At 32.7% G+C, this 115,343-nt stretch carries 104 protein-coding genes, 1 tRNA gene, 2 pseudogenes and 1 riboswitch (2 of these 108 running past the window's edge); of the genes and pseudogenes, 48 read left to right on the forward strand and 59 right to left on the reverse strand.

Going from position 1 to position 115,343, the window contains the following annotated elements; translation table 11 throughout:
- The 12 genes from J3S90_RS03020 to J3S90_RS03075 form a co-directional block, all read right to left on the reverse strand.
- On the reverse strand, window positions 1–2,251 hold the 5' portion of the coding sequence (locus J3S90_RS03020) for an NADP-dependent malic enzyme (protein ID WP_210644634.1). 32 nt of this gene lie to the left of the window's left edge; the window shows 2,251 of its 2,283 coding nt (coding positions 1–2,251); the start codon lies at window positions 2,249–2,251; the stop codon falls past the left edge of the window.
- A gap of 158 nt (window positions 2,252–2,409) precedes the next feature.
- Entirely contained in the window at window positions 2,410–2,835 is a 426-nt protein-coding gene (locus J3S90_RS03025; protein ID WP_210644636.1) for a CBS domain-containing protein, read from the reverse strand.
- A 176-nt stretch (window positions 2,836–3,011) separates the two neighbouring features.
- The gene (gene queG, locus J3S90_RS03030) at window positions 3,012–3,935 is read right to left on the reverse strand and encodes a tRNA epoxyqueuosine(34) reductase QueG (RefSeq protein ID WP_210645504.1); all 924 of its coding nucleotides are present in this window, start codon (window positions 3,933–3,935) and stop codon (window positions 3,012–3,014) included.
- 75 nt (window positions 3,936–4,010) lie between these two features.
- Window positions 4,011–5,033: a Holliday junction branch migration DNA helicase RuvB gene (gene ruvB / locus J3S90_RS03035; protein ID WP_210644638.1), complete on the reverse strand. Its 1,023-nt coding sequence runs from the start codon at window positions 5,031–5,033 to the stop codon at window positions 4,011–4,013.
- Window positions 5,034–5,111: 78 nt separating this feature from the next.
- Window positions 5,112–6,908, reverse strand: coding sequence for a cytochrome c oxidase subunit I (locus tag J3S90_RS03040; protein ID WP_188048891.1), 1,797 nt, complete (start codon window positions 6,906–6,908; stop codon window positions 5,112–5,114).
- Between the two features lie 28 nt (window positions 6,909–6,936).
- Complete coding sequence (locus J3S90_RS03045) at window positions 6,937–8,097, reverse strand: cytochrome c oxidase subunit II (RefSeq protein ID WP_210644640.1); 1,161 nt, start codon at window positions 8,095–8,097, stop codon at window positions 6,937–6,939.
- Window positions 8,098–8,116: 19 nt separating this feature from the next.
- Window positions 8,117–9,589 (reverse strand): cation-translocating P-type ATPase, encoded by a 1,473-nt coding sequence (locus tag J3S90_RS03050; RefSeq protein WP_210644642.1) that lies wholly within the window; start codon window positions 9,587–9,589, stop codon window positions 8,117–8,119.
- 27 nt (window positions 9,590–9,616) lie between these two features.
- Complete coding sequence (locus J3S90_RS03055; protein WP_188048894.1) at window positions 9,617–10,162, reverse strand: c-type cytochrome; 546 nt, start codon at window positions 10,160–10,162, stop codon at window positions 9,617–9,619.
- Window positions 10,163–10,169: 7 nt separating this feature from the next.
- Window positions 10,170–10,694, reverse strand: a complete 525-nt coding sequence (locus tag J3S90_RS03060) for a DUF3341 domain-containing protein (protein ID WP_188048895.1) — start codon at window positions 10,692–10,694, stop codon at window positions 10,170–10,172.
- Window positions 10,687–12,090, reverse strand: a complete 1,404-nt coding sequence (gene nrfD, locus J3S90_RS03065) for an NrfD/PsrC family molybdoenzyme membrane anchor subunit (protein ID WP_188048896.1) — start codon at window positions 12,088–12,090, stop codon at window positions 10,687–10,689. The genes J3S90_RS03060 and nrfD overlap by 8 nt, the downstream gene beginning before the upstream one ends.
- Before the next feature lie 37 nt (window positions 12,091–12,127).
- Window positions 12,128–15,184, reverse strand: a complete 3,057-nt coding sequence (locus J3S90_RS03070; RefSeq protein ID WP_210644645.1) for a TAT-variant-translocated molybdopterin oxidoreductase — start codon at window positions 15,182–15,184, stop codon at window positions 12,128–12,130.
- 29 nt (window positions 15,185–15,213) lie between these two features.
- Entirely contained in the window at window positions 15,214–16,521 is a 1,308-nt protein-coding gene (locus tag J3S90_RS03075) for a c-type cytochrome (RefSeq protein ID WP_188048898.1), read from the reverse strand.
- A 215-nt stretch (window positions 16,522–16,736) separates the two neighbouring features.
- Here J3S90_RS03075 and J3S90_RS03080 point away from each other — a divergent pair, with 215 nt between their 5' ends.
- Window positions 16,737–17,126 (forward strand): SPOR domain-containing protein, encoded by a 390-nt coding sequence (locus J3S90_RS03080; protein ID WP_210644647.1) that lies wholly within the window; start codon window positions 16,737–16,739, stop codon window positions 17,124–17,126.
- Window positions 17,127–18,516: 1,390 nt separating this feature from the next.
- On the opposite strand, the gene infB is transcribed toward J3S90_RS03080, so the two are convergent.
- The 3 genes from infB to rimP form a co-directional block, all read right to left on the reverse strand.
- Complete coding sequence (infB, locus tag J3S90_RS03085; protein ID WP_210644650.1) at window positions 18,517–21,429, reverse strand: translation initiation factor IF-2; 2,913 nt, start codon at window positions 21,427–21,429, stop codon at window positions 18,517–18,519.
- 112 nt (window positions 21,430–21,541) lie between these two features.
- A complete protein-coding gene (gene nusA, locus J3S90_RS03090) occupies window positions 21,542–22,795 on the reverse strand; it encodes a transcription termination factor NusA (RefSeq protein ID WP_188048901.1) in 1,254 nt (417 codons plus the stop codon).
- A 13-nt stretch (window positions 22,796–22,808) separates the two neighbouring features.
- The gene (gene rimP / locus J3S90_RS03095; RefSeq protein WP_210644652.1) at window positions 22,809–23,273 is read right to left on the reverse strand and encodes a ribosome assembly cofactor RimP; all 465 of its coding nucleotides are present in this window, start codon (window positions 23,271–23,273) and stop codon (window positions 22,809–22,811) included.
- A gap of 178 nt (window positions 23,274–23,451) precedes the next feature.
- Here rimP and J3S90_RS03100 point away from each other — a divergent pair, with 178 nt between their 5' ends.
- Window positions 23,452–24,276, forward strand: a complete 825-nt coding sequence (locus tag J3S90_RS03100) for a universal stress protein (protein WP_188048903.1) — start codon at window positions 23,452–23,454, stop codon at window positions 24,274–24,276.
- A gap of 119 nt (window positions 24,277–24,395) precedes the next feature.
- Here the strand turns inward: J3S90_RS03100 and J3S90_RS03105 are convergent.
- Window positions 24,396–24,466 (reverse strand) — tRNA-Gln (locus J3S90_RS03105).
- A 236-nt stretch (window positions 24,467–24,702) separates the two neighbouring features.
- Here J3S90_RS03105 and J3S90_RS03110 point away from each other — a divergent pair.
- The gene (locus J3S90_RS03110) at window positions 24,703–28,014 is read left to right on the forward strand and encodes a glycosyltransferase family 117 protein (RefSeq protein ID WP_210644654.1); all 3,312 of its coding nucleotides are present in this window, start codon (window positions 24,703–24,705) and stop codon (window positions 28,012–28,014) included.
- Window positions 28,015–28,140: 126 nt separating this feature from the next.
- Window positions 28,141–28,788 carry a polysaccharide deacetylase family protein gene (locus J3S90_RS03115; protein ID WP_210644656.1) on the forward strand — a complete coding sequence of 216 codons (648 nt, stop codon included), beginning with the start codon at window positions 28,141–28,143 and terminating at the stop codon, window positions 28,786–28,788.
- A 4-nt stretch (window positions 28,789–28,792) separates the two neighbouring features.
- Here the strand turns inward: J3S90_RS03115 and J3S90_RS03120 are convergent, their stop codons facing one another.
- The 3 genes from J3S90_RS03120 to J3S90_RS03130 form a co-directional block, all read right to left on the reverse strand.
- Window positions 28,793–29,089, reverse strand: a complete 297-nt coding sequence (locus J3S90_RS03120) for a thioredoxin family protein (protein ID WP_210645505.1) — start codon at window positions 29,087–29,089, stop codon at window positions 28,793–28,795.
- 113 nt (window positions 29,090–29,202) lie between these two features.
- Window positions 29,203–30,690, reverse strand: a complete 1,488-nt coding sequence (locus J3S90_RS03125) for a hypothetical protein (protein ID WP_210644658.1) — start codon at window positions 30,688–30,690, stop codon at window positions 29,203–29,205.
- 196 nt (window positions 30,691–30,886) lie between these two features.
- A complete protein-coding gene (locus J3S90_RS03130) occupies window positions 30,887–32,122 on the reverse strand; it encodes a metallophosphoesterase (RefSeq protein ID WP_210644660.1) in 1,236 nt (411 codons plus the stop codon).
- Between the two features lie 336 nt (window positions 32,123–32,458).
- On the opposite strand from J3S90_RS03130, the gene polA reads away from it, so the two are divergent.
- Window positions 32,459–35,302, forward strand: a complete 2,844-nt coding sequence (gene polA / locus J3S90_RS03135; RefSeq protein ID WP_210644662.1) for a DNA polymerase I — start codon at window positions 32,459–32,461, stop codon at window positions 35,300–35,302.
- A 141-nt stretch (window positions 35,303–35,443) separates the two neighbouring features.
- Here polA and J3S90_RS03140 read toward each other — a convergent pair whose 3' ends face one another.
- Complete coding sequence (locus J3S90_RS03140) at window positions 35,444–36,469, reverse strand: LacI family DNA-binding transcriptional regulator (RefSeq protein WP_188048910.1); 1,026 nt, start codon at window positions 36,467–36,469, stop codon at window positions 35,444–35,446.
- 342 nt (window positions 36,470–36,811) lie between these two features.
- On the opposite strand from J3S90_RS03140, the gene rplM reads away from it, so the two are divergent.
- The 14 genes and pseudogenes from rplM to J3S90_RS03210 all read left to right on the forward strand — a co-directional run bounded on the left by rplM (window position 36,812) and on the right by J3S90_RS03210 (window position 48,129).
- A complete protein-coding gene (gene rplM, locus J3S90_RS03145) occupies window positions 36,812–37,267 on the forward strand; it encodes a 50S ribosomal protein L13 (protein WP_188048911.1) in 456 nt (151 codons plus the stop codon).
- Window positions 37,267–37,653, forward strand: a complete 387-nt coding sequence (gene rpsI / locus J3S90_RS03150; RefSeq protein ID WP_039108715.1) for a 30S ribosomal protein S9 — start codon at window positions 37,267–37,269, stop codon at window positions 37,651–37,653. The genes rplM and rpsI overlap by 1 nt, the downstream gene beginning before the upstream one ends.
- A gap of 175 nt (window positions 37,654–37,828) precedes the next feature.
- A complete protein-coding gene (gene rpsB / locus J3S90_RS03155) occupies window positions 37,829–38,626 on the forward strand; it encodes a 30S ribosomal protein S2 (RefSeq protein ID WP_210644664.1) in 798 nt (265 codons plus the stop codon).
- Window positions 38,627–38,766: 140 nt separating this feature from the next.
- Window positions 38,767–39,729 (forward strand): translation elongation factor Ts, encoded by a 963-nt coding sequence (gene tsf / locus J3S90_RS03160; protein WP_210644666.1) that lies wholly within the window; start codon window positions 38,767–38,769, stop codon window positions 39,727–39,729.
- Window positions 39,730–39,840: 111 nt separating this feature from the next.
- On the forward strand, window positions 39,841–40,404 hold the full coding sequence (locus J3S90_RS03165) for a DNA-3-methyladenine glycosylase I (protein ID WP_210644668.1): 564 nt from the start codon (window positions 39,841–39,843) through the stop codon (window positions 40,402–40,404).
- A gap of 120 nt (window positions 40,405–40,524) precedes the next feature.
- Window positions 40,525–40,622, forward strand: a riboswitch (TPP riboswitch).
- Between the two features lie 63 nt (window positions 40,623–40,685).
- Entirely contained in the window at window positions 40,686–40,892 is a 207-nt protein-coding gene (gene thiS / locus J3S90_RS03170; protein ID WP_210644670.1) for a sulfur carrier protein ThiS, read from the forward strand.
- Window positions 40,893–41,099: 207 nt separating this feature from the next.
- A complete protein-coding gene (thiC, locus tag J3S90_RS03175; protein ID WP_210644672.1) occupies window positions 41,100–42,923 on the forward strand; it encodes a phosphomethylpyrimidine synthase ThiC in 1,824 nt (607 codons plus the stop codon).
- Between the two features lie 17 nt (window positions 42,924–42,940).
- Window positions 42,941–43,513, forward strand: coding sequence for a thiamine phosphate synthase (locus J3S90_RS03180; RefSeq protein WP_210644675.1), 573 nt, complete (start codon window positions 42,941–42,943; stop codon window positions 43,511–43,513).
- On the forward strand, window positions 43,486–44,241 hold the full coding sequence (locus J3S90_RS03185) for a hydroxymethylpyrimidine/phosphomethylpyrimidine kinase (RefSeq protein WP_210644677.1): 756 nt from the start codon (window positions 43,486–43,488) through the stop codon (window positions 44,239–44,241). The genes J3S90_RS03180 and J3S90_RS03185 overlap by 28 nt, the downstream gene beginning before the upstream one ends.
- Window positions 44,234–44,872 (forward strand): thiamine phosphate synthase, encoded by a 639-nt coding sequence (locus tag J3S90_RS03190; RefSeq protein WP_210644680.1) that lies wholly within the window; start codon window positions 44,234–44,236, stop codon window positions 44,870–44,872. The genes J3S90_RS03185 and J3S90_RS03190 overlap by 8 nt, the downstream gene beginning before the upstream one ends.
- Entirely contained in the window at window positions 44,853–45,629 is a 777-nt protein-coding gene (locus tag J3S90_RS03195; protein WP_210644681.1) for a thiazole synthase, read from the forward strand. Before J3S90_RS03190 ends, J3S90_RS03195 begins: the two co-directional genes overlap by 20 nt.
- 155 nt (window positions 45,630–45,784) lie before the next feature.
- A pseudogene (locus J3S90_RS03200) lies at window positions 45,785–46,162 on the forward strand (GxxExxY protein).
- A gap of 44 nt (window positions 46,163–46,206) precedes the next feature.
- Window positions 46,207–47,364 carry a 2-iminoacetate synthase ThiH gene (gene thiH, locus J3S90_RS03205; protein ID WP_210644683.1) on the forward strand — a complete coding sequence of 386 codons (1,158 nt, stop codon included), beginning with the start codon at window positions 46,207–46,209 and terminating at the stop codon, window positions 47,362–47,364.
- A 54-nt stretch (window positions 47,365–47,418) separates the two neighbouring features.
- Window positions 47,419–48,129 carry a HesA/MoeB/ThiF family protein gene (locus tag J3S90_RS03210; protein WP_210644685.1) on the forward strand — a complete coding sequence of 237 codons (711 nt, stop codon included), beginning with the start codon at window positions 47,419–47,421 and terminating at the stop codon, window positions 48,127–48,129.
- Between the two features lie 270 nt (window positions 48,130–48,399).
- Here the strand turns inward: J3S90_RS03210 and aat are convergent, their stop codons facing one another.
- From aat to J3S90_RS03225, 3 genes are all read right to left on the reverse strand, one after another.
- Window positions 48,400–49,041 (reverse strand): leucyl/phenylalanyl-tRNA--protein transferase, encoded by a 642-nt coding sequence (aat, locus tag J3S90_RS03215; protein WP_210644687.1) that lies wholly within the window; start codon window positions 49,039–49,041, stop codon window positions 48,400–48,402.
- A 114-nt stretch (window positions 49,042–49,155) separates the two neighbouring features.
- Entirely contained in the window at window positions 49,156–49,533 is a 378-nt protein-coding gene (locus J3S90_RS03220) for a DUF3127 domain-containing protein (RefSeq protein WP_188048924.1), read from the reverse strand.
- A 27-nt stretch (window positions 49,534–49,560) separates the two neighbouring features.
- Window positions 49,561–50,436 carry a flavin reductase family protein gene (locus J3S90_RS03225; RefSeq protein WP_188048925.1) on the reverse strand — a complete coding sequence of 292 codons (876 nt, stop codon included), beginning with the start codon at window positions 50,434–50,436 and terminating at the stop codon, window positions 49,561–49,563.
- Window positions 50,437–50,611: 175 nt separating this feature from the next.
- On the opposite strand from J3S90_RS03225, the gene J3S90_RS03230 reads away from it, so the two are divergent.
- Entirely contained in the window at window positions 50,612–51,760 is a 1,149-nt protein-coding gene (locus J3S90_RS03230) for a sensor histidine kinase (protein ID WP_210644689.1), read from the forward strand.
- Between the two features lie 2 nt (window positions 51,761–51,762).
- Here the strand turns inward: J3S90_RS03230 and J3S90_RS03235 are convergent, their stop codons facing one another.
- The 3 genes from J3S90_RS03235 to greA all read right to left on the reverse strand — a co-directional run bounded on the left by J3S90_RS03235 (window position 51,763) and on the right by greA (window position 53,626).
- Window positions 51,763–52,653, reverse strand: a complete 891-nt coding sequence (locus tag J3S90_RS03235) for a hypothetical protein (protein ID WP_210644690.1) — start codon at window positions 52,651–52,653, stop codon at window positions 51,763–51,765.
- 77 nt (window positions 52,654–52,730) lie between these two features.
- The gene (locus J3S90_RS03240; RefSeq protein WP_210644692.1) at window positions 52,731–53,120 is read right to left on the reverse strand and encodes an HIT family protein; all 390 of its coding nucleotides are present in this window, start codon (window positions 53,118–53,120) and stop codon (window positions 52,731–52,733) included.
- A gap of 29 nt (window positions 53,121–53,149) precedes the next feature.
- Window positions 53,150–53,626 carry a transcription elongation factor GreA gene (gene greA, locus J3S90_RS03245; RefSeq protein WP_188048929.1) on the reverse strand — a complete coding sequence of 159 codons (477 nt, stop codon included), beginning with the start codon at window positions 53,624–53,626 and terminating at the stop codon, window positions 53,150–53,152.
- A gap of 159 nt (window positions 53,627–53,785) precedes the next feature.
- On the opposite strand from greA, the gene J3S90_RS03250 reads away from it, so the two are divergent.
- Window positions 53,786–54,199, forward strand: coding sequence for a Rieske (2Fe-2S) protein (locus J3S90_RS03250; RefSeq protein WP_188048930.1), 414 nt, complete (start codon window positions 53,786–53,788; stop codon window positions 54,197–54,199).
- Between the two features lies 1 nt (window position 54,200).
- On the opposite strand, the gene J3S90_RS03255 is transcribed toward J3S90_RS03250, so the two are convergent.
- The 7 genes from J3S90_RS03255 to J3S90_RS03285 form a co-directional block, all read right to left on the reverse strand.
- Window positions 54,201–55,148, reverse strand: coding sequence for a hypothetical protein (locus tag J3S90_RS03255; RefSeq protein WP_210644694.1), 948 nt, complete (start codon window positions 55,146–55,148; stop codon window positions 54,201–54,203).
- Window positions 55,099–55,497 (reverse strand): hypothetical protein, encoded by a 399-nt coding sequence (locus J3S90_RS03260; RefSeq protein ID WP_210644696.1) that lies wholly within the window; start codon window positions 55,495–55,497, stop codon window positions 55,099–55,101. Before J3S90_RS03260 ends, J3S90_RS03255 begins: the two co-directional genes overlap by 50 nt.
- Window positions 55,498–55,736: 239 nt before the next feature.
- Window positions 55,737–57,947 (reverse strand): TonB-dependent receptor, encoded by a 2,211-nt coding sequence (locus tag J3S90_RS03265; protein WP_210644698.1) that lies wholly within the window; start codon window positions 57,945–57,947, stop codon window positions 55,737–55,739.
- Between the two features lie 400 nt (window positions 57,948–58,347).
- The gene (gene arfB, locus J3S90_RS03270; protein WP_210644700.1) at window positions 58,348–58,749 is read right to left on the reverse strand and encodes an alternative ribosome rescue aminoacyl-tRNA hydrolase ArfB; all 402 of its coding nucleotides are present in this window, start codon (window positions 58,747–58,749) and stop codon (window positions 58,348–58,350) included.
- A 25-nt stretch (window positions 58,750–58,774) separates the two neighbouring features.
- Window positions 58,775–60,886 carry a DUF4301 family protein gene (locus J3S90_RS03275; protein WP_210644703.1) on the reverse strand — a complete coding sequence of 704 codons (2,112 nt, stop codon included), beginning with the start codon at window positions 60,884–60,886 and terminating at the stop codon, window positions 58,775–58,777.
- Window positions 60,847–61,470 (reverse strand): nicotinamide riboside transporter PnuC, encoded by a 624-nt coding sequence (gene pnuC, locus J3S90_RS03280; protein WP_210644705.1) that lies wholly within the window; start codon window positions 61,468–61,470, stop codon window positions 60,847–60,849. The genes J3S90_RS03275 and pnuC overlap by 40 nt, the downstream gene beginning before the upstream one ends.
- Before the next feature lie 9 nt (window positions 61,471–61,479).
- A complete protein-coding gene (locus J3S90_RS03285; protein ID WP_210644707.1) occupies window positions 61,480–62,214 on the reverse strand; it encodes a geranylgeranylglyceryl/heptaprenylglyceryl phosphate synthase in 735 nt (244 codons plus the stop codon).
- Window positions 62,215–62,310: 96 nt separating this feature from the next.
- On the opposite strand from J3S90_RS03285, the gene J3S90_RS03290 reads away from it, so the two are divergent.
- From J3S90_RS03290 to J3S90_RS03300, 3 genes are all read left to right on the forward strand, one after another.
- Entirely contained in the window at window positions 62,311–62,907 is a 597-nt protein-coding gene (locus J3S90_RS03290; RefSeq protein ID WP_188048943.1) for a Crp/Fnr family transcriptional regulator, read from the forward strand.
- A 79-nt stretch (window positions 62,908–62,986) separates the two neighbouring features.
- Window positions 62,987–63,277, forward strand: a complete 291-nt coding sequence (locus J3S90_RS03295; RefSeq protein ID WP_188048944.1) for a hypothetical protein — start codon at window positions 62,987–62,989, stop codon at window positions 63,275–63,277.
- Window positions 63,274–63,663: a group III truncated hemoglobin gene (locus J3S90_RS03300; RefSeq protein ID WP_210644709.1), complete on the forward strand. Its 390-nt coding sequence runs from the start codon at window positions 63,274–63,276 to the stop codon at window positions 63,661–63,663. Before J3S90_RS03295 ends, J3S90_RS03300 begins: the two co-directional genes overlap by 4 nt.
- A 501-nt stretch (window positions 63,664–64,164) precedes the next feature.
- Here J3S90_RS03300 and J3S90_RS03305 read toward each other — a convergent pair.
- The gene (locus J3S90_RS03305; RefSeq protein ID WP_210644711.1) at window positions 64,165–64,797 is read right to left on the reverse strand and encodes a 4'-phosphopantetheinyl transferase family protein; all 633 of its coding nucleotides are present in this window, start codon (window positions 64,795–64,797) and stop codon (window positions 64,165–64,167) included.
- A gap of 274 nt (window positions 64,798–65,071) precedes the next feature.
- On the opposite strand from J3S90_RS03305, the gene ahcY reads away from it, so the two are divergent.
- The 4 genes from ahcY to J3S90_RS03325 all read left to right on the forward strand — a co-directional run bounded on the left by ahcY (window position 65,072) and on the right by J3S90_RS03325 (window position 70,541).
- Entirely contained in the window at window positions 65,072–66,388 is a 1,317-nt protein-coding gene (gene ahcY / locus J3S90_RS03310; RefSeq protein ID WP_188048947.1) for an adenosylhomocysteinase, read from the forward strand.
- Between the two features lie 129 nt (window positions 66,389–66,517).
- On the forward strand, window positions 66,518–66,850 hold the full coding sequence (locus J3S90_RS03315) for a DMT family transporter (protein ID WP_210644713.1): 333 nt from the start codon (window positions 66,518–66,520) through the stop codon (window positions 66,848–66,850).
- A gap of 247 nt (window positions 66,851–67,097) precedes the next feature.
- Window positions 67,098–67,634 carry a hypothetical protein gene (locus J3S90_RS03320; protein WP_210644715.1) on the forward strand — a complete coding sequence of 179 codons (537 nt, stop codon included), beginning with the start codon at window positions 67,098–67,100 and terminating at the stop codon, window positions 67,632–67,634.
- Between the two features lie 129 nt (window positions 67,635–67,763).
- Window positions 67,764–70,541, forward strand: coding sequence for an outer membrane beta-barrel protein (locus J3S90_RS03325; RefSeq protein WP_210644717.1), 2,778 nt, complete (start codon window positions 67,764–67,766; stop codon window positions 70,539–70,541).
- Between the two features lie 88 nt (window positions 70,542–70,629).
- Here J3S90_RS03325 and J3S90_RS03330 read toward each other — a convergent pair whose 3' ends face one another.
- From J3S90_RS03330 to J3S90_RS03340, 3 genes are read right to left on the reverse strand one after another with little or no spacing between them, the layout of a single operon-like run.
- Window positions 70,630–71,073 carry a nucleoside deaminase gene (locus tag J3S90_RS03330; RefSeq protein WP_188048951.1) on the reverse strand — a complete coding sequence of 148 codons (444 nt, stop codon included), beginning with the start codon at window positions 71,071–71,073 and terminating at the stop codon, window positions 70,630–70,632.
- 42 nt (window positions 71,074–71,115) lie between these two features.
- Window positions 71,116–71,409, reverse strand: coding sequence for a type II toxin-antitoxin system RelE/ParE family toxin (locus J3S90_RS03335; protein WP_210644719.1), 294 nt, complete (start codon window positions 71,407–71,409; stop codon window positions 71,116–71,118).
- Complete coding sequence (locus J3S90_RS03340) at window positions 71,406–71,645, reverse strand: hypothetical protein (protein WP_210644721.1); 240 nt, start codon at window positions 71,643–71,645, stop codon at window positions 71,406–71,408. The genes J3S90_RS03335 and J3S90_RS03340 overlap by 4 nt, the downstream gene beginning before the upstream one ends.
- Window positions 71,646–71,788: 143 nt before the next feature.
- On the opposite strand from J3S90_RS03340, the gene J3S90_RS03345 reads away from it, so the two are divergent.
- Both J3S90_RS03345 and J3S90_RS03350 read left to right on the forward strand, forming a co-directional pair.
- Window positions 71,789–73,570 (forward strand): 1-deoxy-D-xylulose-5-phosphate synthase, encoded by a 1,782-nt coding sequence (locus J3S90_RS03345; protein WP_210644723.1) that lies wholly within the window; start codon window positions 71,789–71,791, stop codon window positions 73,568–73,570.
- Window positions 73,571–73,608: 38 nt separating this feature from the next.
- Window positions 73,609–74,643 carry a DUF3078 domain-containing protein gene (locus tag J3S90_RS03350; RefSeq protein WP_210644726.1) on the forward strand — a complete coding sequence of 345 codons (1,035 nt, stop codon included), beginning with the start codon at window positions 73,609–73,611 and terminating at the stop codon, window positions 74,641–74,643.
- Between the two features lie 56 nt (window positions 74,644–74,699).
- On the opposite strand, the gene J3S90_RS03355 is transcribed toward J3S90_RS03350, so the two are convergent.
- The 3 genes from J3S90_RS03355 to J3S90_RS03365 form a co-directional block, all read right to left on the reverse strand.
- A complete protein-coding gene (locus tag J3S90_RS03355) occupies window positions 74,700–76,043 on the reverse strand; it encodes a deoxyguanosinetriphosphate triphosphohydrolase (protein WP_210644728.1) in 1,344 nt (447 codons plus the stop codon).
- 121 nt (window positions 76,044–76,164) lie between these two features.
- Complete coding sequence (locus J3S90_RS03360; RefSeq protein WP_188048956.1) at window positions 76,165–76,632, reverse strand: RDD family protein; 468 nt, start codon at window positions 76,630–76,632, stop codon at window positions 76,165–76,167.
- Between the two features lie 171 nt (window positions 76,633–76,803).
- The gene (locus J3S90_RS03365; RefSeq protein WP_210644730.1) at window positions 76,804–77,151 is read right to left on the reverse strand and encodes a hypothetical protein; all 348 of its coding nucleotides are present in this window, start codon (window positions 77,149–77,151) and stop codon (window positions 76,804–76,806) included.
- 322 nt (window positions 77,152–77,473) lie between these two features.
- Between J3S90_RS03365 and J3S90_RS03370 the strand changes: the two genes are divergently transcribed.
- Window positions 77,474–78,172: a carbohydrate-binding family 9-like protein gene (locus J3S90_RS03370; RefSeq protein ID WP_210644732.1), complete on the forward strand. Its 699-nt coding sequence runs from the start codon at window positions 77,474–77,476 to the stop codon at window positions 78,170–78,172.
- A 670-nt stretch (window positions 78,173–78,842) separates the two neighbouring features.
- On the opposite strand, the gene J3S90_RS03375 is transcribed toward J3S90_RS03370, so the two are convergent.
- The 5 genes from J3S90_RS03375 to J3S90_RS03395 form a co-directional block, all read right to left on the reverse strand.
- Window positions 78,843–79,589: a hypothetical protein gene (locus tag J3S90_RS03375; protein ID WP_210644734.1), complete on the reverse strand. Its 747-nt coding sequence runs from the start codon at window positions 79,587–79,589 to the stop codon at window positions 78,843–78,845.
- A gap of 185 nt (window positions 79,590–79,774) precedes the next feature.
- The gene (locus tag J3S90_RS03380) at window positions 79,775–80,674 is read right to left on the reverse strand and encodes a hypothetical protein (protein ID WP_210644736.1); all 900 of its coding nucleotides are present in this window, start codon (window positions 80,672–80,674) and stop codon (window positions 79,775–79,777) included.
- Window positions 80,675–81,032: 358 nt separating this feature from the next.
- Entirely contained in the window at window positions 81,033–83,447 is a 2,415-nt protein-coding gene (locus J3S90_RS03385) for a ribonucleoside-diphosphate reductase subunit alpha (RefSeq protein WP_188048963.1), read from the reverse strand.
- 308 nt (window positions 83,448–83,755) lie between these two features.
- Entirely contained in the window at window positions 83,756–84,733 is a 978-nt protein-coding gene (locus J3S90_RS03390) for a ribonucleotide-diphosphate reductase subunit beta (protein WP_210644738.1), read from the reverse strand.
- A 256-nt stretch (window positions 84,734–84,989) separates the two neighbouring features.
- Complete coding sequence (locus J3S90_RS03395; RefSeq protein ID WP_210644740.1) at window positions 84,990–85,562, reverse strand: DUF3109 family protein; 573 nt, start codon at window positions 85,560–85,562, stop codon at window positions 84,990–84,992.
- Between the two features lie 319 nt (window positions 85,563–85,881).
- Here J3S90_RS03395 and J3S90_RS03400 point away from each other — a divergent pair, with 319 nt between their 5' ends.
- From J3S90_RS03400 to J3S90_RS03410, 3 genes are all read left to right on the forward strand, one after another.
- Window positions 85,882–86,460, forward strand: a complete 579-nt coding sequence (locus J3S90_RS03400; RefSeq protein ID WP_188048966.1) for a MarC family protein — start codon at window positions 85,882–85,884, stop codon at window positions 86,458–86,460.
- 117 nt (window positions 86,461–86,577) lie between these two features.
- Window positions 86,578–86,778, forward strand: a complete 201-nt coding sequence (locus tag J3S90_RS03405; RefSeq protein ID WP_210644742.1) for a hypothetical protein — start codon at window positions 86,578–86,580, stop codon at window positions 86,776–86,778.
- 6 nt (window positions 86,779–86,784) lie between these two features.
- Window positions 86,785–87,390: an FAD-dependent oxidoreductase gene (locus J3S90_RS03410; RefSeq protein WP_210644744.1), complete on the forward strand. Its 606-nt coding sequence runs from the start codon at window positions 86,785–86,787 to the stop codon at window positions 87,388–87,390.
- A gap of 14 nt (window positions 87,391–87,404) precedes the next feature.
- Here J3S90_RS03410 and J3S90_RS03415 read toward each other — a convergent pair whose 3' ends face one another.
- Genes J3S90_RS03415 through J3S90_RS03430 form a run of 4 tightly spaced genes read right to left on the reverse strand, consistent with a single transcriptional unit; the run spans window position 87,405 to window position 90,375 of the window.
- Window positions 87,405–87,713 (reverse strand): hypothetical protein, encoded by a 309-nt coding sequence (locus J3S90_RS03415; protein ID WP_210644746.1) that lies wholly within the window; start codon window positions 87,711–87,713, stop codon window positions 87,405–87,407.
- A 7-nt stretch (window positions 87,714–87,720) separates the two neighbouring features.
- Window positions 87,721–89,289 carry a S41 family peptidase gene (locus J3S90_RS03420; protein WP_210644748.1) on the reverse strand — a complete coding sequence of 523 codons (1,569 nt, stop codon included), beginning with the start codon at window positions 89,287–89,289 and terminating at the stop codon, window positions 87,721–87,723.
- Window positions 89,290–89,347: 58 nt separating this feature from the next.
- The gene (locus J3S90_RS03425) at window positions 89,348–89,779 is read right to left on the reverse strand and encodes a deoxycytidylate deaminase (RefSeq protein WP_188048971.1); all 432 of its coding nucleotides are present in this window, start codon (window positions 89,777–89,779) and stop codon (window positions 89,348–89,350) included.
- Between the two features lie 2 nt (window positions 89,780–89,781).
- The gene (locus J3S90_RS03430; RefSeq protein WP_188048972.1) at window positions 89,782–90,375 is read right to left on the reverse strand and encodes a HupE/UreJ family protein; all 594 of its coding nucleotides are present in this window, start codon (window positions 90,373–90,375) and stop codon (window positions 89,782–89,784) included.
- 179 nt (window positions 90,376–90,554) lie between these two features.
- Here J3S90_RS03430 and J3S90_RS03435 point away from each other — a divergent pair, with 179 nt between their 5' ends.
- Window positions 90,555–90,986, forward strand: coding sequence for a tellurite resistance TerB family protein (locus J3S90_RS03435; protein WP_210644749.1), 432 nt, complete (start codon window positions 90,555–90,557; stop codon window positions 90,984–90,986).
- 57 nt (window positions 90,987–91,043) lie between these two features.
- On the opposite strand, the gene fbp is transcribed toward J3S90_RS03435, so the two are convergent.
- The gene (fbp, locus tag J3S90_RS03440) at window positions 91,044–92,063 is read right to left on the reverse strand and encodes a class 1 fructose-bisphosphatase (protein ID WP_188048974.1); all 1,020 of its coding nucleotides are present in this window, start codon (window positions 92,061–92,063) and stop codon (window positions 91,044–91,046) included.
- Window positions 92,064–92,234: 171 nt separating this feature from the next.
- On the opposite strand from fbp, the gene J3S90_RS03445 reads away from it, so the two are divergent.
- The 5 genes from J3S90_RS03445 (at window position 92,235) to J3S90_RS03465 (ending at window position 99,467) form a co-directional block, all read left to right on the forward strand.
- Window positions 92,235–92,735: a GNAT family N-acetyltransferase gene (locus J3S90_RS03445; RefSeq protein ID WP_210644751.1), complete on the forward strand. Its 501-nt coding sequence runs from the start codon at window positions 92,235–92,237 to the stop codon at window positions 92,733–92,735.
- A 73-nt stretch (window positions 92,736–92,808) separates the two neighbouring features.
- Window positions 92,809–94,065: an aspartate kinase gene (locus tag J3S90_RS03450; protein WP_210644753.1), complete on the forward strand. Its 1,257-nt coding sequence runs from the start codon at window positions 92,809–92,811 to the stop codon at window positions 94,063–94,065.
- Between the two features lie 153 nt (window positions 94,066–94,218).
- Window positions 94,219–97,650, forward strand: coding sequence for a hypothetical protein (locus J3S90_RS03455; protein ID WP_210644757.1), 3,432 nt, complete (start codon window positions 94,219–94,221; stop codon window positions 97,648–97,650).
- Window positions 97,651–97,730: 80 nt separating this feature from the next.
- Window positions 97,731–98,312, forward strand: coding sequence for a hypothetical protein (locus J3S90_RS03460; RefSeq protein WP_210644759.1), 582 nt, complete (start codon window positions 97,731–97,733; stop codon window positions 98,310–98,312).
- A gap of 87 nt (window positions 98,313–98,399) precedes the next feature.
- Window positions 98,400–99,467, forward strand: a complete 1,068-nt coding sequence (locus tag J3S90_RS03465) for a glycosyltransferase (protein WP_210644761.1) — start codon at window positions 98,400–98,402, stop codon at window positions 99,465–99,467.
- A gap of 2 nt (window positions 99,468–99,469) precedes the next feature.
- Here J3S90_RS03465 and J3S90_RS03470 read toward each other — a convergent pair whose 3' ends face one another.
- On the reverse strand, window positions 99,470–100,531 hold the full coding sequence (locus J3S90_RS03470; RefSeq protein ID WP_210644762.1) for a sensor histidine kinase: 1,062 nt from the start codon (window positions 100,529–100,531) through the stop codon (window positions 99,470–99,472).
- On the reverse strand, window positions 100,532–101,215 hold the full coding sequence (locus tag J3S90_RS03475) for a response regulator transcription factor (protein WP_188048981.1): 684 nt from the start codon (window positions 101,213–101,215) through the stop codon (window positions 100,532–100,534). It lies immediately after the preceding gene.
- A gap of 177 nt (window positions 101,216–101,392) precedes the next feature.
- On the opposite strand from J3S90_RS03475, the gene J3S90_RS03480 reads away from it, so the two are divergent.
- The 4 genes from J3S90_RS03480 to J3S90_RS03495 all read left to right on the forward strand — a co-directional run bounded on the left by J3S90_RS03480 (window position 101,393) and on the right by J3S90_RS03495 (window position 107,128).
- Entirely contained in the window at window positions 101,393–104,143 is a 2,751-nt protein-coding gene (locus J3S90_RS03480; protein ID WP_210644764.1) for a TonB-dependent receptor, read from the forward strand.
- A 226-nt stretch (window positions 104,144–104,369) separates the two neighbouring features.
- Window positions 104,370–105,581, forward strand: coding sequence for a hypothetical protein (locus tag J3S90_RS03485; RefSeq protein ID WP_210644766.1), 1,212 nt, complete (start codon window positions 104,370–104,372; stop codon window positions 105,579–105,581).
- Window positions 105,582–105,683: 102 nt separating this feature from the next.
- The gene (locus J3S90_RS03490; RefSeq protein ID WP_188048984.1) at window positions 105,684–106,022 is read left to right on the forward strand and encodes a T9SS type A sorting domain-containing protein; all 339 of its coding nucleotides are present in this window, start codon (window positions 105,684–105,686) and stop codon (window positions 106,020–106,022) included.
- 125 nt (window positions 106,023–106,147) lie between these two features.
- A complete protein-coding gene (locus J3S90_RS03495; protein WP_210644767.1) occupies window positions 106,148–107,128 on the forward strand; it encodes a LuxE/PaaK family acyltransferase in 981 nt (326 codons plus the stop codon).
- Between the two features lie 3 nt (window positions 107,129–107,131).
- Here the strand turns inward: J3S90_RS03495 and J3S90_RS16025 are convergent.
- From J3S90_RS16025 to tyrS, 3 genes and pseudogenes are all read right to left on the reverse strand, one after another.
- Window positions 107,132–107,239 (reverse strand): annotated as a pseudogene (locus J3S90_RS16025) (type II toxin-antitoxin system RelE family toxin); the annotation flags it as partial.
- Between the two features lie 136 nt (window positions 107,240–107,375).
- Window positions 107,376–107,579, reverse strand: a complete 204-nt coding sequence (locus J3S90_RS03505) for a hypothetical protein (protein ID WP_210644769.1) — start codon at window positions 107,577–107,579, stop codon at window positions 107,376–107,378.
- Window positions 107,580–107,610: 31 nt separating this feature from the next.
- Window positions 107,611–108,903, reverse strand: a complete 1,293-nt coding sequence (gene tyrS / locus J3S90_RS03510) for a tyrosine--tRNA ligase (protein ID WP_188048987.1) — start codon at window positions 108,901–108,903, stop codon at window positions 107,611–107,613.
- Window positions 108,904–109,031: 128 nt separating this feature from the next.
- Between tyrS and J3S90_RS03515 the strand changes: the two genes are divergently transcribed.
- Entirely contained in the window at window positions 109,032–110,039 is a 1,008-nt protein-coding gene (locus J3S90_RS03515) for an NAD-dependent epimerase/dehydratase family protein (RefSeq protein ID WP_210644770.1), read from the forward strand.
- A 6-nt stretch (window positions 110,040–110,045) separates the two neighbouring features.
- On the opposite strand, the gene J3S90_RS03520 is transcribed toward J3S90_RS03515, so the two are convergent.
- The 3 genes from J3S90_RS03520 to J3S90_RS03530 are packed head-to-tail and all read right to left on the reverse strand — an operon-like array spanning window position 110,046 to window position 112,628.
- On the reverse strand, window positions 110,046–110,537 hold the full coding sequence (locus J3S90_RS03520) for a DUF4296 domain-containing protein (RefSeq protein ID WP_210644772.1): 492 nt from the start codon (window positions 110,535–110,537) through the stop codon (window positions 110,046–110,048).
- Between the two features lie 13 nt (window positions 110,538–110,550).
- The gene (locus tag J3S90_RS03525; protein ID WP_188048990.1) at window positions 110,551–111,891 is read right to left on the reverse strand and encodes a dihydroorotase; all 1,341 of its coding nucleotides are present in this window, start codon (window positions 111,889–111,891) and stop codon (window positions 110,551–110,553) included.
- 11 nt (window positions 111,892–111,902) lie between these two features.
- On the reverse strand, window positions 111,903–112,628 hold the full coding sequence (locus tag J3S90_RS03530) for a polyprenol monophosphomannose synthase (protein WP_188048991.1): 726 nt from the start codon (window positions 112,626–112,628) through the stop codon (window positions 111,903–111,905).
- Window positions 112,629–112,731: 103 nt separating this feature from the next.
- Here J3S90_RS03530 and J3S90_RS03535 point away from each other — a divergent pair, with 103 nt between their 5' ends.
- The 3 genes from J3S90_RS03535 (at window position 112,732) to J3S90_RS03545 (ending at window position 114,801) form a co-directional block, all read left to right on the forward strand.
- Window positions 112,732–113,403 (forward strand): DUF4271 domain-containing protein, encoded by a 672-nt coding sequence (locus J3S90_RS03535; protein WP_210644774.1) that lies wholly within the window; start codon window positions 112,732–112,734, stop codon window positions 113,401–113,403.
- A gap of 13 nt (window positions 113,404–113,416) precedes the next feature.
- A complete protein-coding gene (locus tag J3S90_RS03540) occupies window positions 113,417–114,166 on the forward strand; it encodes a uroporphyrinogen-III synthase (protein ID WP_188048993.1) in 750 nt (249 codons plus the stop codon).
- Window positions 114,167–114,330: 164 nt separating this feature from the next.
- Complete coding sequence (locus J3S90_RS03545) at window positions 114,331–114,801, forward strand: Lrp/AsnC ligand binding domain-containing protein (RefSeq protein ID WP_188048994.1); 471 nt, start codon at window positions 114,331–114,333, stop codon at window positions 114,799–114,801.
- An 89-nt stretch (window positions 114,802–114,890) separates the two neighbouring features.
- On the opposite strand, the gene J3S90_RS03550 is transcribed toward J3S90_RS03545, so the two are convergent.
- A protein-coding gene (locus tag J3S90_RS03550) for a zinc metallopeptidase (protein WP_210644776.1) crosses the window boundary here: on the reverse strand, window positions 114,891–115,343 show its 3' portion. The gene runs 237 nt beyond the window's last position; 453 of the gene's 690 nt are visible here — the last part of the coding sequence; its start codon lies beyond the right edge, outside the window; its stop codon occupies window positions 114,891–114,893.

Genomic DNA, 115,343 nt, shown 5'->3' on the forward strand with positions numbered 1-115,343 from the left:
CATCAATTACGGCAATTGTTGCCATATTAACCATTTCCTCTACGCTAGCACCCAATTGAAAAATGTGAACAGGTTTCCCCATACCTAACATAATAGGCCCTATAGAATCAACCTTGTTTAATTCTTTCAAAAGTTTATAGGTAATATTTGCTGCGTCTAAATTTGGAAAAATCAAGGTGTTTACTTTCTTACCCGCTAATTTTGAAAAAGGAAATTTATCTTTTAACATTTCTGAGTTCAAAGCAAAATCGGCTTGTATTTCTCCATCCACTATCATTTCAGGATGATTTTTATGCAAGTATGAAACTGCTTCTCTTACTTTACCCGCATTTTCACTTGTTGATGAACCAAAATTAGAAAAAGATATCATTGCTATTACGGGTTCTATTCCAAACATTTTAGCTGTTTTGGCTGTCATGATCGCAATTTTAGCCAAATCATCAGCTGTTGGATCAATGTTAATTGCCGTATCCGATAAAAACATTGGACCGCGAGCGGTCATCATCATATTTGTAGTAGCTACAATAGATGCTCCAGGCGCTTTTTCTATAAGTTGCAACATTGGTTTTACCACCGATGGATAACTTCTAGAGTGTCCCGTTACTAATGCATCTGCTTCTCCTTCATTAACCATCATTGCAGCAAAATAATTTCTTTCTCTCATTAGTTTTTGAGCATCGAAGAAAGAAATACCACGTCTTTTTCTGGCAGTCCAATATGTGGTAGCAAACTTATTTCGACGTTCATTTTCTACATCAGTTTTTGGATCAATAATAGTAACATCTGCGTCAAAACCAATTTCTGCTTTCAACTCTAAAATAATTTCTTTATTCCCAAGTAAAATTGGAAAACCAATTCCTTCTTCCCAAACGATTTGAGCTGCTTTTAGAACATCTAAATGATCCGCTTCGGCAAAAACGATTTTTTTAGGATCCATTTTTGCTCTGTTTGTCATCAAACGTAACATCTTATTGTCATTTCCTAAACGATCCAATAACTCTTCCTCGTACTTATTCCAATCCATTATTGGATTTTGCGCTACACCAGAATCGATTGCAGCTTTTGCAACAGCAGGAGCAACAACGGTAATCAATCTTGGATCAAAAGGTTTTGGAATAATATATTCACGACCAAAATTCAGCTTAGTTGCTCCATAAGCAACATTTACTTGTTCCGGCACGGATTCTTTTGCTAATAAAGCTAAGGCTTTGACAGCAGCCATCTTCATTTCTTCATTGATAGTAGTAGCGCGAACATCAAGCGCTCCTCTAAAAATATAAGGAAAACCAAGAACATTATTTACTTGATTAGGATAATCTGAACGACCAGTAGCCATAATTATATCTTTACGAGTCTCCATCGCAAGATTATAATCAATTTCTGGATCTGGATTTGCCATAGCAAAAACGATAGGATTTTCAGCCATTCCTTTCAACATTTGAGCAGTCATTATATCTCCTGTTGATAATCCTAAAAATACATCTGCTCCATTTAATGCTTCTTCAAGACTCATTGAAGCACTATCCTTAGCATATTTTAATTGAAGTTCAGATAGTTTAGGATTATCCTTAGTTAATAAACCTTTGCTATTGAACATAAAAATATTTTCAATTTTTACACCTAATAGGACATATAAATCGGCGCAAGCAATAGCTGCTGAACCTGCTCCAGAAACCACTAATTTTACTTCTTCGGCTTTTTTATCGGCTAATTCTAATGCATTCAATAATGCCGCTGAGGATATAATGGCAGTACCATGTTGATCATCATGCATAACGGGAATATTCAATTCCTCTACCAGTCTTCTCTCAATTTCAAAAGATTCTGGCGCTTTGATATCTTCTAGATTAATTCCACCAAAAGTTGGTGCTATATTCTTTACAGTTTGAATAAACTCTTCAATATCTTTAGTACCAATTTCGATATCAAAAACATCAATATCAGCAAATATTTTAAACAACAAGCCCTTTCCTTCCATTACTGGTTTAGAAGCTTCTGGTCCGATATCACCAAGTCCTAAAACAGCTGTTCCATTGGTAATTACAGCAACTAAATTTCCTTTGGCAGTATATTTATAAACGTTATTTACATCCTTAACAATTTCTAAGCAAGGCTCAGCTACGCCAGGAGAATAAGCCAATGATAAATCTCTCTGCGTTGCATATTTCTTTGTAGGAACAACTTGAATTTTACCAGGAGTTGGCTTTGCATGATATAATAATGCTTCTCTTCTTTTACTATTTTTTTCCATTGATATTAGATTTTTATCTAGTCTACAAAGATAGAAGACTTGTCTTAAAAAGTTATCTTTTATCGTATTCTTTTCTAAAATTTAAAGTCATACAAACATATTTAAACAACTACAGCCACATAAATTGCGGCTGTAGTTATCATTTTGAAAATAAATTCTTACTGTGTAATATAAGAATTCAAATGCTCTATAGTATCCTTTTGAATATCAATAATGGCTTTTACCACATCACTAATTGAAATTATTCCAATGACGACATTATTTTCTAAAACAGGTAGATGACGGACTCTTTTGGTGCTCATTAATTCCATACAAAATTCTAAATTATCTGAAGGATTTACTGTAATAACATTTGTTTCCATGATCTCATGTACCAAGGCTTTTTTTGATGATTTTGCTTTTAAAACAATTTTTCGAGCATAATCCCTTTCAGATAAAACACCTTTTAAAACAGTATCTTCAATAATGAGAATAGCACCAATGTCTTTTTCACTCATTACTGTCAATGCTTCATACACTGTCTTTGTTGAAAGTATAGAATAAACTTCCTTTCCTTTTGTACTTAAAATTTGATTAACAGTCATAACTCTTTGATTTTGTGAGATATAAAGTTAAAAAAAATATAATAAAAACAAGGAATAAAGATTAAATAAATAAAATTGAAACTTAAAAAAAATTATAGACTATTTTTTTATCGAAAATTTTTTTGTTAAAACGGCACAAATATAGAATCTAAAATAATTCAATATCTATAAAAAAATTACTGCAAAAAATCAATATTCCTTTTTAATCCTAAAAACTTAGCTCTTTTGATAGGAGATTTTTTAAAAACAGTTTTGAAAGTTTCTTCAGTAATTTCAATCCAATCTTTTTTAGACATCGACAACAACTCAGAATTTGCTGTAAATAAGGGTTCGTTGTGCTTTTTTGAAAACTTATTCCAAGGACAAACATCTTGACAGATATCACATCCAAAAGCCCAATCATTAAATTTTCCTTTCATCTCTATAGGAATATTTTCTTTTAGCTCAATCGTAAAATAGGAAATACATTTACTACCATCTACCACATAAGGAGCAACAATCGCTTCAGTAGGACAAGAATCAATACAAGCAGTGCAATTGCCACAATGATCAGTAGTAGCATTATCATATTCTAAATCGAGATCAATTATCAATTCTGCGATAAAATAAAAAGAACCTACTTTTTGGGTTATTAAATTACTGTTTTTACCAATCCAGCCCAAGCCACTTTTAGATGCCCAAGCACGATCTAATACTGGTGCAGAATCTACAAATGCACGCCCAGATACATCCCCAATAGTTGATTGAATTGAAAATAAAAACTCTTTCAACTTCTCCTTAATAACAAAGTGGTAATCTTCACCATAAGCGTATTTAGAGATTTTAAATGCTTCAGGATTTTGATGTTCTTCTGGATAATAATTTAATAGCAATGAAATAACACTCTTTGCATCTTGAACAAGTAAAGTAGGATTTAATCGTTTATCAAAATGATTTTCCATGTAGGACATCTGTCCATTATTATTATTTTTCAACCAATTTTCCAAACGCGGCGCATCTTCTTCTAAAAAACCAGCTTTAGAAATACCACAAGACAAAAAACCAAGACGAATTGCCTCAGATTTGATGAATTCAGTATATGTTGATTTATTTTGAATGATATAAATTAGCAGTTAAAAAAAAGATTAAAATTCTATATAAAACAATATTTTTTACACTTAAGCTTCTTAAAAAAACTAGAACAAGCCTCCCTGAATATTAGTTTTAATCTTTCCTAAATGTTTATAAGCTTTCTCAGTAACTTCTCGTCCTCTTGGTGTTCTCATAATAAAGCCTTCTTGAATTAAAAATGGTTCATAAACCTCTTCAATTGTTTCACTACTTTCTGATACTGCTGTTGCCAAAGTTGACAAACCAACAGGACCACCCTTAAATTTGTCAATGATTGTATTCAAGATTTTATTATCCATCTCATCTAAACCATGAGCATCAACATTAAGTGCTTTTAAGGCATATCGAGCAATTTCAATGTCTATACTTCCATTACCTTTAATTTGGGCAAAATCACGGACTCTACGCAACAAAGCATTCGCAATACGAGGAGTACCTCTACTTCTGCCGGCGATTTCAATAGCAGCCTCCATAGTTATAGGCATTTTAAAGATTGAAGCACTTCTTTCTACAATTGTAGTCAATAATTCAGTAGTGTAATATTGCAAGCGAGAGGCAATACCAAAACGAGCACGCATCGGGGCTGTTAATAAACCTGATCGTGTAGTAGCGCCAATTAATGTAAATGGATTTAAATTAATTTGAACCGTACGTGCATTAGGTCCAGACTCTATCATGATATCAATCTTGAAATCCTCCATTGCAGAGTATAAATATTCTTCAACTATTGGACTTAAGCGGTGTATTTCATCTATAAATAGAACATCTCTCTCTTCAAGATTAGTCAATAAACCTGCTAAATCACCAGGTTTATCCAGAACAGGTCCAGAAGTTATTTTAATACCTACTTGAAGTTCATTAGCAAGAATATTAGCCAAAGTGGTTTTACCTAATCCAGGAGGCCCATGAAATAAAGTATGATCTAGCGCTTCATTTCTTTGATTCGCAGCTTGAACAAAAACTTTTAAATTTTCCAGAACTTGATCTTGACCAGCAAAATCATCAAAGGAAAGTGGTCTTAACTTTTTCTCAATATCAAGCTCTTCTGCATTATAACCGTTTGAGGTTGGATCTAGATTTTCATTCATGAAACAAAGATAGAATAAAGTTACAAGTAAAAAAAAATGCCTTCCAGAATTGAAAGGCATTTTTATATATTTTAAAATCTAGTGATGTAAAACTTCTTCACCAGGCTTCATTGGTACATTTTGAGGAACAAAATCTACATCATGATTAGGATTACTATAGTCATAAGGCCATCTGTGAACTTCTGGAAGTTCTCCAGGCCAGTTACCATGAATGTGTTCTACTGGAGCAGTCCATTCAAGTGTATTTGATTTCCATGGATTTTGAACCGCTTTTTTCCCGTAAAAAATACTACTGAAAAAGTTGTAAAGAAAAACCAATTGAAAAACACCTCCTACTAAAGCAAATGTTGTAATAAGAACATTTACATTTTGTAAGTCATCAAATAAAGGAAAGTTAGTGTTAGTATAATAACGTCTTGGCAAACCAGCTAATCCAATAAAGTGCATTGGGAAAAATACTCCATAAGCACAAACTGCAGTTACCCAAAAGTGAATGTAACCTAAGTTCTTATTCATCATTCTACCATACATTCTAGGAAACCAGTGGTAAACACCAGCAAACATACCGTATAAAGCAGAAATCCCCATTACTAAGTGAAAGTGAGCTACAACAAAATAAGTATCGTGAACGTTAATATCTAACGTACTGTCTCCTAAAATAATCCCTGTTAAACCACCAGTAATAAAAGTAGATACCATTCCTATTGAAAACAACATCGCTGGATTCAATTGTAAATTACCTTTCCATAATGTTGTTATCCAGTTAAAAGCTTTAACAGCAGATGGAATCGCAATTAATAATGTAGTAAAAGTAAATACAGATCCTAAGAAAGGATTCATACCTGAAACGAACATATGGTGACCCCAAACTATTGTAGATAAAAATGCAATAGCTAAAACAGACATAATCATAGCTCTGTAACCAAAAATTGGCTTACGAGAACTTGTTGCCATAACTTCTGATACAATACCCATCGCCGGTAAAATAACAATATAAACCTCAGGGTGACCTAAAAACCAAAATAAGTGTTCAAATAAAACTGGAGAACCACCTTGATAATGTAAAACCTCTCCCGCAATATAAATATCAGACAAGAAGAATGAAGTACCAAAACTTCTATCAAAGATTAACAATAAAGCTGCTGATAATAACACTGGAAAAGATACAACACCAATAATAGCTGTTACAAAAAACGTCCAAATTGTTAATGGCAATCTTGTCATTGACATTCCTTTAGTTCTAAGGTTGATTACAGTAACTATATAGTTCAAAGACCCTAACAAAGAGGAAGCAATAAAAATAGCCATTGATATTAACCAAAGTGTCATACCCATACCAGAACCTGGTATTGCTTGTGGCAAAGCACTTAAAGGAGGATAAATTGTCCAACCAGATGATGCAGGTCCTGCTTCAACAAATAAAGAAGATAGCATGATTACAGCTGACAAAAAGAACAACCAATAGGAAACCATATTCATAAATCCTGACGCCATATCACGAGCTCCGATCTGAAGAGGTATAAGTAAATTACTAAAAGTACCACTTAAACCAGCTGTCAAAACAAAGAAAACCATTATGGTACCGTGTATTGTAACTAAAGCTAAATAAATGTCATTAGCCATAACTCCATTAGGTGCAAATTTATCACCTAATAAAATATTAAAAATTTTAAAAGATTCCTCTGGCCATGCTAATTGCATTCTAAAAAGCAAAGACATCATAACCCCTATAACTCCCATTATAATACCTGTAATTAGGTATTGTTTAGAAATCATTTTATGATCTATACTAAAGATATATTTAGTAATAAAAGTTTCTTTATGATGGTGTTCGTGTTCGTGATCTAATGCGTGATCGTGACCTTCTGCTGACATATATGTTTACTTTAAATTTTCTTAATAATTATTTCATAGCTATTTTAACAACAGCTGTACTATCACCAACTTTAGTTGAATCTTGCTTCACAGCACCATCAACCGCAGGCGCAGCAGAAGCTTTAGCTTCTTTTACTTGATTTACCAAAAGAGCTTGCTCACTTACCCATTTTTTATAATCCTCTGGAGTATCAACAATTACTTTCATTTGCATATTGTAATGAGATGCACCACAAATTTTATTACATAACAATAGATAATCAAAAGCGTAAGGATCTAAAGCAGTTTCACCTTTAGCAACTAGTTCAACACTTTTCTTAGCTCTTAAGTCATTAATATGCGCTACTTTTTCAATCATATAAGGCAACTCTCTATATTCAGCAGTTGTCAAGATTGGTGTAAAAGCAAACTCAGTAACCATTCCAGGAACACAGTTCATTTGCGCTCTAAAGTGAGGAAAATAAGCTGAGTGCAAAACATCTTGTGATCTCATTTTAAAATGAATCTTTTTTCCTTTCGGGATATGTAATTCTGTAACTACAATATCGTCTTGAGAATAAGGATCTGACATATCAACACCAAGACTATTTACACCTTCGATCAATCTAACATTCGCTTTACCCAAAACATTATCAGTTCCTGAATATCTTGCTTTCCAGTTAAATTGCTGGGCATATAATTCAATTACAATAGTGTCTTCATCTTCATCAACAAACATAATGTTTGTCCAAGCATATAAACCATATAATATTAAACCAGCTAAAACAACTGCAGGAATAACACTCCAGACAGCTTCTAATTTATTATTATCAGCAAAGTATAACGCTTTTTGATCTTTTTTACCTTTATATTTAAAAGCAAAATAGTGAAGTAACGCTTGAGTAATTGCCTGAACAATAAAAATAAGTACCCAAGTAATATTCATTAAATTATCAACATCCAAACCATGCTCAGAAGCAGGAGTGTGAAGAACAAGAGGTCCCCATTTAAATAAACCATAAATAGTGAAGATGTACAGAAAAGCTAAAAATGCAAACATGATATAACCTTGTACGTTATTATCATCATCTGTAGCTACTTCTGATGTATCTGAATTGGATCCAACTTGCGTTAGGTCGAATATTTTAGTCAATTGCCATAAAGCAACAGCTAATAAAACTAAAACTATAATTACCAACAAACTTGTCATCTGTTTTCTACTTTAAATATTAATAATGGAAATGTTTACTTTCATCGATGAAAGGATTTCTTTTTGGCAACAATGGTGATTTAGATAATGCTGTAAAAACAACAAAGATAAATAAACCAAGGAAGAAAAGAACAGAAGCAATCTCAGAAACTCCAATAAACCATCTGTCACCTACTGTTCCAGGCATAATCATAAGGAAGAAATCAAGATAATGACCTGCTAAAATTACAACACCAGCCATAACTAAAACCCATGTAATTCGTTTAAAATCAGTGTTAATAAGAATCAACAAAGGGAATAAAAAGTTCATCACAACAGCTCCAAAGAATGGAAGATTGTATAATTCGATTCTTGTTATAAAATAAGTAACCTCCTCAGGTATATTAGCATACCATATCAAAACGAATTGTGAAAACCACAAATAAGTCCAAAAAACACTAAATCCAAACATAAATTTAGCTAAATCATGAATATGACTTGTATTTACATGCTCTAAAAGACCTTTTGATTTTAAATATAAAGTCACTAATGCTATAATGGTGATACCACTTACAAAGAAACTTGAGAAAACATACCATCCAAACAAAGTACTAAACCAGTGTGGATCAATAGACATAATCCAATCCCATGACATAATAGATTCAGTTACTATAAAGAAAACTAAAAATATTGCTGATATATTAAAATTCTTTTTGTAATTAAGATTATCATTTGACTCATCTTGAGCTAAACAATTTTTTCTTGAAAAGTATTGATATAAATTCCATCCCATCAAAAACACTGCAGCTCTAATAATCCAAAAAGGAAAATTTAAGTAACCCGTTTTATTAGCAATTAATTTATCTGCAGCAACTACTTCAGGATCCAACCATATAAAAAGATGATTTAAGTGCAAACCTGATAATAATAAAACTATAAAGAAAATAACAGAACCTACAGGCAAATATGAAGTTATACCTTGCATCACTCTGAATAATACAGGAGACCAACCAGCTTGAGATACTTGTTGAATAGCGTAAAAAGCTAAAACACCTAGAGAAACTAGCATAAAAAAGATACAAGCAACATAAAAAGCTGCCCATGGCTTATTTTGTAATTGATGTAAAACATGATTTAAATGTTCTGCATGCTCTTTTTCTTCACTAACTACATGAGTCTCTCTCTTAATATTAGAATCAGCTTGAATAGCTTCAGCCTCAACTTTAACCTGAGTGCTATCATCAACAACAGCAGCAGTTCCTACGGCTGTATTAGCCACTTTATCATCTGCTAAAACTAGCTTTTCAGTACTAGCTTTTTCATGTGAAGCATCAGTTGATTTAGACTCTTCATGTTTTGCTTCACCATGGCCACCATGACTTTCCGCTGCGAGAATTTTTTCAACTTCTTGAATATCTTTGGGTGCAGTATAAAAACCATATCCAATTCCTAACGCACCTACGGCCATCAAGATGAATGAAAAAGTTTTTAGTTTACTTGAAAATGTATACATATCTATTACGATCAGTTTGTTCAACAATTATAATTCGCTTTTTAGTTTTAGAACATAGTCAGCAACTAACCAACGTTCTTGGGGATTCAATTGATTGGCATGTGAACCCATCGAATTCAAACCATAAGTTATAACATGATAAATACTTCCACCAGTTATCACTCTATCTGCATAGCTAGGAACACCTAGAAACTTTTCTCTTTCTACCAATTTACCTTTTCCATTTCCTGAAGAACCATGACAAGAAATACAGTAAATATCAAAAAGCTCTTTTCCTTTTTCAAGGTTTTGAACAGAAGAATCAAGTGGAGATTTAAGATTAGCTTTTGCTAATTCATAACCAGCAGTAGTGTTCTCATACTCATAAGGCTCAAAGCCTCGATTAATTGAACCTTCAGCAGGCAATTGTCCTTCTTTACCGTCTTTAAATGCATTCGACTCAGAGTAAGTTTCATAACCTACTGATTCGTACATATTTGGAAAATATTGATAGTTTGGTGCCGTAGTATTATGGCAAGATGAAACTAAAATAGTTATACCAAATAAAAGTGTTATTTTATATACGCTTTTCATATCTAATTTAATGCTTATCTATTACTTTAACTTCTACAGCTCCTGTATTTTGAAAAAAAGAAATCAATTCTTCTTCATTATCCCTTACAGCAACTTCCATTAAAAAATGGTCATCTGTAGTTCTTACATCTGGATTTTCAGCTTCTTTAAATGGCCATAATCTACTTCTCATATAAAAAGTAATAACCATTAAATGCGCAGCAAAGAAAACAGTAAGTTCAAACATAATTGGAACAAAAGCAGGCATGTTTTCAATGTAACTAAAACTTGGTTTACCACCAATATCTTGTGGCCAATCTTGAATCATTATATAGTTCATCATCCAAGTGGCAAATGAAATACCTACACAACCATAAAGAAACGAACAAATCGCTAATCTCGTAGGTGCAAGTCCCATTGCTTTATCCAAACCGTGTACTGGGAATGGAGTAAAAACTTCTTCAATATGATGATGAGCTGCTCTGGTTTTTTTTACCGCATCCATCAAAATATCATCGTCATTATAAATGGCGTATATTACTTTATTACTCATGGTGTGAATCTTTATTTGCTTCTCTTTCTCTTTTATAATTATCTCCAGTTCCTTTAAGAATTGTTTTTACTTCAGCTTGAGCGATCACAGGGAACGTTCTAGAGTATAATAAAAATAATACGAAGAAGAAACCTATTGTTCCAATGAATGTTCCAATATCAACAAAAGTTGGTGAAAACATCGTCCAAGAAGAAGGTAAGTAATCTCTATGTAACGAAGTTACGATAATTACAAATCTCTCAAACCACATTCCTATATTTACAACTATTGAAATTATAAATGAGAACATAATACTCGTTCTTAATTTTTTGAACCACATGAACTGAGGAGAAAAAACATTACAAGTCATCATTGACCAATAAGCCCACCAGTAAGGTCCTGTTGCTCTGTTAAGAAATGCATATTGTTCATATTCTACACCAGAATACCAAGCAACAAACAATTCAGTAATATAGGCAACACCAACAATAGATCCTGTAATCATGATTACAATATTCATCAATTCAATATGTTGAACTGTGATATAGGCTTCAAGATTAGATACTTTTCTCATAATAATAAGCAAGGTATTCACCATTGCAAAACCAGAGAAAACTGCACCAGCAACAAAATATGGAGGAAATATGGTAGTATGCCATCCTGGTATTACTGATGTTGCAAAGTCCATCGATACAATTGTGTGTACTGAAAGTACAAGTGGAGTAGCTAAACCTGCTAGAACCAAAGAGACCTCTTCGAAACGTTGCCAATCTTTAGCTCTACCGCTCCAACCAAAACTTAATATTGAATATACTCTTTTGTTAAAAGGGGTTATAGCTCTATCACGCAACATAGCAAAATCAGGTAACAAACCAGTCCACCAGAAAACTAATGAAACTGATAAATAAGTTGAAATTGCAAACACGTCCCAAAGTAATGGAGAGTTAAAATTCACCCATAATGAACCAAATTGATTCGGAATTGGTAATACCCAATAAGCTAACCATGGACGACCCATGTGAATAATTGGGAATAAACCTGCTTGAATAACAGAGAAAATTGTCATTGCTTCTGCAGAACGGTTAATTGCCATTCTCCATCTTTGACGGAAAAGTAATAATACAGCAGAAATTAAAGTTCCTGCGTGACCAATACCAACCCACCAAACAAAGTTCGTGATATCCCAAGCCCATCCAACAGTTTTATTTAATCCCCATGTACCAATCCCTGTAGACACGGTGTATATAATACAGCCTAATCCCCAAAGGAAGGCTATTAATGCGATTGAAAATACAATCCACCAATGTTTGTTTGCTTTACCTTCAACAGGTGCTGCTACATCTACAGTTACATCGTGATAAGTTTTATCACCTATAACTAAGGGTTTTCTAATGGTTGCTTCGTAGTGAGACGACATAATCCTTTATATTGATTCTTAATTAATTTATTTTGTACTAGGTATTTCTAACTTTAACGTGATAAATCACATTTGGTTTTGTTCCAACATGTTCTAACAAGTGATACATTCTTTCATCAGCTGCTAATTTTGTAATCTCAGCCTCTGAATCATTTACATCACCAAATTTCATTGCTCCTGTAGAACAAGCATTTGAACACGCCGTTTGGAATTCACCATCAACAACAACTCTTCCTTCTCTTTTTGCTTTTAAAATTGTCGCTTGTGTCATTTGAATACACATAGAACATTTTTCCATAACTCCACGAGAACGAACATTAACATCTGGGTTTAAAACCATACGTCCTAAATCGTCATTCATATTATAATCGAATTCACTGTTTTTGTTGTACAAGAACCAGTTAAAACGACGCACTTTATAAGGACAGTTATTCGCACAATAACGCGTACCAACACATCTATTATAAGCCATTTGATTTTGACCTTGACGCCCGTGAGAAGTTGCCGCAACAGGACAAACTGTTTCACAAGGTGCATGATTACAATGCTGACACATTACAGGTTGGAAAGAAACTTGAGGATTATCTCCTGCTTTTTCCATTTCATTAAATGTAGATAAAGAACTAGACAAACCAGCTATGTTATCTTTTCTTTCATTGTCACCAGCAAAAGTACTTTCAGAAGAATAATATCTATCAATACGCAACCAGTGCATATCACGACTTCTTCTAACTTCAGATTTACCAACAACAGGAACGTTATTTTCAGCATGACAAGCAATTACACAAGCCCCACATCCAGTACAAGCATTTAAATCAATTGAAAGATTAAAATGGTGTCCTGTTGAACGATCGAAAGAAGTCCATAAATCTACCTTAGTTGCTTCTACTTCTTTATGATCCAACGAAACCATTGGTTGTTCATTCCAAATTTTAGCATCTTTAGTATTAAAGATCTCTAAAGTAGTTTCCTTAATAATATCACCTCTTCCCATTAATGTCTTCTGACCTTGAACACAAGCAAACTCATGTTCTCCTCCAGATTTTGTTAATGTAATTGATTGCACATTATTGAAACCTTTATATAAAGGGTAGGCATTTAAACCTACCATCATTTCTTCTTTTAAAGCCGCTTTACGACCATAACCTAATGCTAATCCAACAGTTCCTACAGCCTGACCTGGCTGAACAATTACAGGAACGTTTTCTAACTTCAACCCATCTGCAGTTGTGATCGTAGCATAACTACCGTTTAAACCACCGTTTGCAACAATCTCATTAAATAATTCATATTTCTTAGCATCTGCGTTCGAAACAGTAACATAATTATCCCATGAAACTCTAGTGATAGGATCCGGAAACTCTTGCAACCATGGGTTGTTAGCTTGCTGACCATCACCCATACCCGTTTTAGTATACAATACTAACTCTAGACCTTGAGCAGCCTTAGACTGAGACAAAGCACTAGCAGCAGCTTTAAAGTCAACTGAAGCAGCAGAAACACTTGGCACTGACCCAACAAAAATACCATCATGCAAAACTTTGTTCCATGAAGAACCAGTAATTATTGAAGCTGCATTTCCTTTAACATAATCATAGTAAGAACCAGGAATACCGTTTAAAGATAAAAGCACTTCTTGAAATTGTTTTGTATCAAAAAGAGGGCGAATTGTTGGTTGCGTTATTCCATAAGTACCTTTTGTAATACTTACATCATTCCACGATTCCAAATAATGAGGAACAGCAGCAGCAATCTTACTTAACAAAGCAGTTTCATCTTCTTTTAAAGAAAAAGCTACTGATGTTTTAACCTTCTTTAATCCTTCAACAAAAGAAGCACTATCTGCTAAAGTATATACAGGATTCACACCACTCATAATCAAAGTATGAACGCTACCAGCTTTCATATCAGAAATTAATTGAGTAAGTTTTGCATTCGATCCTTTTCTTATCTGTCTAACTCCTGAAGTATTAAAAGCTTCACTTGATAACATTTGATTAATGCCTAAAACTAATAATTGAGCATTTTTATCTTGAATACCAGAAACTAACAATCCCTTAGAACCAGCTGCTTTTAATTGCTGAGCTGCTTTTGTTACTTCTGATTTAAAGGCAGCATCTAAACTTACCCCTATAGAAGAACCTGTTATTACATTATATATATGAACTAAAGCTTGTTTTTGATTTGCAGTTGACATAGCAACACGCTTATCAGCAGCAGCTCCAGACAAAGTCATATTCGACTCTAATTGAAAGTGACGTGACATTTTACCCACTTTAGGAATTCTTCCTTTAGCATAGCCAGCATCATATCCTCCACCTTGCCAATCACCTAAGAAATCAGCTCCAACAGAAACAATCAATGACGCTTTAGAAAAGTCATAATCTACTAAAGCTCTTTCTCCGTAAACCGTTTCAAAAGCATCTAATGCTTCAGATTCAGAAACCGCATCATAAATAACATGTTTTGCGGCTGTATTTTTACTTAAAAATTCAGCAATAAGTTTTTCAGTAGATGGACTTGCTAACGTATTAGTTAACAAAACAACCTGACCTCCTTTTGCAGCAGCATCAGCTAAACTTGCTTTTAACTCAGAATCAACAGCAGCCCAAGTTGAATTTTTACCTTCAATTTTCGGCTCTTTCAAACGCATACTGTCATACAATGACAAAATAGACGCATGGATTCTAGCATTAGCACTAAAATTAGCTCCAGCAATTTTATTATTATCTATTTTAATAGGACGTCCTTCGCGAGTCTTTACTAAAAGATTAGCAAAATCAAATCCGTCAAAAACAGAAGTTGCATAATAATCAGCTACTCCAGGAATAATTTGCTCTGGCTGAAGAACGTAAGGTATTGATTTGTTTACAGGACCCTCGCAAGCTGCAAGCGTAGCCGCCGCAGTACTAAAACCAACGTACTTTAAAAAATCACGACGTGATGTTGACGAAGATGATAAAGCATCACCGTTTCCTAAAAACTCATCAGTAGGAATTTCTTCAACAAATTCGTTATTTCTAAGCGCCTCAACAATAGAACTATTTTTGTCTAGTTCCTCAACACTTTTCCAGTATTTTTTGTTTGATGACATATATAAATATTAAAATCTTAATAATTTGATTAATAATGGCATTTACCACATTCTAAACCTCCCATTTGAGCTGCAGTCAATTTCTCAACTCCGTATTTTTTAGAAAGCTCAGCGTGAATTTTAGTGTAATATTCATTCCCTTCCATCTTAACGTCAGTTTTTCTATGACAGTCAATACACCAACCCATAGTTAATGGAGCGAATTGTTTTTGTATTTCATATTCTTGAACTGGACCGTGACAAGTCTGACATTCAATTCCAGCAACAGTAACGTGCTGAGAGTGATTAAAATACACAAAATCAGGTAAATTATGAATACGAACCCATTTTACAGGTTGTGTTTTACCAGTATAACTTTGAGTTTCAGAATCCCAACCAACTGCCGTATATAATTTTTGAATCTGTTCATCATAAAAAGCTTTGCTGTACTCAGGAGTAGCAGTAGTTTCTGCAACTTCACCAATTCCTTTATGGCAGTTCATACAAATATTTAAAGAAGGTATACCTGCATTTTTACTTACTCTAGCCGCAGAGTGACAATATTTACAATTAACTTCATTTTCACCAGCATGAATTCTGTGTGAGAAATGAATAGGCTGAATAGGCGCATAATCTTTATCTACACCAATCTGCATCAGAAAACCATAAACAAAATAAGCACTAGCCAACAATAAAAATATTGAAGTTACTAAAACCAAGAATTGATTTTTCGCAAATGCTTTCCATATTGGAGTTGTCGCCGCTTTTGGAGCAACTACAATTCCGTTTGCACTAGCTACTTTAGATAAAACCTTGTTTACCAAAAACAACATAACTACCAAAACAATCATAACAAGTGCCAAAGCGCCTAAAATTATATTATTTGAAACTCCACTATCAGAAGCAGCAGTTCCAGGAACAGCTTCTTTTCCTGCAGCAGGAGCGGCAGCCTCAGCTTTAGGCTCAGAGGTATAAGCAATGATATTATCAATATCACCATCAGAAAGTTGTGGAAAAGCAGACATAACCACTTTATTATTCTCTTCGAAAACCTTTACAGCCTGCGCATCTCCCGATTTTATTAAATCAGAACTGTTTCGAACCCACTTATGAAGCCATGAAGCATCATATTTACCTGCAACACCTCTAAGTGCAGGACCTGTAGCTTTTGCATCCAACTTGTGACATGCAGCACAGTTTGCATTAAAAAGCTCTTTTCCCTTAACCGGGTCAGCACTTCCAGAAGTAGCTGAAGCATCAGCTTCTTGAGCAAATGAAGTAAAGGAAATAGTTAACATAAAAGCTATGCTAAAAATTAATTTCCTTGAGATCGAATTACGGTTACCCACCTTTTTCATAAACTATATTGATTATCTAATAAAAATTGGCATAGTTTTTTCTAATTGAATTATAAAAACTAGTCCTTAATTTTAAAACTTCGACAAAAATACGACTTAAGAACTATTCTCAAAACCTTAAAATAGTCTTAATTTCAATTTATATCAATTCTAAATAACATTTACACTTTGGCATCAATCATTAAATATTATTTTTGCACAAAAACAATCACATTATGAGAATTTTAGCCCTTACAAAAGCCTTTTTTTTAGCTCTAACATTATTTATTTCCTGTTATAACTCAAACGCACAAGCTACAAACATAACTGTAAAACAAGACACTAAATTTGAACAATTGCTAAATGAGAAGAGAAAAACGAATATTTCTAATGCAATAAACGAAAGATACCAAATTCAGATATTTAGTGGCGATAGCGAAAAAGCAAAAAGCACATTAAATGAATTTAGACAAGAATTTAAAGATATTGATGCAACAATATTTTTCTTTACACCCAATTACAAGGTTTGGGTTGGAAATTTTAAAACAAAAATTGATGCGGAACGCAATTTGATTGAAATTAGAAAAAAATACAATAATGTTCATTTGATAAAACCTAACAAATAGCAAAACACCACATTCTTAAAACAAGAAAACCACTCTTTAGGGTGGTTTTCTTGTTTTACATATATTCATTCTTTATAAATTATGCAATTAAAAGGTTAAAAAAAACCACTTTGCAACAAAAAAAAGAATGCAATATTACTTTAATACATCAATTACAAAATTGACTTTTCATACCTACTAAAAACACGATTTAAAGTGGGAAATAAGAAAATAAATAGCCTTACCCAACTACCTATTATTTATCAAAAATGTTATTTTATAATCATTTATTAATACACATTTAACAATTAAATCCTTTTGATTGAATGACTCTCTTTTGCTAAAAAAATATAAAAATTGGGAACACTAAATTTGAATCAATATTAATCTTTGGTAATTAAAAAAAAATAATTTTAACCTAAAAATACTTTTTATAAAAACAAATAATAAGTATTGAAACCTTATTGCTTTATTCAAAAAATGAAGAAAACTAAATTACAATACTGATTTCAAAACTCAGTTCCGGTAACACTTTCCAAATAGAAAGAAAACAATAAATCAATTAAGAAAAAAACTATCTTAAATTCATAATCCTATCCGTATTACTTTCTACAATGTGAAATAATAATATAAAAAAAACTAAAGTGAATTTTTAATTAAAATGAGAGAAGTATTAATTATAAAACTAAAACCACAAATAACTCATCAGTTTTATATTATTTACACTTAATAATAAATTTTAAAAAAACATAGTCAATCTATAAAAAGCTTTACTTACTACTCATAAACATAGTCTGAATCAATTACCTTTTTAATTGAATTTGTATGAAAGTAATAAGTTACATTTATAAAAAAGAAACATAATAGAACAATTAATTTAAAATAAAATCCTAGTGTTTTTAAGTGTAAAATTTGTTAAAAAATCTGTGTTGTAGATAAAAAACTCAATCAAAATGTTTAAAAAAAAGCTGCTATGATATGAATTAACAACCCAAATTTTAAAACTTTATTATCATTGGAATTTAAATATTCACAACTACATATAATTTTATTTTTATTTTTTTTTCGTTAATAGCAATCAAAAGACAAAACAAAAAAATGATGAAATTTGAAATTATTTAGGATAAAAAAAATAGATTTATTAAGTACTAAAAAAACAGCCAATAAAATTCTTGTGTAATTCACAATATAAAAAGCAGAAACACCCACACTATCATATATAAAAAAGGAGAGTCATATCTGCTTAATAATTTTAGTATTCTAACAGAAAACTTTATAAAAAAATTTATTATTATTAAAAAAATTTTAGTTGTTAGTGCAATTTAAAACTCAAAAAAATACATTAACCTATATCGTTAAAAACAAAAAATCCCGACGAATCGGGATTTTTATATAAAAATAGAATGAAATACTATTTCAATTTCTTTTTGATTGCTACTTCATGATATGACTCAATAACATCTCTTTCTTCGATATCATTGTATCCTTTTATTTGAATACCACAGTCATAACCTTTAGCTACATCTTTTACATCATCCTTGAAACGTTTCAATGCTAACAACTCACCTGTGAAGACAACAACGCCTTCTCTAATGATTCGCATTTTAGCATTTTTGACGATTTTACCATCCATAACCATACAACCTGCAATAGAACCTACTTTAGAAATTTTGAATATCTCTCTAATTTCAGCAGTACCCAGAACTTCTTCTTTCATTTCAGGAGCTAACATTCCTTCCATTGCATCTTTTAAGTCATCAATTGCAGCATAGATAATAGAGTAATAACGGATATCGATTTCTTCTTTATCAGCTAATTGTCGAGCATTTCCGGCAGGTCGAACATTAAATCCGATAATAATTGCATCTGATGCAGAAGCTAACATAACGTCAGTCTCTGTAATTGCACCTACCCCTTTATGTATAATATTAATTTGAATTTCTTCAGTAGATAATTTAGAGAACGAATCAGATAATGCTTCAACTGATCCATCAACATCTCCTTTAAGGATAATATTCAATTCTTTAAATTGACCTAAAGCAATTCTACGTCCAATTTCATCTAAAGTAATATGACGCTGTGTACGTACTGATTGTTCACGCATTAATTGAGAGCGTTTAGAAGCAATTTGTTTCGCTTCTTTTTCTTCTTCAAACACATTGAACTTATCTCCTGCAGTAGCTGCTCCATCAAGACCCAAAACGGATACTGGAGTAGAAGGACCTGCAACAGTTACAATATTACCACGTTCATCATGCATGGCTTTAATTTTACCATGATGTTTACCTGCAAGCATATAATCTCCTACTTTTAAAGTACCATTTTGAACTAAAATTGTAGAAACATATCCTTTTCCTTTATCTAAGAAAGCCTCAACAACTGTTCCTTGTGCCGCTTTATTTGGATTCGACTTCAAATCAAGCAATTCTGCTTCTAACAATACTTTCTCTAGTAACTCTTTCACACCTGTTCCTACTTTTGCAGAAATATCATGTGATTGAATTTTACCACCCCAGTCTTCAACAAGTAAATTCATACCTGCTAATTTCTCTTTTATTTTCTCAACATTAGAGTTAGGTTTATCAATTTTGTTGATAGCGAAAATAATAGGAACATTAGCTGCTTGAGCGTGGCTAATTGCTTCTTTAGTTTGCGGCATGATGTCATCATCAGCTGCAATCACAATAATTGCGATATCGGTAACTTGAGCTCCACGTGCACGCATCGCTGTAAACGCTTCGTGACCAGGAGTATCTAAGAATGCAATTTTTTGTCCGTTATCTAATGTTACTCCGTAGGCACCAATGTGCTGTGTAATTCCTCCAGATTCTCCTGCAATAACATTTTCCTTACGGATGTAATCTAGTAAAGATGTTTTACCGTGATCGACGTGACCCATCACAGTTACAATAGGCGCTCTAAAAACTAAGTCTTCCTCTCTGTCTTCAACAACTTGAATTGCTTCTTCAATGTCTACCGTAATAAACTCAACTTCGTAACCAAATTCATCAGCTACAATAGTTAATGTTTCTGCATCTAAACGTTGGTTCATGGTAACCATGATTCCAAGTGACATACACGTACCAATAACTTTAGTAATTGGCACATCCATCATAATAGCAATCTCCCCTACAGTAACAAATTCAGTAACTTTAATAGTTTTACTTCCTTCATCAATAGCTCTTTGCTCATCATCTGATTTCTGACGGTGCGTATCTCTTTTATCTCTTCTATATTTAGCCGCTTTAGATTTTCCACCTTTACCCTGTAGTTTTTCTAAAGTTTCTCTAATTTGATTTTTAACTTCTTCTTCTGTTGGCTCAACTTTAGCAACAATAGCAGGTCTATTTCCTTTTACAAAACCAGGTCTAGCACTTCTATTTGCATTAAAACCTCCTCCTCCTACATTAGGAGTAATCTTATTAGGATTTGGTGCACCAGGAACTCCAGGAGTCGCAGGTGGTCTAGGAGCACCCGGTTTTGGAGCTATCCTTTTACGTTTATTTTTATTAGCATTTGCCGCAGCAGATCCTGGAGCTCCCGGTTTATTTGGAGTAATCTTAGGCTCTTCTTTTTTCTTTTTTGGCTTGTTGAATTGAGATAAATCAATAATTTGACCTGTCAAAGTAGTACCAGACAATTTTTGATATTGTGTAGTAATTGTTTCATCAACTGGAGCTTCATCAGTTTTTACAACTTCTGCTTTAGCAACTGCTTTTGCTTCAGGAGCAACTTCTTTTGATGCGTCTTCTTTAACCTCTTTAATTTCAACAACAGGTTTTACCTCTTTTTTGTCTGAAGCACTTTTTTCGCTTAAAGGTTTTTCTTGTACCGGTTTTTCAACTGAAACTTTCTCAGGAGTAGCTTCATTCACCGTTTGCTTCACTTCAGGAGCTTTAGCAATTGGAGTTTCTACTTTTTCTACAGCTTTTGCTGGAGAAATAATTGAAGGTTTCTTAGGACTTAAGTCAATCTTTCCTACTTGAACTGGACCTGATATAACCGCTCTCGCTTTTATAACTTCCTGTTGTTTAAGACGATCTTCTTCCGCTCTACGCTTGTCTTCAATTTCTTTTTCACGCTCTAAACGCAAAGCCTCTTTTTCTTTTCTTTTCTCTTCCCCTACTTCTTTAGAAGCTTCTTTATTCCCTTTGTCGCCTGCAAATTCACCGCACAAGACATTGTATACATCATCAGAAATTTTTGTGTTTGGATTTGACTCAATAGCAATTCCTTTATCTTTTAGATAATCCACAGCTCTTTCCAAAGAAATATTCAATTCCCTTAAAACTTTGTTTATTCTAATAATTCTCTCTTCAGACATAAAACCTTTTTATTATTATCTTTTTTGTTATTCCTCGCTTTACTTCTAACCCGATACCTACCGAGCAAGAATTCATTGTAAAGCGGCATGTTTATCGTTGAAGAACTATTGACTAACTGTCAAATTCTTCTTTCAATATTCTCATTACATCTAAAATCGTTTCCTCTTCTAGGTCTGTTCTTCTCACTAAATCATCCACATCTTGTTTCAAAATACTTTTTGCAGTATCCAAACCAATTTTTGCGAATTCTTCAATAACCCAGCTTTCAATTTCATCTGAAAACTCCGTTAATTCGACATCATCCTCATCAGCTGTTGCACCAGCAACATCGCCTTCGCGAATAACATCTAACTCATAACCAGTCAAAAGACCCGCTAATTTTATATTATGCCCACCACGACCAATAGCTTTTGAAACTTCTTCAAGCTTCAAGAAAACTTCTGCTCTTTTTGTTTCCTCATTAATTTTGATAGAAGAAACTTTTGCTGGACTTAATGCTCTAGTAATAAACAATTGAATATTACTTGTATAATTGATAACATCAATATTTTCATTTCCTAATTCACGAACAATTCCATGAATACGAGAACCTTTCATACCAACACAAGCTCCAACAGGATCAATACGATCGTCATAAGAATCTACAGCTACTTTTGCTTTTTCACCTGGGATTCTCACTACTTTCTTAACCATGATCAAACCGTCAAAAACTTCAGGAATTTCTTGTTCAAACAATTTTTCTAAAAACTTCTCTGAAGTTCTAGACATAATAATTTGAGGTTTATTTCCTTTCAATTCAACACTTTCGATAATTCCTCTAACGTTATCTCCTTTGCGGAAAAAATCAGAAGGAATTTGTTTTTCTTTTGGTAAAACGATTTCGTTTCCTTCATCATCCACCAAAATAACTACTCTCGGACGCACATGGTGCACTTCAGCAGTATAAATATCACCTATTAAATCTTTAAATTGCTTGTAAAGATTTGTATTATCGTGTTCATGAATTTTTGAAATTAAGTTTTGGCGCAAAGCTAAAATTGCTCTTCTACCTAAATCAATTAATTTCACTTCTTCGGAAACTTCTTCACCAATTTCAAAATCAGGTTCAATTTTTCTAGCTTCTGTTAAAGTGATTTCAAGATGATCAAAATCTAAGTCTTCATCAGCAACGATAACCCTTCTTTGCCATATCTCCATATCGCCTTTGTCTGGATTGATAATAATATCAAAATTATCATCTGATCCGTATTTTTTCTTCAATGCATTTCTAAATACATCTTCTAAAATTGCCATAAGCGTTACACGATCAATAAGTTTATCATCTTTAAACTCTGAGAATGAATCGATTAATGCTAAGTTTTCCATGCGAATTCTTTAATTAAAATGTTACTGTAACAATTGCTTCTTTAATATTTCCATAAGGCAACTTAAGTTCTTTTTGAACTGTCTCCTTGCCTTTTCCTAACTTTTTAGGCTCTCTTGCTTTCCAAGACAAAACTACAAAATCATCATTAGCATCCACTAATTCAGCTTCAATTATTTCTCCCTCAGTCTTAACAATCAATGTTCGACCTATATTTTTCTTATACTGTCTTACTAGTTTCAGTGGTGATCCAACTCCTACCGAAGCTACTTCTAGAGAATAATCTTGCTCCTCTCGGTCTAAATTATTATCGATAAAACGACTCACATCAATACAATCTTGTAATGCAACTCCATCATCACCATCTAAGTTGACGATTACCTTAAAAGCATCAGTTACCACAAGGTCTATCAAAAATATTGATGGGTTCTCTAAAAGACAATCTACCAATAACGTATTTACTTTTTCTTTAAATGTCATAGTTTTTATAAAAAGAGGGGACATATTAGTCCCCTCATTATCTAGATTTTAATAAATAACGGTGCAAATATAGTGTTTTTTTTTATTAACTAAAATAATCGGTTGCTTTAAAAAAAATCCTTACCTTTATTTACGGAAATAAATAAGTATTTTCTCCATAATTTAACACTTTTTAACTATGAAACGCATTTTAGTCCCAACTGATTTTTCTGAATATGCAGAAAATGCACTAAAGACAGCAGCTTTAATCGCCAAAAAAAACAATTCAGAAATCTATTTGTTGCATTTATTAGATTTACCTAACCAAATGAACGATGCTATTACAGCAGGAAGCAGCATTCCCGAAGTAATGTTGTTTATAAAAAAAGCAAATGAAAAATTACAAAAAATAACAGAGCAACCTTACTTAGACGGACTTACAATTTACACTTCGGTACAGTTTGAAAAGGCGTTTGATGGGATTTTAACATTCAACAAGAAAAATGAAATCGATCTAATCGTAATGGGATCTCATGGAACCTCAGGAATGGAAGAAATACTCATTGGATCTAATGCCGAAAAAGTAGTAAGAATGTCTGAAGTACCTGTTTTAGTGATAAAAAAAGACGCAAAAGATCTAAAGTTTGAAAACTTCGTATTTGCTTCAGATTTTTCAGAAGAAACCGTAATACCCTTCAAAAAAATGCTAGAATTCACCAAAGCTTTCAACGCAAATTTATCCTTAGTAACAATTTCAACTCCAAACAGCTTTAAAAACACACTAGAAGCGGAGCAAAAAATGAATGAATTCGTTAAAAACTATGAAATAGAAAACTACTCTTTACATTTATTCAATGACAGCAATATCGAAAACGGTATTAAAAATTTCAGCAAAAAAATAAATGCCGATCTAATTGGGATCTGTACCCACGGAAGAACAGGATTGGCACATTTTTTTAACGGAAGTATCAGTGAGGATTTAGTAAATCATATTAGCAAACCTGTTATCACTTTCAAAATTTAAAACTTCATTACAAGCAAAACCTCAAAACTTTAATAAATTAAAAAAAAGCGATTTAAAAAAAAGTAATTGTAGTTGATTAAATTCCATAAAAAAACCCCTCAAATTTGAGGGGTTTTTTGTTGGTCTACTAGGACTCGAACCTAGAAAGACTGCACCAAAAACAGTTGTGTTACCATTACACCATAGACCAGTATTGCGGTTAGCGAGTGCAAATTTAGAATAAATTTTAGTTTGCACAAACTTTTTACAACTTTTTATCAAAAAAAAATCACTTTTTCAAAAATCAATATTGCCAACTCCACGAAAGATATTCATAATCAATGCTTTATTAAAATACATTACTTTTGCAGAAAATTTTGTTAATGACTACCTCTATAAACAAAAAAACATTTTCTTTGTAGCTTACATTTAAATTAAATTTTCGACATGGCTAAAGCAAGTTTCAATTTCAATAAATGGAATACAATCATTGGTTGGTTTACATTTGGAATCGCATTATTAACCTATACTTTGACAGTTGAGCCAACCATGAGTTTTTGGGATTGTGGCGAATACATAGCTACCGCTGCAAAACTAGAGGTAGGACACCCGCCTGGAGCTCCTCTATATCAAATGATTGGTGCTTTTTTCGCAATGTTTGCTACAAGTAGCACAAAAATCGCGTTAATGGTCAACATGATGTCAGTTTTCTCTAGTGCCTTTACCATTTTATTCTTGTTTTGGTCTTCGTCAATAATTTTAAGAAAACTTGTTGCTCGTTTTTCTGATTCAAAAAACAACGAAACATTAGAAAATAATACCAATAAAAATAACGATATCGTTGTATTAGGAAGCTCATTTGTTGGAGCTCTAGCGTACACATTCTCAGATAGCTTTTGGTTTAATGCCGTTGAAGCAGAAGTTTATGCAATGGCTTCTTTATTTATTGCATTACTATTCTGGTTAGGTTTAAGATGGGAACAAGATATGAACACACCAAGAGGAAACAGATGGTTGCTACTTATATCTCTTGTAGTTGGACTTTCTTTTGGAGTTCACTTTATGGCTTTGTTAACAATTCCTGCAATTGGATTTCTTTACTTTTTCAAAAATTATAAAGTTGTAACGATTAAAAATTTCATTATTGCAAATATTGTAGTTGTTGGAATCTTACTTTTTATTTTTAAACTGCTATTGCCTTTGACAATGGGATTCTTTGGAGAAACAGAAGTTTTTATGGTTAACAGTTTAGGTTTACCATTTGATTCTGGAACTCTTTTTGTAGCTATTTTGTTAATTGCCTTGTTTTACTTTGGTTTAAAATACACCAATAAAAAAGGGTTAGTAACTTACAATACTCTTATACTTTGTATCCTTTTTATCTTGATTGGTTTCTCTACTTGGATTATGCTTCCGGTACGTGCAAATGCAAATACTGTAATTAATGAAAATAAACCTTCGGATGCACGTGAAGTTCTAGCCTATTATAACAGAGAACAATACGGAGTCAATCCTTTGTTTTACGGACCTCAATACACAGAGAATTTTGCAGGACTTGACAAAAACAATCCTTACCTAGACAAAGCTCCTAACTACGAGAGAGATTATAAAACAGGAAAATATGTTATTGTAAATAATTACAAAAATGCCGGACAAAATTCTGATGATAATCATAAAACATTTTTACCAAGAATGTGGAGTGATGGACATATTGAAAACTACATGAACTTTACAAATCCTCCTACTTTCAGATTTAACCCTGATTATCCGTATGAAGAGGATTTAGCTAAGTACGGTATTGATGCTAGCCAATTAAGTGAAGAAGATTACAACAAGGCAATTGCTCAACTGAAACAGGAAACTGAAAAAACGATAAACGAATTTAGACATGCTTATGCCCAAAAACAGATTGACAACGAAGGGTATATCAAATTCCTAAAAAGCTATAGTAATTATTTAATTGTTGATAAGCCTACAACTGTAGACAACCTTGGGTTTATGGTCGAGTATCAATTTGGTTATATGTACTGGAGGTATTTGATGTGGAACTTTGTTGGCCGTCAGAACGACATTCAAGGAAGGTATGATTACTTAGATGGCAACTGGTTAAGCGGGATCTCCTTTATAGATAACTTACATTTAGGAAGTCAAGATAACTTACCGTCTGATGTACTTAATAACAAAGGTCGTAATGTCTATTTCTTTTTACCGTTTATTCTGGGACTTATTGGATTAATGTATCACGCTAACAAAGATTTAAAAAGCTTTTATGTCTTACTCGCTTTATTTCTTTTTACCGGTATAGCATTAAAAATTTACTTGAACGAAAGGCCCTTTGAACCTCGAGAACGAGATTACGCCTTAGTTGGTTCTTTTTATGTATTTGCGATCTGGATTGGATTTGGAGTTTACGCATTGTATGAAAGTGCGCAAAAATATTTAGCTCCCAAAATAGCAGGTCCGCTTATTATTGCAGCAAGTTTATTAGCCGCTCCAGTACTAATGGCTTCTCAAAACTGGGATGATCACGATCGTTCTGGAAAATATACTGCTACTGCAATTGCAAAAGCATATCTTACTTCTTGTGACCCTAACGCTATATTATTTACAATTGGCGATAACGACACTTTCCCTTTATGGTATGCCCAAGAGATAGAAGGAGTTAGAACTGATGTTAAAATAGTAAATACTAGTCTTTTTATGACTGATTGGTATATTGATCAGATGAAAACTAAAACCTATGAAGCAGAACCTTTGCCTATTTCATTTACACACGAACAATATGTAGGTGATAATTTGGATTATGTAGCTTATATTCCTAAGGTGCAAAGTCGATGGGATATAAAAGATTTTATGGACTTTATCAAAAATCCAAAATCGACAGTTGAAATGCAAAACGGACAAACTATTCATTTTTATCCAACCAATAAAATTAGAATTCCTGTAGATAAAAACATAATTATAAAAAACAAAGTAGTTTCTGCGCAATTCAACGATTCTATTGTTCCTTATATTGATATTGACATTAAAGGAAACGCATTATATAAAAACAGGTTAATGATGCTTGACATTGTAGCCAACAACAATTGGAAAAGACCAATTTATTTTAGCGGTGGTGCTTTTGACAATGAAGATTACATCTGGATGAAGGAATACCTGCAATTAGAAGGAATGGTTTATAAATTAGTACCTGTAAAAACAGCTTTAGCAAAAGATGCTAGTCCACTAGAAATGGGTCAAGTAGATGCTGATAAGATGTACTCTAAAGTAATGGAATGGGATTGGGGAAATAGCGATAGTCCGAAAATATACCATGACCCAGAAACAAGAAAAAATAGTATTAATTATCGCTCTTATCTTTCTAGATTAATGAATCAGCTGATTCTTGAAGGAAAAAAAGATAAAGCTAAAAAAATAATCGATTTGGCTATGACAAAAATGCCTATTGATAATTTTGGATATTATTCCTTAGTCGAACCTTACGCTGGCGGCTATTATAAAATTGGAGAAAAACAAAAAGCACAACAATTACTCCAAAAGCTTATTGGTAAATACCAAGAAAACCTTAATTATTACGGCAAGCTAAAAGCTTCAGAACAAAGTAGTATTGCTACACCAATTATTATTGACATTGAGCGCTACAGAAGTTTATTGCAAGTGATGAAGGAAAATGGAGATTTAGATTTCTACAATAAAAATAAAATTACTTTTAATACTTACATAAAGATGTTCGAACGTTTTGAACGTGAAAAAGAGTAATTACTTTACATAATTTTAAAATGAGTTAATTAGAAATAAAGGCAACTGCAATCATTTCTAATTAACTCATTTTTATTTTCAGCAAGTCGTTTTATAAATTAATTACTATTTTCTATTATTCTAATTATGAAATTATATTGGATAAACACACATTGGATAATTAAAAAGCTATTTTCTGGGTTTATTTGGGATAAAACCAATACTAAAAACACAGTTTATCTCACGTTTGATGATGGACCAATTCCTGAAGTTACCCAGTGGGTTATAGAAACACTAAAGGGATATAATGCTAAAGCCACTTTTTTTTGCATTGGCGATAATATCGATAAAAATCCAGCGGTATTTAAAAAAATTGAAGACGATGGTCATGGTATAGGAAACCACACCTACAATCATTTGAACGGCTGGAAAACAAAAAACAAAATCTATTTAGACAACATTAAGAAATGTGAAGAAAAATTGCAGCACAGTCTTAAAAAAAAGAACAATCTACAATCAAAACTTTTTAGGCCGCCTTATGGAAAGCTAAAAAATGCCCAATATAGAGCGATTAGGCAATTAGGATATAAAATAATAATGTGGGACATATTAAGTGCCGACTTTGATCCATTTATTTCTAAAGAAAAATGTTTAGAAAACGTATTGACCAATATAAAATCAGGTAGCATTATTGTTTTTCATGACAGCATCAAAGCTTCTAATAACTTAGAATATGCATTACCCAAAACATTAGAATATTTAAAACAAAATAATTTTACTTGTGGTATTTTATAAAATGCTATAACTGATCTTGAACAATACCAATAAGAGTATTAGCATCTAACTCACCCGACTGTCTCCATATCATTTGACCTTGCTTATAAATCATTAAAGTGGGCACTCCTTTTATACGAAGTGCCTCGGCCAACTCTTGATTTTTATCAACATCTATTTTAATAACTTTTGCTTTATCTCCAAGAGCAGCTGCAACATCTCTTATTACAGGATGCATAGATACTGATGGTTCGTTCCACTCGGTGTAAAAATCAATTAACACGGGGACTTGCGTATTTATAAGTTCTCCAAATTTTGACATAAATTTGATTTTATTAATAATAAATAATTTATAATGACAATTTGCCAATGTAAATCTATTACTTAAAATTATTTATACTAAAATAATTTATTTAATATTATATTTTATAAAAATTATCTAACAATAATTGTAAGATTAGGAACTATCGGATCCCCAGTTACACCTGTAAATCTTTGAATAAATACTTCAATATAATCATTGTTATTTAATTCAATGTTAGCATTCATAGGAAGAACTAATATATCGTTAGCTACTTGACCTCTACCATAAACTTTATATTGTGTTACAGCAGTTCCGTTTTTAGCAAGGTAAACAATGTAAGTTGCAGCACCTGGAACTTGAATAGAAATTGATCCAGAAACTTGAAAAATTCTTTTCTTTTTACCTAAGTATCTCAATCTATTTGGACTATCCGATGAAAATCTAAATAAATTAGAGGTTGGAGAAATAGTAGTGCCAGTACCAACCTTAACAATATTACTTGGATTTGAATTATTTGTGGATACCGATATTCCTGTCCCAACTCCATAATCCATTGAAAAACCTCCACCTGCATCAGCATCGGTTTCATTAGGAATACCTGCAGACCTAACATTCCAACTATTATTAAAATTATAACCGGAATAAGTTCCTAATGTGTAAGGATTAACATATTGAGTAGATGCTCCTGTAAAAACAACAGATTCCATAACTGCATCACTATTGATGGTAGGATTTGAAGACACATCAACTCCAATCGCACCAGACTTAACATCACTAAATCCTCCTAATTTTTGCAATAAATTAAAACTACCCGAAAATGTCTCAAATGTACCAGAATTGTTTCCAAACCAACCGATATTACTCAATAAAAGTTGTGCAACATTAGAGTACGTAATCCCTGTAGTGTTTGAAGCGTATTGTACCACTGCAAAAAACACTAAATTAAAACCACTAATTGTACCAACACTATTACATCCAGCGATTATACAGTCTCTAACGATTAGATTTTGAGTTCCTACTAAGGGAGTTCCAGTAGCATCCCCTGTTAAATTAAATACTTGTAAAGTTCCAGCAGCCTTTGATATTGTAATATTTTTTATTGTTCCACCTTGAGTACCTTGAAATAAGGTTCCAGAATTTTTGATTAATCTATCTTCGTTTGCATCTAAACCAACTAAATAAGCGTTATTTATATCAATAGGAAAATCTACTATAATAGTTCCGTTAACTTCATAGTAAGTATCTGTTGCTAAAACATAAGTTGAACCAACCTTCTCTGGAGCTAAATCAGCTATAGACTTAATTCTTTTAAATTTAGATCTACCATTTACATCACTATTTACCCTATTCCAAGAAGAGGTAGTAGTATTATAATAATAAAATGATTTTAAGGTTATATCATAAACGATTAATCCATCTGCTGGAGCAGGACTTGTGATGGCTAATCTTTGAGCTGTGGTCATTCTAGGAGTTAACATTCCTTTCGTTGTCGAAGAAACATCTAGCATAGCACTAGCATTAGGTGTTATAGTTCCTATTCCTACTTGGGCATAAGATTGCACCATGCAAAACATAAATGCAAAAATCCAAAAGTTGCGTTTTAAAGTAATTTTTTTCATAATAAGGTCTGTTTATCTTTTAGATTTTGGGAATCATATACGCTAATTTACTACTATTAATAGAATTAGAACTTGCATAATAGTAAAAAAAGATCAAAAATGAAAAATTTAAGCTAATAAATATCAAATATAATATTTTTAACCAGTTTTTTTTTATTTATTATGTAACCATTTAAAACTTGTGATAGAAATTAAATTAGGCAATTCCACTACCTCTTTTTAGTTCTATAACGGTAATCTCGGGCATAATTCCTACTCTTCCAGGATAAGCATGAAATCCAAAACCTCTATTTACATAAACGTATCTCCCCATATGCTCATACAAACCGGCCCATTGCTTATAAACATATTGTGCTAAACTCCATTTAAAATAGCCAGGAATTTCGATACCAAATTGCATACCGTGCGTATGACCTGAAAGTGTTAATTGGTAATGTTTTTTATCGTGTTGTACTACATGATCCCAATGAGAGGGATCATGACTCATCAAAATTTTAAAATCTTCTTTTTGCAATACTCCCGCAGCTTTGTTTAAATCTCCTGCTTGCTTAAAATTATGACCCCAATTCTCTACTCCTACCAATGCTATTTTAGAATCCCCTTTTTGAATAAAAGTATGTTCATTCAACATCAAATCGAAACCTATTTGACCATATAAGTTTTTAATTGCTTTGAAATTTTCTTCTTTTGCTGTCTCATTAGGCCATGTTACGTATTCACCATAATCATGATTCCCAAGTACCGCATATTTGCCATACTCGTGTTTTTTAATTCTATTAAACGTTTCAATCCAAGGATGCATTTCTTTTGCATGTGTGTTGACAATATCTCCGGTAAACAAAATCAAGTCTGAATTTTGCTCATTTACCAAATCAATTGCATAATTTATCTTTTCAGCATTGTCAAAACTACCGCTGTGAACATCTGATATTTGAGTAATAGTAAAACCATCAAAATCTTCTGGCAAATCAGGAAAGAAAATACGTTGTTTGATCACTTTGTAATTATATTTTCCAACAGTTACACCGTAAATCAAAGACAGAAATGGAATAGTAGCAATTCCTAAACCAATTTGACTAACGAACTTGCGTCGCGATTCAAAAAAATCAGCTTCTTTATCATAATTAATAAAGTAATTAACGGTTCCGGCACCTAATCTAAAAATATCTTCGCCTAATAAAAATAACGTCAAAATTAATTTTGGCACATAAACGATCAGCAATAGCGCCATCGTAATCATTGTTTGATGTGTTTGACCTACACTACGATCAAATTGCATTAAAGAATAAACAATATATATCAGAAATAAAATACTCAAACTCTCTACTACGATCAAAACTGGCCTCGATCTTATGAGCGTTTTTAAGGCTTGAAAAGTATATAATTCGACAATAGTAACAATAACAAATAGCAGCGCGAAACGAAAGATCATTTTAATTTAATTTTAAACAAAATAACAAATTAAGAAAACACAATTGGTTTTTATTAATCTAAATTTAACTAAATATACACTTTCGTATAAGGGATAATCTGATTAAATTTAAAAACACTACTGTTTCTAGGTTACAACAAAAGCCTATTGCAAAAACTTAAATATTTTTTATTAAACAAAAAAAACTAGCTCTAAAACTAAGAACAATCATAATTTAGTACAAAAAAACAGCATTAAAAGCTATACCTAAACAAACGATCTTAGATAAATAAACCAAACCTACACTTCTTTATCTATGCAATTTTGTACTTTTGAAAACTATACAAAATAATACTCATGTCACAACAAAAACGCTTATTCTTACTGGATGCTTACGCTTTAATTTTTAGAGGTTATTATGCCTTTATAAAAAACCCAAGAATTAATTCTAAAGGAATGGATACTTCGGCTATAATGGGTTTTATGAACTCCTTAATGGATGTCATAAAAAGAGAAAAACCAGATCATTTAGCTGTAGCTTTTGATAAAGGCGGAAGTCAATTACGAAATGATATTTTCCCGGAATATAAAGCGCACCGTGACGCCACTCCCGAAGCTATAAAGATTGCAATTCCTTACATTCAAGATTTATTGACCGCAATGCATATTCCTATTATAGAAGTTTCTGGATTTGAAGCTGATGACTTGATAGGCACGATTGCAAAACAGGCAGAAAAACAAAACTACCAAGTTTTTATGGTTACACCCGATAAGGATTTTGCTCAGTTAGTTTCCGAAAACATTTTTATGTACAAACCCGCTAGAATGGGCAACGGTATAGAAATATGGGGCGTTCCAGAAGTCTTAGCTAAATTTGAAATCGAGAGACCTGACCAAGTAATAGATTTTCTGGGAATGATGGGAGATGCTGCAGATAATATTCCCGGACTTCCAGGAGTAGGAGAAGTGACTGCTAAAAAATTATTGAAGGAATTTGGAACCATGGAAAACCTTTTAGCCAATACGGATAAACTAAAAGGAAAAATGAAGGAAAATATAGAAGCCAATAAAGAAAAAGGATTACTATCTAAAACCTTGGCCACTATATTATTGGATTGTCCCGTTCAGTTTAATGAGGATGATTATGAATTATCAAAACCTGACGTAGAAAAAACTGATGCTTTATTTCAGGAACTAGAATTTCGTCAAATGAAAGCGCAATTTGACAAATTATACAATCCTTCTGCAGCAGAAAATGAAACTAGTGACGGTACTGATGAAAAAACTTCAAAAAAATTACCTGCAAAAAAAACCAATGAAGAACAGTTTGATTTGTTTGGCTTTTCTGAAGAAAATAACGATGAAGTAAAATCAAATTCTTTCTATGCAACATTAGAAAATACGGACCACAACTACACTTATGTTCAAGGAGATTTAGGAGTAAAGCTTTTTATACAGAATTTAATGAAGCAAACTTCGGTTTGTTTTGATACAGAAACAACTGGAATTGATGCTTTAAATGCAGAATTAGTAGGAATCTCTTTCGCTTGGGAAAAAGGAAAAGCATTTTATGTTCCGTTTCCAGAAAATCGAGAAGAAACACAGCTTCTTATTGATAAATTTAAACCTTTTTTCGAAAGTGAATCGATAGAGAAAATTGGACAAAACATAAAATACGATTTAAAAATAGTAGCACAATACGGCGTTGAAATTAAAGGAAAACTTTTTGACACGATGATTGCACATTATTTAATTAATCCTGATATGCGTCATAATATGGATATTTTATCAGAAACGTATTTAAAATATTCACCCAAATCAATTGAAGAATTAATTGGAAAAAAAGGGAAAAACCAAAAATCAATGCGCGATGTTGCATTAGAAGAGATTAAAGAATATGCTGCTGAAGATGCAGATATCACTTATCAATTGAAACAAAATTTTTCTCCAATTCTGGATAAAGCAGAAACGAAAAAATTATTTGAGGAGATCGAAATTCCTTTAATTCCCGTTTTAGCAGCAATGGAATTAGAAGGAATTAATCTTGATGTTCCTTTTCTAAAATCGATGTCTGTTGAAATGGCGGCAGAAAGCAATGCGCTGGAGCAAAAAATTTACGAAACGGCTGGTGAAAAATTCAATTTAGCATCCCCAAAACAACTAGGTGATGTCCTTTTTGACAAAATGAAAATTGGTGGAGCCAAACAAAAGAAAACTAAAACAGGTCAGTATGCAACTGGAGAAGAAATTTTATCCTATTTAGCAAACGACAATCCTATTGTAAAAGATATTTTAGAATGGCGCCAAATGGTAAAATTGCAAAGTACTTACATAGATGCTTTACCCAATCAAGTTGATACAAAAACGGGTCGTGTACACACTGATTACATGCAAACCGTCGCTGCTACAGGACGTTTAAGTTCTAACAATCCGAATTTACAAAACATACCCGTTCGAACGGAAAGAGGCCGTTTGATTCGTAAAGCGTTCATACCTCGCGACGAAAATTACACCTTAATTTCTGCGGATTATTCCCAAATTGAATTGCGCATTATTGCTGCTTTATCTGGTGAAGAAAACATGATAAAAGCGTTTCAAAACAACGAAGATATTCATAAAAGTACCGCAGCCAAAGTATTCAACGTTCCTTTAGAAGAAGTGACAAAAGAACAACGTAGCAATGCTAAAACAGTAAATTTCGGAATTATATATGGTGTTTCTGCCTTTGGACTTTCGAATCAGACTTCACTTTCGCGCAAAGAAAGTGCTGAATTGATTGATGCGTATTATAACACTTATCCGAAACTAAAATCGTACATGGCCAATCAAGTAGATTTTGCTAGAGAAAACGGATATGTTCAAACTGTTTTAGGAAGAAGAAGATACCTGAAAGACATTAACTCTGCCAACATGATGATAAAAAGTGGCGCCGAACGAAATGCTGTAAATGCACCCATTCAAGGAAGTGCCGCTGACATTATAAAAATTGCAATGATTAATATTCATAAAAAATTAATAAATGAAAATTGGAAATCAAAAATGCTGCTGCAAGTACATGATGAGCTTGTTTTTGATGTTCATAACTCTGAATTAGAAAAAATTCAACCTATGATTAAGCATGAAATGGAAAATGCTTTCAAACTAGATGTGCCTTTAGAAGTAGAAATAGGAATAGGTAAAAACTGGTTAGAAGCGCATTAAAAGCACTAGTCAGTTGTCAGTGATAAACTAGTTGTCACCAAGAATAAAACAATCACATTAATTTTAAATAAGATTGTGTGCTTTCTCGCAATGACAATAATCCAAAAAAAAATCCATCTAATCGATGGATTTTTTTGTTTTTTATAACTTCCTGGTAGATTCTCTTTCTTTCAGTTTAGTTTTAATAACCTTGGTTTCATAAGGAACATGCTCTTCTTTAGACTCCAACCTATCAATAAGCAATTTAGCAGCAACCTCACCTATTTCTATTCCGTGTTGGCTTACTGTTGTTAATCGCGGTGACAATCTTCTCGAAGCTAAGATGCCGTCAGCAAATCCAATTACAGAAAGTTGTTCGGGTATTTTATATCCTTTTTTAAGTCCAATTTTTAATGCGGCAACAGAATCGGTTTCTTCTAAAGCAAAAATTCCGTCAATGGTATTATTATCAAGAATTCCTTCTATTTTGTCATTCAAATTTTCTTCAGAATCAGTTCTAAGAATAATATCTTTATTTACAGGAATATTATTAATTTCTAAAGCTTCTAGATATCCTTGAACTCTTAATTTACCCACACTCAAATTGTCTATAGAAGACAATAATGCAATGTTTTTACATCCAAGATTTATCAAATGTTGTGTAGCATTCAAAGCAGAATCAAAATCATCTACTATAACTTTGTCACAATCAACACCTTCGGCAATCCTATCAAACATAACAATGGGAGTTCCGTCATTAATAATTCTAGAAAAATGTTCATATTCTTGATTTTTTTGTGCCTCTTCAGAAACCGAAACAATAAAACCATCAATAGTCCCATTACTCAACATTTCCATAGTATGCTCTTCTTTTTCTAGCGATTCATTAGAAATACACATAATTACATTGTACCCATTTTCATCTGCAATTTTCTCGATCCCACTAAAAACTTTTGCAAAAAAAGAGTTTAATATATTTGGAATAATAACACCTATAGTCTTCGTTTTTCTATTTTTAAGATTTAAACCAATAACATTGGGTTTATAATTTTTAAGTTTAGCATATTCCTTAATTTTAACTTTGGTTAACTCACTAATCTCCGGACTATCATTTAGCGCTTTTGAAACTGTAGAAACAGAAACATTGAGTTCTTTTGCGATTTGTTTTAAAGTAGCTTTAACTTTCATAAATAAATTAAATATATAAAATGGAAAAAATCCATTAATGAGACAAAGCAATGTTTAGAATAATAAACATAGTATAAACAAAAATAGTTTATATAATACACAATAGGGCTCTAAAAAATAAGAAATACTCAATATTTTATAAAAAACAAAAGACCACTAGACAACAATCTATTGGTAAGTAAAATTGTAAATTTTCAGGACAGAAGCATATTTTAAATATACATTTGATAATCAGCACTAAAACAAGTTTAAAATAATCTTTTAAGGTATTTGCATTTAAAATAATTAATTGTACTTTTGCAACCCCTTTATGGGGATGGAATGTTTAATTAAAATAATATTATGGACGCATTAAGCTACAAGACACAATCAGCAAGCAAAGCCACCGTTACAAAAGAGTGGATCGTTGTTGATGCTGATGGGCATAACTTAGGACGTATGGCTTCAAAGATCGCAATGATCCTTAGAGGTAAATACAAAGCAAGTTATACACCACACGTTGACTGTGGAGATAACGTAATTGTTATCAACTCAGAAAAAATTAACCTTACTGGAAACAAAATGGACGAGAAGACTTACATTCGTCACACAGGTTACCCAGGAGGACAAAGATCTTTAACTGCTAAAGTATTGCAATCAAAAAACCCTGCATTATTAGTAGAAAGAGCAGTAAAAGGAATGTTACCTAAAAACAAATTAGGAGCTGAACTTTTCAGAAATTTAAATGTTGTTGTAGGTTCAGAGCACAAACAAGGCGCTCAAAAACCGAGAACAGTTAACCTTAACGATCTTAAATAATGGGAGTTATTCACAAAATCGGTAGAAGAAAAACCGCTGTTGCACGTGTTTATGTTTCAGAAGGAACAGGAGTAATCACTGTAAACAAAAAAGCATTCGAAACTTATTTCCCAACTGCAACTTTACAGTACAAAGTATTACAACCAATGTCTATGACAGAAAATGTAACTAACTTTGACGTAAAAGTTAATGTTTACGGAGGTGGTTCAACTGGTCAAGCAGAAGCTGTAAGAATGGCATTAGCACGCGTTATGTGTGAAGTAAATGCTGAAAACAGAGGAATATTGAAACCAGAAGGTTTATTAACAAGAGATCCAAGAATGGTTGAACGTAAGAAATTCGGTCAGAAGAAAGCTCGTAAGAGATTCCAATTCTCTAAACGTTAATATTACCTGTCTTGTACACTATGTACAGGACAGTATCAATTTATTATTGAATTTAAAAAACACAGTTGTTGTTGCTCTCCTACCGAGGTAGGAAATAGTTTAGCATCTAAATGTATAAAGCCGGGAAACCGCCATTTGTGCATTGCTAATCAACAGAACGTAAACTAGAACAAAAATGGCAAACAAAATAGAAGTTAAAGACTTACTAGAAGCAGGTGTTCACTTTGGACACATGACTAGAAAATGGGATCCAAACATGGCTCCTTACATCTATATGGAACGTAATGGTATTCACATTATCAATCTATATAAAACTGCAGCAAAAATTGAAGAGGCAAATGACGCTTTGAAAAAAATCGCTGCATCAGGTAGAAAAATATTATTCGTTGCTACCAAAAAACAAGCAAAAGACATCGTTGCTGAAAAAGCAAAAGCTGCAAACATGCCTTACATCACTGAAAGATGGCCTGGTGGAATGCTAACTAACTTTGTAACTATCCGTAAAGCTGTTAAAAAAATGGCTACTATTGATAAAATGAAGAAAGATGGTACGTTCATGACACTTTCTAAGAAAGAGCGTTTACAAGTTGATCGTCTTCGTGCTAAATTAGAGAAAAATTTAGGTTCAATCGCTGACATGTCTAGACTACCAGCTGCTTTGTTCGTAGTTGATATTAAAGCGGAACACATCGCAATAAAAGAAGCTCAAAAATTAAACATTCCAGTTTTCGCAATGGTTGATACTAACTCTGATCCACGTGAAGTAGAGTATGTAATTCCTGCAAATGATGATGCTTCTAAATCAATTGATAAAATTTTAACTTTAGTTACAGCTGCAATTACTGAAGGACTTTCTGATAGAGGTTCTGATAAAGAAGGTGATGCAACTCCTGCTGCTGAAGCTGTAGAAGCAACTCCTGTTGCTGAAACTCCTGCTGTAGAAGCTGCTGCTCCAACTGCAACTGAAGAATAAAACAAAAAGAATTTCCAAATTCTAAAATTCCAAATTCCAAAAATTAAACTCAGCAATGATTTGATTTATCAATTGGAAACTGGAATTTTGGGTTTGGATTTTTTTATTAAAACTATTTTTTAATTTAAAATATAAAAAACATGGCAACAATTACTGCTGCAGACGTAAATAAATTAAGACAAACTACAGGTGCTGGAATGATGGACTGTAAAAAAGCTTTAGTTGAAGCTGATGGAGATTTCGATAAAGCAATACAAAACCTTAGAGAAAAAGGACAAAAAGTTGCTGCTAATCGTTCTGACCGTGAGTCTTCTGAAGGAGCTGCTGTTTCTTTTATTAATGCAGACAAAACTAAAGGAGCTATTATAACTTTAAACTGTGAAACAGATTTCGTAGGTAAAAATGAATCTTTCGTAACTTTAGCTAAAGAATTAGTTGAAAAAGCGATCAACTTTTCTTCTAAAGAAGAATTTTTAGCTTCAGATTTTAACGGAATGACTGTTGCTGAAAAATTAATTGAGCAAACAGGTGTTATTGGTGAAAAAATCGAAATCGGTGGTTTTGAAATCTTAGAAGGTGCTTTTATCGGATCTTATGTTCACGTTAATAAAATTGCTGCATTAACATCTATTTCTACAGCAGTTGATAATGCTGAAGTTTTAACTAAAGATGTGTCTATGCAAGTTGCTTCTATGGGAGCTGATACATTATCTTACAAAGATTTTGATCCTGTTTTCGTAGCTTCTGAACTTGCAGCTCGTATTGCTATAATCGAAAAAGAAAATGAAGAAGCAAAACGTTTAGGAAAAACGTTGAAAAATGTTCCTAAATATATTTCTTTCTCTCAATTAACTGAAGAAGTTCTAAAACAAGCGGAAGAAGATGCTAAAGCAGAATTAAAAGCAGAAGGTAAACCAGAACAAATTTGGGATAAAATTATTCCTGGAAAGGTGCAACGTTTCATTTCTGACAATACTACTTTAGATCAAGAAAAAGCTTTATTAGATCAAAACTTCATCAAAGATGACAGTAAAAAAGTTGGTGATTATGTTAAAGGATTCAATGTTGAAATTACAGGTTTCAAAAGAGTTAGTTTAGGATAAATTGATTTATGATTTCAAATTAACCATATTTGATTTCAGATTTAAAAAAACTCCATTTCAAATTAATTTGAAATGGAGTTTTTCTTTTATATTTGAACCATAGACTTATATATGGAAAATAAACTGCGTTGCGCTTGGTGCGAAAAAGATGATTTATACAGGAAGTATCATGACGAAGATTGGGGAATTCCCATTTATGATGACGCAACTATATTTGAATTTTTAATCCTCGAAACTTTTCAAGCGGGCTTAAGTTGGTACACTATCTTAAAAAAAAGAGAAAACTTCCGATCAGCTTTTGACAATTTCGATTACATAAAAATAGCACAATACCAAGAAGATAAAATTCAAGTACTCTTAAAAGATCCCGGAATCATACGCAATAAATTAAAAGTTCACTCCGCCGTTACAAATGCACAAGCCTTTATCAAAATACAAGAAGAGTTTGGAAGTTTTTCTAACTATATCTGGAATTTTACCAACCAAAATCCAATAATCAACCACCCAAAAACACTAAAAGATGTTGCTGCTACTACTCCACTTTCAGATACAATTAGCAAAGATTTAAAAAAAAGAGGCTTTAAATTCGTTGGTTCTACAGTAATTTATGCCTTTTTACAAGCTACTGGAATCGTCAACGATCATCTACAAGATTGTTGGATTAGCAAACAATAAAACCCTTTTTTTAATGTAATAATATCCCAAAAAAAATACCATTTAAAAATTTGGGCGACTTATAAAAAATCAATTATTTCTCTCTAAATACCATAAACCGAAATAAATTACTACATTTGCAGCTCACTTTAGGGGTGTCTGCAATACTGTAGGCTGAGATTTTACCCTCTGAACCTGATCTAGTTCATACTAGCGTAGGGAAAAGTAAGATGACTTCATCGCGCACTCCTATGCGTAATTGTAGCCATTCCTAAAGTATAATTGACTAAAATTATAACGGAATGGAACTAAAAATAAACAATCAAATAAAACAATTTCAAGCAGATGTGCTACACATCCAAGACCTACTTGATATTGAAAATTCCCAAAAACAAAATGGAATTGCCGTTGCTATTAACAATATAGTAATTCCAAAATCAAACTGGAATTCACACATTATACAAGAAACCGACGAAATTTTAATTATTTCCGCAACTCAAGGAGGATAATTGGGCTGCTCGGGCTGGCTATCCATTGCAAGTTCGCAGTCAAAAAACTCAAAAACACAGTCGCAACAAGAGCTTCCTTTGGTCGCTTTCTTACTCCTTGTTTTCTAGAGTTTTTGCCTTTGCGAGCTTTTCATTACTATCCCTAGCAGAACAACTACATTTTCAAAACACAACTAGAGAACACTACTAAACACAAAGACTAGAACTATGAACAACGAAGAAAAAATTTCCAAGACACCGTTTCCAAACTCCACTAAAGTTTATATAGATGGTGAAATTCACCCAATAAAAGTGGCGATGCGCGAAATTCATTTAGCTGACACCAAACTTTCTAGAGGAGGCATAGAAACAAATCCTGCTGTTACAGTTTATGATACTTCAGGAGCGTATACGGATCCAAATATTGAAATCGACATTAGAAGAGGATTGCCAAGAATTCGGGAACAATGGATTTTAGATCGAAATGATGTAGAAGAATTGACTCAAATCTCCTCCGAATATGGTAAAACGCGTTTAGAAGATGAAAAATTAGATCACTTGCGTTTTGAATATTTACACAAACCGATGCGTGCTAAAAAAGGCGCCAATGTTTCGCAATTGTATTACGCAAAACAAGGAATTATTACTCCCGAAATGGAATACATTGCCATTCGCGAAAACCAGCGCTTGGAACAAATAGAAAATCAAACTAAAGCCATGCAGTGCCAGCACGAAGGTCATAGTTTTGGAGCAAACACACCAAAATCTAAAATTACGCCTGAATTTGTGCGCAGTGAAGTAGCACGAGGAAGGGCAATTATACCAAATAACATCAACCATCCCGAAAGCGAACCGATGATTGTGGGACGCAATTTCCTTGTAAAAATAAATGCAAATATCGGAAACAGCGCTGTGACTTCAAGCATCGAAGAAGAGGTAGAAAAAGCGGTTTGGGCTTGCCGTTGGGGAGCTGACACCATCATGGATTTATCTACAGGAAAAAATATTCATGAAACTAGAGAATGGATTATTCGTAATTCTCCTGTACCTATTGGTACCGTTCCCATTTACCAAGCATTAGAGAAAGTAAACGGAATAGCCGAAGATCTAAATTGGGAAGTATTCCGCGATACTTTGATAGAACAAGCAGAACAAGGAGTCTCCTATTTCACAATTCACGCGGGAGTTTTATTGCGTTACATTCATTTAACCGCAAATCGTGTTACCGGAATCGTTTCTCGTGGAGGATCTATAATGGCGAAATGGTGTTTATTTCACCACAAAGAAAATTTCTTGTACACGCACTTTGAAGAAATTTGCGAAATCATGAAACAATATGATGTTGCCTTCTCGCTAGGAGACGGATTACGTCCAGGATCAATTGCTGATGCAAATGACGCCGCACAATTTGCCGAGTTAGAAACATTAGGAGAACTCACAAAAGTAGCTTGGAAACATGATGTTCAAGTTTTTATTGAAGGCCCTGGTCACGTACCCATGCACATGATCAAGGAAAACATGGACAAACAATTGGAACATTGTGACGAAGCGCCGTTTTATACCCTGGGTCCATTAACTACAGATATTGCTCCAGGCTATGATCATATCACCTCGGCTATTGGAGCTGCCATGATTGGTTGGTATGGTTGCGCCATGTTGTGTTATGTAACTCCAAAAGAACACCTTGGCTTACCCAATAAAAAAGACGTAAAAGATGGCGTTATCACTTACAAAATCTCCGCTCACGCTGCCGATTTAGCCAAAGGGCATCCAGGAGCGCAATACCGCGACAACGCATTAAGCAAAGCACGTTTTGAATTTCGCTGGGAAGATCAATTCAACTTATCGTTAGATCCCGACACAGCAAGAGAATTTCACGACGAAACCCTTCCTGCCGATGGCGCTAAAGTCGCACATTTTTGCTCGATGTGTGGACCGAAATTCTGTTCGATGAAAATATCACAAGAAATTCGCGATGTAGCTGAAGCAGAAAAAGGGATGAAGGAAAAATCAGAAGAGTTTATAGAACAAGGTAAAGAAATTTACATCTAGAAAAAGGCAAACAACGCATGATTGTGATTTCAAATCCCATAGTTTTAAATAGAGAAAAATTCCTTATCAACACCCTTTTTGAAGAGGGATTGGAATTGTTACATGTACGAAAACCGAATTATTCTGATGAAGAAATGAAAAGTTTTTTGTCTGAGATCAATCAAGAATTCAGATCGAAATTGGTATTGCATAATCACCACCAATTGGCAACAGAATTTGGTATTAATAGGATTCATAACCCTGTCAAAATTAAAAAATTTGGCTGGGATAAACCTATATTTTCCACATCAACGCATTCTATAGAAGAGTTTAATGAATTATCAACTTTTTTTGAATATGCCTTTTTAAGTCCTGTGTTTTCCTCTATTTCAAAAACGAATTATCATCCAACAAACGATTTGTTTTTAGAGATTAAAAAAAGAACCAATTTTAAAACAAGAATGATTGCGTTAGGCGGTATTCAACCAGAAAACATACCCAAACTATTACAATCCGATTTTGATGATTGTGCGCTTTTAGGAACTATTTGGAACGATGATAATCCAATTAAAAAATTCAAAATATGCCAACAAATCGCTCATATGCATTAAGTATAGCAGGTTTTGATCCCTCTGCTGGAGCTGGTATTCTAGCAGATATTAAAACATTCGAACAGCACCAAGTGTATGGCTTTGGTATTCAAACAGCCAATACAATACAGACTGAAAATAAATTTTACGATATACAATGGACCGACTTAGACTTTGTGTTAAGTTCAATAGAAGTTCTATTTAACGACTATGAAATTAAAGCCGTAAAAATTGGCATAGTTCCTTCTTTATCTTATCTAAAAAATATAGTTTTTTTGATTAAGCAACTATCCCCAAAAACGAAAATTATTTGGGATACAGTTTTAAAGTCGAGTACAGCATTTGATTTTTTAACAATCGAAAATAACTCCGAATTAATTTCAATTTTAAACGAAGTAGAACTTATAACACCTAATTATGAGGAGATTCTAAAATTAGGAACTGCAAAAGAAAATGCAGATACAATTACGGAGCGACTAACTAAAAACTGTGCGATACTCATAAAAGGCGGCCATCATCCCACCGAAACGGGGACTGATTTTTTACACAATCAAAGTCAGATCTTTAGAATTTCACCAGAAAATACCAAAATATATGCTAAACATGGTTCTGGTTGTGTATTATCAGCAGCTATAACGGCTAATCTAGCATTAGATCAAAATCTTTTAAACGCATGCAAAAACGCAAAAATATATACTGAAAAATTTCTATTATCGAACCCTTCTAAACTAGGCTATCATTATGTATAATAAACTACAATACATTTCTCAAGGAAATACAGTCGAAGAACAAATAACAAATATTCGCAAAGCATTAGACAATGGTTGCGAATGGATTCAATTGCGATTTAAAACTCAAAATACAATGGATCTATTCAATTTAGCCGAGTCTACAAAAATTTTATGCGATGTTTATTCTGCCAATTATATTATTAATGACAATGTTTATTTAGCCCAACAATTTGAGGCCGATGGCGTTCATTTAGGATTGACAGATATGAAAATCAGTGAAGCCAGACAAATTTTAGGCGACACCAAAATGATCGGTGGCACTGCTAATACTTTTGCTGACATTCAGCAAAGATCAGCTGAACAATGCGACTATATTGGTTTAGGACCTTTTCAACATACAGATACTAAAGAAAATTTGAGTCCAATTTTAGGAATTGAAGGGTATCGTTCGATACTGAAAAAAGTAAAATCAAAGAAGATTGCAATTCCAATATATGCTATTGGAGGAATTGCGCTCGAGAATATAGAAATATTAATGGAAACTGGCATTTACGGTATTGCTGTTTCTAGTCTGATTACAAAAAGCGAAAAGCCTAAAAAACTAATTAGTCAACTTAACGAAAAAATATATGGCAGCGTCACTATTTAAAATTGGAGATAAAATTTTAGAATCGCGACTATTTCTAGGAACGGGAAAATTTGGATCAAATATCCAAATGGAAGAAGCCATACTAGCATCAGGAAGTGAATTAGTAACCGTGGCTCTTAAACGAATTGATTTAGAAACCGACACAGATGCGATATTAAAACATTTGCAAAACCCAAGAATTAATTTATTACCCAATACTTCAGGTGCAAGAAATGCCAAGGAAGCTGTTTTTGGAGCGCAATTAGCTAGAGAGGCACTAGAAACAAATTGGCTTAAACTCGAAATTCATCCGGATCCAAGATACTTAATGCCTGATCCTATCGAAACTTTGAAAGCAACAGAAGAACTCGCTAAATTAGGATTTATCGTTTTACCGTATATTCACGCTGATCCTGTTTTATGCAAACGATTAGAAGATGTAGGAACGGCAGCTGTAATGCCTCTGGGTTCACCGATAGGAAGTAACAAGGGCTTAAAAACGATCGATTTTTTAGAAATCATTATCGAACAAAGTAAAGTTCCAGTTATAATTGATGCTGGAATTGGCGCTCCGTCTGATGCCGCAAAAGCAATGGAGTTAGGTGCTGATGCCGTTTTGGTCAACACTGCAATTGCTGTTGCAGGAAATCCAAAATTAATGGCAGAAGCCTTTAAAGAAGCTGTTATTGCAGGTAGAAAAGCTTTTGAAGCCAAACTCGGTCAACAATTTAATCATGCGATAGCTTCTAGTCCTTTGACTGCTTTCTTATATGAATAAAATATTGAAAACGGCACGCAGATTATGCAGATCTACACAGATAAAAAATTAAATTTAAATGAATATGCCAGAATCTGCTTGCTAAAAATTATTATTGTTATTTTTTAATATTAAGTAATACATCTAATTAATACTAATTATAAAAATCTTAACAAATGACTGAAAATGAGATATCTTTTAAAATAAGAGGAGCAATTTTCAAGGTTTATAATACACTCGGACCAAGTTTTTTTGAATCGGTTTATGAAAATGCTTTGAGTTATGAATTAAAAAAAATGGATTTAAAAGTTGAAAGACAACTTGTAATTAGTATTCCTTATGAAGAAATCATTTAAGATATTGCATTTAAAATTGATTTATTAGTAGAGGACAAAGTAATTGTTGAGCTGAAATCTGTCGAAGATTTAGCTCCAATTCATTACAAGCAAATTACAAATTATCTAAAGCTTACTAATAAGAAATTAGGAATACTAGTCAATTTCAACACTACAACCATTTTAAATGACATCAAAAGAATTGCCAATAAAATATAAAAATCTGCGCAAATCTACCAAATTTGCGTGCCATAAAAAATCAAATGAACACATTCAAATCAGTTTTTGAGCAATATAATTGGGACGACATTCAATCTAAAATATACGCAACCAGCCATGAAAAAGTGGAGCAAGCATTGGCGAAAAACAAACGCAATCTCGATGACTTTATCGCTTTGATTTCACCCGCAGCACAGCCCTATTTAGAACAAATGGCACAACAATGTCATACGCTCACTAAAAAGCGATTTGGAAAAACAATACAAATGTATGCTCCGCTGTATTTAAGTAATGAATGTCAAAATATTTGTACCTATTGCGGTTTTAGTTTAGACAATAAAATCAAACGCAAGACTTTGTCTGATACAGAAATAAAACAAGAAATAGCTGTTTTAAAAAAGGCCGGATTCGATCACGTTTTATTAGTAACTGGCGAGGCTAACTACACTGTGAACATCAATTATTTTTTGAACGCTATCGAACAAATAAAAAGAGATTTTTCGATAATTTCTATCGAAGTACAACCGCTTTCTCAGGAAGAATACGAACGTTTGCATGAAGCTGGCGTCCATTCTGTTTTAGTATATCAAGAAACCTATCATCAAGAAGTATATAAAAAATACCATACGAAAGGGAAAAAGTCAAATTTTGATTTTAGGCTAGAAACACCCGATCGCATTGGGAAAGCTGGCATTCATAAAATAGGATTAGGCGTTCTATTAGGTTTAGAAGATTGGCGTACCGATAGTTTTTTCAATGCCTTGCACTTGGATTATTTGCAAAAAACGTATTGGCAAACGAAATATTCTGTTTCTTTTCCGAGATTACGTCCAGCCGAAGGAATTATAGAACCTAATTTCATTATGGATGATAAAGATTTAACCCAACTCATTTGTGCCTATCGTTTGTGGAATGAAGAGTTAGAAATTTCTATATCGACAAGGGAGAATGAAAAATTTAGAGACCATATTATTGCTATAGGAACTACAAGCATGAGCGCGGGTTCTAAAACAAATCCAGGTGGTTATGCAGTAGATCCGCAATCCTTAGAGCAATTTGAAATTAGCGACGAACGCTCTGCAGCAGAAGTTGCAGCGATAATAACTCAAAAAGGATACGAACCCGTTTGGAAAGATTGGGATAGAACCTTTAGTCAAAAGTCGAAGGTCGAAAGTCTTAAAGACAGCTCGATTCTTCATTAAGAATTTTATTGCCTTTATAACTTTCGACTTTAATAACTTTAAGACTTAATTAAAATGAGCATTATACAAGATTTTTTACGTTATAACAGACAAACCATGTTGTCTGAAATTGGTGATGAAGGACAAGAGAAATTAAAAAAATCGAAAGTTCTTGTTATTGGAGCGGGCGGTTTGGGTTGTCCTGTTTTGCAATATATTGCCACTGCTGGTGTAGGAACAATAGGAATTGTAGATTTTGATAAAATTGAAATTCACAACTTACATCGTCAAATTTTATATACCGAAGAACAAATAGGCTTTCCTAAAGCGTCGACTGCAAAAAGTGTCATAGAAAAACTAAATCCGTTAATTACAGTTTTAGCTTTCGAAGAAAAAATAACGATTGAAAATGCTGTGAGAATTATTACTGATTTTGATTTGGTCGTTGATGGCTCGGATAATTTTAAGACGCGCTATTTGGTAAATGATACCTGTGTAACTTTAGGGAAAACATTAGTTTATGGAAGTATATTAGGATTTGAAGGACAGTTAGCAATTTTTAATCATTTAGGAAGTAAACATTTGCGTGATTTATTTCCGGAACCACCAAACCCTAAAGAGGTTCCTAATTGCAATATGAATGGTGTTTTAGGTACTTTATCAGGCATAATTGGATTGATGATGGCACATGAAACTTTGAAGTTGATTATAGGTTTGCCAACTTTAAAAAATGAATTAGTTTTGTTTAAAACTTTAGATTGGAGTTTTACAAAGCTGACTTTTTAAATTTAGGAATTGGAACACGGATGACACGGATTGGAGAGATGAACACGGATTTTTTTTTCGAAATAACTTGTTTTTAAAAGCTGTTAGCTCTTTCCCAAAGTTTAAAAATAAAATTAGGAATACTTTTGCCCCAGATGGTAGTGGAAAGCGCTGACTGAAAAAAACTATTTTTTTCTAGACAGAAAAGAGCGACCGGCAGGAAGCTCCTTTTATGGCTTTAGAAAAAAAGTTTTTTGAGGGAAGACTTGCAACGAACAGCTGGAATAGGCCTTAATTTTCATTACTTAAAATAGCGATAAATTCAGAGCGTTTAATTTCACGACATCCTAAACTTTCCAGATGGGGATTATAAACCTGACAGTCTAGTAATTTGTAATTTTTCTCTTTTAACTGTTCCACCAAAGCGATAAAAGCCACTTTTGAGGCATTAGAAACTAACGAAAACATACTTTCGCCGCAGAAGATAGTTCCTAAATCGATTCCGTACAAACCACCGACTAATTCTTCATTTTGCCAAACCTCAACTGATTTGGCTATTCCTAATTTGTTGAGATTACAATATGCTTCAATCATGTCATTGGTAATCCAAGTTCCGGTTTGACCGTTTCTTTTTACATTTTGACAATGAGCAATTACTTCTCTAAAGTTCTGGTTGAAGGTAACTTTAAAGTTTTTCCTATTTAGGATGTTTCGCATACTTTTCGAAACAATTAATTCTTCTAGAAATAAAACCATTCTAGGATTGGGAGACCACCAGAGAATAGGATCTCCAGGTTCAAACCAAGGAAAAATACCGCTTTTATATGCCAACAACAAACGCTCAGTAGATAAGTCGCCCCCGATAGCTAAAACACCATCGCGATTGGCTTGGGAAACCGGCGGAAAAAATAAATCGTTAGTTAGGTAGTGCATTAATACAAAAATCAAGTCAATGATAGTGGTAAAATCATTAAAAAAAAAACCAAATTCCAATTTTAAGACAAGCTAAAGTTGGAATTTGGTTTTTAAAAATTTTATAATTTTATTTTAGAATGGCAAATCGTCAGCTTCTTCTTCATTTAAATTTGTTGCTGGAGCAAATGCTTGTGCTGCAGGCATTGGAGGCATTTGTGCTGCAGGCGCATCGGCTTGTGCTTTTGCAATTCTCCAACCTTGAATTGTATTAAAATAAACTGTTTCTCCCTGAGGATTAGTCCATTCTCTACCTCTTAAGTTAATATCAATTTTAACAGGTTCTCCTACTTGAAAACCATTTAATAAATCACATTTATCTTGAACAAATTGAACTAGAATATGCTGTGGATATTGCTCATCAGTAGTAACAACTACATCTCTTTTCTTGAAACCTCCAGATCCAACTTCTTTAGTTTGATCGATCATTTTAATTTTTCCTGTAACTTCCATCTTCTCTATTTTAATTGTTTGCTCTCTTTATTTTTTTGCTAAAAGTACCTTCCAAGCGGTAAGTACTTCGTTTTTATTTAAATATTCTTTAGCTAATTGGTATTTCTTGATTTCATCATCTGCACTCAGTACCCCTTTTACTTCAAAATTTTCTTTTACAAATATAGTAATTTCTTCAAGAGTTGGCAAAGATTCGACATTTCCTAACATGCCTAAATCATTTCCGTTAAACACAGCACTTTGCTTTACAAAATCAGGAATGGCATCTACTCCAATTCCTAACGTGGTTAGTGGTTTTGGCACTTCAAAAAGTCCTTGATTGGATCTCGAATACCAATTTCCGCCCAATCGAGATACTAGATCAATCTTATGTTGATCAATCGCTCCATTTTGATCTAAAATACTTTCGTCGATATGAATTCTGACTACTTCGCAAAGAATTAAATTTCCTGCTCCACCTTCTGTTCCTAAAGCAATAATTTGAGTCACTTTACATTCAAATTGAACGGGCGATTCTTTGACTCTAAATGGTTTTACAACCTCTGAAGGAATTGGCGTTAAGCCTGATTTTAAAAACTCATCAACACCTTCAGCATATTCTGTACTGGCAAGAGAAGTTTGTTGCACCATATCATAATTCACTACATTAATTACTACTTCACCTGTGGCTTCAGCATTAATCAAAGTGTGTTTTATAGAATTGTCTCGCACCCTTCTTGCAGGAGAAAATATAAGAATAGGAGGATTTGCGCTAAATACATTAAAAAAACTAAAAGGAGATACATTTGGATTTCCTTCCGTATCCATTGTACTGGCAAAAGCGATAGGCCTAGGACCTACGGAACCTTGCAAATATCCTTGTAATTTTGCCGTTTCTATACTTTTAGGATCAATAGTAATCATACTTTAAGATTTAGTTCTTGTAGCTACAAAAGTAGACAATTGAATTAAATTTTAGAACGTCAATAAGAGAATTAGATTAAAATAAGAGTATGATTTTTTCAAAATAAAATTCTTTGACTGATCCTAAAATACTTCCATCTTTAATTCGTTATATTTATACCTCAAAATTTTATTTATGCAGTTTTCTGACCGAAGAAATACAACCCGTTGGATTATTATTTTCGCCTCTTTTTTGATCGTTTCATTGATACTTTGGAATACTTATACCTTTTTCCAGATTTTTAAAAATGAAGAACGTTTAAAAATGAATCTTTGGGCAAATGCGCAAAAAACTTTCATCAATGCTAATGAGACTACGGATGTCGAAATTCCGTTACAGATTTTCAGCAATAATACGTCAATACCAATTATTCTTACAGAGAATGACAGTATAATTAATACCGTAAACATTGACGATATTATTGTAAAAGACAAAGATAAAGCAGTAGACTTTTTACACAATTTAAAAAGTGAAAATGAACCTATTGTAATAGAATATGTTCCCGGAAAATTTCAGAAATTATATTATGGTAATTCTTCTTTGCTCAATAAATTAAAATATTATCCTGTTGCATTAGTACTTATTATTGTGCTGTTTGGCGGCCTAGTGTATAATTTTTATAGAAGCACCAAAATGGCAACTCAAAATAAGCTTTGGGCGGGAATGGCAAAAGAAACAGCGCATCAAATAGGAACTCCACTTTCGTCATTGATTGGCTGGGTTGAAATTTTAAAATCGGAAGCCGTTGAAGAAAGTACAACACTTGAAATTGAAAAAGACATTGAGCGTTTGCAAACCATAACGGATCGTTTCTCTAAAATAGGATCGGAACCCAAATTAGAGAATAAAGATATTGTTACCGAAACCCAACAATCTTATGACTATTTGCAATCTCGGTTTTCTAAACAAATTGAATTCTCTTTTCAAGCGCCACAAACAAAAATTATGGTTTTGCTAAATCCTACTTTGCACAGTTGGACAATTGAAAATTTAGTGAAAAATGCAATTGATGCCATGAAAGGAAAAGGTAAATTAGCATTAGAAATCAAGCAAGAAGGCGATTTAGTCAAAATAAATGTTTCGGACACCGGTGCAGGAATTCAAAAAAAACAGTTTAAAGCCATTTTTGAACCCGGTTTTACCACTAAAAAAAGAGGTTGGGGATTGGGTCTTTCCTTGACAAAGAGAATCGTAGAGGAATACCACAAAGGAACCATAAAAGTGCTTCAATCGGAAATCGGAAAAGGAACTACCATGCAAGTTATTTTAAAAAAAATAGTTTAGCACTACTCTCTTTTTGACGATTTAACTGGTTTAGATTTAGAGATAAAAACTGCATTTTCACCATTCCATTTATACGTTTCAGTCCATTTACTTATTTTTAAAAGATAAGTATTGTCTTTCTCTGAGTCTTGATCGTATTCTCCTTCTTCAATTTGCTTGACTATTAAATCCGGTTTTCCTCCAGTTTCTTTAGGAAAAACAAAATTTTCTGAATAATAATACACTCCAGCATCACCCACTTCTTGTTTTTCTGGCAGCATCACAAAACTTTTACCGTTCCATCCAAAATAATAGTATAAGGTCGGAATGCCGCATGCCTCGCCGCTAAAACTAATTCTATAAATATTTTCTAGATTGGTCAAACCTAAACTACCAATAGTCTTATTTTGAAAAAAATAACTACCATCAAGATTTTTTGTGATTGTTTTTTGCCCAATAACAGCATTCTCACTATCCAGGATTTTTACAGAAATGCTAACTGAATTTTTTTCAAAACCATCTGCATCTTTTACAGTTTCAATTTTATCTATAGCAGTTAGATAAGTATAGTCGGCGCTTTTAGAAAAACCAACAGCCAAAAATCCTTTCCATAAAAAACCTTGAACTAATTTTCCAATATTATTTTCATATTCAATTGCAACCCAAGAAACATTTAATCCTTTAATTTTTAAATCATTTTCAGTCGCTCTCAGTACTTTTATCTTTTTTCCTAATTGCAGGGAATCGAGCAAATTGGATTGTATAGAAGGCATTTCTCTAACATAACAATTTTTAGCGGCAACAATAGTTTCATTAGCATCATAAATATTCCAATAATAATTATGACTGCTTTTCTCTTGACTAAAAATTATAAAAGGAATTAAAAAAAGTATTGAAATTAGAATTTTTTTCATGACGAATGAATATAAAAAATCCACGAGTTTAGAAATAAATTACCAAATTCGTGGAAATAAAAATTATTAATTATATGTTATAGATTGTTTGTAATTGCTTGTGCCAAAGATTCGAATTCTTCTTTAGAAAGAGAAACTTTATTTTGAAAACGCATTTCATCCATTTCGTTCAACGGAATTAAATGTACATGCGCATGAGGCACTTCTAGACCAACAACGGCCATACCAACTCGTTTACAAGGGACTGTTTTTTCTAAGGCTATTGCAATTTTTTTTGAAAACTGCATTAATCCTATATACAATTCCTCTTCTATTTCAAAAATCTTATTGATTTCTTGTTTCGGAATACAAAGTGTATGTCCTTTTGCATTGGGATTAACGTCTAGAAAAGCTAGAAAATTATCGTCCTCAGCTATTTTGTAACAAGGAATTTCTCCGTTTACTATTTTAGTAAAAATACTTGACATAGTAGAAATAATTAATTGGTTGTGATTGCTTAGTCTCTTGTAATTTCAAGTATTTCAAATTTCAAAACGCCATTAGGAACCGTAATTTCAGCGACTTCTCCAACTGATTTACCAAGTAAACCTCTACCTATAGGTGAAGTTACTGAGATTTTACCTGTTTTTAAGTCAGCTTCACTTTCTGCAACCAATGTGTATTTCATTTCCATGCCATTGGTTTGATTTTTTATTTTAACATTAGAAAGAACCAAAACTTTAGAAAGATCTAAATTTGTTTCATCTATCAAACGAGCATTAGAATGTACTTCTTCTAATTTGGCAATACGCATTTCTAACATTCCCTGTGCTTCTTTAGCCGCATCATATTCTGCATTTTCAGAAAGATCGCCTTTGTCTCTAGCTTCAGCAATATCTGCAGAGGCTTTTGGACGCATCACACTTTTTAAATAATCTAACTCTTCCCTTAATTTCTTTAACCCATCAGCGGTGTAATACGATACTGTACTCATAACTTCCTTATTTATATAAATAGAAAAAATCCCATCAGGACGGGATTTCTTTCCACAAAGATACTATTATTTTTATTTGCCTATAATTATATGTTAATCATATATAATTCAAAGTTAAATAATTTAAATTTGTTTCGCTAATACTTTGACACTTTTAAAATGAAAAAATACGCCGCTTTTTTTTTTATCATTCCTTTCTTTTTTTCCTGCAGCGATTCAGGAGTAAAGAACACCAATCCTTACTTACCTAACTATTCAGTTCTTATTGACCTCAACTTAAATTTGCCCCAATATTCTGATCTAAAATTTGTGAGCAATGCGGTCTTAATTCCAGAAAAAGGGGTTCGTGGCGTTATTGTTTTTAATACCGGTAGTGGCTACAATGCTTTTGATGCCGCTTGTCCTAACCAAGCTTTATCTTCTTGTTCTACTATGACAATAAAAGGCATCAATGCCCTTTGCGCTTGCGACAATCAAGAATACAGTTTGTTTACCGGACAAGGAAAACTGCAATATCCAATGAAACAATATCGCGTTCAGATAAATGGTGATGTGTTGCGAGTTTTTAATTAAATTACAATTTATAACTTATCGAGAACAAAATTACTCTTGGTAAAAGATAAGTGTTTCGCTCACTGATTACATAATCTGAAAAAGAATAATCATTTTTTAGTTTATTGTCAAACAAGTTATTGGCGGTTAGTTCAAAACCTAAAGGACTATTTTTCTTTTGGTATCGTAAAGAAGCATTAGCAATATCATAAAAATTACTTTGATTTGCGTTATTTGTATTTTTCAGGTTTTCATATTCCAATTTAAAAATCCAAGATTTAAAAAAATTCACATTTGCATCAGCATTTATTGCATCAGTCTGAAAATTTGACTTTGTCAATCCTGAAAGCTGACTAAATCCTTTATTATACCCAATGCTGAAATCTGGCCATTTGCGATAAGCGGTTTTAATAACCAAACCAAAATTTTGAATATTTCTATCATTTGTGGTAATAACACTGTTGATGATTTGACTGTAATTAAACCAATTAAAGCGCGTGTTTAGTTTTAGATTAAAACGATAAATCCTTTTACTAAAAGAACCATTTATACCATAAGTAGTTTCAGGATTATCGCTTAAAATTGGAGTATTAAATTGATCGATTCCATCTAATTGAATCTCATTGCGAATGGTTTTTATTTTTTTATTGAAATTTGCCATTGCATTCCAAGTAATACCTCGATACATATTCATTTTTGAATACCTTAAATTAGCCGTGTGGAATTGTTCGTTTTGCAAAAGCCCATTTCCTTTATACACCAAATTGTAATTTTGCAAAGTATAATTAGAAGCTAACTGACTTACTTCTGGAAAATTATTTTCTAATTTATAATTAAAATTAAGCGTTTCAGATTTATTAAATTCATACTCGCTATTCCATTGTGGTTGTAAAAGTGTTTTAGATAAGTGTTGTTCTCTACTAATTTGATTCGTTTGTTTCTTTAACCAAAGTCCATTCGTTAACTTCATTTTTCAGTAAAAAATTTCCAAAACTTTTATATAATTCAGAAAGTGCAAAGTCTTTTGTTTGATAAATTACCCCTTTATAACCTGAGGCAACAATAGCCAATTGATTGTTATTTTCGCCTACTTCAAGTCCTTTATCTAAAGAAAAAAAAGAATTTTGTTTATCGAATAATAAATTAAAAGTCAAATATTGCGCATTATTTACAGCCTCCGAGTATAATTTTTTGAATGTACCATTCTCTTTAAGTCCTTCTAACATTTCAATACTTAGCCCATACTCTACAGTTCCGTTTTTTACTTGTCCAAGACAAGAAACGAAACAAAACAATAATATGATCTTTATTAACTTCATTATTTATAAATTTTACGAAAATCATTATTTAATTAATCACACTTAAAAAGAAGAAATTATATAATCATAAACCTACAAAATAATTCATCATCTAAAAGCATTTATTTTAATAAAATAGTATGTTATTTATAAATTTAGTACTTCTTTTCACTAATATTGAATGTTAAGAATACCTACAAAATTAAAAAAGGCTAGAAGTTCATAAACTCCTAGCCTTCTTCAATAAAGTATCTTTTCAATTAAAATTTCAAAGTCAGTCCTACTAAAAAGTTAATTCCTGCTTGCGGATAATAACCGGCTCCTTCTAAAGTAGCAATCGCTGGCGGGTTAGACTCATCATCATCGTAAGTATAGAAAAAACCATTTGATATGTATTTGTAATCAAAGATGTTATTTACTAAAGCTGAAAGATAAATCGATTTGAAAATTGATTTTGGAATAATCTCATAGGAAACATTCAAATCATTCGTAAAATACGATTTTAGTTTAGATCCTTTTGCATCAATATTTGCCATATATTGTTCCCCAACATACTTTGATAAAAAAGAAACTTGAAGGTTCTTTATTGGAACATAACTCACTATATTTCCTGCAATAAAATCAGGTGAAAAAGCAATATTGGTATCTCCTAACGAGGTTAAAACACCATCTCTCTTAAAGAAGAAATCTTTGTTTTTATTTGTGCTCACCGTTACATTTGGTCTAATAAATAAATTATCCAAAATAGAAATTGTTGCATCAACCTCTACACCTAAACGATAACTATCGCCACTATTTTCACGTATTGGCGCACCTACATCGTCTAATGCTCCTGTAACGATCAACTGATCTTTGTAAGCCATATAATAAACATTAGCGTTCAACTTTATTTTTGAATCTACATGACGCAATCCCAATTCAAAATCGTTTAATTTCTCTGGGCGTGGACTCCCGTTTTCATAATCGGATCTGTTCGGTTCGCGATTGGCTCTGGCATACGAAAAATACAAGGCGTTGTTAGCATTAAGTTCGTAATTTAATCCCGCTTTAGGATTGAAGAAATTAAAATTATCATTGACCAAACCTGCTTCGGCACTATTGGCTTTATAATGCACGTTTCGAAGTTGTAAATCTCCGTATAAATTTAGCTTTTCTGTAATTTGGAAATTGGCTTTCGCAAAAACATTTCCATCCATTTTTGTCGCGGCATCATCATAATAATGATCATCTAATTCAGATTTTGAGGCATAGCGCGCCCAAATTATTCTTCCAAAGTGATTTCCTTCGTACTTATTGTAACCGCCTCCTAAAATAACATTCCATTTTTCTTCTTTATAATTGGCCGAAAAAGTAGTTCCATAAAAATCATTTACCAACCATTTCTGACGAATCAAATCGGTTTTATTAATGGTAGTTGCATCAATCACAATTGGAGTCAATCCATATTCCACAAACTTTGCATTCGGCTTATAATTTTCATAAAAACCCTTTCCTTTGGTATAATGAAAAGCCAGATTCGTACTCCATTTTTCGGATGCTTTTTCGTTCCAATGCAATTGATAGTGATCTTGTTGGTAGTTATCCGTTTCATTGTCATAAAAACGAAGTACTCCAAACTTATCTGTATACTTCCCCGCAGGATTAAACGTTCGGTCATTTTTTAGTTTGTCCAAATCTTCTAAACCATTCCAAGATTGATACGTTTTTTCATTTCCGCCAAAAGCTAAGGCTTTAATTAAAGTAGTTTTGCCCACATAAGTTCCTTGAAGAAAATAGGATTTTAAATCCGAAAAAGCCCTGTCAATATAGCCATCTGATTTTAAAGCCGACAAACGCCCAGCGATTTCAAAATGATCATTCATCAAACCCGTACTAAATTTAACGGTGTGTTTTCTAGTGTTAAAACTTCCAAAAGAATTAGCGATTTCTCCCGTGCTTTCCTTAGCGTATGTATCGGTCAACATATTTAAGCTTGCACCAAAAGCTCCTGCACCATTGGTTGATGTTCCTACACCACGTTGCAATTGCAAACTTTCTACTGAAGAAGCAAAATCAGGCATATTCACCCAAAAAGTTCCATGACTTTCGGAATCATTATACGGAATTCCGTTGATGGTTACATTGACACGAGTAGCATCACTTCCACGAACACGGATTCCGGTATAACCTACTCCATTTCCTGCATCAGTAGTGGTAACCACGGACGGTAAATAATTCATCAAAATAGGAATGTCCTGACCGAGATTACGAGATTTGATGTCTTTTTTAGTCAGATTACTAAAACTAACGGGAGTTTTTGTAGTAGCACGAACTGCAGAAACTAATACTTCGTCTAATTGATTGACTTTTGTAGAATCTTTTACTTGTGCAAAAGAAATAGAAGAGGATAATGTAAAGAAAACAGACAGTATAAAAGTGCTGTTTTGTACCTTTTTGCCTTTAAGGCGAGAAAAATTGCAAATAGTTTTCATCCGTAAAAAAAATTACGAATAAAAGGGGGAATTATTCTTTTTTTAAATTATTGATTGTTTTTTATGACAAAAAAATAGTGTGCACACTATAATTTGTCATTTTTTCCCTTAGCAACATTACTTGCTCAGGTTCGTTGGGTATGATCTCAGCCTGTAATTCTGAATTTTCAGAATCTAAGCACCCCTTTGAGACGCAGCAAAGGTAAAAAAGTATTAAGATAAAAGTAACAAGTAGCCTAACATTTTTTGTAAAGTAGTCAATCAAAAAAATTACTAACTACAAGTCAACGTTTTACCTCTTTAAATAAAAAAATATTTTAATAGTAATCAAATCACAGCAATCAAAAAGAAACCACTATTACAATCTCTTATCTAAATAATTGATTTTTCGACAGTATTTTCAAAAATCTGGTTTCTTTCTTGTTTTCTTAATTTCGGAAATAGACTTTTTATTTTTAATTCTTTTTCTAATAGCTGCTTTTGGAATCTTAGTTGGTTTTCTTACTTTAGGAACTAGTAAACCGTTTTTTATAAGTGATAAAAAGCGTTTGGTTACAATTTCTTTATTTTTTAGCTGACTTCGGTCTTCATCACAATTGAGAATCAAAATTAATTCAGACGTTAATCTGGAATACAAATTAGTCTCAAGTAGTATTTTTTCTTCTTCTGAAAGGGCTTGCGAATTTTTCAAATCAAAACTCAAAACTACCTTAGACGAAACCTTGTTTACATTTTGTCCTCCTGCTCCGCTACTTCGAACTGCCTTATAGTGCAACTCTGATAGTATTTTATGAATTTCCATGCTGCTCTATTATTTCTATTATCTCTTAAGATTGATGTGCTGGCTTCAACAAATCATTTACTATTTTTACAGGATTAAAGGTAAGTAATGGAACCTCAACAAATACCGTAAGCCAATTATCCATAGCACCATTCCATAATCCAGGCAACTCATAAGCCTTGATGTTTTGTCCCATGCAAATTTTATCTACAATAAAACCGCTGTTGTGATCTACAAACTGAGCTAAATTAAATTTCTCGTTTTTATAGTTTTTAATGCCGCAAACTAAGTCTACAGGATTAAAATAAGTGGCGGCATTGTGAATTCTTTTTTGTTCTTTATCCGATAAATCTATTTGGGCACTTTCGACAATTTGCAACGAAATTCTACCTTCTTTATTCTGAACCCAAAAAGGACCACCGCCTGGTTCTCCTTCATTTTTGACCATACCACATACTCGAATCGGTCTATTAAGCGCCTCTTTTATAAAGGCTATTTTATCATCTACAGTGCCTTTTTGAAAATCATCTGCTACTTGCACATTTAATTTTTTTCTAAGGAAAACACCAATTTCTTGCACTTGTTCTTGACTTAAAACTGTTGCGTCAATTAGTCGCAAATAACTAAAAACTTGTTGTTGCAATTCAACCAAAATTCCCGCCAGTGCATTTTTATACAATGCAATTTTTTGATTGTTATTATGAATCACATTGTCAATGTTTTTTATAAAAACGACATCTGCGTTTAGTTCATTTAAATTTTGAATAAGTGCTCCATGACCGCCTGGTCTAAAAACCAATTCGCCATTTTCCTCACGAAAAGGTTTGTTTTCTGTATCAACGGCAAGAGAATCTGTGCTTTTGTTTTGATACGAATATGTTACCTTAATTTTGGTGTTTGTTTCCTCTTCAACCTTATGCTTTATAGAAGTAATTATTTCCTCAAAATGAGACTGGTGCGCTTCAGAAACCGTAAAATGCAAATTTGAGCTTCCATTAGAACTAGAATAATATCCACACTCATATAAATGCTCTTCTATTGGTGAAGCCACATTGGTAGCGTATTTATGAAAAGGCAAAATCCCTTTGGGTTTATTAGCAAAATCAAAAAAATCACTAGAGAGCAAGAATTTTACAAAATAATATTTTTTATAATCATTCTCTAAATCATCAAAATTGGGGAGTTCTGATCGCAACTTTGAATTTATTGCTTCAAAAAAAGGAAATTTCTCAAGTCCAACTAAGAATATAGAAAGTCGACTCGCTTTTTTTCGATTTATATAGGCATTTATCGTTTCGTTTTCTAAATCAAATTCTTCTAGAAATGCAATTAAAAACTTAAACATTCTTGTTGCGGCACCAGAGGCAGGAACAAATTTCAAAAGTGTTAACGACTGCTTGTTCTCCTCAAAAAATGCGGCTTTTTCTAAAAAATCATTTTTAGACAATTTTAAAATTCCATTATTCAAACTCGCCGGCTGAATCAACTTTGTTTTGCAGATTCCATTTTGAATAAACTCTAACTGCTTTACGATTTGATCCACTGAAATTTCACGTTTATAAAGCTGTACAAAATCCACAGAAGAAAACCCATTTTCTTTAGCTTTTGTCAAATCATCTACGATTGCAATAGCCTTTTTAAGTCGCGATTCTTTATCGCCTGTCAAACGGATAAAAGGCTTATTATTGCTAATTAAAGACTGTTTAAAAACCTCAAAAACACTTTCTCGACCTTCTGGTTTGTCTCTTAAATCATCTTTTTCCCAAGGCACATCAATATCGGTAAGGAAAAACAAATCGTATTCGTGTTCCTGAGCTGCTTTTTGCAACAAAGGATCACAATAATTGTAATACACATCAGAAAAAACTTTGGTGACCAACAAATTCGTATCGCAAAATAAATATTTATTAGCAAGTGCTAGTTTCTCATTTTCTAATTGAACTTGACCATAAGCTATAGGAAGCATATCGGACAGATCGCATATTTCTTGTTCTTTATCCCATTTTTCTTGCAGATAATCTCTTGCAAACTCAGGAGTCCAAACCGTATGATAATGTGCAGCAAGTTGTTTAGCTAATGTTGTTTTTCCGGTACTTTCGGGACCAAACAAAGCTATTTTTATAACTGAACTTTTTTGTTGTCTAAGATCTTTTTCCATTCTAAATAGCCATAAACGGCAATAATTGTAAATACTATATACTGAAAACTGGTAAAAGTGTATCCTTTTGCCAAATATAAAGGAATAGAAAGCAAATCACCAGCAATCCAGAAAATCCAGTTTTCAATTTTTCTTTTGGCCATAAGCCACATTCCCACAAAAAATATGCCTGTTAATAAAGTATCTAAATAGGAATACCAACTGGTAAATTTATCAAAATAAAGATAAACGATTACCACAAAAACAAGGGTAGCAACAAAAATTAGTATTGCCATTCCTTTCTCTTTTTTTGTCATTACTGCTATTGGAAACTCCTCGACATCTTCTTTTTTTCGGGTCCAATGATACCAACCATAAATACTCATTATAAAATAATACACATTGATCATTGAGTCTCCCAACAAGCTCCATTGCCAAAGCAAATAAGCATAAATAGAAGTGCTAATTAATCCCGTGGGAAAAACTAAAATATTATCTTTCTTAGCATACCAAACACTACATAAGCCAAAAAAAACAGCAATAAGTTCTAGATAAACTTCATGTACTGGATAATCATGATATTGTGCAAAAAAGTAATCAAACATGCTATTCTATTATTTTGTTGGGTTAAAAAACGCTACATTATTTTCAAAAGCGGTTCCAATAACTACTAAATCAGCTCCCGCATCATAAGCATTTTGAATTCCTTGCAAACATACAATTCCGCCACCAACAATTAATGGTATTCCTATATTTCTAGAAACTGTTGTTATCATTTCTAAAGGAACGGGATATTTCGCACCACTTCCTGCTTCTAGATAGACCAATTTATTACCTAACATTTCTCCCGCTTGAGCTGTTGCCAAAGCCTTATCTATATTTTCTCTATCAATTGGTTTGGTTTTACTCACGCGTTCTACCGCTGTTTCGCTTCCGCTTTCTATTAAAATATAGCCTGTAGATATAATTTCGAGTTGGGTTTTCTTTAATAGCGGAGCTGCTTTTACTTGATGGGATATCAAATAATCTGGGTTTCGTCCAGAGAGTAAAGAAAGAAACAAAATTCCATCGGCATGACTGGAAATTTGCGATGGGTTTCCGGGGAATAAAACAATGGGCAAATTACAGTTCAGTTTAATTTTTAAAATCAATTCGTCAAGAATATTATTTTCGACAAGACTTCCTCCAATAAAAATATGAGTCGCCGGTGACTGATTGATTTTCAGAATCAATTCTTTTATATTTTCTAAAACTATTTTATCAGGATCCAGTAAAATCGCTAATAATTTGCGATTCTCTGATCTTGCCAAAAGTATTTGACCATATATATCCTTATCTTTATTTTTCATAATAAACGTAAAAGTATGCGTTTTTTTGAAAGTGAGCCAAACTTTAAGAAAACTTATCTTAGTTTTAGGAATCAAAAATGCGAGAATAACAACTGTATGATAAAAATAGAAATTTTAGAAAAATATGGGGCTTTTAGACGCCTTTATAAAAAATCAGAAATCATTTTCGAGAAGGATAAATTAGCCACACATTATTACCAAATCATTTCTGGCTCGGTAAAAATGAACAATTTTAACGATGAAGGTCGGGAATTTATTCAAGGTTTTTTTACTGTAAATCAATGTTTTGGTGAACCTCCTTTGTTTTTAGAAAGAACGTATCCCGCAAATGCTGAAGCAGTCGAAGAAGCTGAATTAATCTGTGTTTCTAAAGCTAACTTTCTTCAACTAATGGCTGAAAACCCCGAAGTTTCTATTATTATGATTGAAAATTTAGCGCAACGTTTGCATTATAAATCGGTAATGGCTGCTGAGATTTCTACTCAAGATTCAGAACACCGCCTTTTGCAATTATTTGATTATTCGATTACTTATTTTAATTTTAAAAAAGAAAATAATGGTTTCCATATTGATTTAACCCGACAACAAATGGGCGATTTAACGGGACTTCGCGTAGAAACTGTAATACGAACCATCAAAACATTAGAAAAAAAAGGAGAACTAAAAATCATTAATAGAAAAGTATATCGTTGATTTTCTGGTTTATGATATAGGTCATAAATAAACATATTGATGTGTCTGTAAATTTGTAATAACAAAAAATTTAACTATCATGTCACTATATCAAAAAACACTCGCTGATTTCAACAACAATTTTATTGGTTTTGCAACTTTAATCGTTATTGGACAAAGTTGTTTAGGTTCAGCTGCTGCAATGAATATCCTAAGAAACGGAACAAGTATTTTGCAAATGGGACAATTGGCAATTATTGTATTAATTTGCATGCTTGTTAATACGTCAATTTTAGCCCAGATGAAACATAAAGTAATTTTTAACTTGACTATCATCAGCGTTATTTCAAGTATTTTCTTTATTTTAATGAACACCTTAATTATCCGATGATAAAAGAAATTGAAAACCGAGAAGATCTAAAACTGTTAGTTAGCACTTTTTACGAAAAAATAAGAGCGGATCAGGAAATCGGTTTTTTCTTTAATGAAACCATTACCAACTGGGAAGAACATCTAGAAAAGTTGACCGATTTTTGGGAAATGAATATATTTGGTACTCGAAAATTTACTGGAAACCCAATCGTAGCGCATAACGCAGTAGATAAGAAATTCAACCAGCAGATTACGTCAAACACCTTTGGTATTTGGTTAAATATATGGTTTGCTACTATTGATGAATTGTTTGTAGGCGAAAATGCCGATGTTCTAAAACGTAGAGCGCAGAAAATGAGTACTTTTCTTTTTATGAATATTTTTGAGAGTCGCAGAAAAGTGTAAATGCTTTCAATTTGAGATTACTTAAAAAAAATGCCACGAAGTCACAAAGACACGAAGCTTTTGATTATTTTGATTTATTAAAAAGTAAAGAATATTTTTTTTTTGCGCCTTTGTGCCTTTGTGGCGAAAACAAACTAAAGACTACTTAAAAATAATGCCGCCAAGACTCAAAGTCACTAAGCTTTTGATTATTTTGGTTTATAAAAACGTAAAGAATATTTTTTTTACGTATTTGTGCTTATGTGGTAAAAACAAACTGAAGAATACTTAAAAATAACGCCGCCAAGGCACAAAGACACGAAGCATTTGATTATTTTGATTTATAAAACGTAAAGAATATTTTTTTGCGTCTTTGTGCCTTTGTGGCAAAAAAAACTAAAGACCACTTAAAAGCAATTCCTCGAAGTCTCAAAGTCACTAAATTTAGGATTATCTTGATTTGTAAAACTAAAAGAAGTTGTGACTTTGTGTCTTTGCGGCAAAAAACGCTACGTAACTATTTTAAACATTTAGTTGAAACGCATATACCAAAGTAAAACCTTCTATTTCCTCAAAATAGATTTTGAAATTTTTGATTAAGCGATCAAAATGCAATTCAGAAATAGCTTCTTTAGTTTCTAATTCAAAAGCATTGACTTTAATATGATTTTTGAAACTGATTCCTTTTTCGTTTCTGATTTTAAAAATAGCTTCTTTAGCACCCCAAATCACGGTTAATTTCCGAATATACTCTTCATTATCGATTAAATACTGAAATTCCGAATCGCAGAATTTATCGGCTATTTTTATGATTTTATCACGCTGTAGTTCCATGTCGATTCCCACGGTTTCGTCGCTTAGAATAATTGCAGAAAACTCATGTGAATGCGTGATTGAAATGTGCTTGCCATCTTTAAGATGTGGTTTTCCAAATTCATCATAGTACAGATCAAAATCGGTATAACCGGCAAAATGAAATAATTTGCGCACGCTGAGAAAAGCGCGTTGGTGCAATGGTGATTTCATTCCGGCTAATCGGATGCTGTTTTTTTCGTTTAAAACTACGGTATCCAAAAGTTCTTGGTAAGATTCTGTAATCTTCCAAACTAGAATTTGTGTTGTTGAATTAAAGGGTATTGTCTTGAATAATGGCATGTTAGTATCGTGATCCCTAGCCCCGATTGAAGCGACATCCTTTTATAATAGTAGTCTTCCAGCCTTCGAAAGGCTGGAAGACTACTATTATAAAAGATACAGTGCAAAGCGGGAAATAGCTCCTTAAACTAAAAATAATTCAGTTTAAAAAAATTATTTTACTGATTTTTAAAAGATTACAAAATTAAACAATTCATAAATATTTAGGAATCCTTTTAAAGTCATAACTTTATTGCGTAATTTTGCAAAAATTTACATTACAAATATACTATAAATGAGTACTACAACTATGCCTTTTGTGGCTTTCAAAGTAAAAGACATTTCTCTAGCGGCTTGGGGAAGAAAAGAAATTGAACTAGCTGAAGCTGAAATGCCAGGTTTAATGGCACTTCGTGCTGAATATAAAGACGAACAACCGCTTGCAGGTTCTCGTATTGCAGGATGTTTGCACATGACTATTCAAACTGCGGTTTTAATCGAAACATTAATCGCTCTTGGAGCTGAGGTTACTTGGTCTTCTTGTAACATTTTCTCTACGCAAGATCAAGCTGCTGCTGCAATTGCTGCTGCTGGAATTCAAGTTTACGCTTGGAAAGGTTTGAATGAAGAGGATTTTGACTGGTGTATTGAGCAAACCTTATTCTTTGGTGAAGATAGAAAACCATTGAACATGATTTTGGATGACGGTGGAGATTTAACCAACATGGTTATTGATCGTTACCCACATTTAGTGGCTGGAATCAAAGGATTGTCTGAAGAAACTACAACTGGAGTTCATAGACTTTACGAAAGAGTAAAAGCGGGAACATTGCCAATGCCTGCAATCAATGTTAATGACTCGGTTACTAAATCGAAATTTGACAACAAATACGGTTGTAAAGAATCTGCAGTTGATGCAGTTCGTCGTGCAACTGACATTATGCTTGCTGGAAAAAGAGTTGTTGTTTGCGGATACGGTGACGTAGGAAAAGGAACTGCAGCTTCTTTTAGAGGTGCAGGATCTATTGTAACCGTTACTGAAATTGACCCAATTTGTGCTTTACAAGCGGCAATGGACGGTTTTGAAGTTAAAAAATTAAATACTGTTGTTGCAAATGCTGATATCATCATTACAACAACTGGAAATAAAGACATCGTTCTTGGTTCACACTTTGAACAAATGAAAGATAAAACGATCGTTTGTAACATCGGACACTTTGATAACGAAATCGACATGGCTTGGTTGAACAAAACTCACGGAGCGTCTAAAGTTGAAATCAAACCACAAGTAGACAAATATACTATCGCAGGAAAAGATATCCTTATCCTTGCTGAAGGTCGTTTGGTAAACTTAGGTTGCGCTACAGGTCACCCAAGTTTTGTAATGAGTAACTCTTTTACAAACCAAACTTTAGCTCAAATCGAATTGTGGAAAAACAGCGCGGCATACAATAATGACGTGTATATGTTACCAAAACATTTAGATGAAAAAGTGGCAGCTTTACACTTGGCTAAATTAGGAGTTGAATTAGAAACATTACGTGACGATCAAGCGGCTTACATTGGTGTAGAAGTTTCAGGTCCATTCAAACCAGAATATTACAGATACTAGTCCGATTTGTCTTTCCGACAAAGGAGGAATTTTATTTTAGATTTAAACCCTTACATTAAACTGAGCTAAATTCAGTTTGAATGTAAGGGTTTCTATTTTTTGCACTACAGAAACAAATAAGCGTATTTTATGAAAAACTTTTTATTTTTAGGCATTGCTATTCTCTTTGAGATTATTGCAACCTCAGCACTAAAAAAATCTGAAGAATTCAGTAAGTTAATTCCAAGTATCATTACAATTGTAGGTTATTGTGGTGCCTTTTACTTTTTGAGTTTTGCCATAAGAACCATTCCAATAGGAATTGCTTATGCAATCTGGTCTGGAGTTGGAATTGTTTTAATTACTATAATTGGTGCTGTTTTTTTTAAACAAATTCCAGATTTACCCGCAATCATCGGATTATCGCTAATTTTAATTGGCGTTATCATAATCAATGTTTTTTCAAAAACTACAGGACATTAATTGTATAAGTTTTAGCAGTGAATTTCAGATTTATATCTATTGATGATTTCTTGTTTTTGGGCATTCCCTGCGTAAAAACTTCGGGTCGGGCTATTCGCTGTATCTTTTGTTCCGCTAAAGCTTCACAAAAGGATGCCGCTGCTATCACTTATGCAACCCACTGTTAATTCCTACAAAAAAATAAATCTTAATGACAATTATACTTTTATATTCCTTTATATTTGAGGCTTATAAAAAAATCTAAATTATGAAACTTCTATTAATTACAATAATAGCACTTTTAAGTACTCTTGCAACAAACGCACAATATTCTAGTGCTCAAAGACAAATGAATGCGGCGGTTCAAATGACAAGACAGCAAAACCTGATGTATATGCAAATACAACAACAGCAACTTATATTACAACATAACAGAAATAACACTCAAACAGCAGAAATTAAACTGAGTAAAGAGCAACGAAAAACTAAAAAACTAGAGCAAAAAATAATACAACTTACTGAAGAAAAAGCCAATTTAGAAATCACTAAAAACAATCTAAAAACTTCAGACGATAATAAATTAGCCAAAAACATTACTAAAACAGAAGAAAAAATAACTAAAGCTAAAACAAAACTAGAAACTTCGGAAACAAAAATAAAAACATATGAAGCTGAGATCGAAAAATTAAGAGTAGATAGAGAAGCTCTCACAAAAAAACAAGAGGAAGAAAAGGAATTAAAAAAAGAAGAAAAGGAATTAAAAATAAAACAAAAAGAAGCTAAAAAAGAATCCAAAAAAAATTAATATTGATGCCAATATAATATTGATCCTCGCAAAACCAGCTGTTTTTCGAGGATTTTTTTTGATTGATACTTAATTCTCATTAAACCTTTCTTGTTATTTGATATCTTAATGAGAATTAACTCTTGCATTATGTCAAAATCCTACGCAATTTTATTTTTTTTACTTTGTTCTTTATTCTCAAACGCTCAGGAAAAATACACTATCAAAGGGAAGGTAATCGGTGCAAATGACAAATTCCCATTAGAATCAGCTACGGTTTATTTCACTACTGTAAAAGATTCTACGATGTTAGAATATACCCTTACCGACAAAAATGGTGATTTTATACTAAGTGTAAAAAAACAAGAAAAGCCTGTTTTTCTAAAAGTAACCTATATGGGTTTTGAAACACATAAAGAACTTGTTCCGGAAATTAACGGCAACAGAGATTTTAATACTATTGCGCTTCCGGAATCGGCAAATATGCTTTCTGGTGTGACAATTATTACTGAAGAACCTCCGATACGCGTAAAAAATGATACTATTGAGTTTAAAGCTTCTTTATTCAAAGTTCGCCCGGACTCAAATGTAGAGACTTTACTCAAACATTTACCTGGTTTTGAAGTAGACAGTGATGGCAAAATTACCGTTAACGGAAAAGAAGTAAATCAAGTATTGGTCAACGGAAAACCATTTTTTGATCGCGATGGAGTGATGGCTTTAAAAAATTTGCCCGCAGATATCATTAACAAAGTTCAGGTTTCCGACTATAAAACAAAAAAAGAAGAATATACAAAATCAGCTTCAAGCTCAGATAATGCCAGCATTAATTTAACAATTGACAAAGAAAAAAACAAAGGCTATTTTGGTAAATTCCTAGGCGGTTATGGTACCGATGATCGATACGAATCTAGTTTTATTGTCAATTTATTTGACAATAATAGAAAAATAAGCCTTTTAGGATCTTCAAATAACATTAATGCTCCAGGCTTCTCTATGGATGAGGTTTTTGATAATATGGGAGGAGGCAGAAACGCTAGAGGAAATACCTCAAAAAATGGAGCAAAAGGAATTACCAAATCAAACTTATTAGGATTAAACTATTCGGATGAATGGATCAACGGTTTACAAACCTCGGCTAATTATAATTTTTCGAATACAGAAACCGATAATTTATACAAATCCAAAGCAATTAATTTCTTACCTACAGGAAATTTTACAACGGAATCGGAATCGAAAACAAAAAATGATAACACGAGTCATAAAGCGGGTGTTGAATTAGAGTATAAAGCAATTCCAGGTATCCAAATATTTGCTGCGCCAAAGTTTTCTAGTACTAAATCCGATAGTTATTCCGATTCAAGAAGCAATTCTACAGATGAGAATGGGACATTGACCAATGACTCGAAATCGAAATCAAGCACTCAAAACGATTCTAATAATTTCCAGAACGCGATTAATTTCAATAAAACATTTGTAAAGAAAGCCAGAAATTTGAGTATCGTATTCAACAATAACAACTCTAAATCAAATAGCAACGAATTAACCCAATCGGAGACAACCTATTATGCGACTCAGACAACTGACAATAGAAATCAAAACACCATTTCTGACAGTTCAAGCGATTCCTATGCTGCGGAAATAGAATACACAGAACCCGTAACCGATTCATTGCGTTTTAGAATAGGACTCGCGTATAATTTCAGCACTACAGCTAACGAAGTTCGAACCTATAATTTTAATTCTTTAAATGAATCGTATTCTGACTTGAATGACTTACAATCTAATTATACTTATTCAAAACAAAATAGTATTATTCCAAAAGCTGGAATTCGATTTGAAAAAAATAATTTCACAGTCGATATTAATTCGTCCTCTTCTATTGTTCAATATGACAATTATTCTAATTATTTAAACCAAGCAACCGATCTAAACAAAAAATACATTTTACCCAATGTTAGCGGACAAGTAAGATATAAATTCGATCGCTCAAAAGCACTTACAACGAGATATAATTACTCGGTTTCATTACCGTCTTCCAATCAATTACTTCCTGTTGTTAATCTTTCTAATCCGCTGAATACGGTCATTGGTAACCCTGATTTAAAACCAAACGAAAAGCACAGTGCGAATATTAATTATAGAAATTTTGATTTCCGTACGCGTTCTGGATATTCTATTTTTGCTAATGCAGACTTTTACAGCAGTGAAATTATATCGTCCTCTGTTTACGATGCCAATAGGAAGAGAACAACTACTTACGAAAACATATCCGGAACTTATGTTATTTCTGGAGGAGGAAGTTGGAATAAATCGATCAAACAAGAAGCTAATTTATTGCGATACGGCATTTCAATGAATGCCAATTTTTCAACTTCAAAAGGCTTTACTGACGGTGTTTTGTTTGACGCAACCTCGACAGGAATAAGTCCTAGAGTATATGCAAACTACGATTACGGAGAATTTTTCACAGTAGCACCTTCATATAATTTCTCTTATAACGAAACCCAATATGATAATTATCTGACCAAATCAAGTTCAAATGTCGTACATCGATTAAACATACAAACTACTAGCTATTGGCCAAACAATTGGACGTGGGGAAATGATTTTGGTTATACGTACAACTCTAAACTTTCGTCTGAATTTAAAAAGGATTTTTATCTCTGGAACACCAGTTTATCGTATACTTTTTTTGATAAAAATTTCATCGCAAAAGTCAAAGTCTATGACTTACTAAATCAAAATCAGAGTAGTACCAGAACAATCTCAGCAACCACAATACGCGATGATGAAAACACAATTTTAAAGCGATATGCTATTTTCTCATTAACCTACAAAATACAAGATTTTTCAGGAATGAAAAATCCTCCAGGAGGCAAAAATGGTAAAGGTCGAGGAAACAGAGCGGTGCCAATAGACATGTAATAATTATTAATTCAGATAATTGCAAAAACAAAGCCCTTGATTTTTCATCTCAAGGGCTTTGCTTATTTTTACTACTATGGGAATGTTTTTATTTTCTTTTTTGAGCAAAAAAGCGTTTCATTAAATCAGCTGCTTCATCAGCTAAAATTCCAGAAACAATAGTAGTTTTAGGATGCAGCTTTGTTCCCATTTTTACAAAACCACGATTTTCATCGCTAGCGCCATACACAATTTTAGAAATCTGGCTCCAGTACAAAGCACCGGCACACATTTGACAGGGTTCAAGCGTAACATAAAGTGTACATCCTATTAAATATTTTCCACCCAAGAAATTAGCCGCCGCAGTAATAGATTGCATTTCAGCATGAGCAGTTACATCATTTAGTAACTCAGTCAAATTATGACTTCGAGCGATAATTTTATTATCAATTACTATAATAGCGCCTACAGGAATTTCGTCTTTATCAAAAGCCATTTCTGCTTCCTGTAAAGCTTTTTTCATGAAATATTCGTCGGTAAAAGGATTTATCATAGTGTTTAATTCGTAGTACGATATAAGCGATAGCTTTCTAAACTATATATTGTAGTTTTTAGGATTTTGTGACGTAGAAAAAACATCTAAAATATAAATTCTATGTTCTTCAATTCGGTACACTATTTTGAAATTCCATTTCGGAAAAAAGCGAATTGCTTGTGAATTAAACAATGGTTCTATTGGATTTTTTTCAGGGAATAAATTTAGCTTATCACCTAAATCAAATAAGGTTTCTACAACTAAATCCGCGTTTTGCGGGCTTTTAGTGTAGATATAGTTATAACTACTTCGAATAGATTCTATTGCATTTGGAGACCAAATAACCGGCTTCACTTTTTAATGATTTTTTTTCGAGCTTCCTCAGATGAATACCCTGCTTCTCCTGCATCCGAAAGCTTCATAATTTCACTTAAGTGACTTTTATATTGATTTATAGTTAACGACTCTCCACTTGTAGAATAAGCATAAATATCATTATTTAGTAAATCTTCTATTTTATTTAATAACTGTACATTTTCAATATCTAATATTCTGTGCACAATATTTCTGCGTTGGATTTCTACATTCATAGTAACTGAATTTATTTCAAAGTTATAAAAAAAATCCGTTAATAAACGGATAGAAAAATCGAATGCGGTTGCAAATACAGAATGTAAATTTACAATTTGCGGAATTTATTATTTAAAACCGTAAATTCGCTTTTTATATTCTAATGAAAAACAACTTACTCCAAAACATAAATTCTCCATCCGATTTGCGCTTAATCGATGAGGCTCAGCTTCCTGAAGTTGCGCGAGAACTACGTAATTTTATCATCGATATCATAGCGGTAAAAGAAGGTCATCTAGGCGCCAGTTTAGGTGTAGTAGAACTTACTATCGCCTTGCATTATGTTTTTGACACGCCAAATGATTTATTAGTTTGGGATGTGGGTCACCAAGCATACGGACACAAAATACTTACTGGTCGAAGAGATGATTTTCACACTAACAGACAATTAGGCGGGATTTCCGGTTTCCCAAAAAGAGACGAAAGTATTTACGATACTTTTGGCGTAGGCCACTCTTCTACTTCTATTTCTGCCGCTTTAGGAATGGCAATCGCTTCTAATTTGAAAGGAGATTTCGAGAAACAACATATTGCAGTAATTGGTGATGCATCAATTGCGTCCGGAATGGCTTTTGAAGGATTGAATCATGCCGGAGTTACAGATGCTAATTTATTAGTGATTTTAAATGATAATGCTATTGGAATTGATCCCAGTGTGGGTGCCCTAAAAAAATATCTCACTGCCGTAAAAGAAGGAAAAAATCCGAGACAGAATAACATGATCAAATCCTTGAATTTTGATTATTCAGGTCCCATTGACGGCCATGATATTTTTGCCGTAATCAAGGAATTAAAACGTTTACAAAAAATAAAAGGTCCTAAATTCCTTCACGTTATTACCACAAAAGGAAAAGGACTAAAACAAGCAGAAGAAGATCAGGTAAAATACCATGCGCCAGGCAAATTTGATGCTTCAACTGGTGAAATATACATAAAAGCAGAGGAAAATCTTCCTCCAAAATACCAAGATGTTTTTGGATTGACCGTATTAGATTTAGCCCGAAAGAACGAAAAAATAATTGGAATTACTCCAGCAATGCCATCGGGAAGTTCCTTAAATTTTATGATGAAGGAATTTCCAAAACGCGCTTTTGATGTAGGAATTGCAGAACAACACGCTGTCACGCTTGCCGCCGGAATGGCTACACAAGGAATGATTGTGTACTGCAACATTTATTCTACATTTTTACAAAGAGCGTATGATCAAGTCATTCATGATGTCGCTTTACAAAACTTACCCGTTATTTTTTGTTTAGACAGAGCGGGTTTAGTGGGTGAAGATGGCGCTACGCATCATGGCGTTTTTGACATCGCTTATTTGCGTTGCATTCCAAACATGATTGTTTACGCTCCAAGAAATGAAATTGAATTGCAAAATATATTATACACTGCCCAATTAGGATTAAAACATCCTATTGCTATTCGATATCCGCGCGGTCGTGGCGTAATTCCGGATTGGCAAAAAAATTATCAAGGAAATTACCAAGCAATAGAAATTGGTAAAAGTGACTGTCTAAAGCAAGGTTCTAAAATTGCTATTTTATCTAACGGAACTATTGCCAACAACGTTACTTTGGCTATTGCCAAAACAAAAAATCCAGAACAGCTAGCGCATTATGATTTTCCCTTTGTAAAACCACTCGATGAAAATCAATTGCATTCTATCTTTAAAAAATTCAAAACGATCATCACAATTGAAGATGGGACAGTTATTGGAGGTTTTGGTAGTGCAATTCTTGAATTTGCCTCAACAAACCATTATTCATCACAAATTACCACTCTTGGCATTCCAGATGAATTTATTCAGCATGGAAATGTAGCCGAATTGCAACAATATTGTAAAATAGACGTTAAAAGTCTCGAAATACTTTTTTCAAACTTTTAAAATATTTATTTTGCGCCGTTAAATACAATCACTCCCAAATGAAGTTATTAACCTACACTTTACTCTTTTTTATCTGCACTTTTTCTATAAAATGTTTTTCTCAGGACTCTACAAAAGTATATTTATTTGGTACCTTACGACCTGCTACAAAAAAATTGATTGTAGCTAAACCTTCTATAAAGTATTTTAAAATTAGAACAAAAACACATTATATTCCTTTGACGTATTGGAACAAAAAAAACACATTGGGTTTTGACATTTCCGAAGTAGCTTTTTTTAATTGGAATGCAGGAGGAACAAGTTCGATTTCAGGTTTATTAAAAGGGAATTTTATAAGAAACTACAGAAGAAGCAATTACAACTGGTCTAACGAGTTAATTTTTAGATACGGTGTAAACAAGCAAGACGGACAAGGTCTTAAGAAAACAGACGATGCCATGAAATTAAACTCTACTTTTGGATATCGAAAAGACACGCTCTCCAATTGGTTTCATTCTGCTAAATTTAATTTTAACACGCAATTTACCAACGGTTATGCTTATCCTAATACCGATAGAGCCATATCGAAACCATTTGCTCCAGCGTATATTTTTATGGGAATTGGTGCTGAAAACATTAATGTAGAAAAAAATAGAACTTTTTATATTTCGCCATTTACCTTCAAAACTACTTTGGTTTTAGACCAATCTTTGGCCAATCAAGGTGCATTTGGGGTTGATAAAGCTACTTATGATCAAGACAAAAATCTTATAAGTGAAGGAAAAAAATCGAAAATGGAACTTGGTTTTCTAATCACTGGAAAATACCGAAAAGAAGTTTTTAAAAATATAATATTAGAGAATCGAGTGAGTTTGTATTCGGATTATATTAATCGTTTTGGAAATGTAGATATCGATTATGATTTGCAAATAGAGCTTGTCGTAAATCAATATGTAAAAGCCAACATAGGCGCTCACGTAATTTATGATGATGATATTAAATCTAAAAAAGAAGTAGCAGGAATTCAAATCACTCAAGGCCCAAGAACCCAAATAAGGCAAGCCATAGGTGTTGGTTTAGAATATGTTTTTTAATAAAAAAGTCCTGATTTTCATCAGGACTTTTTTATATCGTTACAGTAAAGTATTTATTAGTTTTTTACAGCGGTTATTGTTTTGTAAAACAAAAGTGCATTTCCATCTGTAAGCATCGAAATAAAATGACAAATGTGTAACAATCTTTCGTAAACATTCTCTTTCTCTAAATGGTGTTTCTCAGGCAATAATTTTAAAATTAAGGAATCGTAGTTAGATTCCGTTTCATTAAATCTATTATTATAAGCCGTTATAAATTTATCTAAAAGAGTTTGAATAATTTGATATCCTACAATTTCTTTCTCTATTACTTCTCTACTCTGATAAATATTATTAACGCTAATCTTAATAATATCATCCATCTGCACTTTGTATTTACTTTTATCCATCAACGAATAAGGGAACTTACCATTTAGGATTGCTTCCTCATTAGCTACAAAAACACTCACTGCATCATTAATTAAACTGCCAATTGCCAAAGCACGCAAATAACTAATGCGATCCTCTTTCGTGGTTAGTGTTTTATATTTTGATGTGTCGATACTGTCCTTTACTAATTTAATTAGATATTCTAACGCAAAATCTTCAGATACCAATCCTAAGTTTATTCCGTCTTCAAAATCTATGATGGTGTAACAAATATCATCTGCTGCTTCTACCAAATAAGCTAAAGGATGTCTTTCGTAACCAATATCATCTCCTGATTTATTGGGAATCATACCCATGTCGGCGGCTACTTCCTGAAAAAAGTTTTTATCGGTCTGAAAGAAACCATATTTTTTATCTGCAATATTCTTCGTTGGCTTTTTAGGCAAGCTTTCTTTTGGGTATTTCATAAAAGCCCCTAAAGTAGCGTATGAAATTCGCAATCCGCCTTCAATTCCGGGACGACTGGCTGTTAAAACGGAGAAACCATTTGCATTCCCTTCAAAATCTATTAAATCTTGCCATTCTTTATCAGAAACTTGGTCCTTGTATTTTTGACCGTTCCCAATTGAGAAATATTCACCTATTGCTTTTTCACCAGAATGCCCAAAAGGTGGATTTCCAATATCATGTGCCAAAGAAGCTGCTGCTACAATAGCTCCAAAGTCATTCATGTGAAAACCATGTACTTCTTTAAGATGCGGATATTTTTCAATAATTTTTTTACCAACTAGCCTTCCTAAGGAACGTCCCACAACTGAAACTTCTAAACTGTGCGTCAAACGCGTGTGTACAAAGTCAGTTTTAGAAAGTGGAATGACTTGTGTCTTGTCCTGCAAACTTCTAAAAGCTGCCGAAAAAACGATTCGATCATAATCTACTTCAAAACCCAAACGTGTGTCATCTTGTTCTACACGTAATCTTTTGCCTTTGTCGCCTTGTCTTCTTAGTGATAAAAGTTGTTCCCAGTTCATTTTTGATGGATATATTATGCTGAATTTATAAGGAGCGAATATAAAGAAAAAGTAAGCAGCGGAAATAAAAAAAGCTGCCAAAAATGACAGCTATAGCGCTTAAAATTATATATTATTTTTCTTAAAGTTTCATTTTTGCCGCAAACTCATGTTTCTTTACCACATAAGTAACTGATAATGTATCGTGCCAACCTCTTCCATTATCATTAAGAAAAGTAAAAGCTTCAAATGCAATCATTCGAACTAAAGTTCTAATAATTACACTTTTCATATTCGGTTTATTGCCGTTATGCTTTACGACTAAAGTTTTGGTAAAATATTTACCAAATGTTCTGGATAAATACATTTCCATTATAGCGTAATAAAAGAATAAAACTACCAGACCAAAAATGATATTTTCAATTAGAGTTAGGGATATTATCCACTCAGAAAGTTTAAAATTACCAGTTAGTTCTCCCAGTATATTTATGGCTGCACCAATTCCCATTGTAAGTAAGTAAACAATAAACAAATCGATTATACAGTTTAAAAATCGTTGTCCTTTAGAAGCTAAAAGATCTTCAGTAATCATAAATTCTTTAGTTTCCATTTTTGTTTTTTTTTAGGAGAGTAGATTTTATAGGATGCTACATTTCTCAAATATAGCGAATTAATGTGGCTTTACTATGAATATTGACAGACAATACTAGCCAACGGTAGTGAAAATTCAGATTTATTTACAAAAGAAGATTATAAAATCAAAGGAGCAAAACCGAGCTGCTTAATTATTCGTTTTTTCAAATAATCTCATTTTATTTAAAATACTATAATTTTCATTCGAACCAAAAAATTCAAGAAAAGCATTTCTATCTTCAAGAAAATTATCTCTACATATATTTTTAGTATGATCAATATAGGTCTTTGCTTTTACTATACAGTGTTTTTGCAAAACATTCATTAAAAGACTATCTGCAATGAACAAGCGATTGAATTCGATACAAAAGGCTAAGAAAAAATCCTCGATCACACTGGCTTGTTTCGAATTTATAACCAAATCATTGGTACACGTAGAATATATTAAACGTAAAATATTCGTGCTAACTTTTTTAGTATATTGAATTGCTTTCATAATCACATTCTTTTGATAATACAAATATATCTCAGGTTGAGAACTTTATCTTTATACTATTTTAAGATAGATTTATGAAATTCTCACTCTTATCGAATGCTTTAGACTTTTTTAAATCAAAAAATTACTTTTGCTTTTTAACACCAAATAAATTGGAACTTTAATAATAACGAAAGAAATAAAGCTTATTCACAAATAGAAAAGGCAATTATTTTGAATAGAAATAAAGTTTTGATTCCATAAAAAGATACATTTGAATTTTATATAAAGTTCTAAAACCTATTATTTGCCCTTTTTTCAAAGTAACGTATTGAAGTAAAAAATGAAAAACACTCTTATTGTAGTATTCTTACTGATTTTTAGTGTGCAACAAATTAAATCACAGACTGTTTTAATTCATAAGACAAAGCAACCCATAGTTATTGATGGTGATTTATCCGACTGGCATTCTCCTTTTTCGCAGCCATTTGTTATTCATAACTCTGAAGAAAAAGCAACAGAAACAACCGTTGCGTCTCTCTCTTGGGATAATAATTTTTTATATATCGCTTACAATAGTATCGATTCTGAAATTGTAGGCAAAGCAAGGAAGCAAGATTCTCCTCTCTTTGAAACTGATGATGTAGTAGAGATTTTTATTAGTCCAGATGCAGAAGTTAAAAATTACATTGAAATTGGCGTAAATGCTTTCAGCAGTAATTACGATCTGCTTATTCGATGCATTGGAAGTGACTGCGCCAAACGAAAATCTGATTTATCAATTAGTGTAAAAGGATTGCAAACAGCTTCAAAAATTACCGATTCTGGATATAGCGTCGAAATTGCTGTTCCGTTTTCGAGTTTAAACGAAATTTCAAACGGCAATTTTAATACACCAAAAATTGGAACCATTTGGAAAGGAAATTTATTCCGAATTGACTTCGGACAAACTAAAGAATACCAATCCTTAAAACCGTATCAAAGCAAAAAACATGGTTTTCATCAAACAGCAGAGTTCGCAGAATTACAATTTGTGAAGTGAAACGTTCTAATGTATGATTGTAGGCAAAACTGGGATGCTTTCGCTAAATAAGACCAGATTAAGGATAATAATTATGTGATTTTATCTATTTGTCATTCCGACGAAGGAGAACTCGAGGATTTAACCGAACAGGCGAAGCAATCTCAAGAAATTAGAGCAACAAACAAAGATTCTTCCTTCGTCAGAATGACAACGTTGGAGAGTTAAAAACTTAATTAAATGGCATTGATCTCATGCGAGTAAATCATTCATTTATGTAATAATCAATATGTTTTCTCACATCTTGCCAAGTAAAATATTCAGCTCTACCTTCCTCGACTTTTTGCAATCGAAAATCTAATTCAGATTTGAGTTCCGATGAAAGCCAATGTCTTTTTTAGAAATACTATCCCATAACTGCTCAACTAAAACAATTTTCTTAGCAGTACTTATTTTAAGAATCTTTGATTTCCATTTTATAAAATTTCAAAAAATAAATTCATAATAGCCTTATTAAACTATCCTTTATTTGCAATATTAGATTCAAATCATCGCTTCATTTCTTCATTAGTAGATGTATTACCATTAGTAATATCTGTCAGTACTTTTTGAATAAGTATTTCTTGTCCTATTTTATTTTACATAAAAAAGTCTACATAAAAGTAACAGTAAAGCTTTTTAGCACCTACGATTATTCACTAACTTCAACTAAATTAATATCGATTTGAATTCCGTTCATTAAGGTATATTCTAATTTAACGAAACCATATTTATCGTTATAAAAAGCTACCAGTTTACCTTCGCCGATATTGGATTTTGCAGTTGAATTAATTTTATAACAATCTAAACTTCCAAGACTAGTTTTGATTGCTTCTTTCCCAACAATTACATAAGTGTAATCTAAAAGAAGTCTACCTTTCCATTCTCCCCATTGTTTGTTTGACCAATGATCGCCAATGCTCATCTTGTCAGTCCAAGTGTAACCAACAGGCTTATTTAATTTAATATAAGGAAAGGGGCAGGTTTCTAATGCATTTAAAAATCCGATTCTGGGAGGATGAATCCAAACATTCTCTTTATTTTCGACTACTCCAGTTGAACTAAAAAATTTAGGATTGGGTTCAAAATTATAGCGGATTTCAGTTTGATTTTTGTTTGTCCGTTGAAACATCTTTGGTTTTATAACGGACATTTTAATAGCATCAATTTTATTTTTATCCACTTCATTAGTAGTTAAACTGTCTTCTGTGTTATTGACGAGAAAATATTTGTTTTCATTCTTTTGAATAGAATAGGAATACATAAATGTTTTGCCAATTTGATAAATAACATTGTTCTTATCTACTTTGCTTTTTTCCATTTTAACTCCATCATATTGCTGCGCCATGCAAAGATTAGAAATTACTAACCCTATTATAAGTAGTTTGTTTATTTTCATTTGAGAGGTTTTGAAAAAGATGCGGAGTAAAGTTAAGTGAATTCTTTAATTATTACTACAAATGTTACAAAGCAAAAAGAAAGTCTTTTAGGGACTTTCTTTTTGCATTATAATATTTGTATTTTTAAAGACAAGTAGAACTCGTGGCCCTACAGAGAAATCATAAACTCGTTTAAACATTTCTACTAAGCAGCAGAGTTTATTAATTCTAAACAAACTTTTATTAATGATTCGTAAGTAGCTTCGCCATCTACAAAATCCACCATTGTAGTCACATTTACATTGGCGCGGATTTTTTCTCTGTCACGAATATAAAAAGTTTTTGAAGATCCATTATAATTTATCAGAAATGCTATCTCATCGAACTCACCATAATTCATGAAAGAAATTTTACTTTCTTGAGAGAAATTATCAAATAGTTTTATTAAAATATTCTTCACCGCTTCATTATCTGAGTTTCTGTTCAATTTTACAACTCTGTCTTCTCTGCCTACACTCATATACATTGATTCGAAAGTAGATTTTGTTTCAGCTCCAATCAATCGAAACTCTTTTAATTTTCCAAATTTCAGATAGTTACTAATTAGATATCTGGCAGGTGCTTGCTTCAAATCTAACGAATAATTAGAGACACCTTTAGATCTCATGAAAGAATTAAACGTTCTTTCAAAAACTAATTTCACACCATGATTTTCTTTTTTCTGAAAAATAAAGAATCCGTACTTTGAATTTTTCGGAACATGTATAAGATAAAAAAAATCTTTACTAAACAAATCCGCTTTCAAAATATCATACTTTATAGTAGAGGTTTTCCTGTCTTGTATTTTTCCATATTCACCCGTATATGCAGATGCAATGTAGCCTGATATAATTCTACTGGAGTAGTCTTTACTCTGCCTATTAGATAAACAAAATGTTCGGTATTTGCCTTGACCATCAATATATCCCTGTGCATTCATATGGATATGACTACAGTAGTTATCCATCGTTTCTAACAAATCTTCTTCTTCATTGTAAAAACTCAATACTTGTTGTTCATTTGCTCTATTATTAAGAGTAAATCTGTAAACTGTTAGGTTTGTCATAATCTTCTTATTGTAAAAGTTATAATTTTTTTTTGTTAATAAATTTCAACACCATTAACCACAACTCATGACAAGTTTTTTTAGTGGAAAAAAGGTCTTAATAAAAAAATAACTTTGGAAAGAAGATTCAATTTATATACTTTTGAAGTATAAAAAAAGTAGGTGAGGTAACCTCATCATCTTAATAACTTAATTTTTTAAAAGCTTGCCGGCCGTTTTAATTTTAAGTTTCCAAGTTAGGGATTTCGAAAGATTTCCCTTTTTTTATGCGTTTGATTTTCTTTACCTCGGCAAATAGATTTAAGTTATTCTTATAAAAGGCTTCAATTAAGAAGCCTTTTTCATTTTAATATACAATTTACGATCCACACATTTCGCAATCGTCTGGATCAGAATTTCTGGCCATTTCGATCATGGTTCTGTATTCTTCAGAACTCATTTCTACTTGAGCAGCAGGAACTGCTACTTGTATCGGTTTAGCTTCTACTTCAATTGGTTCTGCTTTTTTATCATTATTTAATGTAAATTTAATCGCATCAACAGCTGCTTTTGTTCTTAAATAATACATTCCTGTTTTTAATCCAGATTGCCAAGCATAGAAATGCATCGAAGTCAATTTAGAGTAATTGGCGTTTTGCATAAACAAGTTCAATGATTGTGATTGATCTACAAAATACCCACGTTGACGTGACATATCAATAATATCTTTCATTGACATTTCCCAAACTGTTTTGTACAATTCTTTCAAATCTTGCGGAATATTCAAATCTTGAACCGATCCGTTATTACGCATTAATTCTTGTTTCAAGGTTTCGTTCCATAAGCCACGCTCTACTAAATCATGCAATAAATGCTTATTTACCACGATAAACTCTCCTGAAAGCACTCTTCGTGTATATACGTTAGAAGTATAAGGCTCAAATGCTTCGTTGTTACCCAAGATTTGAGACGTTGAAGCGGTTGGCATCGGCGCTACTAATAACGAGTTACGCACACCGTGTTCCATCACTTCTTTTCTTAAAGAAGCCCAATCCCAGCGACCTGACAAATCCTCATCTTTCATTCCCCACATATTGTACTGGAATTCTCCTTGAGACATTGGCGATCCTGCGAAAGTAGAATACGGTCCTTCTTCTTTTGCCATTTCCATAGAAGCGGTTACAGCAGCAAAATAAAGGGTTTCAAATATTTCTTGATTTAGCTTTTTAGCTTCGTCAGAGGTAAAAGGCAAACGCAACATAATAAATGCATCTGCTAATCCTTGTACTCCAAGACCAATAGGTCTGTGGCGTTTATTAGAATTTTCTCCTTCAATTACAGGATAATAATTTCTATCAATTACTTTGTTTAAGTTTCTTGTTACGCGTTTCGTCACCGTGTACAACATGTCGTGGTCGAATTTCTTACCATCCACAAACATTGGTAACGAAAGAGACGCTAGGTTACAAACTGCGATTTCATCTTTAGAAGTAAACTCCATAATCTCTGTACACAAATTCGATGAACGAATAGTACCTAAATTTTTCTGGTTTGATTTTCTGTTGACTGCATCTTTATACAACATGTATGGCGTTCCAGTTTCGATTTGCGATTCTAGAATTTTCTCCCACAATTCATGCGCTTTAATGGTTTTTCTACCTTTACCCGCTTTTTCATAACCGATGTACATGGCTTCAAATTCGTCACCATAAACATCATACAAACCTGGACATTCGTTAGGACACATCAACGTCCAGTAACTATCTTCTTGCACACGTTTCATGAATAAATCAGAAGTCCACATCGCAAAGAACAAATCTCTAGCACGCATTTCTTCTTTTCCAGTATTCTTTTTCAAATCTAGAAATTCGAAGATATCAGCATGCCAAGTTTCGATGTAAATCGCAAAACTACCTTTACGTTTTCCACCACCTTGATCTACATATCTTGCCGTGTCATTAAAAACTCTCAACATAGGAACAATCCCGTTTGAAGTTCCATTGGTTCCACGAATGTAAGATCCAGTTGCACGAACGTTGTGAATAGACAAACCAACTCCACCTGCTGATTGCGAGATTTTAGCGGTTTGTTTCAATGTATCGTAAATTCCGTCAATACTATCATCTTGCATCGCTAATAGAAAGCAAGAAGACATTTGCGGTTTTGGAGTTCCTGCGTTGAATAACGTTGGTGTAGCGTGTGTGAAGAATTTTTTAGACATTAAGTCATAAGTTTCAATCACTGAATCTAAATCACCTAAGTGAATTCCAACCGATACACGCATCAACATATGTTGCGGACGCTCTACAATTTTACCGTTTATTTTAAGCAAATACGAACGCTCTAGTGTTTTAAAACCAAAATAATCGTAGTTGAAATCTCTATTGTATATAATATGCGAATCTAAAAATTCCGCATTGTCCATAATCACTTTATGCACTTCCTCTGATAATAAAGGAGCTTCTTGACCATTTCTTGGATTCACATAATGAAACATATCGTTCATAGTTTCCGAGAAAGCTTTTTTGGTATTCGAATGCAAATTTGAAATCGCGATTCTCGCAGCTAATTGTGCATAATCCGGATGCGCAATCGTCATCGAAGCCGCAGTTTCGGCAGCTAAATTATCTAATTCTGACGTAGAAACTCCGTCATAAAGTCCTTCAATCACTCGCATAGCTACTTTTACAGCATCTACCAAATCATTCAAACCATAGCATAGTTTTTTAATTCTATCTGTGATTTTGTCAAACATTACAGGCTCTTTGCGACCGTCTCTTTTTACTACGTACATAATTTTTTTGTTTTTTTTAAAACAACAAATCCCTTTGCTGTTTTTAGTTATTTGTTAATCTGATTTTGCCACGAAGGCGCTAAGGCACAAAGTTTATTTATGCTTTATGTTTATCTTTTTGTCATAGAGACAAGAAGTTATTTCTACTTGGATTGACTTATTTTTTGGCCACAAAGACACCAAGGCACAAAGATTCTTTATGCTTGAGTAACCTTTTTAGATCGCTACATCACCAAAAAAATAATGAAATTTTCACTTAAAACTAAACCTTACTTTTCTTTGCGGCTTAGCGTCTTTGTGGCTCAATACTAAAAGTCAGCGTCAAAAGATATTTTTTGAGCATCAACATCAGTGTTCATCACACCCGATTTTTGATATTCAGCTACTTTCTTTTCAAAGAAGTTTGTTTTTCCTTGAAGCGAAATCATGTCCATAAAATCAAATGGGTTTGAAGTATTGTACTCTCTATCACAACCAAGTTCCACTAATAATCTATCAGCAACAAACTCTAAATATTGAGTCATCAATACTGCATTCATTCCTATTAAACTTGCAGGAAGTGATTCTGTGATAAATTCTCTTTCAATATTCAAAGCGTCAACGATGATGCTTCTAATTCTTTCTTTTGGAACTTTATTAATTAAGTGGTGGTTGTGCAAATGCACTGCAAAGTCACAGTGAACACCTTCGTCACGAGAAATTAATTCGTTAGAGAATGTCAAACCTGGCATCAATCCACGTTTTTTCAACCAGAAAATAGAACAGAATGCTCCTGAGAAGAAAATTCCTTCTACGGCTGCAAATGCAATCAATCTTTCAGCAAAAGAATCGGACTCAATCCATTTTAATGCCCAGTCTGCTTTTTTCTTAATCGCAGGAAAAACTTCTAAAGCATTAAATAAATCATCTTTCTCCGCTTCATCTTTCACGTAAGTGTCAATCAACAAAGAATAGGTTTCACTATGGATATTCTCCATCATGATCTGAAAACCATAGAAAAATTTAGCCTCAGCATATTGCACTTCATTTACAAAGTTTTCTGCTAAATTCTCATTTACAATTCCATCAGAAGCAGCAAAAAATGCAAGAATATGCTTAATGAAATACCTTTCATCATCATTCAACTTATTATTCCAGTCGTTTAAATCCTGAGATAAATCAATTTCTTCTGCCGTCCAAAAACTAGCTTCCATTGATTTATAAAACTCCCATATATCATGATGTTTGATAGGAAAAATTACGAAACGATTTTTATTTTGTTGTAAAATTGGCTCTAGTTGTGTCATTGTATGGATTTATTTTTTTTATGCGTTTAATGAATTTTGTAGCTTTTTGAGCTTTACAAAGGTTGTGAAATATTGCGGTAATAAAAAGCCAAACTTATCCACAATCTCCCCTAGTTTTTAACAAAGGAAAGAAATAGATGTGATTTTACGATTTATTACAAAATACTGTAATACAGCGAATTACAAACGTTAAGAAACGCTAAAGCACCGTAAAACATAGGGTTTAGTAAACAAAATAATAAGGTAAAGTTTATTTTTATTTTTGGTTTTTTAAGTCTTGTGCTACTTGCTCTAATTCCATATACCAGTCTTCACCGAATTTTCGAATTAAGGCCTCTTTGACAAACTTATAAACAGGAACTTCTAATTCCTGACCTAAAGAACAAGCGGGATCACAAATGTCCCATTTATCATAATTAACTGCGGCAAATTCCGTAAAATCTTTCACTCGAACAGGATACAAGTGACAAGACACCGGTTTTTTCCAATCGATAATTCCTTGGTTGTAGGCTTGCTCGATACCACATAGCGCAGTTTTACCATCAAACATTACATAAGCACAATCTTTACCGTCAATTAGTGGAGTTTCAAGTTCACCATCTACACCAGTAACCCAAGTTCCTTGCGCTTCGATAGCATCAATTCCTGCTTTACGCAAAAATGGTTTCACTTTAGGATAAATGGTTTCTAAAATCTTTGTTTCCTCTAAGCTTAAAGGGGCTCCAGCATCACCGTCAACACAGCAAGCGCCTTTACAAGCGGTTAAATTACAAACAAAATCTTTTTCGAGTAAATCCTCTGAAACTATGGTTTTTCCTAATTGAAACATTATTCTGTAGTGCTTATATAATTAACCGCAAAGGTAATTAAGAATCCCATAACTTAAGGTTTAAAAAACAACTTTAACAAGACCAACTTGCCTAGACTCCTAAAAAATTTAATTCGCAAATTTTATCATAAAACTTTAATTTTAGTCTCTTTGCAACCAATAATTCCCCTTTAAAAATGGATTCAAATTATTTGTAAAAAAATAATTAACGAGTTAAAAAATTCTAAACAAGCAAAATTTTACAAATAGAGTGGTTGTTGCTACTGATATTAATTTGATACTTAATCAAAAAGAGTAACTTTGCAACAAAAAAAAGCCCATGCTAGGATTAGACATTAAGGAAATTATAACCGTAGGAATGGTTCTATTTGCAGTAATTGACATTATTGGTTCTATACCAATTATCATCGGATTAAGAGCAAAATTTGGACATATCGAATCAGAAAAAGCGTCCTTAGTTTCAGGAGTTATAATGATCACCTTTCTATTTGTTGGAGAAGAGTTATTAAAATTAATAGGGATCGATGTCAATTCATTTGCTGTAGCAGGCTCATTTGTATTGTTCTTTTTGGCTCTTGAAATGATTTTAGGCATTCGTATTTACCGTGATGAAGAAGCCAGTTCCGCCTCTATCGTTCCTCTAGCTTTTCCTCTAATTGCTGGAGCAGGAACAATGACCACTTTACTTTCATTGCGCTCTCAATTTCACACAGCAAACATTATTATCGCCATTGTTTTGAACATAATTCTAGTATATGTAGTACTAAAATCTTCTTCTAAGATAGAGAAAATGCTAGGGAAAAATGGACTTGGTGTGATTAGAAAGACGTTTGGAGTAGTACTTTTAGCAATAGCTGTTAAATTATTCGCTGCGAATGTTAAAGGTTTGTTTGTCTAAAATAAATTTACCTAAATTTACGCCCTTAAGACCCGATAATAAAACAAATTAGATTCTCAACGAATTTCGTTTGACAATAAAATCATCTACTTGATACTTTTAAAATAATAACACATTATGAAAATTTTTATTAACATATTGGTATTTTTAGCAATTGCTCTAATTCTATTTAATGTTACTTTACTTGATTTTAGAAATCCATTTCAAGGAGATAGTGTAGTTGCATTTATTGGCATTGCAGCTTCTTTTTGTGCGGTTATGATACTTTTGATTTTTAAAATGTCAAAAAGAATTGAAGAAAAAACCAACGGAAAATAAATCCTTATGTTTGATGTTTTAATAATAGGAGGTGGCGTTTCTGGAATGTCATGTTCGCTTATTTTGGGCTCAGCAAAAAACAAATCTTTTGTTTCTGATAAAAAAATAGGCGTTTTTACCCATCAAAAAACCTCTTCATTACAAGAAGCATTATTCAACAATGCATACGGAATTCCGAGTGGAAAACTGGGCTCCGATTTATTAAAAGAAAGTACGGATCAACTCTCAGCAACTCATCCTCACATCGTACAAATACCTAACGAAAAAGCACTTAAAATTGAAGGAGAGTTTCCCAATTTTACCGTTATAACAAATCGATCAAATTACAACACTAAAATGATCGTTATTGGTATTGGCGCAGCAAATACATTTGCCATCGAAGGCTTGATGCAATATGTAGAACCTCACAAAAAATCGCTTCCAGAAAAACAAAGAATTCAACTCAAAAATAACGATCATAAAGTTGCCGAAGGCATTTATGTAATTGGAACTTTAGCAGGCTGGAGAAGCCAACTCGCAATTGCAGCTGGTAGTGGTGCTGCAGTAGCAACAGACATTCTTACTTTATGGAACCACGGCATACAAACTCATGCTCACGATAGCATAAGATAATTAGAAAGTAATAATTAATTTGCAGTAATGATTTTTCTAACTGTAATATGATTTTCAGTATCCGTTTCCCATAGATCTCCTGTAACAGACACTTGTTCTCCTACTTTAAAAACCTTGTAGTTCTCGTGCCCTCCAACATTTACGATACTTACCGTTGCGTAGAAGATTTTATTATTGGTAGTTTTAATTTTGGCAGTATAGCCATCCTTACCAAACTCAACCGCATCTACCGTTCCTTCAATTGCATTTTTATCTTTCATACCTGCACAAGCGAACACGAAAGCAGTAAGCAGCAAAAGAAAACCTATTTTAAACTTATTCATTAATCGATTATTTTAAAATTGCCTTAATCATTGCATCTTCTTTTAATACAATTTCATAATAATATTTTTCTCCATAAAGTTGCCTTGCAAATTCACCCACCAAATACCGTTGCACTAAAGATTTACTTTTTCCAAAATTCAAGTCCAATCCGTTTCCAAAAATGAACTTTTGAAAAGCATCATAATAAAGATTAGTCTGTTTCATTTTGACTTGAAATTGCTCAAAAGTCAATCCTTTAAAACTACTTCTATCTTTATCCAGTTGCTCGAATACAAAATTTCCTAAAATGCCCGACTGCAATAAATAGGCAGTACCTTCATTGCCATGTTCTACTTCAAGAGGCACAAAAACGTCTGGAACAATTCCGCCTCCGCCATAAACAATTTTCCCTTTTTTAGTTTTAAATTTTATTTCTTTTAAAACCTTAATACTATCTTTATCAAACAATTCGCCATTTGTATAACGAGATTCTGATTCTTTAAAATAAGCTTCATTCCCTTTTGTATATGGTTTCTGAATAGAGCGACCCGTTGGCGTATAATATCTAGCAATCGTTAGACGCACTGCAGAACCATCGGAAAAATCCATTTCGCGTTGCACTAATCCTTTTCCAAAAGAACGACGCCCTACAATTGTACCTCTATCATTATCTTGAACAGCACCCGCAAGAATTTCACTCGCTGAAGCGCTATTTTCATTTATCAAAATAAATACATTTCCGTTTTCAAAACTTCCTTTTTCGGTCGCAAAAGTCTTATCTACATTTCCTTTTTTATTTTTAGTAAAAACGATTAGTTGTTTGTTTGGCAATAACTCATCAGCAATTGCAATGGCTTCTTCCATATAACCACCTCCATTATCACGAACATCAATAATTAATGATTTTGCGCCTTGTTGCTTAAGATTTATTAAGCCGGTCATAAACTCGCTATAAGTAGTTTCGGCAAATCGATTGATTTTTATGTATCCTGTAGTAGCATTTAAAAGCAATGCCGCATCAACACTTTTTATGGGAATAACATCTCTTTTAATTTTTACTTTTAGTTTCTTGCCTTCTGACTTTCTATAAATAGTAAGTTCAATATCAGAACCTACTGTTCCTTTTAATTTAGAAAACAAACTATCACTTGGTAATTTTCGTCCAAATAGTTTTGTTTTATCGGCATACAAAATACGATCTCCAGACTCTATACCTGCTTTTGCAGAAGGATCATCAGCAACCGGTTTTATTACAGCAACGGAATCTTTATACATATAAAAATTGACTCCAATTCCCACAAAATTTCCTTTCATACTTTCTGCTACTTGCAGTTGTTCGCTTGGAGGCATATAAATAGAATGTGGATCTAGTTTAGCTAATATGTTATTGACCGTTAGATCTACTATAGAATCTGTATTAACTGCATCAACATAATCATTATCTATAAAATCGATTAGTTTATTGAGTTTGCTTTTCGAATTGTTTTTTACTAGATATTCTGCTGTGTTTGGGAAATTTAACATACCACCCAATACAACACCTAAGGCAAGTGTTGCAAAAAAGAGAAGAGGTAAAAATTTTGTATTAAATTTCATTTGATGGTCAGATTATTTTAATAGTAACAGCTTTTTTTTGACAACTTTTAAATGACTTCTATTCTTCTAACTCAGGAATATGCTCTACCTCTACTCCTGCTTTTATCAAAAACTGAATGCCAGAATCATCGCGATAACCGTTGTGATACACGACTCTTTTTATTCCGGATTGGTGAATCAGTTTACTACATTCTTTACAAGGTGAAAGTGTAATATATAAGGTAGCGCCTTCACAAGATTGTGTAGATCGAGCTACTTTTAAAATCGCATTAGCCTCAGCATGAAGTACATCCCAACGTGTCAAACCCGCTTCATCTTCGCAACAATTTTCAAAACCAGAAGGCGTTCCGTTATAACCATCTGAAATAATCATTCGATCCCGGACAATAATTGCGCCAACTTGTTTGCGTTTGCAGTAAGACAAAAGACTCCATTCACTAGCAATTCTAAGATATGCTTTGTCGTACTTATTCAATTTCTTTTCGTTCATATTTATCGGTGCCAGATTTCGCTAGCGATAATCATTGGTATAACAACTCCTATTATAAAAGCTGACATCACTAAAGTCCAGTCTCTTTTGGAGAATCTAAAAATAGTTTGTACAATATAAGAAAGCACTAAAACTACAAAAACCACTACAATCTGTGCGGCTTCTATACCTAATGCAAATTCACTTAAAGGTAAGATTTTAGAACTTGCGGTACCTCCTAAAATAGACTTAAAATAATTTGAAAAACCCAAACCATGAATTATTCCAAAAAAGAGCGTGATAAAAAATACTAAGTTAATACTTTCCTTCTTGCCGGATTTTCCTGCCGTAAATAAATTGAATAAAGCTGTTATCAAAATAGTTATTGGAATAAGTAATTCGACAACATTTACTTTGATAGCAACTATACCAAAAACAGACAACATCAATGCCATGGTATGCCCAATAGTAAAGAGTGTTACTAATAAAACTACACGTTTCCAATCGCTAAAAGAGAAGGGAACAGCAAGAGCTATTAAAAATAAAACGTGATCATAGGCGTGTATATCTAAAACGTGTTTTAATCCTATTTGAAAGTAAATCCAAAATTCTGACATTAGTACAATATTAAGTTGATAAAGGGCTGTAAACTTACGATTAATTTTGAAAATGATTGATTTGAATATTTAAATAAACGGAAATGAAAACATATATTTTTAAAAGAAAAAAAATTAAAAATTAAAAAATCAATAAATTTAAAAATAGATTTATCTTTGTGGGTTAAAAAACAAAAACTATGTCATTTTCAGATTTATTTGATAGCGGATTTAAGCAAAGAAACCAAGGTCATTTTTCAGCTATTGTTCGTGTGGCGCTTACTGATGGAAAAGTTTCTCCAGAAGAAAAAGCATTTTTAGACAAACTAGCCATTAAACTTGAAATTTCTCCTGCAGAATATGAAGAGATTTTAGAAAATCCTTTAAATTTTCCAATAAACGCTCCCTATTTACACGAGCAAAGATTAGATCGTTTGTTCGACTTAGTTCGAATGATTCATGTTGATCATCATTTAGGAGACAAACAAGAATTACTTCTTAGAAAAATTTGTATCGCATTAGGTTTTAATATTGATAATGTTGACTACATCGTAAACAAATCATTAAAATTAGCAGATAAAGAAGTTGATCTTGAAACTTTTTTGTTTGAAATGCAAAACATGAATAAATAAAATATAAAAAAAAGCTTCCATTATAATTGGAAGCTTTTTTTTGTGCTGTTTTTATTTTTAGTATTTGCTTAATTTAGCATTTTCCATAAATTCCTCTGCTTTTTCTACCATATTGTAACTTCCGCAGAAAAAAGGAACGCGCTGGTGTAATTCAGTCGGTATAATTTCCATAATACTGCCAAAACCATCCGAAGCCTTTCCTCCTGCTTGTTCTACAATAAATGCCATCGGATTACACTCGTACAACAAACGCAATTTACCTTTTGGAGCCTTAGAACTAGTAGGATAAATATAAATACCACCTTTGATCATGTTTCTATGAATATCTGAAACTAAACTTCCGATATAACGAGAAGTATAAGGTCTGTCTTCTTCTTCAGTCTGACAATATTTAATGTAATTTTTTACTCCTTGTGGAAAATGAACATAATTCCCTTCATTAATAGAATAAATATGTCCATCCTTAGAAAATTGCATATTAGGATGAGACAAATAAAACGTACCAATTGCAGGATTCAGAGTAAATCCATTTACACCATGACCAGTTGTATAAACCAACATTGTAGAAGTTCCGTAAATTACATAACCTGCAGCCACTTGATTAACTCCTGGTTGCAAAAAATCCTCCATTGTTACAGGAGATCCTATTGGTGTTACTCTTCTATACACTGAAAAAATAGTCCCCAAAGATACATTTACATCAATGTTTGAGGAACCATCTAAAGGATCCATGAGTACTACATATTTATTATTATGGCTTTTATCACTTCCTGCTACGGTAATAAATTCATCATTTTCCTCTGAAGCTATTCCGCAAACAATTTCTCTATTGATTAAAGTTTGAATAAAAACCTCGTTGGCATAAACATCTAATTTTTGTTGATCTTCACCTTGAATATTTTGTTCTCCAGCTGCACCAATGATATCCACTAATCCCGCTTTATTTACTTTATAATTAACCACTTTTGCAGCTAATCGGATAGAGTTGATGATTCTTGACAGTTCTCCAGAAGAATATTGAAATGCATTTTGGTTTTCGATGATAAACTCACCTAGTGTTTTGTTGCGTTCTTTCATTGCGAAATCGTTGTAGTTATTTTGAAGTCACAAATATCGGTTTTTTTGTGAAAATGAATTCAATAATATTTACTTAGTTTATCAGTATTGTATATTTGCTTTCAAAATCACTACTTTATAAGCTCATTAGCTTTGTAAGTACCCACTAAGAACGATAAAAACCAACTATTTATGAATATTAGAAAAGGAAAAGCCGAGGACATGAAAGCTGTTTTGAACCTAATTCAAGAATTAGCAACATTCGAAAACGAACCCGATGCAGTTCAAATCACGGTTGAAGATCTTGTTCGGGATGGTTTTGGAACAAATCCATTATTTCAAGTTTTTGTTGCCGAAGTAGAAACCGATACTACAGAAACTAAAGAAATTGTTGGAATCGCCTTGTATTATTATCGCTTTTCTACTTGGAAAGGAAAAACAATTCATCTGGAAGATTTAGTTGTAAAAGAAAAAATGCGAGGAACAGGATTAGGCTACGCCTTATATTCTGAAATTTTAAAACAAGGCAAAAAGGATAATGTAAGAAGAGTGGAATGGAATGTTCTGGATTGGAATACGCCAGCAATCGAATTTTACAAAAAATCAGGAGCAAAAATTCTTGATGGTTGGTTAGTTGTACAAATGGACGAAGAAGGAATTAACCATTTTGTTGAATCTAAATTAAAAATTTAAATCCATTGCAAACTATTATTGCGCATATGGACAAAAAAACATAAAGTTTAAGAACGGTAGAATTAATAGTAATATGAGAGTATTTAAATTTGGTGGAGCGTCTGTAAAAGACGCCGAAGGAATAAAAAATGTCTATGACGTTTTACAAAAAGTGGGCTATGAAGATGTGTTGCTAATTGTTTCTGCTATGGGAAAAACAACCAATGCATTAGAATTGGTTATTAAAAATTATTTTGATAAATCTCCCGAATTAAGTTCGGCGGTTCAAGAGGTAAAAAAATACCACAATCAAATTGTAATGGACTTATTTGAGGACGAAAAAAATGCAGTTTTTGCAGCTGTTAATTCTCAATTTTCAGATTTAGAATATTTTTTAGCAAACAACAAATCTCCTAACTATAATTTTGTCTATGATCAGATTGTTAGCTTTGGCGAATTAATTTCGACTACTATTTTGAGTCATTTTATGACTTTTATGGGTATACAAACACAATGGCTTGACGTTCGCAATTTTATAAAAACTGATGCAAATTATAGAGATGCAGAAGTAGATTGGGAACTGACTCAAAAAAACATATCAAAAAATATAAAAAGTAAAATCCTTAATATTACACAGGGATTCTTAGGCTCCGACGAAAATAATTTTACCACAACATTAGGTCGTGAAGGATCAGATTACACCGCAGCTATTTTTGCTTACTGCTTGAATGCCGAAAGCGTAACCATCTGGAAAGATGTTCCTGGAGTGATGAATGCCGATCCAAGGTATTTTGAAAATGCAAGCTTACTTAATCAAATTTCGTATCGTGAAGCAATTGAACTCGCTTTTTATGGTGCCTCGGTAATTCACCCAAAAACGTTGCAACCTTTACAAAAAAAGGAAATTCCTTTGTATGTAAAGTCTTTTATAAATCCTTTATTAAAAGGAACTAGTGTTGCAAAAGGAGTCGATTTAGAACCTCATTTATCTTGCTTTATCGTCAAGAAAAATCAACTATTGATTTCGCTATCCTCTATAGATTTCTCCTTTATAATGGAAGAGAACATTAGCGAAATTTTTGCCTTGTTTCACCGTTTTAAACTCAAAGTAAACCTAATTCAGAATTCTGCCATTAGTTTTTCTGTTTGTGTCGAAGACAAATTCAATAACTTTAATGAGTTGAATGCGATTTTATCAAAAAAATTTAAAGTTGATTTTGAAGAGAATGTTACTCTTTACACCATCAGACATTTTAATGATACCGCAGCACATACTGTTGAAGAAAACAAAGTTGTTTTACTAAAACAAGTAAGCCGAGAAACTATGCAAGTCGTAACTAAGGAAATATAAAACTATTTTTATAGACAAACTAATGGGAATTAAGGAGAAATCTTGATTCCCATTATCTTTTAGGGGAAATTTCTAACTTTACTCCCTAATAAACTCATTCTGATAAAATTAAATTATAAATACTACTTTTGATGCTTTTGAGTAACTGTATTTATGTTTAAAAAATTTCTTTTTTGGCTCACAATAAGTTGTTTTTCTGGGCTTCATGCTCAAGAAATCAATACCTTATACAAAACCAAAAAAATTATTCCGTCCCGCGATACAATTTACATTGAAAAAGAAAGTATTAATTCCAGCTTTTTTAAAATACTCGATTCGAATGGAAATCCCATTGACACTGCTTTTTATCAAATAAACTTTAAAAAAGGGATTCTATTATTTAAAGAAAATAGCCCTTTACAAAGGGATTCCATTACTGTAAAATATTTAAAATTTCCTGATTTATTAACTCAAGAATATAAGATCTATGACTCAAGTCGTCTGGTAAACAATGAGTCGGGATTGGGTAATTTATATAAAATAGAACAGAAAAGTACAAACAAAAACATTCCTTTTGATGGCTTAAATACTTCAGGAAGTATCACAAGAGGAATAACCATTGGAAATAATCAAAATGCAGTATTAAATTCTAATTTAGACCTCCAAATAACTGGAAAAATTTCTGAAAAAGTAAGCCTAAGGGCCTCAATTCAAGACAGCAACATCCCATTACAAGATGGAGGTTATTCACAAAAATTGGATCAGTTCGACAATATTTTCATGGAATTATTTAGTGATAAATGGAATATTCGAGTAGGTGATTTATTCCTTGAAAATAAGAAAACACAATTTTTAAATTTCAATAAAAAAGTACAAGGACTTGCTACAAGCTTCGACTTTGATACCGCCACAAGCAAAACAAATGCATTTGCCTCCGCAGCTTTGGTTCGTGGTCAATATGCTAAAAGTGCTATTATTGGTCAGGAAGGAAATCAAGGCCCTTATAAATTAAAAGGACAAAATGGAGAATTATATGTATTAGTCATTTCAGGATCTGAACGTGTTTATGTAAATGGCACTCAGCTAAAAAGAGGAGACAATAACGACTACACAATCGATTATAATGCTGGAGAAATCATCTTTACACCTTTGTTTACCATTACGTCTGAAATGCGAATTACGGTAGAATACCAGTATTCAGATCGAAATTATACTCGATTTGTAACCTATGCAGGAGCCACGCACGAGAATAACTCTTGGAGTTTTGGTGGTTATTTATACTCTGAAAACGACCAAAAAAATCAACCTTTACAGCAAAATTTGTCGCAAGCGCAAGCAGACATATTAATTAATGCAGGAGATAATCAAAATCTTATGGTCGCGCCTTCAGCCTATGTAGATTCCTACTCTGACAACAAAGTTCTTTACCGAAAATCTGTTTTAAATACTGTTGAAATTTTTGAATATTCAACAGATAAACAAGAAGAGCTTTATAATGTGCGATTTACTTTAGTGGGCGATTTTAAAGGAAATTATAGTTTAACCAATTCAACCACGATCACAAGAGTATATCAATATGTTGCGCCAATAAATGGAATTCCACAAGGGAATTACGAACCAACCGTGCCTTTGGTTGCACCTACAAAAATCCAAGTAGCTACTTTTTTAGGAAAATACAAACCCACTGAGAAAACAGCAATCGATTTTGAAATAGGAATTAGTAACAATGATAAAAATTTATTCTCTTCATTAAATGATGGTGATAATAAAGGATTAGCAGGGAAAATAAATGCCAAACAACGTCTTTTCTCTAAAAAATGGACTTTAGATGCTTTTACAAATTATCAATTTGTCCAAAAGGACTTTACCTCAGTAGAGCGATTGTACACCATTGAATTTAATAGAGATTGGAATTTAGGAACGCTGGGAATTGGGAACCAAAGCCTACTTATTTCAGGCTTAGAATTAGATTTAAATCCAAAAAACAATACCGTTAGCAAAGGAAAAATAAAGTATCAGTTTGAAAAATTAGATTTCTCTGATAATTTCTCCGGAAATCGACATTTATTAGATGGATTTTTTCAACTTAAAAATTGGAATTTCAAAAATCAAAGCAGTTTTCTAAAAAGTAATGGCAGCCTCCTTTCCTCTCATTTTGTTAGAAGTCAATCTCAAGTTCGGTTTCATTTTGATAAAAACTGGATAGGCGCAAGCTTACGACTAGAGGACAATCAAGAGAAAAATAAGAATACCAATGCATTTTCTGCATTCAGTCAAAAGTTTACAGAATATGGATTTTTTACAGGAAGAGGAGACAGTACCAAAGTTTTTGTAGAATTAGGATATCTAAAACGCACTAATGATAGTTTGCAAAAAAGCATTATTCAAAGGGTAAATACCTCTCAAACTTTTCGTTTAAAATCAAGATTAATTCAAAGCAATACGAGTGACTTATCTGTATATGCTAATTACAGGATATTAGAATTCAGTAATGACTCTAGAAAAAAAGAATCATCGCTAAACTCTAGAATTGTATACACAGACCGTTATTTCAATCAATTTATTCAAAATACTACTACTTACGAAACCAATTCAGGAAGCATTCCACAGCAAGAATTCACTTATATAGAAGTACCTATAGGACAGGGAGTTTACACTTGGAATGACTATAACAACAACGGAATTCAAGAGTTACAAGAGTTTGAAATAGCTCCATTTATAGATCAAGCCAAATTTATCCGCATTTTTTTACCGAATCGATTGTATATTAAAACTCATCAAAATAAATTTTCGCAGTCTTTGACATTAAATCCAATCCAGTGGCAAAATGAGAAAGGAATAAAAAAATTCTTATCCTACTTTTATAACCAAACAGCTTTTATAATGGATAGAAAAAACAGGAATAATGGTGCCAACTTTGAATTAAATCCTTTTAGTTCAAGTAATGAAAATGTTTTAGGCTTAAATTCGAGTTTAAGAAACAGCTTGTTTTATAACCGAGGAAGGCAAAATCATTCTGTAACCTACACTTACTTAGAAAGCAAAACAAAAAATCTTCTTTCTACGGGATCACAAGAAGCAACAAATAGCTCCCATCAGTTACAATACAATCATTTATACAAAAAAAGTTGGCTCTTCGGTTTTTTGACCAAAACTATTCAAACAGCAATAAATTCCGAGAATTATTTAGAAAAAAACTATGAAATAACCGGTTACCAACTCGCACCAAAAATTAGCTATTTATTTTCTAAAAATACGAGTTGGGATATTTTTTATGAATTACAAAAAAAAGAAAATCAAATAGGCTTATCAGAAAAATTAATTCAAAATCGTTTTGGAACTTCTTTTTCTTATGCGAGTGAATCTAAATTTACCATGAATGGAGAGGTTTCTTTTTACCAAAATAAATTTGATGGAAATGAGTTTTCTTCTGTTGGATTTCAAATGTTAGAAGGCTTGCAAACAGGGCAAAATTTGACTTGGAAACTACTAATACAAAGAAATATAACACAGTTTTTAGATATCAACTTAAATTATGAAGGTAGAAAAAGTGAAACCAATTTGGCTATTCATACTGGAAACATTCAATTAAGAGCTTATTTTTAATTTTTTAACATTATATTTAGGAAAAAAGTTATTAAATTTAGATGTCTTAAACATTTTCTAAAAACTTAAAATAAATTATCATGAAAAAATTATTTTTATTGTGTTTTGCTTTTCTATTGTCTGGTAGCTTTTATGCTCAAGAAACTGCAGCACAAAAGAAGAAAGCAGCTGCCAAAACAGAAAAAGCAGCAGAGAAAGTAGCTAAAGCAAAAGCAGATGCTAAAGAAACAGCTTTGAAAACCAAAACTGAAGCTAAGAAGAAAGAAACAGAAGCGAAAGCAAAAGCAACTGATGCAAAAGCGAAAGCAACTGAAGCGAAAGCAAAAGAAAACAAAGCGAAAACCAGTGAAAGTAAAACAAAAGCAACTCAAACAAAAGAGAAAGCTCTTGAAGCAAAAAAAGAAGTAAAAGCAAAAGCGGAAAAAGTAGAGGCAAAAGCAGCAAAAGTAGAAAAGAAAGCGGAAAACCTTAAAAAAGAAGCACCAACAGCTAAAGCTACGACAAAAAAAGCACCAGCAAAAATTAAAGAAACCAATGAAAAGGCACCAAAAATTGCAGATAAAATAACTGGTGAATACAACGGTAAAAAGGTATATACAGGTCCTAGAGGAGGAAAATATTATATTAATGCAAACGGAAATAAAACATACATTCAAGATTAATTCCATTTAAAATAAAAAACAAAGGGGACTTTCTAAACAATTGTCCCCTTTGCTACGTTATGACCATTGCACTAGCTAAAAAAATTAATGATATCAAATTTTAATAAAAAAACAATCTTAATTGCTCCCTTAAATTGGGGTTTGGGTCATGCTACCCGCTGCATACCAATTATTAAAGCATTGATAGAAAATAACTACACCCCAATTATTGCTTCAGACGGTGATGCTTTAGCTTTATTAAGAAAAGAGTTCCCCAACCTAAATACATTAGAACTCCCCTCATACCAAATAGAATATGCGGGAAAAGGAGAGAATCTAAAATGGAAATTATTTAAAAATGGCTTAAAAACAATCAAAGCCATTCAAGAAGAGAAAAGACTTACTGAAAATTGGGTTGAGCAATACGATATCAAAGGAATCATTTCGGACAACAGATTTGGAGTTTACAGCACAAAAGTTCCCTGTGTTTACATTACACACCAACTGAAAGTACTGTCTGGAAGTAGCACTTGGTTAAGCAGTAAAATACATCAAAATATCATTAAAAAATTCGACGCCTGTTGGGTACCCGATTTTAATGAAACTCCTAATCTAACCGGAAAATTAGGACATCTAAAAAAGACTCCAAAAAACATACAATACATTGGACCATTAAGTAGGTTGCAGCATCAGGAAAAAGAAAAGAAATACGACTTAATGGTTGTTTTATCAGGACCAGAACCTCAACGAGGAATTTTAGAAGCGAAATTAAGATCAGAAATTATAAGATATTCTGGCAAAATAATTTTTATTAGAGGAATTATAGAAAAAGAACAAGTAAAGCAGCAAATAGAAAATGTGAGTTATTATAATTTTATGAATGCTACTGAGATATCAAATGCATTTAACGAAAGTGAAATTGTACTTTGTCGTTCTGGATATACTACAATTATGGATCTTACACAACTAAACAAAAAGTCCTTTTTTATCCCTACTCCAGGACAATTTGAACAAGAATATCTTGCTAGAAAACTACAAGAAGAAAACGCTGTTCCATTTGCCTCACAAGATGATTTTAAAATAGAAAATTTGGATCAAGTTGCGAATTACAAAGGATTACCAAAAACAGAAATAAAAACGGATTGGAGTTCCTTATTTCATGTTTTTAAGGAGTAGCGTTACAGCTGCTTTTTTTTATTTTTTACTTTTTGAAGTGTAAAAGAAAACTCTGACCCTACACCATAGGTACTATCAACATATATTTTTTCGTCATGTGCCTCGATAATATGTTTTACAATAGCCAAACCTAAACCGGAACCGCCTTCTGTTCGCGCACCGCTTTTATCTACTCTGTAAAAACGTTCAAATAATCTGGAGATATTTTTCTTTACAATACCTTCTCCGTTATCAGTCACTCTAACGATTAATTTTTCTTCGGTCAAATCCTCTATACTCACTTCAGTAGTTCCTTTTTTCTCCCCGTATTTAATAGAGTTCACGATTAGATTCATAACGACTTGTTGAATCTTTTCTTGATCTCCGATTACCATAATGGGAATACTATATTTCATGTCAAACATAAGGATAATGTCTTTTTTAGAAGCTTTCATTTCTAATAAATCAAAAACATTTTGAATTAATTTGACAATATCAAATTGAGTAATCTCAAGGTTTAACTCTCCTATTTCGAGTTTAGAAATCATGTCTAAATCTTGAACAATGTAGATCAATCTTTCAACTCCTTTTTCGGCACGTTCTAAATATTTTTTTCGAATTGTTTTATCATTCATAGCTCCATCAAGCAACGTTGACAAGTAACCTTGCACCATAAAAAGAGGTGTTTTAAGTTCATGGGAAACATTGCCTAGAAATTCTCTCCTATATTCTTCTCTTACTTTTAAGGTTTCAATTTCTAATTTTTTATCGGTAGCAAACTTTTTTACTTCACGCGTTAGCGTTGCCATATCAGTCGTTATAGGCTGATTCATAAAAGTACTCGACTCTAATAAAGCAACATCATCGTATATTTTTTTTACTTTTTTGTAAATAAAGCGCTCTACTCTATACTGAAGAACGATAAAAGAAAAAACAGCAATACAAAAAGCAAAAACCAAACAAAATTGATATGAAAATTTAAAAAAAAGATGCGTTAGAAATCCTACCAATACGGTAGAAAAGAAGGTAATGTAAAGCGAAGACTTAACAGCAAATCGATATGTTTTTTTAAAATTTATAGTCATCTATACTTCAAACTTATATCCTACTCCTTTAATTGTTTTGAATAATTCTTCTCCTATTTTTTCACGTAATTTTCTAATGTGAACATCTATAGTTCGTCCGCCAACAATGACTTCATTACCCCAAACTCGATCTAGAATTTCATCTCTTTTAAATACTTTTCCAGGTTTTGAAGCTAAAAGGTAGAATAACTCAAATTCTTTTCTAGGCAATACAATTTCAATATTGTCTTTTACAATTTTATATTCTTCGCGATTAATTTCGATACCACCTACATTCAGCGTTTCGCTATTTTGATCATTTTCTTTTAAACGACGCAACAAGGCTTTTACTTTACTTACTAATAACTTTGGCTTAATTGGTTTAGTAATATAATCATCTGCACCGGCATCAAAACCTGCTACTTGAGAGTAATCTTCGCTTCTAGCAGTCAAAAAAGTAATTAGTACATTACTTAATTCTGGTATTTTTCTAATGTTTTCACACGCTTCCATTCCGTCCATTTCTGGCATCATAACATCCATTATAATAAGGTCTGGAATTACTTTTTTTGCTTTGGCTATAGCCTCCTTACCATTAGAGGCCGTAAAGATTTGATAATCTTCTTGAGAAAGATTATATCCTATTATTTCTAAAATATCTGGCTCGTCATCGACTAATAGAATTTTGGTGTTTTTTTTCTTCATAAAGCGTCAAAAGTTGTTTTTTTTATGGTAAATGTAATCATAAATAGGAAACTGAAAAGGTGTTAACGGTAATTTAATATTGGAGCAATTTATTAGCAAAAACAAAACATAACCCTAACAAGACGGTAACTTACATTTTACATTTCGGGACTTACTTTGCAAAAAAAAACAAAACAAATGAAATTCAAAATACTTTTTATATCGTTATTTATAACTGCTATTTCTTTTTCACAAAACAAAGGAACAATAACTGGAATCTTGACTGACAAAGAGGCGAACAACCAATCCTTACCATTTGCTAACGTACTTATTGCTGGAACTAATATTGGAACAAACACTGATATTGACGGTAAATTCTCCATGTCTGTAGTTCCTGGTAATTATACTATTCAATTTAGTTTTATTGGATACGAATCTGTTGAGATTCCTGTGAAGATTATAGCAAACCAAACCTTAACCATCAATCAAGCATTAGGTTCTGCAGGATACAAATTAGAAGATGTAATTGTAAGAGCTAGTACTGTAAGTAGGCAAAAAGAAACAGCGCTATTATTAGAACAAAAAAATGCAGTAGACATTAAGCAGTCTATTGGTGCTCAAGAATTATCTAGAAAAGGAGTTAGTGATGTTGCTACTGCTGTTACAAAAACCACTGGTATTACAAAACAGGAAGGAACAGGGAATATTTTTGTTAGAGGATTAGGAGACCGCTACAATTCGACAACCATGAATGAACTTCCAATTCCTTCTAATGACCCAACCAAGAAAAACCTTAATTTAGATATTTTCTCTACCGATATTGTAGAATATGTATCAATAGACAAAGTATACAACGGAAAATTCTACGGCGATTTTGCGGGTGGTAATGTTGACATTATCTCTAAGGAACACAAAGGCAAAAGCTTTTTAAAATTTCAATTAGGATCAAAGATAAATACGAATGCCTTGAAAGTAGACAATTTTAATTTACTACAAGGTTACGGAGCTTTAGGCTTTACCAATCGTGCTATACCGTCAAATCCTTTGACACAGTACAATTATAAAACAAATCAATTAGAGAATAAAGCGCCAATTGCTAGCTCTTACAATATTTCAGGAGGAACTTCATTTAAAGTTGGTGAAGAAGGGAAAATTAGCATCTTCGCTAATGCTTCTTACGACAATGAATTTAACTCTAAAAGTAATGGCTCTGCAAAAGGATCAGTATCTGGAACTGGTGTTGCAAATAAAAATTACCATACTTACACCGATATTAATTACAATACCAATACGACTGGACTGTTAAATTTAGGGTACAAAATAAACCCAAACAACACCGTTAACTTCAATTCATTATTCATTAATACAAGTACACAATCTAAAAAAGAATACAGTGGTTACTTTGCGGATGGTGGTGATGGCGGGAATGCTTTAATTAGAAGAAATGAGTACAATAAAAATGCTTTATGGGTTAACCAATTATTAGGAGAACATAAGTTTAAGGAGCGTTCTAAATTTAATTGGGGATTATCATATAACAGTATCAAAGGAGATACTCCAGACCGAACAACAAATACCTTAAACAAAGTGGCCGCTGGTTATACACTTTTATCTAATGCTGGAAGTAACAATCGTTATTTTCAAAATTTGAAAGAAGATGAAGTTGCTGCAAACTTAAGCTACGATTACAAATTCAGCAAAACGGAAGAAGGGGAATACAAAGGAAAATTCACTTTTGGATATAGCGGACGAGTTAAAACTAGAAACTTTGAAGCCACACAATTTAATTTTAAATCTGATAATACTCACTTATCTGACATTGTAGATCCAAACAACTTAGATTTATTTTACAACCAGTCTAATTTAGATAACAACTATTTTAAAATTATCACTTTTAGAGGCGATCAATTTGAATCTTCAGCCTTAAATCCACAATTTTATAAAGGAGACCAAAATATAAATGCAGGGTTTCTAAATACAGAATATAAATTGAACAAACTAACGACTGTTATAAGTTTAAGAGCAGAAAAAATAGCTCAAAAAATCACTTGGAACACCCAACTTGATCCTATTACAAAAAGCAGTCAGCTGGATAAAACTGCTTTCTTACCTAGTATAATAATGAAATATGAATTGGCAGAAAAACAAAACTTGCGTTTGGGCTTAAGCAAAACTTATACCTTACCACAATTTAAAGAAAGAGCACCATTTTTATATGAGGAAATTACTCAAGTATATATTGGAAACCAAAAACTGTACGCATCAGATGATTACAATTTAGATCTAAAATGGGAATTTTTCCCTAAAAACGAAGAGCTAATTTCGGTAACTGCTTTTGGGAAATACATTCAAAACCCAATGAACGAGGTAACGATTAATTCCTCTACAAATGACATTTCTTATGTAAACACAGGCGATTATGGTTATGTAACGGGAGCCGAAGTAGAATATCGCAAGCAACTATTGAATATTGATACCGAAAATTCTAAAAAACTTTCTGCAGGTGTAAATGTATCTTACTTATATTCTAATCAAGAATTAAACTCTAATAAAGTGAAGAAAGAAACAGATTTCGAAGTAGATTTTACCTCTAAAAAAGGAAAATTCACAGGAGCTTCTGACGTATTATTAAATACCGATTTAAGTTTTTTTAATGAATGGAACAATAAAAAAAGCAATCTAACTTCAACATTAACGTATTCTTATTTCTCTGATAGAATATATGCTATTGGTACTTTACAAAGAGGTGATATTGTTGATAAAGCATTTGGTACTTTAGACTTTGTAGCTAAATCTAAACTAAATGAAAAAGTAGGATTAAGTTTTCTTGTAAAAAACATTTTAAATCCTACCATCAATCAAGTTCAGGAAAACACAAATGGAGATGTAAACCTATTAAGCTACAAAAAAGGATTATCGCTAAGTCTTAGCATTAACTATCAGTTCTAAATAATTAAGCAAACATCTAAAAAGAGGCTATTCATTAATACGAATAGCCTCTTTTTTTGTTTCAAAAACTTATTAGTGATCTTCAAACAGTTCTTAACATCGCAACACTAAGCTAACATTAAATAGCCTTTTTTTTAATCTAAGGTTCACGTTAACCTAACTTTAGAAAAAAGCTTTTGTTTGATATTTGTCCTAATAAAACAAATGAAAAAACATTAAAAAAACTATGAAAAAATTAACTGTAAATCTATTAAGTCTTTTAGTTGTAACTGCAGGAGTAATGACCAGTTGTACTTCTAACGATTCAGACACAACTAATCCTTCAACCTCAAAATTTATTGCTAATGCAGATGATTTTAAAGGAACAATAACAGAAGGTGAAGTAGTTCTAGATGCTAGTAAAGTTTATAAACTTACTGGAAAAATCCAAGTAAACAATAACGCTACTTTGACAATTCCTGCAGGAACTGTAATTCAGGGAACTGGCGGAACAGCGTCTTATATTGCCGTTGCACAAGGAGGTAAAATCAATGTAAACGGAACAGCATCAAAACCAGTTGTAATGACAAGTGGAAAGGCTACAAAAGCAGGTGGTGACTGGGGTGGATTAGTTATCTGTGGAAAAGCACCAATTAATCGCATTAGCGGAGGCGCAAGTAGTGCACAATCAGAAGTTGGTGATTTAACTTATGGAGGAACAATATCTAATGACAACTCTGGTTCTATTAAATATTTAAGAATAGAATATGCTGGAGCACTTTTTAATGCTGATAAAGAGTTTAACGGACTATCGTTATTTGGTGTAGGTTCTGGAACAACAATTAGCTACGTTCAATTAATTCACGGATCTGATGATGGAGTAGAATTCTTTGGAGGAACAGTAAACACGGATCACATAATCTCTATAGGAAACGAAGATGATCAATTTGATTGGACTGAAGGTTGGTCTGGTACAAACACAGATTGGTACGGTAGATTAGATTACGGAACAGGAAATAGAGGTATTGAAGCAGACAACTATGAGTTTGGTTTTGCAAATACTCCAATCTCTAATCCTACTATTACAAACCTAACCCTTATTGGACCTGGAAGTACTGCTAATACTACTGCATTTGCAGAAAACCAAGCAATTAAACTAAGAAGAGGAACAAAAGGTATTTTTACCAATGTGGTGATCAAAGGTTGGGCTACAGGTTTTGATCTAGAGCATGATGAAACGTTAGCAAATGCTGGAACGTCTCTAAAAGTTGTTAATTTCAAAATTGATTCGGATGTAACAACTATTATGAAAGGAAAAACTACTGCTGTAGCACCTGCAACTTCAGGAGTTAGTGCAACAGTAAATGCTAATTTTGCTACTACTTCTGCAACAGCTACTGGAGCTGGAAATGGAGTTGGAATGCCGAGCTGGGCTGCTGGATGGGCAACTGGATTCTAATAATAGAAACAAAATAGTAAAATGCCTCTCTTTTTGGAGAGGCATTTTTTTTGGTACACTATTTGAATATTTTTTTGTACATTTACTATTCAAATAAATCTGATGGCAAAAAACTACTTTTATACTATTACTTTATTGGTCTTTTTATTTTCCTTAAGCGCTAATGCTCAAGAAACTAAGCCGCAGCCAAGAACGCAAGATTCACCTACAATAGAAGGTTTAAACTTGTATCCAAATCCTGTGAGCAATGGTAAAGTTTACATTGCTACAAAAAATGATTTAGACAAAGAAATAATCATTTTTGATGTTTTAGGCAAAAAAGTACTTCAAACACAACTTAGCTCCAGAGAGCTAAACGTTTCTACCTTAACTTCTGGGGTTTACATCATAAAAATTAATGAAAAAGAAGCCTCGGCAACTAGAAAATTAATTATACGATAAGTATTCTAAAATAAATAAAAAGCTCCAAAATAATTTGCAGCTTTTTATTATGTCCAAAAAATCCATCAGGATAGCGTTTTTGACAACATCGAGCATTTTTTGATTACTTTTGTAAAAAAAATATTTTGATTTCAGCTGCTGATATATTTTCTATTTCTAGTCAAAAACAATTTGAGAAAATTGCCTTAAAAGTATTTCGTCATCAGTACGAAAACAATCAAGTGTATCGTGAGTTTTGTGAACTTCTAAAAACAGATTCTCATAAAGTAAAATCAGTAGAGCAAATTCCATTTTTACCTATTCAGTTTTTCAAAAGTCACAATGTAGTTTCAAACACTGATGCTGTCGAAGCCGTTTTTACAAGTAGCGGGACAACGGGAACAATAACGAGTAAGCATCTTGTAACAGACGCTTCTATTTACGAAGAAAGTTATCGCAAAGGGTTTTCAGAGTTTTACGGAAATATTGAAGATTACATCGTTTTGGCTTTACTCCCTTCCTATCTGGAGCGAGAAGGATCATCGTTAATCTATATGGTCGAAGATTTAATAAAACTTTCTAATCAACCAGAAAGTGGGTTTTATTTACACAACCACGATGAATTAATCAAAAAATTAATCGAATTAGATCAGGCAGGACAAAATGTGATTTTAATTGGAGTTACTTATGCTTTGTTAGATCTTATAGAGAAACAACAATTCAATTTGAAACACACGATTATAATGGAAACTGGCGGCATGAAAGGCAAGCGAAAAGAAATGATTCGGGAAGAACTGCATCAGCAACTTTGTGAAGGTTTTGGCGTTTCTAGTATACACTCGGAATACGGAATGACCGAATTGCTTTCTCAAGCCTATTCACTAGGAGAAGGCGTATTTGAATGCCCTTCTTGGATACAAATCCTAATTCGCGACACCGAAGATGCACTAACCTATATTTCCCAAGGAAAAACAGGCGGAATCAACGTGATTGATTTGGCTAACATCAATTCTTGTTCTTTTATTGCTACTCAAGATTTGGGCAAAAAAAATCCCAACAACTCTTTCGAGGTATTGGGACGTTTTGATAATTCTGATATTCGAGGATGTAACCTGATGGTGATGTAAATCTTATTCATAAATATCTTTTCGATGACCTAAATCTACTACATCGATTAAAAGAATATCATCAATTATTTCATAAATCACTCTATAATCTCCAACACGTATTCTATATCCTTTTCTTCCTTTTAACTTTTTATAACCTGAAGGTCAAGGATTTTTTGATAAACTTCCAATCGCAAATAATATTGGATTAGCTATCTCATCTGATAACTTATCAAACTTCTTCTGCGCTTTTTTGGAAAAATCAATGTTATAGATTTGACTTTTTTGCTTCCCTTGTTTTCAAATAATCTTCAAATGAAATTCGATAACCATCATCCTCCTTTTTGGCTTCATCATAAAGGCGAACGTCTTCTAAATCCTCCAATTTTTCAATCATTTTATTGTATTGCTTTATAGGCAAAACAACAGCCGTTCTATTTCCTTTTTCATCAGTTAAAAATTGTGTTTCCATAATTTTAAATATTTAAAGTAAAGTTATGAAATTAAACAACTCTAACTACAAAGTAATTTTTCTTGCCGCTTTGCAACAACACAAATTGATTATTGATTAAATCTTTAGTCGAAAGCATAAAATCTTCTGCTACTTTCTCTCTATTTACTGAAATAGAATTAGCAGTCAAAGCACGTCTTGCTTCACCATTTGATTTAAAAAAGCCTGTTTTTTCGTTTAATACGTCAATTATATTAATTCCAGTTTCTATTTCAGGTTTTGCAATTTCAGCTTGAGGTACACCATCAAAAACATCTAAAAAAGTAGCTTCATCCAACTGTTTTAAATCCTCTGAAGTTGAATTCCCGAACAAAATATTAGATGCTTTTATCGCATTTTCTAAATCTTCTTTTGAATGCACCATTACTGTAATTTCTTCAGCCAAACGTTTTTGTAACAAACGCAAATGCGGTGTTTCTCTATGCTTCTCTGTTAAATCTTCAATTTCTTCTTTCGATAAAAAAGTGAAAATTTTAATGTATTTCTCTGCATCTACATCAGAAGTATTCAACCAATATTGGTAAAACTTGTAAGGTGAAGTTCGCGCTGAATCCAACCAAATATTTCCTCCTTCAGATTTTCCAAATTTAGTTCCGTCTGCTTTTGTAATCAAAGGACAAGTTAAAGCATACGCTTTTCCACTTGCAATTCTACGCACTAATTCCGTACCAGTAGTTATGTTTCCCCACTGATCACTTCCACCCATTTGTAGCGTACATTTTTTATCTCTATACAAATGCAAAAAGTCATATCCCTGAACCAATTGATAAGTAAACTCGGTAAATGACATTCCTTCGGCAGCTTCAGAAGTCAAACGCTTCTTCACAGAATCCTTCGCCATCATATAATTTACGGTAATATGTTTACCTACATCACGAATGAAATCTAGGAAAGAAAAATTCTTCATCCAGTCGTAATTGTTTACTAATTCAGCTGCATTGGGGGCATCTGAAGTAAAATCAAGAAAACGACTCAATTGTGCTCTAATGGCTTCTTGATTGTGACGCAAAGTAGGCTCGTCTAATAAATTTCTTTCATTGGATTTTCCTGACGGATCACCAATCATTCCGGTTGCACCACCTACTAAAGCTAATGGTTTGTGTCCAGATAACTGAAAATGTTTTAATAACATCACTCCAACTAAATGTCCTATATGCAATGAATCGGCAGTTGGGTCAATTCCCACATATGCCACACGCATTTGTTCCATCAAATGTTCTTCTGTACCTGGCATAACATCGTGGAGCATTCCTCTCCAAGTCACTTCTTCAATAAAATTTTTCATCTTTTTTAATCAATTTACTTTCGTCAATTCAGCCTTTTGGGCTTTGTATGCACAAAGATAAAATTTATTGTGGATTCGGTTATTGGTTTATGGGGTTATTCAAAAAAAAATATTCGTATTTTCGTAGCATGATTTTAGTAACAGGAGGAACCGGATTAGTAGGCGCACATTTATTGCTTCATTTAATTGAATCGCAAACTAGAGGGAGCGAGAGAATTCGGGCAATATATCGAACTACTCAAAGTATCGAAAAAACGAAATCGCTATTTCAACTTTACAAAAAGTCAAATTTATTTGACACCATACAATGGATTCAAGCCGACATCATCGATGTTCCATCTTTAGAAAAAGCTTTTATTGGTATTACTCAAGTCTATCATTGTGCTGCCCTAATATCATTTGATCCAAAAGACGAAGAAAACATTCGCAAAATAAATATCGAAGGAACTGCTAATATTGTCAACTTTTGCCTCAGCTATTCCATTCAAAAATTGTGTTATGTAAGCTCAATAGCTGCACTTGGCGATTTAGCCGCTCACGAAACCATAATCACCGAAGAAACCGAATGGAATCCCGAAAAACCACATAGCGATTATGCCATTTCTAAATATGGTGCTGAAATGGAAATTTGGCGAGGACAACAAGAAGGTTTAAAAATATTAATTGTAAATCCAGGTGTGATCATTGGTCCGGGATTTCAAGAACAAGGAAGCGGTTTACTTTTTAAGAAAGTAGCTGATGGATTATCATTTTACACTCTTGGAACAAGCGGTTTTATTGCCGTAAGCGATGTTGTAAAAATCACAACTGAATTAATGAATAGTGAAATTTGCAATGAAAGATTTACATTAATTGCCGAAAACAATTGTTTTAGAGACATCTTAAACAACATTTCTGATGCTTTGCAAAAAGAGAGACCCACTAAACATGCGTCACCTTTTTTTATGGAAATAGTATGGAGAATGGATTGGATTCTATCCGTTATTTTTAAACAAAAAAGACAATTTACAAAGGCTACTGCAAAAGCATCCTACTCTAAAAGCTCGTACTCTAATCAAAAAATAAAAGAAACTTTAAACTTCAAATTTAAAGCGATCAATTCCTATATAAAAGAGATCTCAAATCTTAAGCTATAGCCAAACCTATTCAACAGCCTGCATTTTCATAGCAGGTTCTTTTACCATTTCTTTATCAATAAGTCCTTTTCTTCCTCTAACCAACGTATCAGAATTATATCTCTGAGTTTTTTCTAACTTTATATTTTTAGTGTTTTTAAGTTTCTTTTGCTCAGCTTTAACTATATCTTCTGCAGATTTTTTCTCTTTGTTAATTCGTTTGGCTACTTCATCAAACATGACTTTGTACCCTTCATAATCAGTAGAATAATAAACATTACTAGTAGCAAACTGAAGACTATCTACTTTATACTTTTTAAATATAAAATCTCTTGGATTTATTTTTAAACTATCTATAGAAGTTGGATTTTGATATTTAATGGCATCCAAAAGCGATATGTCATACATTATATCTACCATAACCTCTTTTTTAATTAGGCGTTTTGGTTTTTTAACCGCATCGTCTTTACAACTTATAAAAAGGGTCAATGAGACTATAAAAAAAATTATTCTTTTCATTTATCAGAAGTTTTTATCTTTCAAATAACAAACGTTTACCCGCACGTATATCTTTGACCTTAAAGGCAGTATAAACCAATTGACCATTTACGAAAGTATGAGTAATTCTAGACTTAAAAGTAAACCCTTCAAAAGGAGACCAACCACATTTTGCTATTATATTTTCTTTTTTTACGCTCCAAGGCAAACCAGAATTTACTATGACTAAATCTGCATAATAGCCCACTTTGATAAAACCACGTTTCTCAATTTTGAATATTTTAGCAGGATTGTGACACATCTTTTCCACAATTTTCTCTACACTTATTTTTCCTTGATGAAATGCTTCAAACATTGCTACAACAGCATGTTGCACCAGCGGACCTCCAGAAGGAGCGTTCATGTAAGATTTACTTTTCTCCTCTAAAGTATGCGGAGCGTGATCTGTGGCAATTACATCAATACGACCATCAAGCAATGCTTCCCACAATACTTTTCTATCATTTGCAGTTTTCACGGCAGGATTCCATTTTATCAAATTCCCTTTTGTTGCATAATCGTCATTCGTAAACCATAAATGATGAATACAAACTTCTGCAGTAATTTTTTTATCTTCTAACGGAATTTTATTGGTAAACAAATCCATTTCTTTTGCAGTTGAGAGATGAAAAACATGCAAACGAGCTCCTGTTTTTTTGGCTAAAGCCACTGCTTTTGACGAAGAAATATAACAGGCTTCCTCACTGCGAATCAAATGATGCACTGTAACTGGAATATCCTCTCCAAACTCTTCTTTGTATTTTTCTAAGTTATTCTTTATTGTTGTTTCGTCTTCACAATGCACAGCAATTAGCATAGAAGTATTAGAAAATATTTTTTCGAGTGTCGCTTCATTATCGACTAACATATTTCCAGTAGAAGAACCTAAGAAAATTTTTATTCCCGCAACATTTTTTGGATTTGTTTTTAAAACTTCCTCCAAATTATCATTTGTTGCGCCCATCATAAAAGAATAATTCGCGTAGGACTTTTGTGCAGCTAACTCATATTTTTGCTCTAATATTTCTTGAGTAACTGCATTAGGAATAGTGTTGGGCTGCTCAATATAGGAAGTAATACCTCCTGCAATTGCCGCTTTTGACTCTGATTCGATATCGCCTTTATGAGTTAAACCGGGCTCTCTAAAATGCACTTGATCATCAATAGCACCTGGCATCAAATAATTCCCTTCGGCATCGATAATTTTGCAATCAGCAGATTTAGCACTGATGGTCTCTGAAATTTCAACAATTATATCATTCTCAATTAATAGATCGCCTTCAAAAATCACTCCTTCGTTTACTATTTTGGCATTCTTAATTAAAATCCTGTTCATCGTTTCTTCTTCTATAATGTATTAAATAACTTCTTTAATCTTAGTGCGATAACCCCAAAAACAGCTTCAATAATTATTGAGTTACTCATTTTTGATTGTCCTTTTGTTCTATCGGTAAAAATAATAGGAACTTCGGTTATCTTAAATTTTTTGCAGTAGGTTCTGTATTTCATTTCGATTTGAAACGCATAACCAACAAACTTTATTTTATCTAAATTAATTTCTTCTAAAACTCTTTTTTTATAACAGACAAAACCCGCTGTAGCGTCATGAATTTTCATGCCAGTAATCCATCTTACATAAACCGAAGCAAAATAAGACATCAAGACTCTACTTAGAGGCCAGTTTACTACATTTACTCCTGTAACATATCGCGAACCAATAGATAAATCGGCATCACCCAAGTGACACGCAGTATATAACTTCTCTAAATCGTTTGGATTATGCGAAAAATCAGCATCCATTTCGAAAATATATTCGTATTTATGTTCTAATGCCCATCTAAATCCGTGAACATAAGCTGTTCCTAGACCGGATTTTTTTTCTCTTTTTTCTATAAATAATCTACCTCCAAATTCCTTTTGAAGTAAAACAACCTTGTCAGCAGTGTGATCTGGCGAATTATCATCAATTATTAGAATATCAAAAGTTTTTCGTTGAGAAAGCACAGATCGAATAATGCTCTCAATATTTTCAATTTCGTTATAGGTAGGAATTATAACAATACAATCATTCATATTTTGACTAATTTCAAGGCAAAAGTAAACTTTTTATACTATTACAGCCTTAATAAAATTATAATAAAAAGAATGATATAAAAATTAGTAATTTTGCGACCCTATGATCGAAACTATACTTCATCCAAGAATAATAGAGAGCAAAGACTGGGCAACCGTTCTTTTTGTTCTATCATTTGCTATAATTGCAATTACCAAATCTATATTTGAAAATCGTTTTGGTGACTTTGCCAACCTTATTTACTCGAACAAATACATAAAAGTTTACAAAGACAGTACGAATTTAAAAAGCGGATTTACACTTTCCTTGTTTTTTGTACAAATGATTTCTTTGACGTTTTTTATACAAATATCACTCAGTTATTTTGGATATGCCTCAAAAACAGATTGGCTTTTATATATTCAAATATTTACTTTTCTTATATTCTTTATTTTATCTAAATATTTGATTGAAAAGATAATAGCAACTTCCTTTAATATCGAAGAGTTTACCGAACAATTTAATCTTCAAAAAGTTACTTACAGGACCTATATTGGGTTATTAATACTCCCTTTTAATATAATTTTGTTTTATTACGACTCATTTTCGAGAAATATCCCACTTTTTATAATTGCGATTGCGCTGATAACAAACGCATTAACCTATTTGATTTCAATAAAAAATTATCAAAAATTAATATTCGGTAAGTTGTTTTACTTTATTTTATATCTTTGCACTCTCGAAATAGCACCCTATTATTTTATGTATTATTGGTTTACAAAAGGGAATGCTTAGAAAAAGTGAAAATATGAAAGTGAAAACAATTTTGGTATCACAACCTGAACCTAAGGTAGAAAATTCACCTTACTTTGAACTTCAACAAAAGCATAAAGTAAAAATTGATTTCAGACCTTTTATTCATGTAGAAGGAGTAAGCGCAAAAGAGATTAGACTTCAAAAAATCGATCTTAACAATTACTCTGCTATTATTTTAACAAGTAAAAATGCTGTAGATCACTTTTTTAGAGTTGCAGACGAAATGCGCTTTAAAGTACCTGAAGGTTTGAAATACTTTTGTCAATCAGAAGCGATTGCTTTTTATTTACAAAAATATGTCGTTTACAGAAAACGAAAAATCTATGTAGGACCAAAGGATTTTGCTGATTTATCGCCATTGATTAAAAAATACAAAGACGAAAAATTCTTACTACCTGCTTCGGATCAGTTGAATGCTGATGCTCAAACGACATTGAATGCATTAAAAGTAGATTGGACGCCTGCTGTTTTTTATAGAACAGTAATGAGCGATCTTTCAGATTTAGCAGATGTATATTATGACGTATTGGCCTTCTTTAGTCCAACAGGAATTAAATCATTGTTTATGAATTTCCCTAAATTCGAACAAAATGATACTCGTATTGCTGTTTTTGGTAGTACGACACAAAAAGAAGCTCTGGATCATGGTTTACGAGTTGATATACTAGCACCAACGCCAGCTACACCTTCAATGACTATGGCTTTAGAAAAATATATTGTAGAAGCCAATAAGAGTAAATAAATTACTTCTATTTTAAATACAGAAAAGCCATTCCTAACCCGAATGGCTTTTTTTTATGATTGAGTATACAAAAAAGAGCTACAACCTTTCTACTTCATCTTTTTTAATTAAATTTGATTTTGAACTTAAACTAAAATTTGATTTTTAGTTTACAATAGCAACTTATGAAAATAAATTCTTTAGTAGTAGAAATTGACGGTATTGACAAAGAAATTCTTCGTGATTTAATGAATGATGCTCGCAAACCAATTCTTCAAATTGCCAATAAAATAGGCATTTCTGGCGCGGCAATTCACCAACGATTAAAGAAATTAGAGCAATCTGGAGTGATTTCAGGATCTAAATTTACTGTTAGCAATAAAGTTCTTGGCTATAACACAATGGCTTTTGTTGGTATTTATTTAGACAAAGCTTCTAGTAATCCAGAGGCCGTTAGAGACTTAAAGAAAATTCCAGAAGTTTTAGAATGCCATTACACGACCGGAAATTGGTCTATTTTAATTAAAATTATCTGCCGAGATAACGAACATTTGATGCATTTATTGAACACTAAAATTCAAGCAATCGATGGTGTTTCTAGAACGGAAACCTTTATTTCCTTAGACCAACAAATTGACAGACAGATTCAGCTGTAAGGATTAAATCAAATGAATAAATCATAAAAAAACCGACTCAATTAACAATCGAGTCGGTTACTACTTTTCTATAATTTGAAATTATCAAATTAATCTCTTCTACTTCCTCCCATATAGATTGAAACATAATACAACAAAGTTGCAATAGATCCCAAAGCAGCCACAACATAAGTTCTTGCAGCCCATTTAAGCGAATCTTTTGCTCCAGCTTGTTCTTGCTGCGTAAGCATTCTTTTATTTTCTAACCAAGCCAAAGCACGGTTACTCGCATCGTATTCAACCGGCAAAGTAACAATAGAAAATAAAGTAGTTGCTGCAAAAATGACAATTCCTACTAACAATAATTGCGGAAAGGTTTTTAACATCAAAATTCCAGCTAATAAAATCCATTGCATGTAACTTGAGGCTACATTTACAATTGGCACCAATTTAGAACGCATCGTCAGCCATTGATAACCCACAGCATGCTGTACCGCATGTCCGCATTCATGTGCCGCAACCGCAGCCGCAGCCGCATTTCGTTGATTATAAACGGCCTCACT

This window comes from Flavobacterium flabelliforme (assembly GCF_017948675.1).
Classification (GTDB): domain Bacteria; phylum Bacteroidota; class Bacteroidia; order Flavobacteriales; family Flavobacteriaceae; genus Flavobacterium; species Flavobacterium pygoscelis.

Coding starts and splice junctions, on each gene's coding strand:
- J3S90_RS03300 (WP_210644709.1), top strand. CDS start 63,274: ATGATAAAAGAAATTGAAAACCGAGAAGATCTAAAACTGTTAGTTAGC.
- J3S90_RS03520 (WP_210644772.1), bottom strand. CDS start 110,537: ATGAAAAGAATAATTTTTTTTATAGTCTCATTGACCCTTTTTATAAGT.
- thiC (WP_210644672.1), top strand. CDS start 41,100: ATGAACAACGAAGAAAAAATTTCCAAGACACCGTTTCCAAACTCCACT.
- J3S90_RS03220 (WP_188048924.1), bottom strand. CDS start 49,533: ATGGAAGTTACAGGAAAAATTAAAATGATCGATCAAACTAAAGAAGTT.
- J3S90_RS03475 (WP_188048981.1), bottom strand. CDS start 101,215: ATGAAGAAAAAAAACACCAAAATTCTATTAGTCGATGACGAGCCAGAT.
- J3S90_RS03545 (WP_188048994.1), top strand. CDS start 114,331: ATGAAAATAAATTCTTTAGTAGTAGAAATTGACGGTATTGACAAAGAA.
- pnuC (WP_210644705.1), bottom strand. CDS start 61,470: ATGTTTGATTACTTTTTTGCACAATATCATGATTATCCAGTACATGAA.
- J3S90_RS03320 (WP_210644715.1), top strand. CDS start 67,098: ATGAAACTTCTATTAATTACAATAATAGCACTTTTAAGTACTCTTGCA.
- J3S90_RS03435 (WP_210644749.1), top strand. CDS start 90,555: ATGTCATTTTCAGATTTATTTGATAGCGGATTTAAGCAAAGAAACCAA.
- J3S90_RS03055 (WP_188048894.1), bottom strand. CDS start 10,162: ATGAAAAGCGTATATAAAATAACACTTTTATTTGGTATAACTATTTTA.
- J3S90_RS03195 (WP_210644681.1), top strand. CDS start 44,853: ATGGCAGCGTCACTATTTAAAATTGGAGATAAAATTTTAGAATCGCGA.
- polA (WP_210644662.1), top strand. CDS start 32,459: ATGTCACAACAAAAACGCTTATTCTTACTGGATGCTTACGCTTTAATT.
- nusA (WP_188048901.1), bottom strand. CDS start 22,795: ATGGAAAACTTAGCATTAATCGATTCATTCTCAGAGTTTAAAGATGAT.
- J3S90_RS03040 (WP_188048891.1), bottom strand. CDS start 6,908: ATGTCAGCAGAAGGTCACGATCACGCATTAGATCACGAACACGAACAC.
- J3S90_RS03080 (WP_210644647.1), top strand. CDS start 16,737: ATGAGAATTTTAGCCCTTACAAAAGCCTTTTTTTTAGCTCTAACATTA.
- rplM (WP_188048911.1), top strand. CDS start 36,812: ATGGACGCATTAAGCTACAAGACACAATCAGCAAGCAAAGCCACCGTT.
- J3S90_RS03225 (WP_188048925.1), bottom strand. CDS start 50,436: ATGATTACTATTGATCCTAAAAGTATAGAAACGGCAAAATTACAAGGA.
- ruvB (WP_210644638.1), bottom strand. CDS start 5,033: ATGAATGAAAATCTAGATCCAACCTCAAACGGTTATAATGCAGAAGAG.
- J3S90_RS03505 (WP_210644769.1), bottom strand. CDS start 107,579: ATGGAAACACAATTTTTAACTGATGAAAAAGGAAATAGAACGGCTGTT.
- nrfD (WP_188048896.1), bottom strand. CDS start 12,090: ATGTCGTCTCACTACGAAGCAACCATTAGAAAACCCTTAGTTATAGGT.
- J3S90_RS03290 (WP_188048943.1), top strand. CDS start 62,311: ATGATAAAAATAGAAATTTTAGAAAAATATGGGGCTTTTAGACGCCTT.
- J3S90_RS03070 (WP_210644645.1), bottom strand. CDS start 15,184: ATGTCATCAAACAAAAAATACTGGAAAAGTGTTGAGGAACTAGACAAA.
- J3S90_RS03285 (WP_210644707.1), bottom strand. CDS start 62,214: ATGAAAAATAAAGATAAGGATATATATGGTCAAATACTTTTGGCAAGA.
- J3S90_RS03025 (WP_210644636.1), bottom strand. CDS start 2,835: ATGACTGTTAATCAAATTTTAAGTACAAAAGGAAAGGAAGTTTATTCT.
- J3S90_RS03425 (WP_188048971.1), bottom strand. CDS start 89,779: ATGAACGAAAAGAAATTGAATAAGTACGACAAAGCATATCTTAGAATT.
- J3S90_RS03515 (WP_210644770.1), top strand. CDS start 109,032: ATGATTTTAGTAACAGGAGGAACCGGATTAGTAGGCGCACATTTATTG.
- J3S90_RS03120 (WP_210645505.1), bottom strand. CDS start 29,089: ATGTCAAAATTTGGAGAACTTATAAATACGCAAGTCCCCGTGTTAATT.
- J3S90_RS03315 (WP_210644713.1), top strand. CDS start 66,518: ATGAAAAACTTTTTATTTTTAGGCATTGCTATTCTCTTTGAGATTATT.
- J3S90_RS03525 (WP_188048990.1), bottom strand. CDS start 111,891: ATGAACAGGATTTTAATTAAGAATGCCAAAATAGTAAACGAAGGAGTG.
- J3S90_RS03305 (WP_210644711.1), bottom strand. CDS start 64,797: ATGCCATTATTCAAGACAATACCCTTTAATTCAACAACACAAATTCTA.
- J3S90_RS03275 (WP_210644703.1), bottom strand. CDS start 60,886: ATGGAAAAAGATCTTAGACAACAAAAAAGTTCAGTTATAAAAATAGCT.
- J3S90_RS03295 (WP_188048944.1), top strand. CDS start 62,987: ATGTCACTATATCAAAAAACACTCGCTGATTTCAACAACAATTTTATT.
- J3S90_RS03540 (WP_188048993.1), top strand. CDS start 113,417: ATGAAAGTGAAAACAATTTTGGTATCACAACCTGAACCTAAGGTAGAA.
- J3S90_RS03100 (WP_188048903.1), top strand. CDS start 23,452: ATGAAACGCATTTTAGTCCCAACTGATTTTTCTGAATATGCAGAAAAT.
- fbp (WP_188048974.1), bottom strand. CDS start 92,063: ATGAAAGAACGCAACAAAACACTAGGTGAGTTTATCATCGAAAACCAA.
- J3S90_RS03455 (WP_210644757.1), top strand. CDS start 94,219: ATGTTTAAAAAATTTCTTTTTTGGCTCACAATAAGTTGTTTTTCTGGG.
- J3S90_RS03450 (WP_210644753.1), top strand. CDS start 92,809: ATGAGAGTATTTAAATTTGGTGGAGCGTCTGTAAAAGACGCCGAAGGA.
- infB (WP_210644650.1), bottom strand. CDS start 21,429: ATGTCTGAAGAGAGAATTATTAGAATAAACAAAGTTTTAAGGGAATTG.
- J3S90_RS03265 (WP_210644698.1), bottom strand. CDS start 57,947: ATGAAAACTATTTGCAATTTTTCTCGCCTTAAAGGCAAAAAGGTACAA.
- J3S90_RS03465 (WP_210644761.1), top strand. CDS start 98,400: ATGATATCAAATTTTAATAAAAAAACAATCTTAATTGCTCCCTTAAAT.
- J3S90_RS03260 (WP_210644696.1), bottom strand. CDS start 55,497: ATGAAGTTAATAAAGATCATATTATTGTTTTGTTTCGTTTCTTGTCTT.
- J3S90_RS03485 (WP_210644766.1), top strand. CDS start 104,370: ATGAAAAAATTAACTGTAAATCTATTAAGTCTTTTAGTTGTAACTGCA.
- J3S90_RS03255 (WP_210644694.1), bottom strand. CDS start 55,148: ATGAAGTTAACGAATGGACTTTGGTTAAAGAAACAAACGAATCAAATT.
- J3S90_RS03480 (WP_210644764.1), top strand. CDS start 101,393: ATGAAATTCAAAATACTTTTTATATCGTTATTTATAACTGCTATTTCT.
- J3S90_RS03060 (WP_188048895.1), bottom strand. CDS start 10,694: ATGAGTAATAAAGTAATATACGCCATTTATAATGACGATGATATTTTG.
- J3S90_RS03470 (WP_210644762.1), bottom strand. CDS start 100,531: ATGACTATAAATTTTAAAAAAACATATCGATTTGCTGTTAAGTCTTCG.
- J3S90_RS03430 (WP_188048972.1), bottom strand. CDS start 90,375: ATGTCAGAATTTTGGATTTACTTTCAAATAGGATTAAAACACGTTTTA.
- rpsI (WP_039108715.1), top strand. CDS start 37,267: ATGGGAGTTATTCACAAAATCGGTAGAAGAAAAACCGCTGTTGCACGT.
- J3S90_RS03385 (WP_188048963.1), bottom strand. CDS start 83,447: ATGTACGTAGTAAAAAGAGACGGTCGCAAAGAGCCTGTAATGTTTGAC.
- J3S90_RS03390 (WP_210644738.1), bottom strand. CDS start 84,733: ATGACACAACTAGAGCCAATTTTACAACAAAATAAAAATCGTTTCGTA.
- thiS (WP_210644670.1), top strand. CDS start 40,686: ATGGAACTAAAAATAAACAATCAAATAAAACAATTTCAAGCAGATGTG.
- J3S90_RS03125 (WP_210644658.1), bottom strand. CDS start 30,690: ATGAAAAAAATTACTTTAAAACGCAACTTTTGGATTTTTGCATTTATG.
- J3S90_RS03340 (WP_210644721.1), bottom strand. CDS start 71,645: ATGAATGTAGAAATCCAACGCAGAAATATTGTGCACAGAATATTAGAT.
- J3S90_RS03460 (WP_210644759.1), top strand. CDS start 97,731: ATGAAAAAATTATTTTTATTGTGTTTTGCTTTTCTATTGTCTGGTAGC.
- J3S90_RS03380 (WP_210644736.1), bottom strand. CDS start 80,674: ATGACAAACCTAACAGTTTACAGATTTACTCTTAATAATAGAGCAAAT.
- J3S90_RS03490 (WP_188048984.1), top strand. CDS start 105,684: ATGGCAAAAAACTACTTTTATACTATTACTTTATTGGTCTTTTTATTT.
- J3S90_RS03115 (WP_210644656.1), top strand. CDS start 28,141: ATGAAATTATATTGGATAAACACACATTGGATAATTAAAAAGCTATTT.
- tsf (WP_210644666.1), top strand. CDS start 38,767: ATGGCAACAATTACTGCTGCAGACGTAAATAAATTAAGACAAACTACA.
- J3S90_RS03395 (WP_210644740.1), bottom strand. CDS start 85,562: ATGTTTCAATTAGGAAAAACCATAGTTTCAGAGGATTTACTCGAAAAA.
- J3S90_RS03050 (WP_210644642.1), bottom strand. CDS start 9,589: ATGTATACATTTTCAAGTAAACTAAAAACTTTTTCATTCATCTTGATG.
- J3S90_RS03230 (WP_210644689.1), top strand. CDS start 50,612: ATGCAGTTTTCTGACCGAAGAAATACAACCCGTTGGATTATTATTTTC.
- J3S90_RS03535 (WP_210644774.1), top strand. CDS start 112,732: ATGATCGAAACTATACTTCATCCAAGAATAATAGAGAGCAAAGACTGG.
- J3S90_RS03445 (WP_210644751.1), top strand. CDS start 92,235: ATGAATATTAGAAAAGGAAAAGCCGAGGACATGAAAGCTGTTTTGAAC.
- J3S90_RS03325 (WP_210644717.1), top strand. CDS start 67,764: ATGTCAAAATCCTACGCAATTTTATTTTTTTTACTTTGTTCTTTATTC.
- J3S90_RS03250 (WP_188048930.1), top strand. CDS start 53,786: ATGAAAAAATACGCCGCTTTTTTTTTTATCATTCCTTTCTTTTTTTCC.
- J3S90_RS03410 (WP_210644744.1), top strand. CDS start 86,785: ATGTTTGATGTTTTAATAATAGGAGGTGGCGTTTCTGGAATGTCATGT.
- J3S90_RS03365 (WP_210644730.1), bottom strand. CDS start 77,151: ATGAAAGCAATTCAATATACTAAAAAAGTTAGCACGAATATTTTACGT.
- J3S90_RS03400 (WP_188048966.1), top strand. CDS start 85,882: ATGCTAGGATTAGACATTAAGGAAATTATAACCGTAGGAATGGTTCTA.
- J3S90_RS03045 (WP_210644640.1), bottom strand. CDS start 8,097: ATGACAAGTTTGTTGGTAATTATAGTTTTAGTTTTATTAGCTGTTGCT.
- J3S90_RS03235 (WP_210644690.1), bottom strand. CDS start 52,653: ATGAAAAAAATTCTAATTTCAATACTTTTTTTAATTCCTTTTATAATT.
- tyrS (WP_188048987.1), bottom strand. CDS start 108,903: ATGAAAAATTTTATTGAAGAAGTGACTTGGAGAGGAATGCTCCACGAT.
- J3S90_RS03180 (WP_210644675.1), top strand. CDS start 42,941: ATGATTGTGATTTCAAATCCCATAGTTTTAAATAGAGAAAAATTCCTT.
- J3S90_RS03350 (WP_210644726.1), top strand. CDS start 73,609: ATGAAGTTATTAACCTACACTTTACTCTTTTTTATCTGCACTTTTTCT.
- J3S90_RS03330 (WP_188048951.1), bottom strand. CDS start 71,073: ATGATAAATCCTTTTACCGACGAATATTTCATGAAAAAAGCTTTACAG.
- J3S90_RS03140 (WP_188048910.1), bottom strand. CDS start 36,469: ATGAAAGTTAAAGCTACTTTAAAACAAATCGCAAAAGAACTCAATGTT.
- thiH (WP_210644683.1), top strand. CDS start 46,207: ATGAACACATTCAAATCAGTTTTTGAGCAATATAATTGGGACGACATT.
- aat (WP_210644687.1), bottom strand. CDS start 49,041: ATGCACTACCTAACTAACGATTTATTTTTTCCGCCGGTTTCCCAAGCC.
- J3S90_RS03420 (WP_210644748.1), bottom strand. CDS start 89,289: ATGAAATTTAATACAAAATTTTTACCTCTTCTCTTTTTTGCAACACTT.
- J3S90_RS03530 (WP_188048991.1), bottom strand. CDS start 112,628: ATGAATGATTGTATTGTTATAATTCCTACCTATAACGAAATTGAAAAT.
- J3S90_RS03110 (WP_210644654.1), top strand. CDS start 24,703: ATGGCTAAAGCAAGTTTCAATTTCAATAAATGGAATACAATCATTGGT.
- J3S90_RS03370 (WP_210644732.1), top strand. CDS start 77,474: ATGAAAAACACTCTTATTGTAGTATTCTTACTGATTTTTAGTGTGCAA.
- J3S90_RS03360 (WP_188048956.1), bottom strand. CDS start 76,632: ATGGAAACTAAAGAATTTATGATTACTGAAGATCTTTTAGCTTCTAAA.
- J3S90_RS03415 (WP_210644746.1), bottom strand. CDS start 87,713: ATGAATAAGTTTAAAATAGGTTTTCTTTTGCTGCTTACTGCTTTCGTG.
- J3S90_RS03185 (WP_210644677.1), top strand. CDS start 43,486: ATGCCAACAAATCGCTCATATGCATTAAGTATAGCAGGTTTTGATCCC.
- arfB (WP_210644700.1), bottom strand. CDS start 58,749: ATGGAAATTCATAAAATACTATCAGAGTTGCACTATAAGGCAGTTCGA.
- J3S90_RS03075 (WP_188048898.1), bottom strand. CDS start 16,521: ATGAAAAAGGTGGGTAACCGTAATTCGATCTCAAGGAAATTAATTTTT.
- greA (WP_188048929.1), bottom strand. CDS start 53,626: ATGAGTACAGTATCGTATTACACCGCTGATGGGTTAAAGAAATTAAGG.
- J3S90_RS03130 (WP_210644660.1), bottom strand. CDS start 32,122: ATGATCTTTCGTTTCGCGCTGCTATTTGTTATTGTTACTATTGTCGAA.
- rimP (WP_210644652.1), bottom strand. CDS start 23,273: ATGACATTTAAAGAAAAAGTAAATACGTTATTGGTAGATTGTCTTTTA.
- J3S90_RS03240 (WP_210644692.1), bottom strand. CDS start 53,120: ATGTCAAGTATTTTTACTAAAATAGTAAACGGAGAAATTCCTTGTTAC.
- J3S90_RS03210 (WP_210644685.1), top strand. CDS start 47,419: ATGAGCATTATACAAGATTTTTTACGTTATAACAGACAAACCATGTTG.
- rpsB (WP_210644664.1), top strand. CDS start 37,829: ATGGCAAACAAAATAGAAGTTAAAGACTTACTAGAAGCAGGTGTTCAC.
- J3S90_RS03375 (WP_210644734.1), bottom strand. CDS start 79,589: ATGAAAATAAACAAACTACTTATAATAGGGTTAGTAATTTCTAATCTT.
- J3S90_RS03405 (WP_210644742.1), top strand. CDS start 86,578: ATGAAAATTTTTATTAACATATTGGTATTTTTAGCAATTGCTCTAATT.
- ahcY (WP_188048947.1), top strand. CDS start 65,072: ATGAGTACTACAACTATGCCTTTTGTGGCTTTCAAAGTAAAAGACATT.
- J3S90_RS03165 (WP_210644668.1), top strand. CDS start 39,841: ATGGAAAATAAACTGCGTTGCGCTTGGTGCGAAAAAGATGATTTATAC.
- J3S90_RS03190 (WP_210644680.1), top strand. CDS start 44,234: ATGTATAATAAACTACAATACATTTCTCAAGGAAATACAGTCGAAGAA.
- J3S90_RS03355 (WP_210644728.1), bottom strand. CDS start 76,043: ATGAACTGGGAACAACTTTTATCACTAAGAAGACAAGGCGACAAAGGC.
- J3S90_RS03345 (WP_210644723.1), top strand. CDS start 71,789: ATGAAAAACAACTTACTCCAAAACATAAATTCTCCATCCGATTTGCGC.